This window comes from Acidovorax sp. GW821-FHT10E03, assembly GCF_059415205.1.
The window spans coordinates 57,672-171,780 of record NZ_JBWKMU010000011.1 but is presented as its reverse complement, the minus strand read 5'-3'; the positions used below and the strand labels follow the sequence as shown (position 1 = coordinate 171,780).

At 65.7% G+C, this 114,109-nt stretch carries 97 protein-coding genes and 1 pseudogene (2 of these 98 only partly in view); 45 read left to right on the top strand and 53 right to left on the bottom strand.

What is annotated here, in order from left to right; all coding sequences use genetic code 11:
- The 3 genes from AC07OD_RS20070 to AC07OD_RS20060 all read right to left on the bottom strand — a co-directional run.
- Positions 1-1,074 carry the 5' portion of an MFS transporter gene (locus AC07OD_RS20070; RefSeq protein WP_218297312.1) on the bottom strand. 219 nt of this gene lie to the left of the window's left edge, so the window shows 1,074 of its 1,293 coding nt (coding positions 1-1,074); the start codon lies at positions 1,072-1,074; the stop codon falls past the left edge of the window.
- 341 nt (positions 1,075-1,415) lie between these two features.
- Positions 1,416-2,117, bottom strand: coding sequence for a response regulator (locus AC07OD_RS20065; RefSeq protein WP_218297400.1), 702 nt, complete (start codon positions 2,115-2,117; stop codon positions 1,416-1,418).
- A gap of 59 nt (positions 2,118-2,176) precedes the next feature.
- A complete protein-coding gene (locus AC07OD_RS20060; RefSeq protein WP_494597865.1) occupies positions 2,177-4,177 on the bottom strand; it encodes a type IV pili methyl-accepting chemotaxis transducer N-terminal domain-containing protein in 2,001 nt (666 codons plus the stop codon).
- A 72-nt stretch (positions 4,178-4,249) separates the two neighbouring features.
- Between AC07OD_RS20060 and AC07OD_RS20055 the strand changes: the two genes are divergently transcribed.
- Positions 4,250-5,146, top strand: coding sequence for a ChaN family lipoprotein (locus AC07OD_RS20055; RefSeq protein WP_494597864.1), 897 nt, complete (start codon positions 4,250-4,252; stop codon positions 5,144-5,146).
- Positions 5,147-5,164: 18 nt separating this feature from the next.
- On the opposite strand, the gene AC07OD_RS20050 is transcribed toward AC07OD_RS20055, so the two are convergent.
- Positions 5,165-7,471 carry a putative bifunctional diguanylate cyclase/phosphodiesterase gene (locus tag AC07OD_RS20050; protein WP_218341371.1) on the bottom strand — a complete coding sequence of 769 codons (2,307 nt, stop codon included), beginning with the start codon at positions 7,469-7,471 and terminating at the stop codon, positions 5,165-5,167.
- A gap of 53 nt (positions 7,472-7,524) precedes the next feature.
- On the opposite strand from AC07OD_RS20050, the gene purU reads away from it, so the two are divergent.
- The 6 genes from purU to AC07OD_RS20020 all read left to right on the top strand — a co-directional run bounded on the left by purU (position 7,525) and on the right by AC07OD_RS20020 (position 14,074).
- Positions 7,525-8,376, top strand: a complete 852-nt coding sequence (gene purU, locus AC07OD_RS20045; protein ID WP_218297315.1) for a formyltetrahydrofolate deformylase — start codon at positions 7,525-7,527, stop codon at positions 8,374-8,376.
- 13 nt (positions 8,377-8,389) lie between these two features.
- On the top strand, positions 8,390-9,295 hold the full coding sequence (locus AC07OD_RS20040; protein WP_218297316.1) for a LysR substrate-binding domain-containing protein: 906 nt from the start codon (positions 8,390-8,392) through the stop codon (positions 9,293-9,295).
- Between the two features lie 206 nt (positions 9,296-9,501).
- Positions 9,502-11,496: a UvrD-helicase domain-containing protein gene (locus AC07OD_RS20035; protein ID WP_494597863.1), complete on the top strand. Its 1,995-nt coding sequence runs from the start codon at positions 9,502-9,504 to the stop codon at positions 11,494-11,496.
- Positions 11,497-11,688: 192 nt separating this feature from the next.
- Complete coding sequence (locus AC07OD_RS20030; protein WP_494597862.1) at positions 11,689-13,188, top strand: FAD-linked oxidase C-terminal domain-containing protein; 1,500 nt, start codon at positions 11,689-11,691, stop codon at positions 13,186-13,188.
- A gap of 94 nt (positions 13,189-13,282) precedes the next feature.
- On the top strand, positions 13,283-13,525 hold the full coding sequence (locus AC07OD_RS20025) for a hypothetical protein (RefSeq protein ID WP_492254466.1): 243 nt from the start codon (positions 13,283-13,285) through the stop codon (positions 13,523-13,525).
- A gap of 114 nt (positions 13,526-13,639) precedes the next feature.
- Complete coding sequence (locus tag AC07OD_RS20020) at positions 13,640-14,074, top strand: hypothetical protein (RefSeq protein ID WP_494597861.1); 435 nt, start codon at positions 13,640-13,642, stop codon at positions 14,072-14,074.
- Positions 14,075-14,531: 457 nt separating this feature from the next.
- Here AC07OD_RS20020 and AC07OD_RS20015 read toward each other — a convergent pair whose 3' ends face one another.
- Positions 14,532-15,833, bottom strand: a complete 1,302-nt coding sequence (locus AC07OD_RS20015; protein WP_494597860.1) for a DUF445 domain-containing protein — start codon at positions 15,831-15,833, stop codon at positions 14,532-14,534.
- A 136-nt stretch (positions 15,834-15,969) separates the two neighbouring features.
- Complete coding sequence (locus tag AC07OD_RS20010) at positions 15,970-16,185, bottom strand: hypothetical protein (protein WP_494597859.1); 216 nt, start codon at positions 16,183-16,185, stop codon at positions 15,970-15,972.
- Between the two features lie 436 nt (positions 16,186-16,621).
- On the opposite strand from AC07OD_RS20010, the gene AC07OD_RS20005 reads away from it, so the two are divergent.
- A complete protein-coding gene (locus AC07OD_RS20005; protein WP_218297323.1) occupies positions 16,622-17,047 on the top strand; it encodes an XRE family transcriptional regulator in 426 nt (141 codons plus the stop codon).
- Between the two features lie 187 nt (positions 17,048-17,234).
- Here AC07OD_RS20005 and AC07OD_RS20000 read toward each other — a convergent pair whose 3' ends face one another.
- The 3 genes from AC07OD_RS20000 to AC07OD_RS19990 form a co-directional block, all read right to left on the bottom strand.
- Positions 17,235-18,374: an aminotransferase class V-fold PLP-dependent enzyme gene (locus AC07OD_RS20000; RefSeq protein WP_369641209.1), complete on the bottom strand. Its 1,140-nt coding sequence runs from the start codon at positions 18,372-18,374 to the stop codon at positions 17,235-17,237.
- A 93-nt stretch (positions 18,375-18,467) separates the two neighbouring features.
- Positions 18,468-21,740: an acetyl-CoA carboxylase family protein gene (locus AC07OD_RS19995; protein WP_494597907.1), complete on the bottom strand. Its 3,273-nt coding sequence runs from the start codon at positions 21,738-21,740 to the stop codon at positions 18,468-18,470.
- Positions 21,741-21,820: 80 nt separating this feature from the next.
- Positions 21,821-23,428: an AMP-binding protein gene (locus AC07OD_RS19990; RefSeq protein ID WP_494597858.1), complete on the bottom strand. Its 1,608-nt coding sequence runs from the start codon at positions 23,426-23,428 to the stop codon at positions 21,821-21,823.
- Positions 23,429-23,587: 159 nt separating this feature from the next.
- Here AC07OD_RS19990 and AC07OD_RS19985 point away from each other — a divergent pair, with 159 nt between their 5' ends.
- The 4 genes from AC07OD_RS19985 (at position 23,588) to ltaE (ending at position 27,878) form a co-directional block, all read left to right on the top strand.
- Positions 23,588-24,235 carry a TetR/AcrR family transcriptional regulator gene (locus AC07OD_RS19985; protein WP_218297326.1) on the top strand — a complete coding sequence of 216 codons (648 nt, stop codon included), beginning with the start codon at positions 23,588-23,590 and terminating at the stop codon, positions 24,233-24,235.
- Between the two features lie 52 nt (positions 24,236-24,287).
- Positions 24,288-25,268: a Bug family tripartite tricarboxylate transporter substrate binding protein gene (locus AC07OD_RS19980; protein WP_218297327.1), complete on the top strand. Its 981-nt coding sequence runs from the start codon at positions 24,288-24,290 to the stop codon at positions 25,266-25,268.
- 78 nt (positions 25,269-25,346) lie between these two features.
- On the top strand, positions 25,347-26,615 hold the full coding sequence (locus tag AC07OD_RS19975; RefSeq protein ID WP_218297328.1) for a branched-chain amino acid ABC transporter substrate-binding protein: 1,269 nt from the start codon (positions 25,347-25,349) through the stop codon (positions 26,613-26,615).
- 192 nt (positions 26,616-26,807) lie between these two features.
- Positions 26,808-27,878 (top strand): low-specificity L-threonine aldolase, encoded by a 1,071-nt coding sequence (gene ltaE, locus AC07OD_RS19970; RefSeq protein ID WP_494597857.1) that lies wholly within the window; start codon positions 26,808-26,810, stop codon positions 27,876-27,878.
- Between the two features lie 16 nt (positions 27,879-27,894).
- Here the strand turns inward: ltaE and AC07OD_RS19965 are convergent, their stop codons facing one another.
- Complete coding sequence (locus AC07OD_RS19965) at positions 27,895-28,611, bottom strand: YggS family pyridoxal phosphate-dependent enzyme (RefSeq protein WP_494597856.1); 717 nt, start codon at positions 28,609-28,611, stop codon at positions 27,895-27,897.
- Positions 28,612-28,647: 36 nt separating this feature from the next.
- Between AC07OD_RS19965 and AC07OD_RS19960 the strand changes: the two genes are divergently transcribed.
- The 4 genes from AC07OD_RS19960 (at position 28,648) to AC07OD_RS19945 (ending at position 32,671) form a co-directional block, all read left to right on the top strand.
- Positions 28,648-29,691 (top strand): type IV pilus twitching motility protein PilT, encoded by a 1,044-nt coding sequence (locus tag AC07OD_RS19960; RefSeq protein ID WP_010463046.1) that lies wholly within the window; start codon positions 28,648-28,650, stop codon positions 29,689-29,691.
- 60 nt (positions 29,692-29,751) lie between these two features.
- Positions 29,752-30,387, top strand: coding sequence for a Crp/Fnr family transcriptional regulator (locus tag AC07OD_RS19955; protein ID WP_218297331.1), 636 nt, complete (start codon positions 29,752-29,754; stop codon positions 30,385-30,387).
- A gap of 64 nt (positions 30,388-30,451) precedes the next feature.
- Positions 30,452-31,588: a PilT/PilU family type 4a pilus ATPase gene (locus AC07OD_RS19950; RefSeq protein WP_218297332.1), complete on the top strand. Its 1,137-nt coding sequence runs from the start codon at positions 30,452-30,454 to the stop codon at positions 31,586-31,588.
- Positions 31,589-31,756: 168 nt separating this feature from the next.
- Entirely contained in the window at positions 31,757-32,671 is a 915-nt protein-coding gene (locus AC07OD_RS19945) for an NAD(P)-dependent oxidoreductase (protein WP_369641207.1), read from the top strand.
- Between the two features lie 223 nt (positions 32,672-32,894).
- On the opposite strand, the gene AC07OD_RS19940 is transcribed toward AC07OD_RS19945, so the two are convergent.
- The 3 genes from AC07OD_RS19940 to AC07OD_RS19930 all read right to left on the bottom strand — a co-directional run bounded on the left by AC07OD_RS19940 (position 32,895) and on the right by AC07OD_RS19930 (position 34,672).
- On the bottom strand, positions 32,895-33,563 hold the full coding sequence (locus AC07OD_RS19940) for a BON domain-containing protein (RefSeq protein WP_218341359.1): 669 nt from the start codon (positions 33,561-33,563) through the stop codon (positions 32,895-32,897).
- Positions 33,560-34,162, bottom strand: coding sequence for an SIS domain-containing protein (locus tag AC07OD_RS19935; RefSeq protein WP_218297335.1), 603 nt, complete (start codon positions 34,160-34,162; stop codon positions 33,560-33,562). Before AC07OD_RS19935 ends, AC07OD_RS19940 begins: the two co-directional genes overlap by 4 nt.
- Positions 34,163-34,261: 99 nt before the next feature.
- Positions 34,262-34,672: a YraN family protein gene (locus AC07OD_RS19930; protein ID WP_369641205.1), complete on the bottom strand. Its 411-nt coding sequence runs from the start codon at positions 34,670-34,672 to the stop codon at positions 34,262-34,264.
- On the opposite strand from AC07OD_RS19930, the gene rsmI reads away from it, so the two are divergent.
- The gene (gene rsmI / locus AC07OD_RS19925) at positions 34,672-35,625 is read left to right on the top strand and encodes a 16S rRNA (cytidine(1402)-2'-O)-methyltransferase (protein ID WP_218297337.1); all 954 of its coding nucleotides are present in this window, start codon (positions 34,672-34,674) and stop codon (positions 35,623-35,625) included. The genes AC07OD_RS19930 and rsmI overlap by 1 nt on opposite strands.
- Positions 35,626-35,763: 138 nt before the next feature.
- Here rsmI and AC07OD_RS19920 read toward each other — a convergent pair whose 3' ends face one another.
- Positions 35,764-37,020 (bottom strand): Hsp70 family protein, encoded by a 1,257-nt coding sequence (locus AC07OD_RS19920; protein WP_218341357.1) that lies wholly within the window; start codon positions 37,018-37,020, stop codon positions 35,764-35,766.
- A gap of 457 nt (positions 37,021-37,477) precedes the next feature.
- Positions 37,478-37,903 carry a Fur family transcriptional regulator gene (locus AC07OD_RS19915; RefSeq protein ID WP_218297339.1) on the bottom strand — a complete coding sequence of 142 codons (426 nt, stop codon included), beginning with the start codon at positions 37,901-37,903 and terminating at the stop codon, positions 37,478-37,480.
- Positions 37,904-38,195: 292 nt separating this feature from the next.
- Between AC07OD_RS19915 and AC07OD_RS19910 the strand changes: the two genes are divergently transcribed.
- Positions 38,196-41,561, top strand: coding sequence for an EAL domain-containing protein (locus AC07OD_RS19910; RefSeq protein ID WP_492805900.1), 3,366 nt, complete (start codon positions 38,196-38,198; stop codon positions 41,559-41,561).
- A 54-nt stretch (positions 41,562-41,615) separates the two neighbouring features.
- On the opposite strand, the gene AC07OD_RS19905 is transcribed toward AC07OD_RS19910, so the two are convergent.
- Complete coding sequence (locus AC07OD_RS19905; protein WP_494597855.1) at positions 41,616-44,501, bottom strand: IPTL-CTERM sorting domain-containing protein; 2,886 nt, start codon at positions 44,499-44,501, stop codon at positions 41,616-41,618.
- 387 nt (positions 44,502-44,888) lie between these two features.
- Between AC07OD_RS19905 and AC07OD_RS19900 the strand changes: the two genes are divergently transcribed.
- A complete protein-coding gene (locus tag AC07OD_RS19900; protein ID WP_218297342.1) occupies positions 44,889-45,635 on the top strand; it encodes a helix-turn-helix transcriptional regulator in 747 nt (248 codons plus the stop codon).
- Complete coding sequence (locus AC07OD_RS19895; protein ID WP_492805903.1) at positions 45,625-47,592, top strand: sensor histidine kinase; 1,968 nt, start codon at positions 45,625-45,627, stop codon at positions 47,590-47,592. Before AC07OD_RS19900 ends, AC07OD_RS19895 begins: the two co-directional genes overlap by 11 nt.
- A gap of 174 nt (positions 47,593-47,766) precedes the next feature.
- Here the strand turns inward: AC07OD_RS19895 and AC07OD_RS19890 are convergent, their stop codons facing one another.
- The 6 genes from AC07OD_RS19890 to pgaA are packed head-to-tail and all read right to left on the bottom strand — an operon-like array spanning position 47,767 to position 57,459.
- Positions 47,767-49,122 (bottom strand): sigma-54-dependent transcriptional regulator, encoded by a 1,356-nt coding sequence (locus AC07OD_RS19890; RefSeq protein WP_369641200.1) that lies wholly within the window; start codon positions 49,120-49,122, stop codon positions 47,767-47,769.
- Positions 49,122-51,026 (bottom strand): sensor histidine kinase, encoded by a 1,905-nt coding sequence (locus tag AC07OD_RS19885; protein WP_218297345.1) that lies wholly within the window; start codon positions 51,024-51,026, stop codon positions 49,122-49,124. Before AC07OD_RS19885 ends, AC07OD_RS19890 begins: the two co-directional genes overlap by 1 nt.
- 50 nt (positions 51,027-51,076) lie before the next feature.
- Entirely contained in the window at positions 51,077-51,658 is a 582-nt protein-coding gene (gene pgaD / locus AC07OD_RS19880) for a poly-beta-1,6-N-acetyl-D-glucosamine biosynthesis protein PgaD (protein WP_494597854.1), read from the bottom strand.
- Positions 51,648-52,925 (bottom strand): poly-beta-1,6-N-acetyl-D-glucosamine synthase, encoded by a 1,278-nt coding sequence (pgaC, locus tag AC07OD_RS19875; RefSeq protein ID WP_218341350.1) that lies wholly within the window; start codon positions 52,923-52,925, stop codon positions 51,648-51,650. Before pgaC ends, pgaD begins: the two co-directional genes overlap by 11 nt.
- Positions 52,922-55,018, bottom strand: coding sequence for a poly-beta-1,6-N-acetyl-D-glucosamine N-deacetylase PgaB (gene pgaB, locus AC07OD_RS19870; protein WP_218341349.1), 2,097 nt, complete (start codon positions 55,016-55,018; stop codon positions 52,922-52,924). Before pgaB ends, pgaC begins: the two co-directional genes overlap by 4 nt.
- Positions 55,018-57,459, bottom strand: a complete 2,442-nt coding sequence (gene pgaA, locus AC07OD_RS19865) for a poly-beta-1,6 N-acetyl-D-glucosamine export porin PgaA (RefSeq protein ID WP_218341348.1) — start codon at positions 57,457-57,459, stop codon at positions 55,018-55,020. Before pgaA ends, pgaB begins: the two co-directional genes overlap by 1 nt.
- A 494-nt stretch (positions 57,460-57,953) precedes the next feature.
- Here pgaA and AC07OD_RS19860 point away from each other — a divergent pair, with 494 nt between their 5' ends.
- A complete protein-coding gene (locus tag AC07OD_RS19860) occupies positions 57,954-58,163 on the top strand; it encodes a hypothetical protein (protein WP_369641194.1) in 210 nt (69 codons plus the stop codon).
- A 155-nt stretch (positions 58,164-58,318) separates the two neighbouring features.
- Here AC07OD_RS19860 and pdxR read toward each other — a convergent pair whose 3' ends face one another.
- A complete protein-coding gene (pdxR, locus tag AC07OD_RS19855; protein ID WP_494597853.1) occupies positions 58,319-59,803 on the bottom strand; it encodes a MocR-like pyridoxine biosynthesis transcription factor PdxR in 1,485 nt (494 codons plus the stop codon).
- A 110-nt stretch (positions 59,804-59,913) separates the two neighbouring features.
- On the opposite strand from pdxR, the gene AC07OD_RS19850 reads away from it, so the two are divergent.
- From AC07OD_RS19850 to AC07OD_RS19840, 3 genes are read left to right on the top strand one after another with little or no spacing between them, the layout of a single operon-like run.
- Positions 59,914-61,179 carry a benzoate/H(+) symporter BenE family transporter gene (locus tag AC07OD_RS19850; protein ID WP_494597852.1) on the top strand — a complete coding sequence of 422 codons (1,266 nt, stop codon included), beginning with the start codon at positions 59,914-59,916 and terminating at the stop codon, positions 61,177-61,179.
- Complete coding sequence (locus tag AC07OD_RS19845) at positions 61,172-61,987, top strand: YggS family pyridoxal phosphate-dependent enzyme (RefSeq protein WP_218341345.1); 816 nt, start codon at positions 61,172-61,174, stop codon at positions 61,985-61,987. Before AC07OD_RS19850 ends, AC07OD_RS19845 begins: the two co-directional genes overlap by 8 nt.
- The gene (locus AC07OD_RS19840) at positions 61,984-62,703 is read left to right on the top strand and encodes a glutamine amidotransferase (protein ID WP_494597851.1); all 720 of its coding nucleotides are present in this window, start codon (positions 61,984-61,986) and stop codon (positions 62,701-62,703) included. Before AC07OD_RS19845 ends, AC07OD_RS19840 begins: the two co-directional genes overlap by 4 nt.
- Positions 62,704-62,839: 136 nt before the next feature.
- Here AC07OD_RS19840 and AC07OD_RS19835 read toward each other — a convergent pair whose 3' ends face one another.
- Both AC07OD_RS19835 and AC07OD_RS19830 read right to left on the bottom strand, forming a co-directional pair.
- Positions 62,840-63,898 (bottom strand): DMT family transporter, encoded by a 1,059-nt coding sequence (locus AC07OD_RS19835; protein ID WP_494597850.1) that lies wholly within the window; start codon positions 63,896-63,898, stop codon positions 62,840-62,842.
- Between the two features lie 138 nt (positions 63,899-64,036).
- Positions 64,037-64,831 (bottom strand): SDR family NAD(P)-dependent oxidoreductase, encoded by a 795-nt coding sequence (locus AC07OD_RS19830; RefSeq protein ID WP_494597849.1) that lies wholly within the window; start codon positions 64,829-64,831, stop codon positions 64,037-64,039.
- A gap of 234 nt (positions 64,832-65,065) precedes the next feature.
- Here AC07OD_RS19830 and AC07OD_RS19825 point away from each other — a divergent pair, with 234 nt between their 5' ends.
- The gene (locus tag AC07OD_RS19825; RefSeq protein WP_218297356.1) at positions 65,066-65,509 is read left to right on the top strand and encodes an ester cyclase; all 444 of its coding nucleotides are present in this window, start codon (positions 65,066-65,068) and stop codon (positions 65,507-65,509) included.
- 30 nt (positions 65,510-65,539) lie between these two features.
- On the opposite strand, the gene AC07OD_RS19820 is transcribed toward AC07OD_RS19825, so the two are convergent.
- Positions 65,540-66,544, bottom strand: coding sequence for a LacI family DNA-binding transcriptional regulator (locus AC07OD_RS19820; protein WP_218297357.1), 1,005 nt, complete (start codon positions 66,542-66,544; stop codon positions 65,540-65,542).
- Between the two features lie 101 nt (positions 66,545-66,645).
- Between AC07OD_RS19820 and AC07OD_RS19815 the strand changes: the two genes are divergently transcribed.
- The 4 genes from AC07OD_RS19815 to AC07OD_RS19800 are packed head-to-tail and all read left to right on the top strand — an operon-like array spanning position 66,646 to position 70,112.
- Positions 66,646-67,149 (top strand): 2,4'-dihydroxyacetophenone dioxygenase family protein, encoded by a 504-nt coding sequence (locus tag AC07OD_RS19815; protein ID WP_218297358.1) that lies wholly within the window; start codon positions 66,646-66,648, stop codon positions 67,147-67,149.
- A gap of 37 nt (positions 67,150-67,186) precedes the next feature.
- A complete protein-coding gene (locus AC07OD_RS19810; RefSeq protein WP_494597848.1) occupies positions 67,187-68,173 on the top strand; it encodes a Bug family tripartite tricarboxylate transporter substrate binding protein in 987 nt (328 codons plus the stop codon).
- A 34-nt stretch (positions 68,174-68,207) separates the two neighbouring features.
- Positions 68,208-69,104 carry an MBL fold metallo-hydrolase gene (locus AC07OD_RS19805; protein WP_218297360.1) on the top strand — a complete coding sequence of 299 codons (897 nt, stop codon included), beginning with the start codon at positions 68,208-68,210 and terminating at the stop codon, positions 69,102-69,104.
- Between the two features lie 33 nt (positions 69,105-69,137).
- Positions 69,138-70,112: a Bug family tripartite tricarboxylate transporter substrate binding protein gene (locus AC07OD_RS19800; protein WP_494597847.1), complete on the top strand. Its 975-nt coding sequence runs from the start codon at positions 69,138-69,140 to the stop codon at positions 70,110-70,112.
- A 270-nt stretch (positions 70,113-70,382) separates the two neighbouring features.
- On the opposite strand, the gene AC07OD_RS19795 is transcribed toward AC07OD_RS19800, so the two are convergent.
- From AC07OD_RS19795 to AC07OD_RS19780, 4 genes are all read right to left on the bottom strand, one after another.
- Positions 70,383-70,676 (bottom strand): DUF4148 domain-containing protein, encoded by a 294-nt coding sequence (locus tag AC07OD_RS19795; protein WP_369641186.1) that lies wholly within the window; start codon positions 70,674-70,676, stop codon positions 70,383-70,385.
- Positions 70,677-70,936: 260 nt separating this feature from the next.
- Positions 70,937-71,809: a Bug family tripartite tricarboxylate transporter substrate binding protein gene (locus tag AC07OD_RS19790; protein ID WP_494597846.1), complete on the bottom strand. Its 873-nt coding sequence runs from the start codon at positions 71,807-71,809 to the stop codon at positions 70,937-70,939.
- Between the two features lie 216 nt (positions 71,810-72,025).
- Positions 72,026-72,892 (bottom strand): HTD2 family dehydratase, encoded by an 867-nt coding sequence (locus AC07OD_RS19785; protein WP_494597845.1) that lies wholly within the window; start codon positions 72,890-72,892, stop codon positions 72,026-72,028.
- 14 nt (positions 72,893-72,906) lie between these two features.
- Positions 72,907-74,079, bottom strand: coding sequence for a CaiB/BaiF CoA transferase family protein (locus AC07OD_RS19780; RefSeq protein ID WP_494597844.1), 1,173 nt, complete (start codon positions 74,077-74,079; stop codon positions 72,907-72,909).
- 124 nt (positions 74,080-74,203) lie between these two features.
- Here AC07OD_RS19780 and AC07OD_RS19775 point away from each other — a divergent pair, with 124 nt between their 5' ends.
- Positions 74,204-75,097, top strand: a complete 894-nt coding sequence (locus tag AC07OD_RS19775) for a LysR family transcriptional regulator (RefSeq protein ID WP_494597843.1) — start codon at positions 74,204-74,206, stop codon at positions 75,095-75,097.
- A 25-nt stretch (positions 75,098-75,122) separates the two neighbouring features.
- Here AC07OD_RS19775 and AC07OD_RS19770 read toward each other — a convergent pair whose 3' ends face one another.
- From AC07OD_RS19770 to AC07OD_RS19745, 6 genes are all read right to left on the bottom strand, one after another.
- Complete coding sequence (locus AC07OD_RS19770; RefSeq protein ID WP_494597842.1) at positions 75,123-75,542, bottom strand: LysR family transcriptional regulator; 420 nt, start codon at positions 75,540-75,542, stop codon at positions 75,123-75,125.
- Between the two features lie 126 nt (positions 75,543-75,668).
- Positions 75,669-76,976, bottom strand: coding sequence for a glycerate kinase type-2 family protein (locus AC07OD_RS19765; RefSeq protein WP_494597841.1), 1,308 nt, complete (start codon positions 76,974-76,976; stop codon positions 75,669-75,671).
- Positions 76,973-77,935, bottom strand: a complete 963-nt coding sequence (locus AC07OD_RS19760) for a D-2-hydroxyacid dehydrogenase (protein ID WP_218297368.1) — start codon at positions 77,933-77,935, stop codon at positions 76,973-76,975. Before AC07OD_RS19760 ends, AC07OD_RS19765 begins: the two co-directional genes overlap by 4 nt.
- A gap of 122 nt (positions 77,936-78,057) precedes the next feature.
- Entirely contained in the window at positions 78,058-79,026 is a 969-nt protein-coding gene (locus tag AC07OD_RS19755) for a Bug family tripartite tricarboxylate transporter substrate binding protein (RefSeq protein ID WP_494597840.1), read from the bottom strand.
- Positions 79,027-79,064: 38 nt separating this feature from the next.
- On the bottom strand, positions 79,065-79,916 hold the full coding sequence (locus AC07OD_RS19750) for an HpcH/HpaI aldolase/citrate lyase family protein (protein WP_494597839.1): 852 nt from the start codon (positions 79,914-79,916) through the stop codon (positions 79,065-79,067).
- Positions 79,917-79,920: 4 nt separating this feature from the next.
- On the bottom strand, positions 79,921-81,138 hold the full coding sequence (locus AC07OD_RS19745) for a CaiB/BaiF CoA transferase family protein (RefSeq protein WP_494597838.1): 1,218 nt from the start codon (positions 81,136-81,138) through the stop codon (positions 79,921-79,923).
- Positions 81,139-81,225: 87 nt separating this feature from the next.
- Here AC07OD_RS19745 and AC07OD_RS19740 point away from each other — a divergent pair, with 87 nt between their 5' ends.
- Positions 81,226-82,161 carry a LysR family transcriptional regulator gene (locus tag AC07OD_RS19740; RefSeq protein ID WP_218297372.1) on the top strand — a complete coding sequence of 312 codons (936 nt, stop codon included), beginning with the start codon at positions 81,226-81,228 and terminating at the stop codon, positions 82,159-82,161.
- A 40-nt stretch (positions 82,162-82,201) separates the two neighbouring features.
- Here AC07OD_RS19740 and AC07OD_RS19735 read toward each other — a convergent pair whose 3' ends face one another.
- From AC07OD_RS19735 to AC07OD_RS19715, 5 genes are all read right to left on the bottom strand, one after another.
- Entirely contained in the window at positions 82,202-83,716 is a 1,515-nt protein-coding gene (locus tag AC07OD_RS19735; RefSeq protein WP_494597837.1) for a carboxylesterase/lipase family protein, read from the bottom strand.
- Positions 83,717-83,767: 51 nt separating this feature from the next.
- Positions 83,768-84,730 carry a Bug family tripartite tricarboxylate transporter substrate binding protein gene (locus tag AC07OD_RS19730; protein ID WP_218297374.1) on the bottom strand — a complete coding sequence of 321 codons (963 nt, stop codon included), beginning with the start codon at positions 84,728-84,730 and terminating at the stop codon, positions 83,768-83,770.
- Between the two features lie 90 nt (positions 84,731-84,820).
- On the bottom strand, positions 84,821-85,222 hold the full coding sequence (locus tag AC07OD_RS19725; protein WP_494597836.1) for a VOC family protein: 402 nt from the start codon (positions 85,220-85,222) through the stop codon (positions 84,821-84,823).
- Positions 85,223-85,230: 8 nt separating this feature from the next.
- The gene (locus AC07OD_RS19720) at positions 85,231-86,211 is read right to left on the bottom strand and encodes a hydroxymethylglutaryl-CoA lyase (RefSeq protein WP_494597835.1); all 981 of its coding nucleotides are present in this window, start codon (positions 86,209-86,211) and stop codon (positions 85,231-85,233) included.
- Entirely contained in the window at positions 86,204-87,382 is a 1,179-nt protein-coding gene (locus AC07OD_RS19715; RefSeq protein ID WP_494597834.1) for a CaiB/BaiF CoA transferase family protein, read from the bottom strand. Before AC07OD_RS19715 ends, AC07OD_RS19720 begins: the two co-directional genes overlap by 8 nt.
- Before the next feature lie 112 nt (positions 87,383-87,494).
- Here AC07OD_RS19715 and AC07OD_RS19710 point away from each other — a divergent pair, with 112 nt between their 5' ends.
- Positions 87,495-88,406: a LysR family transcriptional regulator gene (locus AC07OD_RS19710; RefSeq protein WP_369641171.1), complete on the top strand. Its 912-nt coding sequence runs from the start codon at positions 87,495-87,497 to the stop codon at positions 88,404-88,406.
- A 159-nt stretch (positions 88,407-88,565) separates the two neighbouring features.
- Here AC07OD_RS19710 and AC07OD_RS19705 read toward each other — a convergent pair whose 3' ends face one another.
- Complete coding sequence (locus tag AC07OD_RS19705; RefSeq protein WP_492805939.1) at positions 88,566-89,498, bottom strand: LysR substrate-binding domain-containing protein; 933 nt, start codon at positions 89,496-89,498, stop codon at positions 88,566-88,568.
- Positions 89,499-89,602: 104 nt separating this feature from the next.
- Between AC07OD_RS19705 and AC07OD_RS19700 the strand changes: the two genes are divergently transcribed.
- Positions 89,603-90,583, top strand: a complete 981-nt coding sequence (locus AC07OD_RS19700; protein ID WP_218297380.1) for a Bug family tripartite tricarboxylate transporter substrate binding protein — start codon at positions 89,603-89,605, stop codon at positions 90,581-90,583.
- Positions 90,584-90,597: 14 nt separating this feature from the next.
- Positions 90,598-91,017, top strand: a complete 420-nt coding sequence (locus AC07OD_RS19695; protein ID WP_218297381.1) for a 5-carboxymethyl-2-hydroxymuconate Delta-isomerase — start codon at positions 90,598-90,600, stop codon at positions 91,015-91,017.
- 688 nt (positions 91,018-91,705) lie between these two features.
- Here AC07OD_RS19695 and AC07OD_RS19690 read toward each other — a convergent pair.
- A complete protein-coding gene (locus AC07OD_RS19690; RefSeq protein ID WP_494597833.1) occupies positions 91,706-92,671 on the bottom strand; it encodes a hypothetical protein in 966 nt (321 codons plus the stop codon).
- Positions 92,672-93,088: 417 nt separating this feature from the next.
- On the opposite strand from AC07OD_RS19690, the gene AC07OD_RS19685 reads away from it, so the two are divergent.
- From AC07OD_RS19685 to AC07OD_RS19645, 9 genes and pseudogenes are all read left to right on the top strand, one after another.
- Positions 93,089-93,622, top strand: coding sequence for a hypothetical protein (locus AC07OD_RS19685; protein ID WP_494597832.1), 534 nt, complete (start codon positions 93,089-93,091; stop codon positions 93,620-93,622).
- Positions 93,615-94,865 (top strand): DGQHR domain-containing protein, encoded by a 1,251-nt coding sequence (locus AC07OD_RS19680; protein ID WP_494597831.1) that lies wholly within the window; start codon positions 93,615-93,617, stop codon positions 94,863-94,865. The genes AC07OD_RS19685 and AC07OD_RS19680 overlap by 8 nt, the downstream gene beginning before the upstream one ends.
- A 254-nt stretch (positions 94,866-95,119) precedes the next feature.
- The gene (locus tag AC07OD_RS19675; RefSeq protein ID WP_494597830.1) at positions 95,120-95,977 is read left to right on the top strand and encodes an HNH endonuclease domain-containing protein; all 858 of its coding nucleotides are present in this window, start codon (positions 95,120-95,122) and stop codon (positions 95,975-95,977) included.
- Between the two features lie 375 nt (positions 95,978-96,352).
- Positions 96,353-96,793, top strand: a pseudogene (locus AC07OD_RS19670) (DNA-directed RNA polymerase subunit alpha C-terminal domain-containing protein); the annotation flags it as partial.
- 57 nt (positions 96,794-96,850) lie between these two features.
- Complete coding sequence (locus AC07OD_RS19665) at positions 96,851-97,576, top strand: sigma factor-like helix-turn-helix DNA-binding protein (RefSeq protein ID WP_494597906.1); 726 nt, start codon at positions 96,851-96,853, stop codon at positions 97,574-97,576.
- On the top strand, positions 97,576-99,525 hold the full coding sequence (locus AC07OD_RS19660; RefSeq protein WP_494597829.1) for a DEAD/DEAH box helicase family protein: 1,950 nt from the start codon (positions 97,576-97,578) through the stop codon (positions 99,523-99,525). The genes AC07OD_RS19665 and AC07OD_RS19660 overlap by 1 nt, the downstream gene beginning before the upstream one ends.
- A complete protein-coding gene (locus tag AC07OD_RS19655; protein WP_494597828.1) occupies positions 99,515-99,709 on the top strand; it encodes a hypothetical protein in 195 nt (64 codons plus the stop codon). Before AC07OD_RS19660 ends, AC07OD_RS19655 begins: the two co-directional genes overlap by 11 nt.
- Before the next feature lie 52 nt (positions 99,710-99,761).
- The gene (locus tag AC07OD_RS19650; protein ID WP_494597827.1) at positions 99,762-101,714 is read left to right on the top strand and encodes a hypothetical protein; all 1,953 of its coding nucleotides are present in this window, start codon (positions 99,762-99,764) and stop codon (positions 101,712-101,714) included.
- Positions 101,714-102,169 (top strand): hypothetical protein, encoded by a 456-nt coding sequence (locus AC07OD_RS19645; protein ID WP_494597826.1) that lies wholly within the window; start codon positions 101,714-101,716, stop codon positions 102,167-102,169. Before AC07OD_RS19650 ends, AC07OD_RS19645 begins: the two co-directional genes overlap by 1 nt.
- Positions 102,170-102,312: 143 nt before the next feature.
- Here the strand turns inward: AC07OD_RS19645 and AC07OD_RS19640 are convergent, their stop codons facing one another.
- From AC07OD_RS19640 to dndB, 4 genes are read right to left on the bottom strand one after another with little or no spacing between them, the layout of a single operon-like run.
- Positions 102,313-102,660 (bottom strand): DndE family protein, encoded by a 348-nt coding sequence (locus AC07OD_RS19640; RefSeq protein ID WP_494597825.1) that lies wholly within the window; start codon positions 102,658-102,660, stop codon positions 102,313-102,315.
- Positions 102,650-104,668, bottom strand: a complete 2,019-nt coding sequence (gene dndD, locus AC07OD_RS19635; protein ID WP_494597824.1) for a DNA sulfur modification protein DndD — start codon at positions 104,666-104,668, stop codon at positions 102,650-102,652. The genes AC07OD_RS19640 and dndD overlap by 11 nt, the downstream gene beginning before the upstream one ends.
- Positions 104,658-106,148 carry a DNA phosphorothioation system sulfurtransferase DndC gene (gene dndC, locus AC07OD_RS19630; RefSeq protein ID WP_494597823.1) on the bottom strand — a complete coding sequence of 497 codons (1,491 nt, stop codon included), beginning with the start codon at positions 106,146-106,148 and terminating at the stop codon, positions 104,658-104,660. Before dndC ends, dndD begins: the two co-directional genes overlap by 11 nt.
- Positions 106,149-106,151: 3 nt before the next feature.
- The gene (dndB, locus tag AC07OD_RS19625) at positions 106,152-107,261 is read right to left on the bottom strand and encodes a DNA sulfur modification protein DndB (protein ID WP_494597822.1); all 1,110 of its coding nucleotides are present in this window, start codon (positions 107,259-107,261) and stop codon (positions 106,152-106,154) included.
- A 206-nt stretch (positions 107,262-107,467) separates the two neighbouring features.
- On the opposite strand from dndB, the gene AC07OD_RS19620 reads away from it, so the two are divergent.
- The gene (locus AC07OD_RS19620) at positions 107,468-107,710 is read left to right on the top strand and encodes a hypothetical protein (protein WP_494597821.1); all 243 of its coding nucleotides are present in this window, start codon (positions 107,468-107,470) and stop codon (positions 107,708-107,710) included.
- 44 nt (positions 107,711-107,754) lie between these two features.
- Here the strand turns inward: AC07OD_RS19620 and AC07OD_RS19615 are convergent, their stop codons facing one another.
- Positions 107,755-109,050 carry a hypothetical protein gene (locus AC07OD_RS19615; RefSeq protein ID WP_494597820.1) on the bottom strand — a complete coding sequence of 432 codons (1,296 nt, stop codon included), beginning with the start codon at positions 109,048-109,050 and terminating at the stop codon, positions 107,755-107,757.
- Positions 109,051-109,119: 69 nt separating this feature from the next.
- On the opposite strand from AC07OD_RS19615, the gene AC07OD_RS19610 reads away from it, so the two are divergent.
- A complete protein-coding gene (locus tag AC07OD_RS19610; RefSeq protein ID WP_494597819.1) occupies positions 109,120-110,694 on the top strand; it encodes a hypothetical protein in 1,575 nt (524 codons plus the stop codon).
- Between the two features lie 30 nt (positions 110,695-110,724).
- On the opposite strand, the gene AC07OD_RS19605 is transcribed toward AC07OD_RS19610, so the two are convergent.
- The 5 genes in view from AC07OD_RS19605 to trbL are tightly spaced (at most 26 nt apart) and all read right to left on the bottom strand, a layout consistent with a single transcriptional unit that may run on beyond the window.
- Positions 110,725-110,985, bottom strand: a complete 261-nt coding sequence (locus tag AC07OD_RS19605; RefSeq protein ID WP_494597818.1) for a DUF2274 domain-containing protein — start codon at positions 110,983-110,985, stop codon at positions 110,725-110,727.
- Entirely contained in the window at positions 110,982-112,271 is a 1,290-nt protein-coding gene (locus AC07OD_RS19600; RefSeq protein WP_494597817.1) for a TraB/TrbI/VirB10 family type IV secretion system protein, read from the bottom strand. The genes AC07OD_RS19605 and AC07OD_RS19600 overlap by 4 nt, the downstream gene beginning before the upstream one ends.
- A 2-nt stretch (positions 112,272-112,273) precedes the next feature.
- Positions 112,274-113,287 (bottom strand): P-type conjugative transfer protein TrbG, encoded by a 1,014-nt coding sequence (trbG, locus tag AC07OD_RS19595; protein ID WP_494597816.1) that lies wholly within the window; start codon positions 113,285-113,287, stop codon positions 112,274-112,276.
- On the bottom strand, positions 113,284-113,991 hold the full coding sequence (gene trbF, locus AC07OD_RS19590; protein WP_494597815.1) for a conjugal transfer protein TrbF: 708 nt from the start codon (positions 113,989-113,991) through the stop codon (positions 113,284-113,286). Before trbF ends, trbG begins: the two co-directional genes overlap by 4 nt.
- 26 nt (positions 113,992-114,017) lie before the next feature.
- Positions 114,018-114,109, bottom strand: the 3' portion of a protein-coding gene (gene trbL / locus AC07OD_RS19585; protein ID WP_494597814.1) for a P-type conjugative transfer protein TrbL. The gene runs 1,276 nt beyond the window's last position; only the last 92 of its 1,368 coding nucleotides appear in the window; its start codon lies off the right edge, out of view — the gene reads right to left on this strand; the stop codon is at positions 114,018-114,020.

The following is a 114,109-nucleotide window of genomic DNA, read 5'->3' as shown; positions in this document are numbered from 1 at the left end:
GCCGATGTTGTGGGGGTAGTCGTCGCTGATGTACTTGAAGACACTGGCCTTGCCGAAGGCCCAGGCAATGCCCAGCAGGAACATCAGGCCGGTGAACAGGTAGACGTTCAGGCCGATGTGGAAGGTCTTCGGGCCGTTGACGGTGGCGATGGTGAAGTCGGTCTGCGGGTAGCTCAGCAGGAACAGGCAGATCCAGCTCACCCACATCACCCACCAGGTCACGCTGTGGGCGCCGTACTTGTCGGACAGCATGCCGCCGATGGCGCGCAGCACGCCGCCGGGCAGCGAGAAGCAGGCGGCCAGCAACGCCGCCACGCGGATGTCCAGGCCGAACTCGCCCACGTAGTACTGCACCATCCACAGCGACAGCGCCACGTAGCCGCCGAACACGATGCTGTAGTACTGGCAGTACTTGAGCACCTTGGGGTCCTTGAGCGCCTTGAGCTGGTCGGTGAACTTGACGTTGCTTCCCACCAGGTGGGCCGGGTCGCTGTAGCTGAACAGCCAGAACAGCACCAGCGTGCCCAGCATGATGGCCGCGTACACCTGCGGCACCATGGTCCAGCCGAAGGCCACCAGCAGCACCGGGGCCACGAACTTGTTCACGGCTGCGCCCGAGTTGCCCGCGCCATACACGCCCATGGCCGTGCCCTGGCGGTGCTTGGGGAACCAGCGCGCCACGTAGGGCGTGCCCACCGAGAACGAGCCCCCCGCCAGCCCCACGAACAGGCCGATCGTCAGGAAGTGCCAGTACTCCGTGGCGTAGCCCATCATCCAGATGGCGGGCACGGTGGTCGCCATCACGGCGGCCATCACGATGCGGCCGCCGAAGCGGTCGGTCCAGATGCCCAGCGGCACGCGCACCAGCGAGCCCGTGAGCACGGGCATGGACATGAGCAGCCCGAACTGCGTGGAGTTCAGGTTGAGCATCTTCTTGATGGGGATGCCGATGACGCCGAACATCATCCAGACCATGAAGCAGACGGTGAATGCGAAGGTGCTGACGATCAGCACCGACCAAGCCTGGCGGGTGCGCTGTGGGCTTTCGCCCGGGGGCAAGGTGGTGTGTGCCATTGCGCGGTTCCTCTTCCTTCTTCTCTTTGGGGTATGGCTGTATGGTCCGTTTTCAGGGCCGCCCTGAACATCCTTCGCAAGCACACCCGCGCCACGGCAGAAGGACTAGGCCGGAGGGCGCCGCGAGGCCCGCGCATCGTCCGAAGGAACTATGGACACCGGGGCCGTCTGGGTGCAGCAAAGTCCCCGGCGCGCGCGCACGGGCCGCCAATGCCGGGTCCACCGGGGTTGGATATCGAAAGAAAACAGGCTTTCGCGCTGGATGGACAAACGCCAGAAGCTACCAATTCAGTAGCAAATCACCACATGCGGCCACCGGGGATGGCGGCCGTGGGCACCCTCTACTCCGTGCGCTGGCGGTCCGAGGCGTAGACCGCCGCCTGCACGCGCGAGGTGAGGCCCAACTTGCGCAGGATGTGCTGCACGTGGATCTTCACCGTGGTCTCGGCGATGTCCAGGGTGCGCGCGATTTCCTTGTTGCTCGCGCCGCGCGCGATCTCGCGCAGCACGTCCTCCTCGCGCGGCGAGAGCGGCGCCACACCGCCCGCGGGATCGGCCTGCAGCGGCGCGGGCGCGGACGCCAGGGCGTGGGCTGGCGGCGCCTCGGGCGCGCCTTGCGACTGGAACGCCGCCACCAGCTTGCCCATGAGCTCGGGGCTGACCACCGGCTCGCCGCGTGCCGCGCGGCGGATGGCCTGGGCGAGCAGGTCGCCGTCGATGGTCTTGAGCAGGTAGCCCTGCGCGCCATTGCGCAGCGCGGCGGCCAGGTCCTGCGAATCCTCGCTCACGGTGAGCATGAGCACGCGCGATGCGGGCGCCACTTCGCGCAGCCCCCGGATGGCGTCCACGCCCATCACGCCGGGCAGGTGGTTGTCCAGCAGGATCACCTGGGGCCGCAGCTGCGGCGCCAGGCGCAGCGCCTCGGCGGCGTCGCCCGCCTCGCCCAGCACCAGGAGGCCCGCGTCCTGCCCCAGCAGGGCGATCAGCCCCCGGCGGAACAGCGTGTGGTCGTCCACCACGAGCAGGGTCACCGGCGGCTGCATCGGGGCGTCCGGGTGCGCAGGGACAGCTGCCGGAAAAGGGGCGGTGGTGGTGGTGTTGTTCATGGTGCGTGCGCCGCCACCGGGCTGGTGGCGGCGGCAGAGGGGGTGTCCGCGCCGGGCGGCGTGCCGCGCGAGGCGCGGGCCACGGATGGCGGGGTGGCGGGCGGGTGCGCCGGCGGCGCAGGCATGGGGGCGGCGGCCGTCACCGTGGGCAGCTCGATGCACACGCGCGTGCCCTGGCCCGGCGCGGATTCGACCTGCAGGGCCGCCCCCACGCGCTGGGCCCGCTCGCGCATGATGCCCAGGCCCACGTGCAGCGAGTCGGGCGGCACGCTGGCCACGTCGAAGCCCTTGCCGTTGTCCTGCACCTCGAAGCGCCAGCGCGGGTGCCGGTGCACCAGCAGTTCCACGCGCGTGGCGCCCGAATGCTTGCGCACGTTCGACAGCGCTTCCTGCACCATGTGCAGCACCTGGATCTGCAGGTCCGGCGGCAGCGGCAGCCCATGGCCCACCATGCTGAGCACGGTGGCCATGCCGGTCTGGTGCTCGAACTTGGACAGCGTGGCGCGCAGGGCGGACTCGATGTCCTCCTCGCTGGTGCGCGTGCGAAAGTGCACCAGCAGCTCGCGCACGTCGGCATAACACTCGCGCACGCCCACGTCCAGCTCGCCGATGCTGCGGTCGCGCTTGGCCTCGTCGCCGCGCGCCACCGCGTCGCGCAGCAGCTGGGTCTGGATCTTGAGGAAGGCCAGCGACTGCGCGATGGAGTCGTGCAGTTCGCGCGCCAGCAGGCTGCGCTCCTCGGCCACCGCCGCCTCGCGCTCGAGCGCCGTCGCGCGCAGGCCCTCCATGGCGCTGGCCAGGTGGCGCGTCATGGCTTCGAGCAGGTCGCGCAGCTCGTCGGTCAGCTCGACCTGGGAGCGGAAGAACAGGTCCACCTCGCCCAGCAGGCGCTGCTGCATCTGCACGGGGATGGTCACCATGGTTTCAAAGCCCGCTTCGCGGCAGTGGGGCAGCGCGACGTGGGTGGACGGCGTGATGGGAATGACCCGCGTGCGCGCCTGGGCCTGGGGCTGGCCGCACAGGCAGCTGCCCGTGTGCAGGCAGTGCTCACCGTCGGCCATGGAGCGCGGCAGGCCGTCACCGGCCAGCAGCACATAGCGTTCGTTGGCCTCGTTGGACCAGCGCACGGCCGCCGCGTCGGCCCCGGCCACGCGGCGGATCTGCTGCACGAAGCCCTGGGCCAGCAGCTCCAGGCTGCCCGCGGTGGACGCCAGCGCGCTCACCTCGTACAGCGCGGCCAGGCGCTGGTTCTTCACGGCGATGCTGGCGGTCTTGTCGCGCACCTTGTGCTCCAGCTCGTCGTGCGAGGCCTGCAGCGCGTGCGCCATGAGGTTGAAGCCCGCCGAGAGCTGGCCGAACTCGTCATCGGTATCGACCGGCAGGCGCGTGCCCAGCTCGCCCTGGCGCAGCCGGGCCTGGGCCTGCTGCAGGCGCGCCACGGGGTTGATGACGAGCAGGTAGCTCACGGCCATGAAGGTCACGGCCGCCACGATGGCCAGCGCCATCATGAACAGCTGGAACAGGTGCAGCGCGGCCGTCCAGCCCGCGATCTGCAGCTCGATCGCGTCGACGAAGCCGTCCACCTGCTGCACGAACGCGTCGGCCTGCGCCAGCGTGCGCGCGCGGTCGGGTGGCTGCGTGGCCACCCAGCCGCTGCGCGCCTGCGCCCACTGCGCGCGGATCGCGTCGAAGCGCGTGAGCGTCTCGGCGCTCCAGGGCACGAACAGCGGCCGCGAAGGATCGCCCGTGCGCAGCAGCTCCAGGCTCGCATCGAACAGGCGGGCGCGCTCCTGCACCGCCTCGGGCGGTTCGGTCTGCAGCACCAGCACCATGCGCAGCATGTTCATGCGCAGCCGGCCCGCCTCATTGACGGCGGCCGCGCCGCCCTCCAGCTTCCAGGTCACCCACAGCGTGAGGCTGATGGAGGCCAGGGCCACGAGCAGAAAGCCTCCACCCATCGCCAGGAGCTTGGTGGTCAGGGTGGGCTTGGAGCGCATCGGCCCAGTGTAGGCAGGGGGTTCGCCCGAAGTCTTGACCTGCGTCAAGTCGCGGCCGCGTAGCATCGCCCCATGCACACACAGCACCCGACCACCTTTGCACCGTCTTCGGCCCCGGCCCGTGGCCGCTGGCGGGTTTGTACGCTGGCCTGGGCCGCCGCCACGGCGGCGGCGCTGAGCGCCTGCGCCAGCCCTGAATCCAGCGCCCCGGTGTCGCCCGCCGCCTGGCCCGCTCGCCTTGAGGCCCTGCTGCCCGCCGACGTGCTGCTGCTGGGCGAAAAACACGATGCCCCCGAGCACCAGCGCCTGCAGCGCGAGGCCGTGCAGTGGCTGGCGGCGCGCGGACAGCTGGCGGCCCTGGTGCTGGAGATGGCCGAGCGCGGGAACGGCACCACCGGCCTGCCCCGTGACGCCACCTCGGACCAGGTGCAGGCCGCCCTGCAATGGAAGGACGCCGCCTGGCCCTGGCAGGCCTATGGCCCCGTGGTGATGGCCGCCGTGGCCGCCGGCGTGCCGGTGCTGGGCGGCAACCTGCCGCGCGCGGATATGCGCGCGGCGATGGGCGAATCCGCGTGGGACCGGCACTTGCCCGCCGCCGCGCTGCAGCGCCAGCACGAGGCGCTGCGCGAGGGCCACTGCGGCCTGCTGCCCGAGGCGCAGATCGCCCCCATGGCCCGCATCCAGATCGCGCGCGACGCCAGCATGGCCCGCACCGCGCGGGAGGCCCTGCGCCCCGGCCAGACCGTGCTGCTGGTGGCCGGCGGCGGCCATGTGCTGCGCAGCCTGGGCGTGCCCACGCACTGGCCCTCGGATCTCAGGTCAAAGGTGGCCCTGGCCCAAGCAGGAAAAGCGCAGGAAGCTATCAAAAACGAAGCAGATGCGGTGATCGAGACCCCCGCCCCGCCGCCCCGAGACCATTGCGCGGAACTGCGCCAGCAGTGGGGCCAGGGCGCGCGCACGGGCGGCTGACGGCGGCGGGGCGAGCGTTCAGCGCGGCTCGCCACGCTCCCGCAGCAGCGCGGCGAACCCGTCGGCGGGCAGCGGGCGGCTGCACAGGTAGCCCTGGTAGGCGTCGCATCCGCGCGCCTTCAGGAAGGCCAGCTGGCCCTCGTCCTCCACCCCCTCGGCCAGCACCGACAGCCCCATGCTGTGCCCCATGGCGATGATGGCCGCGCTGATGGCCATGTCGTCCGCGCTTTGGGGGATGTCGCGGATGAAGCCCTGGTCGATCTTGAGCACGTCGATGGGAAAGCGCTTGAGCTGCGCGAGCGATGAGTACCCCGTGCCGAAGTCGTCCACCGCGATCCGCACGCCCACGCTGCGCAGCCGCATCAGCACCTGGCGCGCCTCCTCGGTGCGCTCGGCCAGCGCGGACTCGGTGATCTCCAGCTCCAGCAATTCGCTGGGAAAGCCCGAGTCGGCCAGCGCCGCCGAGGTGCACCCCGCCAGGTCGGTCAGGTGGAACTGGCGGGGCGATACGTTGACGGCCAGCGTCAGGTCGGGCAGGCCCTCGGCGCGCCACTGCTGGCCCTGGCGGCAGACCTCGCGCAGCACCCATTCGCCCAGCGGGCCAATCACGCCCGAGGTCTCGGCCACGGGGATGAAGCGCGCGGGCGAGATCAGCCCCTCCTCGGGGTCGTTCCAGCGCACCAGCGCCTCGGCCCCCAGGATGCGCCCGCTGGCGATGTCCACCTGCGGCTGGTAGTGCATCTGCAGATGGCCCTGGGCCAGCGCCAGGCGCAGGCGCGATTCGAGCGCGAGCCGCTCGCGCGCGGCCTGGGTCATGGCTTCGTGGAAGAAGCACCACGCGCCACGGCCCCGGGCCTTGGCGCCGTACACCGCAGCGTGCGCGCCCTGCAGCAGCAGTTCGGTGGTGGCGGCGTGTTCGGGGAACATGCAGATGCCCACGCTCACGCCGGCCACCACCTCGAAGCCGTCGGGCGAGCGCCAGGGCTCGGCCACGGCGGCGATGAGGTGGCGCGCCACGGCCGCAGCGCCGTCCGCATGGCGCAGGTGGCGCGCCACCACGGCCAGCTCGTCGCCGGCCAGCCGCCCCAGCACGTCGCCGGGCCGCAGGGCCGACTGCACCTGCCGCGCGATGTGCTTGAGCACCTCGTCGCCCGTGGTGTGGCCGTAGCTGTCGTTCACGTCCTTGAAACGGTCCAGGTTGAGCAGCAGCACGGCGATGTGCTCGCCGCTGGCGCGCGCCTCCTGCACCACCTGCTCCAGCTGGTGGCCGAACCAGGCGCGGTTGGACAGCCCCGTGAGCGCGTCGTTGTGCGCCAGGAATTCCAGCTGCCGCTGGTGCGCCTTCTCCTCGGAGATGTCGGTGAACATGCACACGTAGTGCGTGACCTCGCCCGCCGGGTCGCGCACGGCCGACAGCGACATGTGCTCGGGGAAGACCTCGCCGCTCTTGCGCCGGTTCCAGATCTCGCCCTGCCAGTGGCCCGTGCGCCGCAGCGTGCTCCACAGGGCCTCGTAGAACGCCTTGTCGTGCCGGCCGGACTTGAACACGCGCGGCGTCTTGCCCAGCAGTTCCTCCTCGGTATAGCCCAGGAGCCGCGTCACGGCCGCGTTGGCGGACAGGATGCGGCTGTGCGCATCGGTGACCACCACGCCCTCGATGGTGTTGTCCACCACCGTGGCGGCCAGCCGCTGGCGGGCCTCGCTGGTCTGCAGCGCGGCCCGCGCGGCCTTGATCTCGTCCAGGTCCTGCACCACGCAGACCAGGTGGGCGGGCTCGTCGCCCGCTTCGGGGATCTGCGTCACGGTGCACAGCACCGGCACCCCGCGCGTCCCGCCGGGCCGCCGGCACTCGCGCTCGTCCACGCAGTGGTCGATCTCTCCCGCCAGCAGGCGCACCAGCTGGGCGGTGGCCCCCTCGGGGTCGGGGGACTGCATCACATCGTGGAAATTGAGGTGGCGCACCTGCGCCAGGGACACGCCCAGCAGCTCGCACAGCCGCTCATTGGCCCAGAGGAAGCGGCCGTCCGGCGCCACGCGCGCGAAGCCCGCGGGTGCATGGCGCACCACCTGGGCCAGCTCCCGGGCCATGGCCCAGCGCACCTTCTCGGCGTAGCGCATGCGCCGCAGCATGCACCAGGCGAGCACGCTGGTGGCCAGCACATAGCCCCAGCCTTTCCAGGTCTGCCAGTGCGTGAGCTGGGCCGGGTCGGTCACCCAGCGGGCCAGCAGCGCGTCGCCCGCGAACACCCAGGCCACCCCGAGCACCAGGTACAGCAGCATCCCCCGCCAGGGGGCAAGACGCGGGGCATCGCCCGGATTGACCATCGATTCCCTCGTTCCTTGGGCGCCTGTAGCCATGCTGCGACAATTGGGCAGCTATGACGACCAACGCCTACATCCTTACTCTGTCCTGCCCCGACCGCCTCGGGCTGGTGCACGCAGTCTCCGGCTTCCTGCTGGAGCACGGCGGCAACATCGAAGAAGCCGCCCAGTACAACGACCACGCCACCGGCCTGTTCTTCATGCGGGTGCAGTTCGCCTGCGACCAGCATGACCACGCCACGCTCAAGACCCGCCTGGCCAGCTTCGCGGAGCCCCACACCATGCGCTGGAGCCTGCACGCCACGGCCGCCCCCATGAAGACGGTGCTCATGGTCAGCAAGGAAGGCCATTGCCTCAATGACCTGCTGTTCCGCTGGAAAAGCGGCCTGCTGCCCATCGACATCCGCGCCATTGTCAGCAACCACCGCGACTTCTACCAGCTCGCGGCCAGCTACAACGTGCCGTTCCACCACATCCCGGTGACTGCCGCCAGCAAGCCGCAGGCCGAAGCGAAACAGTTGGAGATTATCGAGGCCGAAGGGGCCGAGCTGGTGGTGCTGGCGCGCTACATGCAGGTTCTTTCTCTTGATCTGTGTCAAGCTTTGGCCGGACGGGCGATCAACATCCACCACAGCTTCCTGCCCAGCTTCAAGGGCGCCAAGCCCTATTACCAGGCGCACGACCGGGGCGTGAAGCTCATCGGCGCCACGGCGCACTACGTGACGGCCGACCTGGACGAAGGCCCGATCATCGAGCAGGACGTGGCCCGCGCCGACCACACCGACACGGTGGAAGACCTCACGGCCCGGGGCCGCGACACCGAAAGCCAGGTGCTGGCCCGCGCCGTGAAGTGGCACAGCGAGCACCGCGTGCTGCTCAACGGCCACAAGACCGTGGTTTTCCGCTAGCCCGTTCTGCCCCATGGCCACGGCAGCTCCGTCCTCCTTCCTCAGCAGCGCGGCACGGCGCATCCCGCCGATACAGTGCCTGCTGACGTTTGAAGCCCTGGCCCGCCTGCGCAGCGTGACGCAGACCGCGGACGAGCTGTGCGTGACGCCCAGCGCGGTGAGCCACCGGGTCAAGCAGCTCGAACAGATCCTGGGCGTGCGGCTGTTCGGGCGGGCCGATTTTTCGCTGACCACCGAGGGCAGCGCCTACCTGGCCCACGTGCGCGAGGGCCTGGGCGCGCTGCAGCGGTTTCCGGGGGCCGCTGCGGCGCCCGGGCGCCGGCGGCTCAAGCTGGCCGTGACACCCACGTTCGCGCGCACCATCCTCATTCCGCGCCTGCGCCAGTTCACCGAGGCCTACCCCGAGATCGACCTGGCGCTGCAGGTGTCCATCCCGCTGCTGGACGTGGTGGCCGAGGACGCCGACCTGATGGTGCGCTTTGGCCCCGGCCACTACGCCGACGTGGAGCATGTAGAGCTGGCCCGCGACGTGGTCACGCCCCTGGCCTCGCCCGCGTTCGTGCGCGAACACGGCCCGTTCGACCGGCCGGAGGACCTGGAGGGCGTGCCCCTGCTGCGCAGCCCGCTGGAGCCCTGGCGCACCTGGTTTGCCGCCACGGGCCTGGACTGGGCCGAGCCCAGCGAGGGCTCGCAGTTCAACGACATCGGCCTGATGTGCGACGGCGCCGCCGCCGGCATGGGCGTGGCGCTGGTGCGCCTGAAGCTCGGGGCGCCGTGGCTGGAGAACGGCACGCTGGTGCGCCTGTTCGACACCGATACGACCAGCCCCCACGCACACTACCTGTGCTGGCGCACGGGCACCATGGACCGCTGGGAGTGCGCGGCGTTCGCCGAGTGGCTGCGCAAGACCATGGCCTGAGCCCTCGCCGCATTCAAGGCCATTTTGGCCCCCAGCGCTTGCCCACAAAGCGCCAATAGCTATATATTTTATAGCACCCCAAATCCATCCTACCCTCCCTCTGTGGCGCGCAGGGTCCCAGATTCACGCAGCCCGCCTGACGCCGTCACCCGGCACGCGCCTCTCGCCTGTCCTGTCTCTTGACCTCTCCACCACCTCACCACGCCGTGCCACAAGACGCCCACTTCAAGAAGAGATACCCCACGCTGGAGCAGAACGCGGTGCTCAACGCCACGGCGAGCGCGGTGCTGGTCAACGCGCTCGCGGGCACGGGCAAGACCACCACCCTGGCCATCAAGGCCGCCGACCTCCTGCGCACCCAGGGCGCAAGCCGCATCCTGATGCTCGCGTATTCGGAGGCCGGGCTGGCCGCCATTGCGCAGCGCCTGGAAAAGCTCGTTCCGGCCATTCCGCGCCAGGTGCAGATCATGACCGTGGAGCAGCTGTGCGCCACCGTGCTCAAGGAACAGGGCGACGAGCTGGTGCGTGTCACCGAGCCCCTGCAAAAGAACCTGCTGGTCCGCCAGGCCCACACCGCGCTGCTCCAGGACCCGGCGCTGGACAGGGCGCCCGAGGCCGGCGACTTCCTGTCGCGTGAACTGGACGTGCAGGCCTTCGCCGACTTCGAGGCCCGGGCCAAGCAGCAACTGCTGCTGCGCGACATGGACCGCTCGGACCTCGGCGCCCTGCCCTACTGCCGCGAGCACCAGCTCGACTACGGGCTCTACCAGCTGCTGGTGAAGTACGAACGCCTGCGCCGGGGGCTGAACCACGAGCCGCATTTCTACGCACCGGGCGACTGCACGTATGAAGTGGCCACGCAGCTCGGGGAGCTGGATTTCGGCGATGCCTTCGCGCCGCTGCAGGGGCGCTTCGATGCGGTGCTGTTCGATGAGCTGCAGGACCTGGACGAAGCCGCCATGCTGGTGCTGCGGCATCTGGTGCAGGGCGGCAACGGTCTGTTCGTCGGCGCGGGAGACTTCAACCAGCACATCCTGCCCGGCGCGTTCTCCGTCTTCGGCGACAGCCTGGCCCGCATCCGGCAGGAGCTGCCCGCGGACACCCAGGTGGTCGCCCTCAACACCACCTACCGCTTCGGCAACGCCATCTGCCAGGGGCTGAACCCCCTGTTCGGCGTGGAATTTGCCGCGCACTACCCCACCAAGCCCTCCGCGTTCGAGCGGCGCAGCTACACCGACGACGAGGATTGCGCCCGGCAACTGCTGGCGATCCACGACGCCGTGCTGCACCAGCAGCCCCCCGCGCCCGGCGGCACCACGCCCCCTCCTTGCCTGAACGTGGTGCTGCGGTCGCCGGAAGACTCCATCCTGCTGGAATGGATGTTCGCCCACGAAGGCGTGCACTACGCCTGCTTGGGGCTGAAGCGCTTCTACCAGCGCCGCGAGATCGCCCTGGTGCTGGCCATCATGGGGGCCATGCAGGGCTGCGGCACTGGCGTGCGGCTCACGCAGGGCATTCTGAGCAGCGCCATGGAAGGCCTGCTGCGCTACGTGCGGCGCGGCAGCCAGCCGGACCAGGACGTGCTGGCCAACGGCGCGTTCGACATGCAGGCGCTGGTGGAGGACTCCCCCGTCGAAATGGACACCCGCGCCGTGGCGGCGGAACTCATCGGCAGGCAGGACCTGGTGCGCCGATTCCTGGTGCGCGCCAGCTTCAACCCCCAGGCCCCGGTGGCCTCCCCCGTGTGCGAACAGTTGCTGGCCTTGCCCCCCGAGGCCTGCGCCGACGCCGGGCAGCTGTGCGCGCACCCGCTGGTGCACCGCTTCTTCGCGCAGGCGCCCATCAGCCCGCAGGAGCTGCGCTACTGCAGGGACAGCCTGGCGGCGCTGGCCCGCATCTGCGCCGGCTTGTCCGTGGACGAATTCCTGGGCCGGCTCACGCTCATGGTGCAGGCCAGCATCCACCAGCACACCCAGCAGGAAGCCTCCAGCCTGCAGCTGCTGACGGTGGAGCGCTGCAAGGGGCATGAATACGACTATGTGGCGGTGCCCTTGGTAGAGCGCGGACGCTTTCCGCGCAGCGCCGCCCTGCAAGACGCTTACCGTGAACGCAACATGCTCTATGTCGCCATGACGCGGGCCAGCAAACGCCTGTGGCTTCTGGAAGGCAGCCAACGACCGGTCAGCCCCGGGCCGGTGTGAGGAGGATGAGGGTGAGGAGGGGGGCTGCGGGCCGCCCACCGGCCCAATTCAAGACAAAGGATCCTCCAGCGCTTTGCCCACATGCGTCAGCCGCTCATTGATTGATAGCAAACGGCCACACCCAGGCCATTTCACAGACCGCTGCAAGAAAACTCACACTCCCGCGCGCGGGCTTCCTCTACAGTGGCGGCCATGAACACTGCCGCCGAACCCACCACAGCCCTGTCCGAACGCGCCGCACGCCAGGCCGAGGTTGTCCAGGCCCTGAGCCGCGTGATGCCCGCGCACGCGCTGCTGTGGCACGCCGAAGACACCACCCCCTACGAATGCGACGGCCTCACCGCCTACCGCCAGCGCCCGCTGGTGGTGTGCCTGCCCGAAACATACGAGCAGGTGCAGGCCGTGCTCAAGGCCTGCTACCACCTGCAGGTGCCCGTGGTGGCGCGCGGCGCGGGCACGGGCCTGTCGGGCGGCGCCATGCCGCATGCCCTGGGCGTCACGCTCTCGCTCGCCAAGTTCAACCGCATCCTCGACCTGAACCCCGAAAGCCGCACGGCCGTGGTGCAGTGTGGCGTGCGCAACCTGGCGATCAGCGAGGCGGCGGCACCCTACAACCTCTACTACGCCCCCGACCCCAGCAGCCAGATCGCCTGCACCATCGGCGGCAACGTGGCCGAGAACTCGGGCGGCGTGCATTGCCTGAAGTACGGCCTGACGGTGCACAACGTGCTCAAGGTGAAGGGTTTCACGGTGGAAGGCGAGCCCGTCGAATTCGGCAGCGAGGCACTCGACGCCCCCGGCTACGACCTGCTGGCCGCCGTGATCGGCAGCGAAGGCATGCTGGCCGTGACCACCGAAGTGACGGTCAAGCTCATCCCCAAGCCCCAGCTGGCGCGCTGCATCATGGCCAGCTTCGACGACGTGCGCAAAGCGGGCGACGCCGTGGCGGCCGTGATCGCCGCCGGCATCATCCCCGCCGGCCTGGAGATGATGGACAAGCCCATGACCGCCGCCGTGGAAGATTTTGTGCACGCAGGCTACGACCTCACGGCCGAAGCCATCCTGCTGTGCGAAAGCGACGGCACGCCGGAAGAGGTGGAAGAAGAAATCGGCCGCATGAGCGACGTGCTGCGCGCGGCGGGTGCCACCGCCATCTCGGTCAGCCAGGACGAGGCCGAACGCCTGCGCTTCTGGAGCGGCCGCAAGAACGCCTTCCCCGCCAGCGGCCGCATCAGCCCCGACTACATGTGCATGGACTCGACCATCCCGAGGAAGCGCCTGGCGGACATCCTGCTCGCCATCCAGGAGATGGAAAAGAAATACCAGCTGCGCTGCGCCAACGTGTTCCACGCGGGCGACGGCAACCTGCACCCGCTGATCCTGTTCGATGCGAACGATGCCGACCAGCTGCACCGCTGCGAACTGTTTGGCGCGGACATCCTGGAGACCAGCGTGGCCATGGGCGGCACGGTGACGGGTGAGCATGGTGTGGGCGTGGAGAAGCTCAACAGCATGTGCGTGCAGTTCACGGCCGAGGAGAACGCGCAGATGTTCGGGCTCAAGCACGCGTTTGACCCGGCGGGGCTGTTGAATCCGGGGAAAGTGATTCCCACGCTGAACCGGTGTGCGGAGTACGGGAAGATGCTGGTGCGCGGGGGGGCGATCAAGCATCCGGATTTGCCGAGGTTTTGAGGACAGCGGCCCCACCTGCCCTGTTTGTTGACTAAGTCGAAGTTAGCATTCCGGTCAGTAAGATCGCTTGAATCGCTTTCAGACCAGGAAAATCTTGAGCTTTGACACACTGTTGCTTATCTGCTTTGCCCTCGCGTTGGTTCAGTGGATCGTCATCGTCGTAAAAACGAAGAAGCATCGCAAGTTTCTTGATCAATTCAAGGCAAGCTCACACGCTTATGCGATGGCGCAACTAGCGCAGACCCATCCGCAGGACGCATTTTTGATCCGCGCGTGCTATGCGCTTTTTGGTGTTGAAGTAGCTGTGGCAACGCTCTTGAAGACGTTGTTTTATTAAGCCCCCAAAGGCGTTGAAGTTCGTTTCTGACTGAACACGAACGGTCGGTACGGAGCGATAGCAGCCGGCGAACCGCCGACAATCCGAACACCTATCCTCTGCCATTTTGACCAGATGCTCAGCGACTCCCCCTCCACCCTCCTCCAGTCCGGCAACGCCCTCGTCGCCCAGGCGCAAGCCGTAGCCACGCAAGACTTCGCCGCAGCGCGGGCGCTGTGGCGGCAGGCGGGAGTGTTGTTTCAACGGGCGCATGACGCCGACCCCGGGCAGCACGCTGCGGCATTCCGACTGGGGCAGGCGTGGGTGGCCGAGGCCCATGCGCTGCAGAAAGAAGGATCAGAAGATGCGACCGCGATGTGGCGGCAGGCGGCGCTGCAGTGCGAGGTGGCCTTTGCGCTCGACCCGCACCATGCGGTGACGGCCATGCACATCGCCAGTTGCTACGCCTGGGCGCAGGACGCCGAGGCCAAGCAGGCCTGGGCGCAGATTGCGCAGCATCTGCAGGAAGAACACGCAGCCAACATGGCGGCGGATCAGGCGGCCCGCTAGCAGCGCAGCGCTGGCGCGGCCGAGCAACGCGATGGCCCGTGTGGCTGCTCGGCTGTTGGCTGTTCGGCTCCCACCCCCTGCTGGCTGCGCCTGCGGCGGGGCGGTTGCGGGGTGAGCATGGGCGTCGCAGCGCCCATGCCTCGTGCTCTGACTCGCCGTGGTTGTCCGAGCGGCGCGCCGCAGGCGCAAAGCGAGTTCCACGGCGCACCCCGCAACCGCACCGACGCAGGTTGCCCCGTAGCGAAGCGCAGGGGTCGCAGACTGGGGGTCGCCTTTCTTTTGGGTACTTTTCTTTGGCGAAGCAAAGAACAAGTACCTCGCCCGCCGGGGCGAGTCCCGGCCTCCGCCCTCAACACCAGCATGCTTTTCGAACCAGCACGCCCTGGCTGCGACAAGCTCAGCCCGAACGGTTGGGGTGGAACGCACCGGCTTCGACAGGCTCAGCCCGAACGAGTGGTCAGCTGCCCACCACCGCCCGCCAAATCTCCCCAGCGTGCGACACCACAAACAGCATCAGCCCGATCAGCCCGCCCACCACGGTGCCGTTGATGCGGATGTACTGCAGGTCCTTGCCAATGTTCAGCTCAATCAGCTGCGTCATCTCCTCGGTATCCCATCGCCGCACGGTGTCCTCAATGTGCTGCGCAATGAACGCCGACACATCCGGCGCCAGGCCCTCCACCCACCGCTCCAGCCGGTCATTGAGCGACTGCCGCAGCGCCGCATCCCCCGCCAGCGACTGGCCCAGCCACTGCCCCAGGTTGCGCACCTGCCGCGCCAGCACCGAATCCGCGTCGGCCAGATCGCGCTGCAGCGCCCCGCGCAGGTCCTGCCACAGCGCCTGCACATAGCCCCCCACCGTGGCATCGGTCTGCAGCCAAGCGCGGATCTCTTCGCCCTTGCGCGCCCAGTCGGGGTCGCCGCGCAGGCGCTCGATGAAGCGCTGCACCGCCGCATCGAACTGCGCGCGCAAGGCGTGCTGCGGGTTGGCGGCCACATCGGCCATCACGCTCTCCAGCGCGCGCGCCAGCAGGGCCGAGCCCTTGTCGCCCAGCCAGTCGCTGGGCAATAGCCTCTCGGTGCGCGGGTGGTCCTTCTTGAGCCAGGCCACGATGGTCTGCGCCACCCAGGCGCGGGTCTGCTCTTTCTGCAGCAGCTCGATGAGCTTGCCCAGCACGTCGTCCAGCAGCGCCTGGTGGCGGCCGTTGTGCGTGAGGGTGCCGAGCACCGCCGCCAGGGCCCGCGACATGTCCACCTGCCCGATCAATGCGCGCGCCGCCTTCTGGATGAAGCGCTCCACCTGCGCGTCCTGCACCGTCTCGAGCGCGGCCGACGCCAGGCGGGTGGCCTGGTGGCCCAGGAGCGCGGCGTTGCCGGGTGCCGTGAGCCACTGCGCCAGCCGCTCGGCGGGGTCGTGCCGGCGGATCAGTGCCACCAGCGAGGGCACGTCCAGGAACTTGTCGCGCACGAAGACCGCCAGGTTGCTGCCGATGCGCGCCTGGTTGCGCGCGATGACCGCCGTGTGCGGGATCGGCAGGCCCAGCGGGCGGCGAAACAGCGCCACCACCGCGAACCAGTCGGCCAGCGCGCCCACCATCGCGGCCTCGGCCACGGCCTTCAGGCAGTTCAGCCACAGGCCCCGCTCCACCACGCTGGTGGCCACGAACACGGCCGACACCAGCACCAGCAGCCCGAGGGCGTGGCGCCTCGCACGTTGCAGGGCAAGGGCTTGTGGCAGCGGTTCGGATTCCGGGGTCATGGCATCGGACATGCAGCATGCGGGCGGGCGGGGCGGCCGGCCGGCGGGGGATTCAAGATGCATTCACCCTACCATGCCCGGCCCCGGCGCATGCCCCGTCTCCACTCGCGCCCCGGCCGTCCAGGCGCACCCACTGTCATTCGCGGGGCGCGGGCTCCCTGGCCAGGATGCCGCGCGCGGCGCGCTCCTCCTCCCGCAGCTCCCGCAACCGCCGCACGTTCGCCAGGATCATCTGCCGCTGGGCGGGCGTCAGGATGAGCCGCTGGCGTTCACGGTCGTCCACGGGCGGGGCGGGCACCACTGCCGCCACCGCCGCCACCGGCCGGGCGCCGTCCTGCGAACAGCCCCCCACGGGGTGGTCCCGCCCTGCGCAGGGCGGCAGCGATCCTTCGCGGGGGTGGCGGGGGCCGCTGCTGCACACGTCCCGGCCCCCTGTCAGTGCGGCAGCCCGCGCACCGCGGGCGTGACCGCCGCGCAAGTACATGGGTGACTGTGGCGCAATGCAGAACCCCGCACAATGGGCCGGCGGCCGGGCCACCCCCGCGGCCGCCGCCCGCCCGGCAGGGCTGCCGCGCGCATGCAGGCACCGGGAAACCAGCCCACCCGCTCCCGCCGGGCTTCCCAGGTTTCCATCCTTCGGTGTTCGACAGCCACGCCACCCTCCTTGCAAGGCCGCTCGTTGCCCCTGAATTTGCGGGCAGACCCGTTACGTAACCAACGAGCAAATTGATTGCGTGACTATATACAAGAATCACCGCGGCTCCTGCGCGCCTTTTTAGTGTGACTGCATGCAGGATGCAAAAAGACAGTTTGCGGACCGGTTACGCAAGGCGATGATGGACGCAGGCTATGAACCCAGGCCGGCGGTGCTGGAGCGCGAGTTCAACACCCGCCACTGGGGCAAGCCCATGACGCTGCACGGCGTGCGCCGCTGGCTGCTGGGCGAGACCATGCCCGACCACAAGAAGCTCACCACCCTGGCCGAATGGCTGCAGGTGCCGGTGCAGCAGTTGGGCTACGGCGATGCAGAGCCCCTGCGCGTGCGGGAGCGGCAGGCGCAGTGGCATGCGGGCCTGGGCTACCAGGACCGCGAACTGTTCGACATCTACCTGCGCCTGCCCGTGCCCAAGCGGCGCCTCGCGCGCGACGTGATCCTGGCGATCGCGCGCGCCCACGCGGCCGAAGAGGCCGAGCGCGAAACCCAGGCCCCCTAGGGATTCTCTGCACAAGCGAATCACCGCGCCGTGTGCATCCGCGGTCTCGGGCGGTCCGCGGCGCGCACTTGCCGCCCGGTGCGTGCCGAGCCCCCAGGCACCGCCACCGCGCCCGGCCACCACGAAAAAAAGCCACCCGCGGGTGGCTTTTTTCAAGAGGCCCGCGAAACACGGGCGGCGGCCCGGTTCAGCCGCGCGGGGCCACCTGGTCGAGCGCGGTGCTCAGGTGGCCCACCGTGCGGTCCACGTTGTGCCACTTCTCCAGGCCGAACAGGCCGATGCGGAAGGTCTTGAAATCCGGCCCCTCGTCGCACTGCAGCGGCACGCCGGCGGCGGTCTGCAGGCCCACCTCCATGAACTTCTTGCCGTTCTGGATGCCGGGGTCGGTGGTGTAGCTCACCACCACGCCGGGGGCCTTGAAGCCCTCGGCCGCCACGCTCGGGAAGCCGCGCGACTCGAGCAGCGCGCGCACCTTGGCGCCCAGCTCGATCTGCTCGTCGCGCACCTTGGCAAAACCGTATTCACGCGTCTCGGCCATCACTTCGGAGAGGCGCACCAGCGCGTCGGTGGGCATGGTGGTGTGGTACGCGTGCTGGCCCTTTTCGTAGCCCTCGGCGATCTGCATCCACTTCTTGAGGTCGCACGAGAAGCTGCTGCTCGTGGTGCCGTCGATGGCCTGGCGCGCGCGCTCGCTGAGCATCACCATGGCGCAGCAGGGCGAGCCGCTCCAGCCCTTTTGCGGGGCCGAGATCAGCACGTCCACGCCGGTGGCCTGCATGTCCACCCACATCGCGCCCGAGGCCACGCAGTCGAGCACGAACAGCGCGCCCACCTCGTGGGCCGCGGCCGTCAGGGTGCGCAGGTAGTCGTCGCTCAAGATGATGCCGCTGGCCGTTTCCACATGGGGCGCGAACACGACCTTGGGCTTTTCGGCGCGGATGGTGGCCGCCACTTCCTCGGCCGGGCACGGCGCCCAGGGCGCCTGCGGGCCGCTGCCCTGCGGGCGCGCCTTGCACACCACGGAGCCGCCGCCCAGGCCCTTGTCGGCGTCGAAGATCTGCGTCCAGCGGTAGCTGAACCAGCCGTTGCGCACGATGAGCACCTTCTCGCGATTGGCGAACTGGCGCGCCACGGCCTCCATGCCGAAGGTGCCGCTGCCGGGCACCAGCACGGCGGTGTGGGCGTGGTAGACCTCCTTGAGCGTGGCCAGGATGTCCTGCATCACGCCGGTGAAGCGCTTGGACATGTGGTTGAGCGCGCGGTCGGTGTAGACCACCGAAAACTCGAGCAAACCATCGGGATCGATATCGGGCAGCAGTCCGGGCATGGTGAAAAGTCTCCGTCAAACAGGGGCGCCGCCCCGGCGTGGGGCGGGCAAGGCGGGCCAGCTTAGCATGCAGCGCGCGGCCCGCGCGCTGCCCTACCAGGTGTCCACGAACCGGTGCCCGGGCGGCGCCACCCGCGCCGATGCCAGGCCCCGTGCCAGCCATGCGCGCGTGTCGGCCGGGTCGATCACCGCGTCGATCTCCAGCGTGGTCGCCATGTGCAGCGCCTCGCCGTTGGCGTACGACCTGGCCAGCAGCTTGGCGAACAGCGCGTCGCGCTCGGCGCCCTCGGGCAAGGCCTCCAGCTCCTTGCGGAAGCCCAGGCGCACCGCGCCTTCGAGCCCCATGGCGCCGAACTCGCCCGTGGGCCAGGCCACGGTGAACACCGGCGCGTGAAAGCCCCCGGCCGTCATGCCCATGGCACCCAGGCCGTAGCCCTTGCGCAGCACCACGCTGAAATACGGCACGCGCAGGCTGGCGGCGGTGACGAACAGGCGGCTCACGTGGCGCACCTGGGCCGTGGCCTCCACCTCGGGGCCGACCATGAAGCCGGGCGTGTCCACCAGGCTCACGATGGGCAGGCCGTGCGCGTTGCACAGCTGCATGAAGCGCGCGCCCTTGTCGGCCGCGTCGGCGTCGATGGCGCCGCCCAGGTGTTGCGGGTTGTTGGCCAGGATGCCCACGGGGCGGCCCTCGATGCGCGCCAGCGCCGTGTGGATGCCCGCGCCGAAGCCGGTGCGCAGCAGCAGCAGGCTGCCGTCGTCCACCAGGCCGGCCATCGCCGCGCGGGTGTCGTACACGCGCAGGCGGTTCTCGGGCACCACGGAGCGCAGGGCCCGTGCGTCCGGCGCCGTCCAGGCACCGGTGCGCCCCTGGAAGAACGACAGGTAGTGCCGCGCGGCCGCCACGGCCCCGGCTTCGTCATCGACCAGCACGTCGATCACGCCATTGGCATGCTGCACGCGGCTGGGGCCGATGTGCTCGGGCTTGAACACGCCCAGGCCGCCGCCCTCGATCATGGCCGGGCCGCCCATGCCGATGTTGCTGCCGCGCGTGGCGATGATCACGTCGCTGCAGCCCAGCAGGGCCGCGTTGCCCGCAAAGCAGCGCCCCGCCGCGATGCCGATCACCGGCACCTGGCCCGAGAGCGCGGCGTAGCTGGCGAAGGTGTGCACGTGCAGGCCGGCCACCACGGGCATGTCGGTGTCGCCCGGGCGGCCGCCGCCGCCTTCGGCGAACAGCACCACGGGCAGTTTCTGCGCCAGCGCCACGCCCAGCATGCGGTCGGTCTTGGCGTGGTTGCGCGCGCCCTGGGTGCCCGCGAGCACGGTCGCGTCGTAGGACATGACCACGGCGCGGGACTTCTCGGGCCCGAACAGCGCACCGTTGATGCCGCCGATGCCCGTGACCATGCCGTCGGCGGGCGTGTTGGCGATGAGGTCATCCAGGCTGCGGCGGCGCGTCTGCGCGGCGATGGCCAGCGTGCCGTATTCGATGAAGCTGTCCGCGTCGCACAGGTCGGCGATGTTCTCGCGCGCGGTGCGCCCGCCCTGGGCGTGGCGCCTGGCGATGGCCTCGGGCCGCGCGGCGTCGAGCGTGAAGGCGTGGCGGTCCCGCACGCGCTGCAGGTCGGGGCGAATGGCATCCAGGTCCTGCTGCGCGCCCTGTGCGTCCTGGGCGGCGTCCGCCCCCTCCACGGCATCGAGCACCAGCAGCGGCTGGCCCTGCACGAGGTAGCCGCCCGGCACCGCGAGCAGCGCGCGCACGCGGCCCGCATGCGGCGCCAGCAGCATGTGCTCCATCTTCATGGACTCGAGCACGGCCAGCTCGGCACCCGCGGCCACCACGTCGCCCTCGGACACGCTCAGTTGCACGAGGCGCGCGGGCATGGGAGCGAGCACGGAGCCTTCGGGTGCGGGCGCTGACGGATTTTTGGGGTTTTGAGCGCTAGCGCCCGAATCATATGCGCCATTAGCTATATTTTTAGTAGCAACCAGCAGTTCTGGCAGCACCGACTCCAGCCAGCGCGTGTGCACCTGCTGGCTTTCCATCTCGGGCCGCGCGGCCAGGGCCTGCAGCAGCGCGAGGTTGGTGGCCACGCCACCGATGCGGCACTCGTCCAGCGCGCGCCGCGAGCGGCGCAGCGCATCGGCAAAGCGCGGGCCGCCCGTGTGCACGATGAGCTTGGCCAGCAGCGTGTCGTAGTGCGGCGAGGGCGTGGCGCCCGCTGCGCCGTGCGTGTCCACGCGCACGCCGGGGCCGGTGGGAAGGTCGAAGCGGGTGAGCGTGCCGCTGCCGGGGGTGGCACCGCCCTGCGCGTCCAGCGTCTCGGCGTTGATGCGCCACTGCACCGCAAAGCCGCGCACGGCGGGCGGCGCGGCGGGGTCGAGCCCGATGTCTTGCAGCCTGCGGCCGGCCGCCAGCGCGATCTGCGCCTGCACCAGGTCCACGCCGGTCACCTCTTCGGTGATGGTGTGCTCCACCTGCAGGCGCGGGTTGCATTCGATGAACACGAAGGGCACGTCGCTGGAGGCCAGGTCCACCAGGAACTCGAAGGTGCCCAGGCCCTCGTAGGCCACCGCGCGCGCCATGGCCAGCGCGGCGGCGATGATGCGTTCACGCAGCGGCGCGGGCAGCGAAGGGCTGGGCGCGATCTCCACCACCTTCTGAAAGCGCCGCTGCAGCGTGCACTCGCGCTCGCCCAGCGCGACCACGTCCTGGCCGTCGCCCAGCACCTGCACCTCGATGTGGCGCGCGTTGGACATGAGCCGCTCCACATACACGCCGTCCACGCCAAACGCGGCCTGCGCCTCGCTGCGGCAGCGCGCGTAGGCGGCGGGCAGGTCGTCCTGCGCCTGCACGGCGCGCATGCCGCGCCCGCCGCCGCCGCCAATCGCCTTGATCACGATGCCGGCGCCGCCCTGCTGCGCGAAGAAGGCCTGGGCCTCCTCCAGCGACACCGCCGCCTGGGTGCCCGGCATGAGCGGCACGCCCTGCTGCAGCGCCAGCGCGCGGGCCTGCGCCTTGTCGCCGAACAGCGCGAGCTGCGCGGGCGTGGGGCCGATGAAACGCAGGCCGGCCCCGGCGCAGGCGCGCGCGAAGTCGGCGCGTTCGCTCAGGAAGCCGTAGCCGGGGTGCACGGCGTCGCAGCCCTGCGCCTGCGCGATGGCGATGATGCGCGCGCCGTCCAGGTACGCGGCGGGCCCGGTGGCGCCCAGGGCGACGGCGCTGCCCGCGGCCTGCACGTGCGGGCTGGCCGCATCGTCATCGGCAAACACGGCCACGCTGGCGATGCCCAGGTCATGAAGGCCGCGCACGGTGCGCAGCGCAATCTCCCCCCGGTTGGCGACAAGAACTTTGGTGAACAGAGCGGGCGATGGCATGGGGTGTTGCTATGGTTGGTGGAGCTGCCAGCGCAGGATGGGCAAGCGCTGGAATCGTTTCTGGTTCAAAGGTCGCGCAGCAGGCGGCGCAGCACCTTGCCGGCGCCCGTGGCCGGCAGCGCGTCGATGAAGCGCACCTCGCGCGGGGCCTTGTAGGGCGCCATGTTCTCGCGGCACCAGGCCACCAGGGCAGCGGCGTCCACGTCCTGGCCGGGTTTCTTCACGATGAAGGCACGCACCACCTCGCCCTTTTCCGCGTCGGGCACGCCGATGACGGCGGCCTGGGCCACGGCGGGATGCTTGATGAGCAGGGTCTCCACCTCTTCCGGGAACACGCTGTAGCCGGAGACCTTGATCATCTCCTTGAAGCGGCCGATGAAGGTGACGTAGCCGTCGGCATCGATCTTGCCCATGTCGCCGGTGTAGACCCAGCCGTCCCGCAGGGTCTTGGCCGTGGCCTCGGGCTTGTTCCAGTAGCCCTTGAAGTTGCCGGGGCCGTGAATGGTGATCTCGCCCACCTCGCCCGTGGCCAGCGGCGCGCCGGTGTCGGGGTCGACGATGCGCAAGGTGTTGCCCGGCACGGGCTTGCCCTGGGTGCCCCAGCGGATCGCGTCCACCGGCATGGCGGTGTCCACCGTGTGGGTTTCGCTCAAGCCGTAGGCGGCCTCGTGCGCGATGCAATGGGGCGCGAACTGCCGCCACTGCTGGGCGAGCGCCTCGGTGAAGGTGATGCCAAAGCTCGTGACCGGGTTGCGGCGCAGCGCGCTCCAGTCCATGGCGCGCGCGCCCGGCACCTGCATGAGCGCGCCGTTCATGGGCGCGATGCTGTACCACCAGGTGATGCGGTGGCGCTCCAGCGCCTGGGCCACGCCCAGCGGATCGAAGCGGTACAGCAGCACGGCCGTGGCGCCGGTGTAGACGGGCAGGTTCACGCCCATCACCATGCCGGCGATGTGGTACAGCGGCGCCACCGCGAGCAGCGTCTCCTGCTGCGTCATGCCATTGCAGTCGGCCGACGCGGCGGTCTTGAAGGTGGCGTTGCCGTAGCTCAGCATCGCGCCCTTGGGCAACCCCGTGGTGCCCGAGGTGTAGGTCATGAGCGAGACATCGTCCATGGACAGCGCCACGGGCGCGGGCCGCTGCCCGGTGCGCGTGGCGGCCAGGAAGTCCTCGCAACCCGCGGGGGCTGGCGCCATGGCGGCACGCATGGCCAGCAGCTCGGCGGGCGCGTCGATGCTGAGCGCGCCGTCGGGCAGCAGCTCGGCATAGCGCACCACGAACACGTGCCGCAGCGCCGTGCTGGCGCGCACCTTGTCCACCACGGGCAGCAGCACGTCGGCCGCGACGATCACGCGCGCCTGCAGGTCGGTGAGCTGGTATTCCAGCTCGTGCTCCTTGTTCAGCGGCCCGCAGGGGCAGACGATGGCGCCGATCTTCTGGATGCCGTAGTGCGCCATCACGTACTGCGGGCAGTTGTTCATGAACAGCGCCACGGGCTCGCCCTTGCCCACGCCCAGCGCCTGCAGGCGCGCGGCGAAGGCGTCGCTGGCCGCGTCGAGCTCTGCCCAGGTGACGGGCTGGCCGTACCAGAGGTACGCGGTGCGGTCGGGCGTTTCGCGCGCGTGGCAGCGCAGGTGTTCGTGCAGCGGCAGCTGCGGTGCGGTCTGTGGCATGGCGTTGTCTCCGAGGTGTCTGGAATCGCTGGTTCTAAGGGCTTGCTAAGGGTTTGCGATAGGCACCCCTGCCCGCCAGCGTCTTGCCAATATATACCGACTGGTAGAACAATGCTACCCATGGGTATAAATCAACCGTCACACAAAGGACAGCCTGCCATGGGCCAGCAGCTCCCCATGCAGGCCAGCGGCCGGCAGAAAGCCGCCACGGCCGGGTCGGACGAGAAGCGCGAGCGCATCCTGCGCGCAGCAGAGGCGCTGTTCGATGCGCAGGGCTACGCCAACACCACCATCGAGCAGATCGTGCAGAAGCTGGGGGTGACCAAGCCCTTCGTCTACTACTACTTCCGCAACAAGCAGGAGATCTTCGAGACCCTGTCGTGGGCACCCGCCGTGGCGTGCTTCACGGCCATGGACTTCGCCGAGGACGACCCGCGCCCCGCGCACGTGAAGGTGGCCGAGGGCATCGACCGCCTGATCCGCGCCACGCTCGCGCACCACCCGTCGGCGTTCTTTCCGTACCGCGAACCCCAGGTGTACCGCCCCGAATACCTGGCCACCCAGAAGCAGCTGGCCAACCATTTCTACGACAAGCTCTGCGCCCTGCTCGAGGAAGGCCGCGAGGACGGCATGTTCGAGTTCCACGACACCAAGATCACCGCCCTGGCGGCCTGCAGCCTGCCGGGCTTTCTCTACAACTGGTACCGGCCGGACGGCCGCCTGTCGGCCGACGAAGTGGCGCAGGAGCTGTCCACCCTGGCCTACCGGGTGCTGGGCCTGCGCGCCCGGCGCCGGCCCGCGCGCTGAGCGCGGCGAGAGTCTTTAGCCCCCACACACCCTTCAAGGAAACCTAGCCACCATGCTGCTGTCACGACGATCCACACTGGCGCTGCTCGGCGCCACATCGCTCGGCCTGAGCCGCGCGCTACACGCCTCCGCCCCGTTCCCGGCCAAGCCGCTGCGCTGGATCGTGCCCTACCCCGCGGGCGGCGGCTCCGATTTCATGGCGCGCACGGTGGGCCAGCCCATGTCGGCCGCCGTGGGCCAGAGCGTGGTGGTGGACAACAAGCCCGGCGGCAATGGCGCCATCGCCGTGGCCGATGTGCTGCGCGGCCCGGCCGACGGGCACACGCTCATCAACGTGGACAACGGCACGCTGGTCTTCAACCCGGTGCTGTACCGCAAGCTCGGCTACGCGCCCGACAAGGACCTCAAGCTCGTGACGCTGCTGGCGCGCGCCCCGATGATCCTGGTCGTGGGCCCCGCCTGCGACGCCAAGGACGCAAAGGAGTTCATCGAGCAGGCGCGGCGCCAGCCCGGCACGCTCAACTTTGGCTCGGCGGGCGCGGGCACGCCGCAGCACATGGCGATGGAGATGCTCATGCACCACGCCCGACTGAAGATGACGCACATCCCCTACAAGGGATCGTCGCCCGCGCTCGCCGACCTGGCGGGCGGGCAGATCCCGGCGGTGATGAGCGACTACGCGGCCGCGGGCGGCTTCCTGCAGGCGGGCAAGCTGCGCGCGCTGGCGGTGGCCGACAGCCGGCGCCACCCGCGCCTGCCCGATGTCCCCACGTTCGAGGAACTGGGACTCAAGGGCGTGGAGGCCACGGCGCTGGTGGGCGTGGCGGTGCATGCGTCCACGCCGGATGCCACCGTGCAGGCGCTGCAGAAAGCCATCGCCCAGGCCCTGCTGTCGCCGCAGACCAGCGCCCGGTACCGCGAGGTGGGGATCGAGCCCGTGGGCAACACGCCGCAGGAGTTCACGCAGATGATCACGGCCGAGGTGTCGCGCTGGCACCCGCTGATACGCAGCCTGGGCATCGCGCTCGACTGACGGGCCCAGCCTTCTCCCTCCCGCCGGGGTGGCAAGCCCGCCCCGGTCTCACCACGACAAGAAAGCGAGACAAGCACCATGCTGCGCCACCCCCTGACGCGTTCCCTCACGCCCCTGGCCGCCTGTGCGGCCCTGCTGTGCACCGCCGCCGCCTCCACGGCCTGGTCGCAGGAGACCTTCAAGGTCGCCTACATCGACCCGCTCTCGGGCCCCTTCGCCAACGTGGGCGAGCTCATGCTCACGCACACGCAGTACGCCATCGAGGACATCAACGCCAAGGGCGGCGTGCTCAAGGGCACGAAGCTGCAGTTGCTGCAGTTCGACAGCAAGCTCTCGGCCCAGGAGAGCCAGAGCGCGCTGCAGGCGGCCATCGACCAGGGGGCCAAGGCCATCGTGACGGGCGGCTCGGGCTCGTCGGTGGTCACGGCGCTGGTGCAGGCGGCGGCGCGCCACAACCAGCGCAACCCGGGCAAGGAGATCCTGGTGCTCAACCACTCCTCCATCGACCCCGAGCTCACCGGCAAGGCCTGCAACTTCTGGCACTTCCAGTTCGAGGCCAACACGGCCATGAAGATGAAGGCCATCGCCAACTACATCAAGAAGCAGCCGGACATCAAGAAGGTGTACCTGCTCAACCAGGACTACGCGCATGGCAAGCAGTGGGCGCACTACGGCCGCGAGATGGTGGGCCTGGCTCGGCCCGACATCCAGTTCGTAGGCGAGGCTCTGCACCCCATCGGCCGCGTGAAGGACTTCGCGCCCTACCTCGCCAAGGTCAAGAGCACCGAGGCCGACTCGGTCATCACCGGCAACTGGGGGCAGGACATGACGCTGCTGCTCAAGGCGGCGGGTGACGCGGGCTACAACCTGCGCTACTTCAACCACAGCGCGGGCTCCATTCCCGGCACGGTACTGGCGGTGTCGCAGGCCAAGCAGGGCCAGCTGACCTGGGTGGCCGAATGGCACCCGGGCCAGGCCGACACCCCCAAGGTGGACGCGCTCGCCAAGGCCTACCAGGCCAAGACGGGCAAGGACTTCCTCGCGCCGCGCATCGAGATGACGCCGCGCTTTCTGGCCGCGGCCATCAACAAGGCACAGTCCACCGACCCGGTGAAGGTGGCCCGCGCGCTGGAAGACCTGACCATCGACTCGGTGGTGGGCCCCGTGCGCATGCGCGGCGAGGACCACCAGCTGCTGCTGCCGCAGGTGGTCAACACCATCGCGCCGGTGGACGGCAAGACCGTCAAGGTCGGCTGGGAAGGCACGAACTATGGCTTCCGCACCGATGCCGCCTACACCGGCAATGAGCTGGCGCAAGGCACGGACTGCAAGATGACCAGACCGTAGCCCCCCTGAGTCGCCTTCGGCGCCTTCCTCCAGGGGGACGACGCCCTCGCTGCGGGGAGGCCCTGGCTCGGCGTCCCTGGCCTCGGCAGCGCCCATGTCGCCGGCCGAGCGCCTTGCGGCCGCAGGGGAGGCCAACGCGACTAACATGGCCGGTCTTTGCATTCATTGACCCGACCCACGAGGACCGCGCCCATGCCCGACTTTCGCAGCGACACCGTCACCCAGCCCACGCCCGCCATGCGCGAGGCCATGTTCAAGGCCCCGCTGGGCGACGATGTGTTTGCCGACGACCCTTCCGTGAACGCACTGCAGGAGCATGCGGCGCAGTTGCTGGGCTTCGAGGCCGCGCTGTTCGCACCCTCGGGCACGCAGACCAACCTGATCGCGCTGTGGGGCCACTGCCAGCGCGGCGACGAGGCCATCGTGGGCCAGAGCTGGCACACCTACCGCTGGGAGGCCGGTGGCATGGCGGTGCTGGGCTCCATCCAGCCGCAGCCGGTGGAGACGCAGCCCGACGGCACCTTGCGCATTGCCGACATCACCGCCGCCATCAAGCCCGACGACCCGCACTTCGCGCGCACCCGCCTGGTGGTGCTGGAGAACACGACCGGCGGCCAGGTGCTGCCGCCCGCCTACATCGCCGAGGTAGCCCAGCTGGCGCGCAGCCGGGGGCTGGCGATGCACCTGGACGGCGCGCGCCTGTTCAACGCCGCCACGGCCAACGCGGCGCGCCACGGCACCGATGTGTACGACGAGGCGCGTTCGCTGTGCAGCCATTTCGATTCGGTGTCGCTGTGCCTGAGCAAGGGCCTGGGCGCCCCCGTGGGCTCGCTGGTGCTGGGCTCGCGCGACTTCATCCGCCAGGCGCGCCGCACCCGCAAGATCCTGGGCGGCGGCATGCGCCAGGCCGGCGTGCTGGCCGCCGCGGGCCACTACGCGCTGGAGCACCACGTGCGCCGCCTGGCCGACGATCACGCGAACCTGGCACGGCTGGCCCAGGGGCTGAGCGATATCAACCAGCGCCATCCGGTGCTGCAGGGCAAGATCACGGTCCACCCCTGGCAGACCAACATCCTGTTCACCGACCTTCATGCGGACGTAGCCCCCGCCTTCACGGCCTGGCTGGCAGAGCATGGCGTGCGGGTGACGAGCAGCCTGTACGGCGTCGCCACGCGCCTGCGCTGGGTGGCGCATCTGGACGTGAGCGAGGCCGATGTGACAGCGGCGCTGGACTGCGTGGGGCGGTTCCAGCTGCCGGGCTGATCGACCGGCTCATGCTTCAGGCGGGGTAAGTCCGACCTCCAAAAATGCCGGTGCCCACGCGCACCATCGTGCTGCCGGCGTGGATGGCGGCCTCCAGGTCGGCCGTCATGCCCATCGAGAGCGTGTCAAAACGAGCCAAGCCTGGCTCGTTCAGGGCGCATATCTCGTCAAAAAGCGCTCGGGCGCGGGTGTGGATGGCCAACTGTGCTTCGAATTCAGGAGCATGGTCCGGGATGCTCATGATCCCGCGCACCACCAGCCGTGGCAGTTTCGCGACAGCACGCACCAGTTCCAGCGCGTCGGCCGGCGCCACGCCCGACTTGGTGGCCCCGCTATCGATGTTGACCTGAACGCATATTTGTAACGGCACCAGGTGCTCCGGCCGCTGGGCCGACAGGCGCTCGGCGATCTTCAGGCGGTCCACCGTGTGCACCCAGTCGAAGTGTTCGGCCACCAGGCGCGTCTTGTTGCTCTGGATGGGCCCGATGCAGTGCCACTGCAGCGCCACGCCGGGCGCGGCGGCGCGCAGGGCGATGATCTTGTCCACCCCTTCCTGGATGTAGTTCTCGCCGAAGTCGCGCTGCCCGGCGGCCACGGCCTCGGCCACGGCGTCGGCGCCAAAGGTCTTGGAAACCGCCAGCAAGGACACGCTGGCCGGGTCGCGCGAGGCGGCTGTGCACGCCCGCGCCATCCTGCCCAGAACCTGTTGGAGGTTGTTAGCAATCGTGGTCATAATGTTTGACAGCGTATCAAACGATAGAGGGATTCCGTGGACATTACCCAACTGCTCGCTTTCAGCGTCAAGAACAAGGCCTCCGACCTGCACCTTTCCGCAGGCCTGCCGCCCATGATCCGGGTCCACGGGGATGTCCGCCGCATCAATGTCGATGCGCTCGACCACAAGACGGTGCATGCCATGGTGTACGACATCATGAGCGACTCGCAGCGCAAGACATATGAAGAGTTCCTGGAGGTCGACTTCTCGTTCGAGATCGAAGGCCTGGCCCGCTTTCGCGTCAACGCCTTCAACCAGAACCGCGGCGCGGCCGCCGTGTTCCGGACCATTCCTTCCAAGATCTTGACCCTCGAGCAGCTCAACGCGCCCAAGATCTTCGGCGACCTGGCCCTGAAGCCTCGCGGTCTGGTGCTGGTGACCGGCCCCACGGGCTCGGGCAAGTCCACCACGCTGGCCGCCATGGTCAACTACCTGAACGAAACCGAGTACGGCCACATCCTCACGGTGGAGGACCCGATCGAGTTCGTGCACGAATCCAAGAAGTGCCTGATCAACCAGCGTGAAGTCGGCCCGATGACGCTGTCGTTCGCCGCCGCGCTGAAGTCCGCGCTGCGCGAAGACCCGGACGCCATCCTGGTGGGCGAAATGCGCGACCTGGAAACCATCCGCCTGGCCATGACGGCGGCGGAAACGGGCCATTTGGTGTTCGGCACGCTGCACACCTCCAGCGCCGCCAAGACCATCGACCGGATCATCGACGTGTTCCCCGCCGAAGAAAAGGAAATGGTCCGCGCGATGTTGTCCGAGTCGCTGCAGGCCGTGATCTCGCAGACGCTGTGCAAGACCAAGGACGGCTCGGGCCGCGTGGCGGCGCACGAGATCATGCTGGGCACCAGCGCCATCCGCAACCTGATCCGCGAGGCCAAGGTGGCGCAGATGTACTCCACCATCCAGACCAGCAACAGCGTGGGCATGCAGACGCTGGACCAGAATCTCACCGACCTCGTTCGCCGCAACATCATCAGCCCGGCCGAGGCGCGCGCCAAGGCCAAGATCCCCGAAAACTTCCCGGGCTGATCCGCGCGCGGCACCCATGTACCCTGCGGCCCGACGAGCTGCCGCACACCGGAGCACTGTATGAAAGGCATTCTGAGCCTTCTGAAAATGAAAACCCGCGGCGGCAAGCCCATGGAGGACAACACGGATTCGGTGCTGTTTTCCACGGCCTTCGCCGGCCAGGGCGTGGACGATTCGATGCTCGTGCCCTGGGAGGCGCGTGCGGTGGAAGTGGGCGCCAAGCGCTTGCCCACCAGCCGTGGCGGCAAGCTGCTGCAGGGCCTGTGGGCCAAGGACAAGTACATGGCGCACCTGGACAAGGACGCCGTGGAGCGCATGGAGCGTTTCTTCGAATTCGCGGCCATCCCGTCCAACCGCGACGTGATCCGCCAGGACGAATACGGCAACTTCATGGTGGTGCTGCTCACCGGCACCATCGCGGTGGACCGCGTGCAGCCCTGGGGCGAACAGCTGCGCCTGGCCGAGACCCGGCCCGGCGACATCCTGGGCGAGATGTCGCTGCTCGACAGCGGCATCCGCTTTTCGGCCTGCACCACGCTCACCGACTGCGAGATCGCCGTGCTGAGCGCCGAGGCCATGGACGACATGATGACCAAGGACCCGCAGCTCGCCGCCAGCCTGATCGCGCTGCTGGCCCGCAAGCTGTCGCTGCGCCTGCGCGTGGTGAGCGCCCGCCTGAGCGACAACCAGAAATGATGATGCGCGGATACCACCTGCACAACGACCACCCGACAGACGAACACCCCCGGGAGAAATTCTGATGGAACGCGATCAGGCCAGTAAATTCATCAATGACCTGCTCAAGTTGATGGTGAGCCGCAATGGCAGCGACTTGTTCATCACGGCGGAATTCCCCCCCGCGATCAAGGTCGATGGCAAGGTGACCAAGGTGTCGCCCCAGCCGCTCACGCCCAACCACACGCTCACGCTGGCGCGCGCCATCATGAGCGACAAGCAGGTGGCCGATTTCGAACGCACCAAGGAGTGCAACTTCGCGATCTCGCCCGCCGGCATCGGGCGGTTTCGCGTCAACGCGTTCATCCAGCAGGGCAAGGTCGGCATGGTGCTGCGCACGATTCCACTCACGCTGCCCACCATCGACGGTCTGGGCGTGCCGCAGGTGCTGAAAGAAGTGACCATGACCAAGCGCGGCCTGTGCATCCTGGTGGGTGCCACGGGCTCGGGCAAGTCGACCACGCTGGCCGCCATGGTGGACTGGCGCAACGAGAACTCGTTCGGCCACATCATCACGGTGGAAGACCCCATCGAATTCGTGCACCCGCACAAGAACTGCGTGGTGACGCAGCGCGAGGTGGGCCTGGACACCGACAGCTGGGAAGCAGCCCTGAAGAACACGCTGCGCCAGGCGCCCGACGTGATCCTGATGGGCGAAATCCGCGACCGCGAGACCATGGAGCATGCCGTGGCCTTTGCGGAAACAGGCCACCTGTGCCTGGCCACGCTGCACGCCAACAGCGCCAACCAGGCGCTGGACCGGATCATCAACTTCTTCCCCGAAGAGCGCCGCGCGCAGCTGCTGATGGACCTGTCGCTCAACCTGCGCGGCATGGTGTCCCAGCGCCTGATCCCCAAGCAGGACGGCAAGGGCCGTGCTGCGGCCGTGGAAATCATGCTGAACACCCCGCTGATCTCCGACCTGATCTTCAAGGGCGATGTCTCCGAGATCAAGGAGATCATGAAGAAGAGCCGCAACCTGGGCATGCAGACCTTCGACCAGGCACTGTTCGACCTGTACGAGGCCAACGTGATCAGCTATGAAGACGCGCTGCGCAACGCCGATTCGCTCAACGACCTGCGCCTGCAGATCAAGCTCAACAGCCAGCGCGCCAAATCGCCGGACCTTGCCTCGGGCACCGAGCACTTCGCGATTGTGTGACAACCCCCTGAGCGGCTGCGCCGCTTCCCCCTTCTCTCGCGCTGCGCGCGGGAAAGGGGGACGACGCTGGTGGCCTGGCAAAGCCAGTTCCACGGCGTCCGCTGGCCTGGGCCGCGCCAGTTTCAAACGCTGCCCCCGTGGCGGCCTTTTTTTGCAAGAACCACTCCCATGCCAAGCACCAATCCCCGCAACTACGACGCAACCCCATCCCGCAAGGTCGCCTTCCTGGGCCTGGGCGTGATGGGCTATCCGATGGCCGGCCACCTCGCGCTGGCCGGGCATGAGGTCACGGTCTACAACCGAACCGCTACAAAATCCATAGCTTGGTGCGCGGAGTACGCCGGCGCCAAGGCGCCAAGGCATGCCGCAACGCCGCGCGAGGCCGCGGCCGGTGCCGACATCGTGTTCTGCTGCGTGGGCAACGACGATGACCTGCGCTCCGTCACCCTGGGAGCCGACGGCGCCTTTGCCGGGATGAAGCCGGGCGCGATCTTCGTGGACCACACCACCGCGTCGGCCGAGGTGGCGCGCGAGCTGTACGCAGCCGCCCGTGCCCTGGGCCTGCACTTCGTGGATGCCCCCGTCTCCGGCGGCCAGGCCGGCGCGCAAAACGGCCTGCTCACCGTGATGTGCGGCGGCGACGCGGCGGCCTTCGAGGCGGCCCAGCCCGTGGCCATGGCGTTCTCGCGCGCCTTCACGCTGCTGGGTGACAGCGGCGCGGGCCAGCTGGCCAAGATGGTCAACCAGATCTGCATCGCCGGGCTGGTGCAGGGGCTGTCCGAGGCGGTGGCGTTTGGCCAGAACGCGGGCCTGGACATGAAACAGGTGCTGGAGGTGATCGGCAAGGGCGCGGCCCAGAGCTGGCAGATGGACAACCGTGGCAAGACCATGGTGGACGGCAAGTTCGACTTCGGCTTTGCGGTGGACTGGATGCGCAAGGACCTGGGCCTGGTGCTCGACGAAGCCAAGCGCAACGGCTCGCGCGTGCCCGTGACGGCGCTGGTGGACCAGTTCTACGCCGATGTGCAGAAGATGGGCGGCAACCGCTGGGACACGTCGAGCCTGATCAAAAGGCTGACATAGCCCCCTGGGTCGCCTGCGGCGCCCCGGTGGCACGCGCCAGAAGCGCGCGCGGCCTCTTCGGCCTGGCGAAGCCGGCTCTGCGGGTGCGCTCGCTTGTGCCGTGCCAGCTTCATGCCGCAACGCGCGATACAGGGTCTCCAAGAAAAAATCCCGGTCCGCGTCATGCGAACCGGGATGTTTCGACCCAGGGGCTGTGCAGGCTATCGAGCCTGACCGCCCGCTTTCAACCGCCGGGCGATGCGCTGTTGTCGGTGGTCACTGGCGCGGGCTGCGGCGCGATGCGGCGCAGCTCTTCTTCCGAGACGATCTCGAACACGCGCACGACCTTGCTCACGCCGCTCACGCCCCGGGCGATCTCGGTGGCGCGGTTGGCCTCGCGCTGCGACACGCGGCCCATCAGATAGACGATGTTGCGCTCGGTCACCACCTTGAAGGAGTTTGCCGAGATGTCCTGGGCGTCCACCAGGCTGGCGCGCACCTTGCCGGTGATGAAGGTGTCGTTGGAGCGCTGGCTCAGGCTGCTGGCGGGCATCACGGCCAGGTCATTGACGACCGAGCGCGTGTTCTCCACCTGCGACACGATCTGCTCGACGGTCTGGCGGTCCTGGGCGCTCGGTACCTCGCCGGTCAGCAGGGCCTGGCGGTTGTAGCTGGTCACGTTGACATGGGCGCGGTCGCCCAGGGTTTCGCGGATGCGGTTGGCGGCGCGCAGCTCGATGCCTTCGTCCTCGATCTGCGTGCCGGTCGTGCGGCGGTCCACGGCCATCACGCCGCCCACGACGGCGCCGCCCACGATCAACGGCGCGCAGGCCGACAGGCCCGCGGCCAGCGCGGCGGCGGCCAGCACCGTGCACACGGTGCGCCGGGTACGTTTCAGGGTGGTTTGCTTCATAGGGGAATCTCCTGTTCGCCAAGTAACTGGGCGTCCACGCCATCGCTCAGGCAATGCAGCACCAGGGCATGGACTTCGCGCACGCGCGCGGCGCGGTCGTGCGGAACGCTGATCAACACATCGGTCTCGCGCAGCAGGGCGGCCAGCTTGCCGCCCGTGCGGCCGGTCAGCACCACCACGGTCATGTCACGCTCGTGGGCGGCCTCGGCGGCGGCCAGCAGGTTGGCGTCATTGCCGGTGACCGACAGCGCCAGCAGCACGTCGCCCGCCTGGCCCAGCGCACGCACCTGGCGCGCAAACTGCTGCGCCGCATCGTGGCTGCCACCCGTGGCGGCCGTGAGCAGCGTGCTGTCGGAGGTGAGGGCCAGCGCGGCCAGCTCGGGCCGGTCGCGCTCGAAACCGGCCACGCAGAACGCGGCGAACTGCTGCGCCTCGGCGGCCGAGGGGCCGTTGCCGCAGGCCAGCACCTTGCCGCCGCTGGTCACGCAGGCCAGCACGGCCTGCACGGCGGCGGCGATGGGGTGGCTCAGAACCTGCGCGGCCTGGTACTTCAGGTCGGCGCTGTCGATGAAATGCTGTTGGATGCGTTGCTCAAGCATGAGGGCCCGATGATACCCGCCGCGTGTTACAGCTTTTGTAGCAAACCGTAGTTCCCTGCATGGCGCCGGCGCCAGGGATGGCGGCCACCGGGCGCGCGCCTACTGCGCATCGAAGGCGGCCTGCAGCCACTGCACGGACTCCTCGACCAGCACCACATCGAAGCGGCACGGCGGCGGGGAAGGCAGGCGCAGCAGGTAGTGCCGGGCCGCGAAAATGATGCGCCGCTGCTTGGTGGCGCCAATGCTGGCCCCTGCGCCGCCAAACGCGCGGCCCGCGCGGCTGCGCACCTCGACGAACACGAGCGTGCCGTCCCGTGCACGCATCACCAGGTCGATCTCGCCGCCGCCGCGCCCGGGCGTCCGATAATTGCGCTGCACCAGTTGCAGGCCCGCCGCCTGCAGGTGGGCCAGGGCCTGGTCTTCCGCCGCATTGCCGCGCTCGCGCGTGGTGGCGGGTTTGGCGGCCGGGCCAGGGGCTTCCGCCGGTTTTCTCTTTCCAAGGAATTTCATTGAGCGCATCTTTCGCTTCAGCCCAGGGCGCCGCGCGTGAAGCGGCGGCTGCGCAGCATTATCCCGAGGGCGCCCTGTACGTGGTGGCCACGCCCATCGGCAACCTGGCCGATATCACCCTGCGCGCGCTGCATGTGCTGCAGATGGCCGACACCGTGGCCTGCGAGGACACGCGCCATACGCAATCCCTGCTGCGCGCCTATGGCATCGACAAGGGGGCCTCGCAGCTGCTGGCCGTGCACCAGCACAACGAGGCCGAAGCCGCTCAGAACGTCGTGCAGCGGCTGCAGCAAGGCCAGCGCGTGGCGTACGTGAGCGACGCGGGCACGCCCGGCGTGAGCGACCCCGGCGCCCGGCTGGTGGCCGCCGTGCAGGCGGCCGGCCTGCGCGCCGTGCCCCTGCCCGGCGCCAGCAGCATCACCACCGCGCTGAGCGTGGCTGGCGCCGTGGCCCACAGCACCGAACACGGCGGCTTCGTGTTTGCGGGCTTCCTGCCCGTCAAGAACGCCGAACGCGCCACGGTGATTGCACAGCAGCTGGCCCATGAGCCCCGCTGCGTGGTGCTGCTCGAAGCCCCGCACCGCATCGGCGAACTGGCCCAGGCCCTGGCGGTGCTGGGCGATCGCCCGGTGACGCTGGCGCGGGAATTGACCAAGCAGTTCGAGGAAGTGACCACGCGGCCCGCCCATGAGCTGGCGGCGTGGCTGGACGGCGCCCCCCAGCGTTCGCGCGGCGAGTTCGTGGTGCTGCTGCACCCGGTGGCGGTGGCCAGCGACGATGGCTCCAGCCTGCGGGTGCTGCGCCTGCTGGTGCAGGAGCTGCCGCTGAAAACCGCCGTGCGCCTGGCCGCCGAGATCACCGGCGCATCGCGCAATGTGCTGTACGACACGGCCCTGGCATGGAAGCGCAGCGGTGCGGACGACGGTGGTGCAGACAGCGGCACCGCGGACTGATTCCGGCCCGGATTTCATGCCAAATTGGCCTTAGACCCTTGGCAGGAAAGCGCCAAAAGCTACATTTTCAATAGCAAACCGACCCGCCACGGCGAGTACCGGCACCGGCCAGGGTGCGCGGCACCTCCCGCCGGACTCTCACCCCGACACCGCCAGCCCGGCCGCCACGCCGCCGAACAGGTCGCCTTCCACCTGGGGGGTGCCGGGAAATGCCGCCTTGAGGGCCTGGCGCAGCGGCCGCAGGGCCGACGAGCCGCCCGTGAGATAGATCGCATCGACCCCCTGCTGCCCCAGGCCCGCCAGCTGCACACATTCCTGCGCGCAGGCCACCACCTGTTCGAGGGGCTGCGACAGGAACCGCGCCAGCCCCTCGGGGGTGACGGATTCAGCCAGCCCGGCCTCGATCCAGTCCAGCGGCATGGGCGCATCGGCATCGCCCAGGGACGCGGCGATCTTGGCCTGCTCCACGGTGTTGGCCATGCGGTGCCCCAGGCGCTCGTGCAGCACCCGCATGAGCCGCGCGTGCAGCCGGGCATCTGAATAGTCGGTGCGCAGGTTCTGCGCGTCGCGCAGCGCGCGCGGCGAGTACAGCCACTGGATCAGGTGCCAGGTGGACAGGTCGAAGAACACCCGGCTGGGCACCTCTCGCCCCGCGGGGCCGGTGTGCCGAAATCCGAGCAGGGGCATCAGCAGGTCCAGGCTCAGCCGCCGGTCGAAGTCGGTGCCGCCCACGTGCACGCCGGTGGTGGCCAGCACATCGCTGCCGCGCTCGGCGCGCGCCATGCGCTGCGGCCCCAGCCGCACCACCGTGAAGTCCGACGTGCCCCCGCCGATGTCCACCACCAGCACCAGCGACTCGTGCGTGATGCGCTGCTCGTGGTCCAGCGCGGCGGCGATGGGCTCCAGCTGGAACGACACCTCGGCGAACCCCGCGTCCACCGCGGCCTGGCGCAGCGCATCTTCCGCCTGCTGGTCGCGGCCGGCGTCCCCGTCCACGAAATGCACCGGGCGCCCCATCACCACCCGGGCCGGCATGCCGCCCAGGTCATCGCGCGCCTTTTGCACCAGCATGCGCAAGAAGAGGCTGATGATGTCCTGGTAGCTCACCAGCTTGTTGTGCACCGCCGTCTTGTCCTGCAGCAGCGCGCTGCCCAGCAGGCTCTTGAGCGAGCGCATCAGGCGCCCCTCCGTGCCCGCCAGGTACTGCCCCACGGCATCCCGGCCAAAGTGGGTGCGGTGGTCTTCCGCATTGAAGAACAGCGCGGTGGGCAGTGTGGGGGCGCCTCCTTCGAGCGCGATCATCCGCGCGGGCCCGGTGCCCTGGCGCACGGCCATCGCGGAGTTGGAAGTGCCAAAGTCGATGCCGAGGGTGGTGTCCTTCAGGAAGGGTGTCATGGGAGGTCAGAGAATCGGTGGCGAAGTCACTCTGCACGGCCGAACTGTCGTGCCCGGGCCGGCGAGTGGCGGCGGTGGCCGCGTGGAACAGGGTGAATGGCATGCCGCGAGGCATGCCGGGGGAAACCGTCCGGCGCCCAGGGCGCCCATTGAAAAGAAAAGGCCCTTGATTCCTTCATCAAATCAAGGGCCTTCGGCTGTGCAGGCGGGTACCGGCACATCGGCCGCGCATTCACACGCCGTTGCCTGGCGTTGCCGCCGGGCCTGGTGCCTGCCACGGCATGGCGCCCTCGGATCGGCAGCGGCAGTGGGGCTCCCGTGGAGCCGCTGCGCAGGGCGGCATTGTCTCACGCTCCGCGCGCCCTTGGCCCGAAGCGGCATGCCGCCCCCGGCAGGTGCGCATGGAAACCGGCGACCGCCCGCCGCGGCCACCGGCGGGCACGGGAAAGGCAGGCCGTCAGCCCCGGGTGAGGCCCCGGCGCGCCGGGGCCGGCGCCTTCTTCGCCGGCGGCGGGGGCTGGCAATCGCTGCACTGGCCGTACAAGGTGATGTCGTGGCCGTCCACGGTGAAGCCCGGCGGGGCCAGGTGCGCGAAGCCGCCGGGGCATGCATGGATATCGAACACGCGGTGGCAGACCCGGCACAGGAAATGGTGATGGTGGTCCTGCCCCGCCATCTCGTAGCGGGCGCTGCTGCCGGGCAGGGTCACCGGCTCGATCGTGCCGTCCTCCATCAGCGCGCGAAGATTCCGGTAGACGGTTGCCACCCCCAGCGAGGGGATGTCGGCGCGTGCTGCCTCCAGGACCTCCTGCGGCGACAAGGGACGCCCTGCGGTGGCTATCGCGGCGTGGATTGCCGCACGCTGGCGGGTTGCTCGTTCCATGGTCGTGTTTCTTGGGGGGTCGGTGGGCTCCCGCGATTCTAGGGACTCGCCGTGCCCCACGGGACCGGCGGGCGGCGCGCCCTGAGGGGGCCCACAGAGCTCCACCATGCCATCTATTGGTTCCCCGCAAGGCCTCCAGTCGGTATATTCGACCTGGCCGATAGCAGCCAGCCAACGGATTCCTGATGTGCTGCACGATGCAGCAGGCATGGCGAACCCCGTCCTTCCGGTGCCGGCGTACTGTTCGATCCGGGTCCATCCGGCCGGGTCTCCTCACGGAAAGGTCAATACGGTGGCACGCTGGTCCAGTTTCGAAAGCAAGGTCGCCATTGCATTCGGCGCCGCCGTGCTGGTGGTGGCGGCGCTGGTGGCGGCCACCTGGCGGGTGGCGAACGATGCGTCCCAGACCGCGCTGATGCTCGCGCATACCCATGAGGTGCTCAACAACCTGGCCCGCACCCGTGGCTATACCCTGCAGATCGAGCTGGCCACGCAGAACTTCCGGCTCAGCGGAGACCCCGCCCACATCGCCGAACGCGACGACACCATCGCGCAGAGAGAGCGCACGCTGGAGAGGATCCAGTTGCTGACCGCCAGCAACCCCGACCAGCACCAGCGCTGGGGCCAGCTGCGGGAAATCGTGAACCAGCGGATGGTGATCTCCCGGCAGGTCGAGATGCTGCGCAAGACCCAGGGCCAGGAGGCCGCCAATGCCTTCGTGGCCACGGCGCCGCTGCGGGCCACGCGCGCACGCACCTACGAGCTGCTCGGCGACATGGACACGGCGGAGCGCCACCTGCTCACGCTGCGTGCCAACGCGCATGCCCAGGCACGGCAGAAACTGGTGGTGGCGGGCTCCATCGCCGCCGCGATGCTGGTGGCCCTGCTGGGCGCGACCTACCTGCTGATCCGCCGGCAGCTGCGCGAAACCGAAACCAGCCAGCGCGCGCTGGCGGACAGCGAAGAAAGCCTGTCGACCACGCTGCACTCCATCGGAGATGCCGTGCTGGCCACCGACACCGAGGGCCGCATCCTGCGCATGAACCCCGTGGCCGAGCAGTTGACGGGCTGGCCCATCGCGCTGGCCCGGGGGCTGCCGGTGGAAGTGGTGTTTCGCATCGTCAACGAACAGACCCGCGAGCCCGCCCTGGTGCCCGTGGCCGCCGCGCTTGCCACCGGCGAGATTCAAGCCCTCGCCAACCACACGTCGCTGCTCGCGCGCGACGGCACGGAATGCCCCATCGCGGACAGCGCGGCCCCCATCCGGGATGCCAACGGCCAACTGCATGGCGTGGTCCTCGTCTTCCGTGACGTCACGGCAGAGCGCCAGGCCGAGCAGACCATTCGCGCGCAGAACATCCTGCTGGAGTCGCACGTCCGGGAGCGGACGACGCAGCTCAAAGAAAGCGAAGACCACCTGCGCAGCGTCATTGGCGCGGTTCCCGCGCTGATCGCGTTCGTGAGCGCCGAGCGGCGCTATGTGTACGTGAACGACCAGTACCGCCAGAGCTTCGCCCCGGAACGCGCGGACATCACGGGGTGCACGGTGCAGGAAATACTCGGCGACGAACGCTACGGCCAGGCCGCCCCGATGATCGACGGCGTGCTGGCGGGCACTCCGCAGGCCTATGACTGGCAGCCCTTCCCCGGGGTCTGGCAGGCCATCCGCTACCTGCCCAGGTTCGAGGCGCACGACAAGGTGGGCGGCTACTACGTGCTGGGCACCGACATCACGGACCGCAAGCACTTCGAGAACCGCATACAGACGCTCAACACCGAACTGGAGCAGCGCATACGGCAGCTGGAGCACGCGACCCGCGCCCTGCGCACCCTGAGCGCCGGCAACCGCACCATGCTGCGGGCCAGCGAGGAACAGGATCTGCTGGACAGCATGTGCCAGGCCATCGTCACGGCCGGCGGCTATGGCATGGCCGTGGTCTGGTACTGCGGCAGCCGCCCGGAGCTGCCCCTTGAACCCATGGCCGAATGCGGCTACCCCGGCGGCATGGACGCGCTGCGGCAGCTGGGGCTGGACCTGAGCGGCACGGCCCTGGGCCAGGGGGTCACCTCCAGCGCCATCCGGACCGAGGAGGTCTGCCTGGTGCGCAACATGAACACCGACCCCGGCCATGCGCCCTGGCACGGCAGGCCCCACGGGCCGAGATCCGGCATCTCGTGCCCGCTGCGGGTGGCAGGCCGGGTCATTGGCGCCTTGTCCATCTACGACCCAGAACCCGACACCTTTGGCGAGGACGAAATCGCGCTGCTCACGGAGTCCAGCGATGACCTTGCCTATGGCATCGCGACCTTGCGCTCGCGCGTCGAACAGGAGCGCGTGCAGGCCGCCATGCACCACTTCACCCGGCATGACCCGTTGACGGGCCTGCCCAATGCCCTCCAGTTCGAAGAGGCGCTGGCCGCCGCCATCCACGAAGGCGGTGAACAGCCGCGCTCGCTGGCGGTGCTGCAATTCAATATCGAGCGCCTGAGCGAAATCAACGAAGCGCTGGGCTTTGCGCACGGCGACGACATCCTGCGCGAGTTCGCACGGCGGCTGCAGCGCAGCGCCCCGCCATCGGCCCTGGTGGCCCGCCTGCGCGGCGATGAGTTCGCGGCCCTCTTGCCGGACAGCGACCTGCACGCCGCCCGCCACACGGTGAACATGCTGGAGCAGAACTTGTCACAGCCGATTTCGGTGGCCGGCATCGCGCTGGATGTGGTGGCCAAGGCCGGCATCGCGCTGTTCCCGGAGCACGGGCGAACCGTGCACGACCTGCTGCGCCGCATGGACAAGGCGGTTCACCAGGCCAAGAGAATGGGCGTGGACCACGTCGTTTTCATTCCTCAGCAGGAACAGGACCAGGCCGAGCGCCTGAACATGGCGGGCGAGCTGCGCCACGCGATCGACGCCGGCCAGCTGCGGGTCTACCTGCAGCCCAAGGTCGATTTCGCCAGCGGCCGCGTCTGCGGCGCCGAGGCACTGGTGCGCTGGCTCCACCCCCAGCGCGGCCTGCTGGCGCCCGGGGTCTTCATCGAACTGGCGGAGCACACGGGGCTCATCAAGCCGCTGACGGAATGGATGCTGGTGTCCGTGCTCGACATACTCCAGGCCTGGCAGCGCCAGGACTGCGCCCTGCCCATCGCCGTCAACCTCTCGGCGCGCAACCTGCGCGATGAGCAGCTGTTCGCCAAGTTCCGCCACTGGCAGCGCGAGCGCGGCGTGGCACGCGGGCTGCTGGAGGTGGAGATCACCGAGAGCACCGTCATGGAGGATGCGCAATACGCCATGGGCGTGCTCCACGCCCTGCGGGAGGAAGGCATTCCGCTGTACATCGACGACTTTGGCACCGGCTACTCGTCCCTGGCATACCTGCAGAAGCTCCCCGTGGACTGCATCAAGATCGACCAGTCTTTCGTCGCCGCCATGACACACGACAAGAGCTCCGCCAAGATCGTGCGCTCCACCATCGACCTGGTCCATGACCTGGACCGCAAGACAGTGGCCGAGGGCATAGAGACCCGCGAGCACTGGGAGCAGCTCTTGCATCTGGGGTGCGACATAGCGCAGGGCTACTTCATTGCCAGGCCCATGCCGGCGGACGAGTTCCCGGCGTGGGCCGCCAGCTTCAGGGCACCGGCTCCCCCGCCCGGGGGATGACCGCGTTCACGCGCCGGGCAGAGGCCGTGCGCCGTGAGGGCCCCTGCACGCCCATCAGCCCCGGCGGCGGCGCAACCCCAGCAAGGCCATGGCGGCCAGCGTGGCCCCCGTCAGCACCACGCCCCATTCGCTCAGCGTGGGAATGGCGGTGGCCAGGCCCGCGGCGGCCAGTGGCATCACCGGGTCCACGATCACGCCGTTCTGGGCCCAATCGTCGTCTCCCAGCTGGCCGTCGGTCAGGTCGAAACTCACGGCGTTGCCGTCGATGGTGAGATTCCTCGGCGCAAAGAAGCTGGCGCTGGCGGCGCCGCTGCTGGCCCTGCCGTACTTGGTGAAGCCGGCGACCGGCTGCGGCCACAGGGTGGTCACACGCACCGTGGCGCCCGGGGTGCAGTCCACCAGCCGGACGCGGAACGCGCCCTGCGGCGCGCCCTGCCCCGGCGGGGCGGCGCTGGCGGCCATGAAGCCGGTGGCGGCGGGGTCGAACCGGCAGCCGGCGCCTCCACCCGTGAAGCTGGCGCTGGCCGGGCCGCCCGCACCCGTGGTGGGCACGGTGGTGCCGCTGTAGGTGACAGGGATGGCGATGGTCTGCTGCACCTGGGCGGCAGCGGCGTAGTTCGCGTCGCCTGCCTGGTTGGCATTGACGGTGCAGGTGCCCGCGCCGGCAAATGTCACCACGCTGCCCGCGACCGAGCAGGCACCGGCCGTCGAGGCGGCATCGATGGTGAACACGACCGGGTTGCCCGAGCCGCCGCCGAGGGCTGACACCGCATAGGCCCCGCCCACGACGGGGTACGCCGGTGGCGTGGAGGTGAACGTGATCGCCTGGCCGGGCAGGACCACCTGGTTGACGAGGACGTTCATCGTCGTCTTGATCGTGCCGTCGCCCTTGCTCGTCGCCGTGAGCGTGCGCGAGCCGGGCCCGGCAAACGTCGCCGCGAACGCCGCGCTGCCTTCGCTTTGCTGGATCTCGCCCGGCATCGTGTCGCCCGGGTTGCTGCTCGTGATCGCCCAGCGTGTCGTATCGTCGATGTTCGCATTGACCGGGTCGGCCACGGTCAGCCGGAACGGGATCGGCGCATTGGCCGCGACCGTCACCGACGCGGCGCCGGGCACCATGTCGATGGTGCCCGGGCCACCGAGCGACGGCGCGGGCAGCGGCAGGTTCTCGAAGTGGATGACGGCGCGCAGGTTGTGCCCCGGCATGCTGATGATTCCCTGGTACTGGCCCGCGACGCGGTTGGCCCGGGCGTCGTAGATGTAGTAGCCGGTGCCGCCATCGCCCATGAAGCCCTGCTCCGCCGGATCGGGATCACTCTGAATGATCGCGCTGGCGCCGCTGGACGGCACCGCGACGTTGATCGGGGTCGCATAGGGCAGGTAGGAACCTTCGGGGGTCGATGCCCTTGGGTCGATGACGATGGGGTTTCTCGTGAAGAGCTGCCCCAGGCGCGCGCGCAGCGACAGCGACGGGTTGCACATCCCATCGCCCAGCGCAAGGCAGTAGTTGCGCGTGTGTTCGCTGTCGTCCCTGTCGAACTTCATGAAATTGCGCATCCTGTCCGACACGGGCGTGATCGCGGCAACGAAACGCGGCATGTGCCCGGTCCGGGTGTTGTTGTCGCTGTCCAGCGTCAGCGGAGCCTGCAGGTTCGTCGAGCCGGCGATGGCGAAGTTCTCGCGGCGATCCGCGTTGTAGGCACCCGCGAGCGCGGAGACATAGCCCTCGCTGGCATCGACGAACAGGGACTGGTTCTGCGCATCCCGGTCGAGCGGTGCGGTGGCGAACAAGGCTGCTGCGGATGGTTCGGCCCAGCCCCCGTTCCAGGAGGTGACCTGCTGGTTCTGCGAGGTGAATCCCGGCCTGGTGTAGAAATTCGCTTGCGGCTGTGCCGTGGCCTGTTCCGGCACCGGCGCATTCACGAACGCCACCATGGTTTGCTTGACCCCCACGGAACCCATCTCGTTCAGGGCGGTGCGCAAGGTGAAGGCGCCCGTGGGCAATGATTGCGGCTGTATCAGCGCATATGCCCGGTTGCCCGGGACGCCGCTCAGCCACAGATTTTCGTCCTGGGCAAAATTCCGTGAAGCCACGGAGGGGTCGATGGACGACTGGCGCACGCTGGTCGCGGCATAGGCGTTCCTGGTGGCGCCCACCGCATCGCTGAGCGTGATCAGCAGCTGGGGCTGGTGCAGTACATGGGCCTGCCCCGCTGGCAGCTCCTTGCTCGCGAACTCGAAACTGCCAAAGGTGTTGTCGTTGGGATCGGGGGCCGCGCCCACACGCATCATCGACTCGACGTTGTTGGCCAACCGGTATTTGACCAGCTTGGTGACATCGAAGCTGTAGAAACCCGGCGTGGTGATGCGCAGGGGCTGCGCGGGACTGTCCGCATCGGTGGCGGCCGCATCGGCGCTGGCCACGGACTGGCCGCAGTGGGGCGCCGTGTCCTCGCGCTCGAAGCAATCGGCACCGTCCTGATGGGCGCTGAATATCGCGATATAGCCAGGCGCGGCCACTTTCTCCACATAGAGCACCAGGCGCGCGCGCGCGACCTTGTCGGCATTCAGCGTGTAGGCTTCCTGCCCCACGGAGGCCGTCGTGCTCGCCTTGTCCACGACCAGCTTGGTCAACGTTCCGCTCGGCAACGTGGCGTACGAGAACTTCAGCTGCGCATTCGCGTCGGGGTTCACGAGCAGCGTGGGCTCGAAGGGGAAATAGTCCGCGTTGCGGGTGTAGCCGTCGGCGACAAGCGGCGCCTCGATCCACGACGACAAGGTCGCTCCGCCGCAGGCCTGCAGCAAGACCACCGCCGCCGCAAGCGCGAGCCCCCGGACCGCCCGGGACCTTTCCAGGGATGCGCCCGCGCTGCGCCCTGGCCGGGAGCTGTGGCGCGCCGTTGCGCCCGGCCGCATCGCGGCCTCTACCATCCGAATCATGTATTCCTCACTCCGTGGTGCGTTCGAGAAAAGCCGCTCGGGCTTGCCCTGAATGGAACGGTGTCGGCCACCGTGTTCTTGTGGATTCAGGTGCAGGCCCCTGCTTGCGGGACCGGAAGTTACCGGATGGGCACGGTTTTGTATGTCCCCCGTTTGGGCGACATGACAAGGGCCCCGGGGGATGGCAGCATGGACAGAGCACCCGCCGAATGGGCGCGCATTGACGACCTGGAACCCATGCAGAAACCCACCGACCCCGCATGCAGCCCGAAGAACCGACCATGATCCGCCGCTTGCCACCGTACCGGCTGGCGCAGCCGGCCTGCCGGGCACAGCAGCCCCGCCAGGCCCGGCGCTTTTGACCTGGGCCTGTGGCAGCATCGGCGCATGGTTTCCCTTCCTCGCACAACTCCCTGGGCGCCGGATGCGGCGCCTGCGCCCCCTGCCATCCGCGTGGCGGTGGTGGAGGACGACTTCGTCTGCCGCAACGCGCTGGCGCATGCCTTGCAAGGCGCGGCCGACATGCATCTGCAGTGGGTGGCGGCCAGCCGCGCCGAAGCGCTGGCGGCGCTGCAGGCGGACGATGCGCCGCTGGACGTGCTGCTGCTGGACCTGGGGCTGCCCGATGGCAGCGGGCTCGACGTGCTGGCCGTGCTGCGCGCGCGCTGGCCCGGGGCGGCGGCCATGGTGAGCACGATCTTTGGCGATGAGGCGCATGTTCTGGGCGCCATCGAGGCCGGTGCGATGGGCTACCTGCTCAAGGACCTGCCCCCCAGCGCCGTCGTGGACGAAGTGCGCAGCCTGCATGCGGGGGGCAGCCCCATCAATCCGATGGTGGCGCGCAAGCTGCTGCTGCGCCGCGCGCAGTCTCCCGTGACAGCCAAGCCGTCAGCGGGCCTGGAGCCGGGGTTGGCGGCGGCGGAGATCACGGAGGTGGCACCTTCGGCGCGCGAGGCCGAGTTGCTGCGCATGGTGGCACGCGGCTACACACTGGACGAGGTGGCGCGGGCGATGGGCGTGTCGCGCCACACGGTGCGTACCTTCGTGCGGCGCGTGTACGCCAAGCTGCAGGTGACGACCCAGGCCGAAGCGGTGAGCGCCGCGGCGCGCAAAGGGTGGATCGATGTGGCTTGATCTCGCGCGCCTGGCGCTGCGGCTCTTGCTGGCCGGTGCCGCCGCCGGGGGCGCGGCGCTGGCAGGCATGCTGCCCGCGCACCTGGTGCAGGCGCAGGCGTGGAATCCCGCCAGCGGGGGCTGGGCGCCGCCGCCCTCGCTGCACGAATCACCCGATGCAGTGCTTTCGAGCACCATACCGTGGAGCACGGTGGACCTGCCACATGCCCGCGCACGCAGCACGGTCTCGACAGCCGCGCAGGCCGATGCGCCACCCGAGGTGTGGTGGTACCGCCTGCGGGTGCCGGGCGAGGCGCTCGCCGCCACGCCCCAGGGCACGCGCCTGTACATCCCGCGCTGGCAGACAGTGGGCACGGTGGCGGTGTATGCCGATGGGCACCTCGTCTGGCAGTCGCACGGCAGCCGGGTCTGGAACAGCTTCAACCGCCCGGTGTGGGTGGACCTGGCGGGCCATGCTGCGCCCGGCATTCCCCTGGAGGTGCATGTGCGCATGGCCAACCTGCCCGGCGTGGGCGGCGCGCTGTCCAGCGTGTGGGCCGGGCCGGCCGAGGCGCTCTGGCCGGGGTGGCGGCTGCGCAGCCTGCTGCAGACCGACCTGGTGGCCTACCTGCGCGGTGCCTACCTCGTGCTGGGCGTGTTCGCGCTGGCGGTGTGGCTGGTGCGGCGCGGCCGGGGCGAGGCGGGCTACCTGCTGTTCTTCCTGCTGTCGGTGGGGCACTTGCTGGCCACGCTGTTCTACCTGGTCGATGCCGAGGGCTTCGGCGTGCCCGACGAATGGTTCTCCTGGCTCACGCTCGTGGGCTCGCTGGGGTCGTCGGCCTGCTCCTTCTTCCTGTTGTGCCGGATGCAGGGCCGGGGCTATCCGCGGCTGGCGCGCGCCGTGGTCGCCTATTGCGGCTTGGTGGCGCTGGCGGCCCTGCCACTGTGGGACCTGCGGCACGAGGCGATGCTGCCGCTGTTGCGCCTGGCGCTGTTTCCTCCGGCCCTGGTGGTGCTGTGCGTGGCGGCGCTGGGCGCGTGGCGCGAACGCTCCTGGTCCAGCGTGCTGCTGGCCGGGGCCGTGGCGCTCTCGTTTCCCCTGGCCATCCACGACCTGGCGATGCAGCGCTACCGCATCAGCATCGAGCACATCTACCTCACGCCCTACGTGTACATGGGCGTGTTCACCATGTTCCTGCTGGTCGGGTTCACGCGCTACCACCGCGCGCTGGAAGTCGCCGAGCAAGCCAATGCCGTGCAGGCCGAGCGCCTGGCCGCGCAGGAATTGCAGCTGCGCGAAACACACGAGCTGCTGCGCGCCGCCGAGCGCGAGCAGACGCTGCTGCACGAGCGCCAGCGCCTGATGCGGGAGATGCACGACGGCGTGGGTTCCTCGCTGATGAGCGCGCTGCGGCTGGTAGAGACTGCGCCGGCGGCACCCGTGGACGTGGCGCAGGTGCTGCGGGAGTGCATCGACGACCTGAAGATCTCCATCGACTCGCTGGAGCCCGTGAATGCGGATCTGCTGGCACTGCTGGCCGGCCTGCGCTATCGGCTCGGGTTGCGGCTGGAGGGCGCGGGACTGGTCATGCACTGGCAGGTGGACGACCTGCCGCCGCTGCCCTGGCTGGACGCGCAAAACGCGCTGCACGTGCTGCGCATCCTGCAGGAGATCCTCACCAACATCCTCAAGCACAGTGGCGCGACGGAGATCGTGCTGAGCACGGCCGAGGCCGTCTGGCCCCCGCCAGAGGGCGGCGGCGATGGCACGCGCGGCGTGCAGGTGTGCATACGGGACAACGGCCGTCCATTCACCCCCCCGGCGTCCGAGGCGCTGGCGCCCGCCCGCCGGGGCCTGCCCAACGTGCACAGCCGCGCGCTGGTGCTGGGCGCGCATTGCACCTGGAGCACCAGTGACGGCGCCCAGGCGCAAGGTTCCACCTTCACGCTGTGGCTGCCGCTGCACAAGCAGGGCTGACACCCCGCCCTCCGCGCGAGCCAGCCGCCACGGGATCGTTGGCACCGGTTCAGGGCCGATGGCGCCAGCACAAGGCATCCACCGCAGCGACAGCGGTGGCGATCCAGAGGGCATGAAGTGCCGCCATCGAGCGAAGAAGACTGTGCGATGGGGACTTCCGTGCGCAGCGGGACCCTAGCCGCGCAGGAAGTCTCTTGCCACCAGGCCATGCCGGCGCAACTTGTCGTACAGCGTCTTTCGGGGGAGATGGAGCTGCTCGGCGGCCTGGGCCACGCGGCCCCGTGCCTGGCGAAGCGCTTCACGTATCAGCGCGGCCTCTGTTTCGTCCACGCGCGCGGTGAGCGACGTAGAAACCGGCGGCGGATCGGCTTGCGAAAGCCCGTCGGGCAGGCCCAGGCAAAGCCTCTCGGCAACGTTGCGCAGCTCGCGGATATTGCCGGGCCACCGGTGGGCCTTCCAGCGGCGCAGGTCGTCATCGCTCCATTCCGGTTGCGCCATGCCGTGGTGTTGGGCGAACTCGCGCAGGAAGTGGGCCATGAGCAGCGGGATGTCCGGCATGCGATCGCGCAATGGCGGGACGTCGATCGTCACCACATTGAGCCGGTAGAACAAATCCTCGCGGAATCGGCCTGCCGCCGTCATGGCCTTGAGGTCCCCCTTGACGGCGGCGAGCACGCGGCAATCGACGGGTATGGAGACATTGCTGCCCAGCCGTTCGATCTCGCGCTCCTGCAGCACCCGCAGCAGCTTCAGTTGAACGGAGAGCGGCATCGACTCGATTTCATCGAGGAACAGCGTGCCTTTGTTGGCGAACTCGATGCGCCCCACGCGCCGCTTGGCCGCGCCGGTGAAGGCACCCACCTCGTGGCCGAAGATTTCACTCTCGATGACGCTCTCTGGCAGGGCGCTGCAGTTGAGCGCAACAAAGGGACCGCTGCGGCCGCTGGCGGCATGAATCGCCCGTGCCACGACCTCCTTGCCCGCGCCCGTCTCTCCGGCGATCAGGACATCCACGTTGGTCGCCGCCAGTGCGCGAACCAGTTGGCGGACACGCTGCATGGCGGGTGTCTGGCCAATGAGCGGACGCCCCTCTTCGCAGGGCAAGCGCTCGCGCAGGCGCCGGTTCTCTTCCAGCAGCACGCGCCGCTCGACGGCCCGGCGCACGACGCCGACCAGCGTTTCCGAGGAAAACGGCTTCTCTATGAAATCGTAGGCGCCTTCGCGCATTGCCTGCACCGCCATGGCGACGTGCCCGTGCCCGGTGATGAGAACCATCGCGACTTCACGATCATGCTGGCGCAATCTGTTGAGCAGCTCCAGGCCATCCATGCCGGGCAACTTGACGTCGCTCACGACGGCCCACGGCTGCACGTCCTCGAAAACATCCAGCGCGGCCTCCGCGCTGCCGACCGCCTTCACAGTGATGCCGGCAAGCACCATGGCTTGCTCGAGGCCGCGCCGCACGGCGGGCTCGTCATCCACGAGGAGAACTCGCGGCCTTTCGTCGGCAGGGATGGGTGGCACGGGCATCAATAGACCTCCAGCGTGATGGTGAAGAGCGCGCCCTGCCGGTCCAGGTTGCGCGCTTCGATGCGCCCGCCGAAGCTCTCGACGATGCTTTGCGAAAGGGCGAGCCCAAGACCCAGCCCCGCGCCCGCGGGCTTGGTGGTGTAGAACGGTTCGAACAGCCGTTGCATGGCCTCTGGCGCGATGCCGCCGCCCGTGTCGCTGACGGAGATGACGGCATGGCGCCCTTTTTGCCGGACCGCCACCCTCACCAGGCGCTCCGCCCGGAACTCGACCGCGTCGAGCGCATTGCGCATCAAGTTCACGAGCACCTGTTCGAGCCGGATGGCGTCGGCCCGCACCGGGCGGGTCGCCAGCGTTGAGCTGACCAGGATATCCGCCCGCACCTCGCACCGCCGAGACTCTACGAGCATGAGCGCATGATGGATCGCCATGTCCATGGCCACGGGTTCGAGGCTGGTGCTGTCGGCGCGGGCAAAGGCCTTGAGCAGCGCCATGATGCGCCCCATGCGGGCGGTGAGTTCGCTGATGAGGTGAAGGTTCTCGCGCACCTCTTCCAGGCGCGCGCCGTCAAGCAGCGTGATCGCGTTGTCCGACAGGGTCCGCAGCGCGGTGAGCGGCTGGCTGAGCTCGTGGCCCATGCCCGCAGACATCTGCCCGAGCACGGCGAGCTTGCCCGCGTGCACCGCACCGTCCCGCGTCTCATGAAGAATCGCCTCGGTACGGCGCAGTTCTTCGATCTTGCGTTCCAGCGAGGCATTGGCTTGGCTGATATCCGCCGTGCGCTCGATGATGCGCTGCTCGAGCCGGGCACTCGCTTCCACCAGCGCGCGCTTGGCTTTGCGCATCTCCTCACGGCGATACCGGCCTTCCTGAAAGCCGACGGTGAGCGCCCCCAGGAAGGCGGCGACGGAGGTGGCGGCCAGTGCGGCCAGGACGGCGGCGCGGCGCGAGGGTGCCTGGTCCACCAGAAGTGCGGCACGCCAACCCAGATCTTCGCTCGCATGGGTCGCCATGGTGTAGTGCGTGATGCCCCCTTCAAGCGCGAGCGTTGCGTGGGACCGGGTGAAATCCAGCCCCGGCCCGGGCAGCGCGAGCAGCGGCAGGTCCCCATACTGCCGCGATTGCCGGATGCGCTCGCGCGCGGCCGGTGCGAGCGCGGCGACGGTGCGGTACCGCCACTCGGGAACGGAGCTGAGAATGACCACGCCCTCGCGGTCCGTGAGGATCACCACGTCGGTGCTCTGCCGCATGGCTTCCTCGAACTTTTCGAGCGAGAGCTTGACCGCGATCACACCGCGGGCGCCGCCCGGCGCCACCACGCCGGCCGCCAGGAAGTAGCCGGCTTCGCCGGTGGTGGATCCGATGCCGTAGAAGCGCCCGGTGCGGCCCGCCATCGCATCCTTGAAGTAAGGCCGATAGGCGTAGTTCTCGCCAACGAAGGTCAGCACCTGGTTCCAGTTGCTCGAAGCCAGCGTCGTCCCGCCGGCATCCAGCAGGTAGACGGCAGAAATGCCGGAGGCCTTCGCCACTGTTTCAAGATACGCGTTGGCGGCGGCCTGGGCCGCCAGCGTGTTCGTGTCCAGCAGCGAGCCAAGCGTTGACTTGAGTCCGATGATGCCTGGCAGGGCTTCGTTGCGATGGACGAGCGCCTGCAGGCTGAGCACGACAAACTCGAGGCGTTTCGCGGCGCTCCGGGCCTGCTCTTCCCGATAGAAAGTGAAGGTGGCCACATAGGCGACCGCGCCGCACAGCGCGCATGCCGCCAGCACGACAACGTGGCGCCACCGCCAGCGGAGCGTCGTGCCCGCCCGGGCGGGTATCGAGAGATCGCCCGAGGATGCATCGCGCGCCGGATCCGCCGCAGGCAAGACCCGCAGCGAAGAGGCATTGCGGGATGTCGTCATGGGCGATCCGTGGGGTCAACCTGCCTGCACGGCGCAGGCCCATTCTTCCATCAGCGCCGTCCCCGGCGCGATGCAGGGGGCTCGGGCTCCAGCTCCCCGGGGGTGGTGTCGGTGGCATCCCTGAGCTGCCCTTCATGGTCGTGGTGAACCAGCAGCTGCCGCGTGCGCTGCCAGGACGACAGGCGGGCGGGCGGCACGTCAATGTAGGAGGCCAATGCGGACAGCGACGATGGCTCATGGGTGGATGGCGCCTCGCGTTCATGCTGGCGGCGGCGCCACGGTGCCACCACCAGCATCGATACAAGGATCGCGGCGATCACTGCCGCGTACAGGCCAAGCAGATGTAGCACTTCGGGCTGCGAGCGGGCATTGAGCACATAGGGCCAAGCGTACCAGACCGCACAGAACCAGATCGCGAGGGTGAGCGCAGGGCGCAGCACGCGCAGCCAGAGGTACATGGCGAGCGTGCGCCGCGGCGACCGCCCCGCGCCGAACGCCTGCAGCGAGACCCGGGCGGCATCGATGATCGGCTCCTCGCCCACTGGCTGCCCCCAGGAATGCCGCCGGCTCGGTGGGCGCACGTCGGCGTGCGGCGCGGGCGGCAGGGCGTGGTCGTCGGGCTCATGAGACATCGGAGACTCCTCGGTCGGGGCTCGTCCACACCGCGCGCTTGCCGCGGCGGCGCATCAGAGCGTTGGGAAGCGCGACCACGGTGGTGGTCATCGTGATGGTCCAGAATGCGATCGGATACCAAATCGTTCCAGCGAAATAGCGCATGAGATCGCGGTCGTAGCGCCGGTCGATCCACAGGCTCAGCAGCATCTGCAGGATGCAGGTCATGGCCAGCAGCGTGCCTTGCCAGTGCGGAAGAAGCGTGGAGTGCCACACCGATTCCTGCGGCAGCAGCGGACGCATCGCGCTGATCAGCAGCACGATCGCCATCGCGTAGGCCCACACCACGCTCGCCATGTATTCGCCATAGATGAGCCACAGGCGCCAGCTGCGCAGACGCAGGATGGAGGGCGTGATGCGCAGCATGGTCTGGATACCGCCCACCGCCCAGCGCAGGCGTTGTTTCCAGAGGCCGCGCAGCGTTTCCGGCATCAGAATCCAGCACAGCGCGCGCGGCTCGAACCGCAGCCGCCAGCCAAGGAGCTGCAACTTCCAGCTGATGTCGATGTCTTCGGTGAGCACATCCGGGCTCCAGAAGCCCACCTCGAGTACCGCGCGGCGGCGGAACATGGCGAGCACGCCGGACACCGTGAACAGCGTGCCGACAAGCTGCTGCGAGCGCTTGATGAGACCGATGATCGAGGAGAACTCACCCACCTGCATGCGCCCGAGCAGCGTGGTGCGCGTACGGATGCGCGGGTTGCCCGTGACGGCGCCAATGCGGTCCGAGACCAGCATGCGCCGCAGCATCCAGGCGATGGCGTTGGGGTCCACCAGCGCGTCCCCGTCGATGCCGAGAATGTACTCGCCGCGCGCGAGCTGGCTCGCGGTGTTGAGGCCGACGGCCTTGCCCTGGTTGCTGGCGTTGTGGATCACGCGCAGGCGGCTGAACTCCAGCGTCATCGCGTCGAGCAGATCGCCAGTTCCATCGGTGCTGCCATCATTGACGGCGATCACTTCATAGTTCGGGTAGCGCGTGCGCATCAGCTGCTCGATCACTTCTCGCAGGTGAGGCGCCTCATTGAAACAAGGGACCACCACCGTGACGAACGGCCGCGAGGGCAATGCCAGCAAAGGGTCGGTCTCTACGTCGTCCTTGCGTTCGAACGCCCACGCGTGCGAAAGGCCGCCGGCCATCCACACCCATGCCATGAAGAACGGGTAGTAGAAAACGAAACCGAAGAGCAGCGAGGGCAGCGCCTGGACAAGCCACGGGCCGGAGGTCATCGGGATTCCCCGGCCTGCGCAGGCACCGCAGGCGCCGTCTGTGGAGGGACCGTCGCCGCGGCACCCGCCGGCGAGCGCAGCGCGCGCGGCAGCAGCTTGCGCACCGAGATCGCGCGGCGCACCGTGTCGAGCGAGGGATGGTTGCCAAGAAAGTCATCCGGGTAGTAGCCCAGGTGCCGCACGCCTGCGCGCTGCAGCTGCGCCCACTGGCGCGTGAGCTCGTCGTTGGGCACGGGCTTTCCGGTATGCCAGTCGCGGGCCTGCAATTCGAACACGGTGCCGTCCAGACCACGGGGGGTGTCGGCTGCGCGGCGCGCCAGCCGGGCAAGCCAGCCCTGGGCATCGCTCTCGCGCTCCATGCGCGGCATGGCCATCAGCGCAACATAGTCGTAGGCCGCGAGCGATGCTTCGTAATTTTGCGCGAACCATTGCTCCGCCTCGGGTTCGAGCACGGGCCGGGCGTACAGGTTGCGCGCGGTTTCGAGCGTTGGCCGCCAGGCGCCCACCCGGCCCAGGAGCTCCTGGGTGAACTCGATGAGGTGGCGGGTCTTGGCGGTGGTCCAGCGGGACCGCAGCGCCGGATCGGCCTGGATGGCGCCCACGTCGGGCGGCAGGCCCCAGCGGGCGTAGGCGGACAGCGCGTCGGGAGAGGCGTCCTCGTCGTCGGCCAGCATTGCGTCGTCGTGGAACAGCAGGCCATCGAAGAAGGTGTAGCGGCCCAGGTCTTCATAGATGTCGCCGATCAGCGTGCGCACCGCCGGATGGAAGGGCGTGAGCCGGTGATAGCGGTCGGCCGGCGCCTTGCCGCCCTGCGCCATCACCGTATGGGCAGACAGTGGATGCGAAGCCGGCAGACGGTAGGCCATCACCGGCATCCAGGCATAGACCTTCACGCCGGCGCGGCTGCGCAGCTGCCAGGCAGCGCGGCCGAACAGGTCGGCGCGCACGGGCAGATGGCGGTTCGGGAAGTACATGGCATCGGCCACGCCGTCGCCATCGGGGTCGGCGTAGGCCTGCAGGAACACCGAGCGCGGCCGCACGGCGGCCACACGCTCGATCAGTGCCGAAAGGTTGCGCTCCTGCTGTCCCGGATCGGGGTCGTACACATAGTCAAGGTCCACGTGCATCACGCGGTTGACAGGCCGCGTCTCGCCGCCCGCAGGGCTGCGCAGGAGCTGGGCGTATTCGGGCGCCGCATTGTCGTAGACGGCCAGCGCGCGGCGGATGCGTGCGAGCGGCACGGCGGCCGTATTGGGGCCATCGTCCAGCGTGAAGGTGATTGGCATGCCCGCGCGCTCGGAGGCCCGCAGCGCCATCGCGTTGTAGGCGCCATAAGGCCAGACGGTGGCGCGGACCCTGGCGCCGGTGCGCGCCTCGATGATCTCCCGGCTGCGGCGCAGGTCGGTCTCGATGCGGTGCAGGTAGGCGGCATCTTCTTCGTAGCGGCCGGTCCCGGGATCGTAGCGATGCGTGGCGGCGGCCGCCAGCATGTTCCCCTGCGGGTTGGCCTGGATGCCCATGTGCATGGCATCGCTGTGGCTGGCGAACTCGGCCAGGCCCGAGCGCGCCATTTCGGCGGCCTCGCGCCAAAGCAGGAAGTTCTCGCGTGGCGCCGGCTTGTCGCCCCAGTGCACCGGCTGGCCTTCGGGCACCTCGAGCCAGCTCGTCACCAGCGCGAAAAGCGCCGGGTACCCGTAGCGCTTGAGCAGCGGAAACACCTTGGTGTAGGCGCTGCGGTAGCCGTCGTCGAAGGTCAACAGCACGGGCCGGACGGGCAGGGGCCGGCCGCCCGCACGCGCGTCGATGATCTGCTGCAGGCTCACCGGGTGGTAGCCGCTGTACTGCAGCCAGGCGAACACCTCCACGAGCGTGCGGTCGTCAATGGCGGTGGCATCGGGCGAGCTCTCGAAACTGGCGCGCACGCCGGTGCGCACGTCATGGAACGAGATCACGCGAAAGCTCACGCCATCGTCGGGGTCGGCCGGCGGCAGCGGTTGGGCGGGCGCAAGCCGGGACAGCGCGCACAGCGCAAGCCCGATCAGCAGCCATGCCATGGCGGCCCGCAGGAAGGGGAAGGTGTTCTTTGCGGACATCACTGCAGGGGCATCGAGAAGTTCAGAAAGACGCTGCGCTGTCGTTCACGCACGCCGTCGTAGGGATGGCTGGCGATGCCCAGGCCGTAGCGCAGCGTGAGCCGCTGGCCCAGGCTCCAGCTGTGTTCATAGCGCAGGCTCCACAGCGGTCCGCTGCCGAAGCCGCGCTGGTGATAGTTGCCTCCACCGACCTCGATGGCCTGGAAGAACTGCCGGTCGTCGCTCTTCCACGTGAGCCATTGGGCCCGCGCCGCAAGCCGCACGCTGGCATCGCGCGGCGGGTTGAAGTACGGCGTGTCCAGCACGCGGCCACGGCCCGTGCCGGCCTCGAGCCGGGTCTCGGCCTGGACGCGCGGCGTGCTGACCCAGCGCTCGGTCCAGCCCAGGCCCAGGCCGCTGCGCACATTGCCGTCGCTGAAATCCAGGCGCTGCCACTGCAGGTTGAAGCGGCGCGCCTCGTTCACCACATGGCCCACGCCGCCCGCCATCTCGCGCGCGCCTGTGCCAGCTACCCGCGCCTTCCAGGGCAGTTCCTTGCTGTCGCCATCGTAGGCAGCCCACAGCCGCCAGGCATCGCTGGCGCGGTAGTCGACGCGACCGGCCATCCTGTTGCGGTAAGGGCCGGCAGCGGCATGCTGCAGAGCACCTTCGGCCACCCAGGGACCGCGCTGCCAGCGCAGGCCGAGGCCACCACGGACCCTTTTGGCGTTGCCGGCCTCGGTGCTGCCCTGGGCGAGCGACTGGTCGTAGAACACGCGCCACTGGTCTGCGATGAGTCCCGAACTCAGCCGGCTGTCGATGCGCCACTCGCCGCTGGCGATCACGGCGCCACCACGCGACGCCGCGGCGTCGACCTCAAGCCGCGCACCGGTGAGGGTATCGCGCTTGCGTTCCATGTCGCGCACCTGCAGGCTGTCGGGAACATCGGCCACCAGCGATGCGGCGCGCTGGCGGGCTTCGCCGAACCAGCCCGCACCGAGCAGCGCCTCGACATGGCCGACGCGCATGCCGATGTCGTCGGGATGGTCCGCCATCTGCGCCTCAAGGCGCGCGAGCCCGGCCTCGGGGCGTTCGCGCAAGCGCTCGGTGAGGCTGGCGCCAAGGGCATAGCCCGCGTTGAGCGGCGCGTCCAGCGTCAGCGCCGTGAAGCTCTGCTGAGCAAGCGCGAGCCGGTCGGTGTAGAGCTGCATCAGCGCACGCATGCCAATCACCTCGGTGTATTGGCTGTTGGGCCGGCCAGGTTCGGGTGCCAGGCGCGTGAGCGCCGGCGTGCTCTCCTCGAGCCGCTTGAGCAGCGCTTCAGCCTGTTCGAAGCGGCCGGTGTCCAGGTAGGCATAGACCAGGCCGAAGTGGATTTCGCCCGGCATCGGCACGTCCGCCCCACCCTTCGCGATGGCGGCTTCATACAGGGGCACGGCCTCGGCCGAACGACGCTCCTGCGCGAAAGCGCGGGCCGCCGCGGCAAGTCCGTGGAACGGCAGGTCGATGCCCGCCAAGCTCAGGGTTTCGTAGAGCGCGACGGCGTCCCCGGGACGGCCACGCTCCACCAGCGCGAGCAGCCGATCGGACTCAAGATTCCTGCGCAGCACGCGCCAGGCCTCGGCGTCCGCGCCGTGGGCCTGCTGCGCCGCGGCTTCTAGCCGGACCAGGGCGGCCTCCTGGCCGGCCAGCACCTTGTCGAGTGCGACCACGCGCGCCACGCCCCGGCGTTGGTCGCGCTCCTGGAGGGCCCAGCGCAGCCGCTGGGCCAGTGCCTTCTGCTGCAGCATGGACAGCGCCAGCGCGGAAAAGGCGCCGGGGTTTTTCCCTGCGGCTGCTTCGGCTTCGGCGTCGTCGAAGGCGGTAGGCGCCGCGCCGTTGTCGGCGAGCAGAAAGTCGGCCTCGCGGCGAATGTCCAGGCGCTCGGGGCGCAGCGCACCGGCCTCGGCGTAGGCGGCCATCGCGATCAGCGGCTGGTCTTCGGCGCGGGCCACGGCAGCGCGCAACTCCAGCAGCGCGACACGGACTTCGATGTGCTCTGCCGCTTTCCGCATGAGCGCCTCGCTGATTGTTTTCGCGCCCACGACATCTCCGCTGTCGAGGCGCCAGAAAGCTTCGTGGATGCGGGGTCCGAGCGCCTGCGGCTGCCGCGCGCGCCAGATGCTGATGGTGTCGCCTTGCAACGCGGTGTCCTGCACGCGCCGCGCGGCCACGGCGAGCGCCTCCAGCGCGTAGTCGCTCAACCCCGCCGGGGTTTGCTGGCGTCCCAATGTCACGGCTTCGGCGAACTGGCCGCCGGCGGTCGCCATCACGACGGCGTCGGAGACCAGACGCTGGCGCACGCTGTCGCTCAATGGCACGTCGAGCCAGTCCTTCAACTGCTGCAGCGCTTGGGCCGGGGGGACATGCCCCCCGCGGTGCGCCAGGATCAAGGCATCATGCCGCTGCGGGTCATAGGCCATGGAACTGCGGCCCGTGGCAGCTGGGGCGGAGTCCGCCGGGTTCGCGAATGCCACCGAGGCACCCAGCATCAATGCGCAGGCGATGGGAGGGAAAGCCGTTGACCACCCTCGATGCCGCAGCGGAACTGCGCCGACAGCCCCGGATGGCCGTTCCGCGGCAAACGATCCGCCGTCTTGTTGGAGGACTGGCACTCGGCAATCCGGCTATCGATGGAATTTGGCAGCAGTGCGCGGCGCCCATGCACACCCCAGGCGCTCGCCGTCATCGCCGATGACTGCCTGGCAAGACGGGTGGAGGCAGGGTGGAGGGGCGTGCGGCTTGGGGTGTGACAGCATGGAGATGGGGGTTCCTGAACCTGTGTTGGACGAAGCCGCCTTGTTCATGGTGGCTTGAAATCACGCAAGAAGATGGTTCACACGGCATCCATTTCTGCAATCGATGAACCGATCAACGAATGTCCATCTAGCAACGCATGTGCCACACGGCGCCGTCCTTGGAAGTCATTGATTTCAAAGAGATTTCCATTTCCATGGCGGCACCTTTCCCGCATTCCTGGATGAAAATCCATCCCAAAAAACCGGAGAGGCTGGAAATCCGCACATGCCGCGCGGTGATGCCCTGCGCCCGCGTTCACCCCGGACGCGGCATGTGCCTGAAGGAAAGACAACCCCGGGCTTGTCCGGCCCGTGCCGGCGGCCAATGAGCCGACAGATCGCCCCCATACGCTGGGCGCCTTGCGGCTGGGGGGTGTCGCTGCGGGTGGATGGCCGCGCTGCGCATCCACAGAATGGCCATGGGGCTTCGGCAGCAACCTCGACGGATCCGAAACCTTCCCAGCCACGGACTGGGCGGCCGCCTTCAACGATCCAGCGTGCGCAACACCTGCGCGAGCTTCTTCACAGCGGTCTCCAGTTCCTTCGGCGCATACGCGGCAAATCCCATGAGGAATCCGGCCCGGCTCGTGCCCGCTGCATGCAATGGCGTAAGTCCCAGCAGATCGATACCGGCACGCTGCGCTGCGCCCATGGCTTCCAGCTCGGGAATGTCGCGAATGAACCGGCAGGGCATTTGCATGCCGCCGTCCGGCACTTCAGGCTCGACGAAGTCCGCCAGGTGCCTGCGCACGAGCAGTTCCAGGGCATCGCGCCGCTCACAATAGACGGCACGCATGGTCCGCACGTGCGCCCCGAAATGGCCACCCTCCATGAAGCGCGCCAGGGTCAGTTGCGGAATCGGCGCGCTGTGCCCATCCAGCAGGGTGCGTGCGGCGGTCATCGGAGCCACGAGTTCGGGCGGCAGCACCATGAAGGCAATGCGCAAGCCCGGAAACATCGACTTGGTGAATGTGCCGATGTAGATCGTTCGCTGGTTCGGGTCCAGGCCCTGCACGCAGGCCGTGGGCTTGCCCGCGTAATGGAACTCGCTGTCGTAGTCATCCTCGATGATCCAGGCCTGGTGCTGCCGGGCCCATTCGATGATGTCCAGCCGCCGGTCCAGCGCCAGGGTGGCTCCGGTCGGAAATTGATGCGAAGGCGTGAGAAACACCGCCTTGCCCGGTTGCCGCGCCTTGCGCAGAGGCTCCACCCGCATTCCCTCCCCATCCAGCGGCACGGGCACACATTCCAGCCCCGCGGCGTCGAACGCCTTGCGCGCGCCGTGGTACACGGGGTCTTCAACGAAGATGCGGTCGCCAGCGTCCAGCAGCACGGTAGCGCACAGGGTCAGGGCCTGCTGGGAGCTGGTGAGCACCAGCACACGCTCGGCCGTGGCATGCGCGCCGCGTTCGAGATTGACGTAGTTCGCAATCGCACGCCGTAGCGGCTCCATCCCTTGCGGTGGGCTGTGCAGCAGTGCCGTGGTGCCCCAGTCCTTCAGCACCTGCCGCTCCAGCCGCTCCCAGGTGGCCAGCGGGAAGCCGCGCGTTTCCGGCACGCCGGGAGCGAACGGGCGGGGAGCCAGAAAGTCCCGCACCCCACCGCCGCGGAACATGGCCGATCCGCGCTGGCTCAGCCGCAGAGGTTCCCGCAGTGCTGCAGGGCGCCGCCCCGTGCCCCGCCTCCGCAAACGCTGAGCCCTCTCCGAAACGAAGCTGCCGCTGCCCACGCGCCGTTCGATAAACCCCTCGGCATGCAGCTGGCTGTATGCCGCCTCCACCGTGTCGCGGGACAGGCCCAGCGACTTTGCCAGTGCGCGCGACGCAGGCAGTGGCGCCCCCACCTCCAGCGCACCGTCGAGGATGAGTTGCCGGATGGCGCGCTGAATGCGCGCGTGCAGGGGCAAAGCGCCATGCGCTGGATCGAGCACCCAGGCTTTCACGGATTCAAGTTGCGCATGCTTGAACAATTGGCCGGTATCTCATCGAAAAATTGGCTGGGCGCAGTATGCCATTTCAAGCCTATAAATCAGCACCATGGCCCGCTCCATGGGGCCACTTTCAGGAGCCCCGATCCCACATGCCGTCCCCACCGCCCGCCTCCTCTTCCCGCTGGTCCGATCTCGCCCATCCCATTGTCGCGGGCCTCATTTCCGTCATCGTCAACTACGGCGGTACCTTCATTCTCGTGTTCCAGGCGGCCAGGGTGGCAGGCCTGAGCCCGGAGCTGACGGCATCGTGGGTGTGGTCGATTTCGATTGGCGTGGGCGTCACGGGGCTCATGCTCAGCTGGCGGACGCGCGAGCCGATCATTACCGCCTGGTCCACGCCGGCAGCGGCGTTCCTGGTGACGGCACTGGCCACCACGCCCTATGCCGAAGCGGTGGGCGCGTACCTGATCTCCGCCGCGGCCTTTGTGGCGCTGGGGCTGTCAGGCTGGTTCGAGCGCTTGATCCGGCTGATTCCTTCGGGCGTGGCCGCAGGCTTGCTCGCGGGCATCCTGCTGCAATTCGGCATCCAGGCTTTCGGCGGCATGGGCATCGATCCGGTGCTGGCTGGCTTGCTGATCGTGACGTATGTGGTGCTCAAGCGCTTCAGCGCACGCTATGCCGTCGTGGGCATCCTGGTGCTGGGCCTGCTCTTTCTGCTCATGCAGGACCGGGTGGACCTGTCGGGACTGAGCTTGAAGCTCGCCGCCCCGGTCTTCACCATGCCGGCGTTCTCGCTCAATGCCTTGCTGAGCGTCGCCTTGCCCCTGTTCCTCATCACGCTGACCGGCCAGTACATGCCCGGCATGCTGGTGCTGCGCAATGACGGGTTCAGGACCAGCGCCAATCCCATCGTGGCGCTGACCGGGCTCGGCTCGCTGCTGATGGCGCCGTTCGGTTCGCATGCCTTCAACATCGCCGCCATCACCGCAGCCATCGCCACGGGCCGCGAGGCGCACGAAGATCCCTCCAAGCGCTGGATCGCGGGCATCGCCGCAGGCGTGTGCTACATCCTCGTGGGCGTGTTCGGCGTGACGCTGGCGGCTGTCTTCATGGTTTTCCCGGCAACCTTCATCACCACGCTGGCGGGCCTGGCGCTGCTGGGCACCATCGGCGGCAGTTTGGCCACCGCACTGGCCGATGCCAAGACCCGTGAAGCGTCGCTGATCACCTTCCTGGCCGCGGCGGCCAATATCACGCTGCTGGGCATCGGTGGTGCGTTCTGGGGCCTGGTGGTGGGCCTGGCGGCGCACGCCGTGCTCAATGGCACACTGCCGCGCCGCGGGCGCCCCGCCACCGCGGCAGCGGCCGCAGAGCCCGCGATCATCAAGAGGGAAGGGAACCAGGCCAATGCTTGAGCCACCGGACACCCAGACCCGCCACGGCCAGCATGGCCGCTATCCGCAGGCAGCTTCCGTCGACGACTTCCGGCACAACCTGGCGGCGGTGCGCGCCCGCATGGATGCCGCCTGCCGCCGCGCGGGGCGCGACCCGGCCGGGGTGCGCCTGCTGCCGGTGAGCAAGACCAAGCCCGAGTCCAGCCTGCGCCTGGCCTACGCGGCGGGTTGCCGCCTGCTGGGTGAAAACAAGGTGCAGGAAGCCTTCGGCAAATGGGAAGCCATGCAGGACCTGGCCGATCTGCGCTGGTCGGTCATCGGCCATCTGCAGACGAACAAGACCAGGCTGGTGGCACGCTTCGCCAGCGAGTTCCAGGCACTGGACAGTCTGCGCGTGGCCGAGGCGCTGGAGCGCCGCCTGCAGGCCGAGGGCCGCGCGCTGGATGTGCTCGTGCAGGTCAACACCTCGGGCGAGGCCAGTAAGTACGGCCTGTCGCCCGAGGACGTTCCGGCGTTCCTGCGCGCGCTGCCCGCTTTCCCCGCGCTGCGCGTGCGCGGGCTGATGACGCTCGCGCTGTTTTCGCCAGAGGCGGAGCGGGTGCGGCAGTGCTTCATTCTGCTGCGCACTTTGCGCGACCGCTTGCGCCAGAGTGCGCCCGCCCACATCGCCCTGGAGGAACTGTCCATGGGCATGTCCGGCGATTTCGAGATCGCCATCGAGGAAGGCGCCACGGTGGTGCGTGTCGGCCAGGCCATCTTTGGCGCCCGCCCCCTGCCCGACAGCCACTACTGGCCCGGCGAGCCCAGCACCCAGGAGCCACGTCCATGAAAACCGCCATCGCCCTGCGCCATCTGCATTTTGAAGACCTGGGCACGCTCGAGCCGCTGCTGGCGGCGCGTGGCTATGCCGTGCGCTATCTGGACGCCACCACGGATGATCTGCACGCCGTGGACACGACCGCGGCGGATCTGCTGGTGGTGCTGGGCGGCCCCATCGGCGCTTTCGATGACCACATCTACCCCTTCATCCACGACGAGCTGGCGGTGATACGTCAGAGGCTGCAAAGCCGGCGACCGCTGCTGGGCATCTGCCTGGGCGCGCAGCTGATTGCCCGCGCGCTGGGTGCGGGTGTTGCCAGCATGGGCATCAAGGAAATCGGCTTTGCGCCCCTGGTGCTGACCCCGGAAGGCGAGGCATCGCCGCTGGCGGCGCTGGCCCACATGCCCGTGCTGCACTGGCATGGCGACCGCTTCGACATTCCCGAGGGGGCAACGCGACTGGCAGGTACACCCACCTGCGCCAACCAGGCCTTCCGCATGGGACGCCACGTGCTGGCGCTGCAATGCCATCTGGAAGCCGACCCCCGCCAGATCGAGCGATGGCTGGTCGGCCATGCCTGCGAACTCGCGCAGGCGGGCATCGATCCGCGCGCATTGCGCGCCGAAGCGCAAGCCTTGCAACCCGGTTTGCCGCTGGCGGCACGGGCGGCTTTCACCGCCTGGCTGGACGGGATCGAGGCAGGCCTTCAGGAGGAGACTCCGTGAGAAAAACCCGGCATTCCACGGCATCTCGACCGCCATGAACCGGCCCGGCCTGGACCGACCCCGGGCCAGAAATGGATAGCCCCATTTCTGGCCCGGGACGCACGCCGCCGTCGCATGCGCTGAGGGCTGCGGCCCCTCAGTGCCTGTGCGAATGATGGGCATCCGGCACGTGGGCGTGGCGGTGCCGCACCGGACCGTGGACGTGCACATGGCTGTGCGGCCCCGCGGGCATGGGCTCATGGGCGTGCCCATGGTGACCGTCGTCATGGGTGTGGGCGTGCTCATGTTCCAGGAACTCGTGCGCATGCTCGTGGTGATGCGACTCCATCAAATGAACGGCCACCCCCAGCAGCATCAGCACGCCCCCCGGCAGCATGCCCCACCCCCCGGGGCGATCCCCCAGCATGAGCGCCAGCGCCGCGCCCATGAACGGGGCAAAGGCAAATACCGATCCCGTGCGTGCCGCCCCGAACGCGCGCTGTGCAAGCAGGTAGAAACGCAGGCTCAGGCCATAGCCGCTCGCACCCACGGCCAGAAGCCCCAGGGCGGGCCCCGCCGCGGGAGCGGGCTCGTCCGTCAGCCAGGCCAGCGCCAGCGTGGCGGTGACGCCCAGCACGGCCTTCGCCACCACGACCTGCCCCGGGTCACGCTCCGCCAGCGCACGTGACAGCGTGTTGTCCAGGCCCCAGGCTGCCGTGGCGCCCACAACGGCCATCAGTCCCCAGAACTGGCTGCTGTTTCCGCTCTGCCCCTGGTCCAGCACGAGGGCGATCCCGCCGGCCAGCAGCAGTGCCACGGCCAGTCCCACTCTGCGGTCCATGGTTTCGCCGTAGAGGCGCCAGGCCAGCAAGGCCGTGAACAGCGCCTCCAGGGTCAGCATCAGCGACGCGCCGGTGCCGCTCGTGCGCTGCAGACCCCAGGCCAGGGCCACGGGGCCGATGCTGGCGCCCAGCAAGGCCATCGCCAGCAGGCGCGGAAAGTCTGAACGCCGCAGGCGCGCCTCCCGCTCGGCGGGCTGGCGCAGCAGTGCGCCGATGAAGGCAGCGCCTGCATAGAGCAGCGCCGCCGTGGTGAACGGGCCAACGCCCAGGCCGAGTTTCTGCACCAGCGGCGTGCTGATGCCAAACAGGACGGCCGCCAGCAACGCAAGCAGGCCGCCCCGCAGGGCGGGAAGGGTGTGGGTCGGATCTTTCATCAGCGCTCCATTCTTGCCCATCGGCCCGATCGGCGCCCCCGCCCTGCTGGCATTCTTCTTTCTTTCCCGCCTCCAAAAAAGGCTCCGGCCAGGGCGCTGTTCGCACCCGCAGCGCTGGCCCTTGCCTGCCATGTGTGGCTACAAGCTCGAGCCCCCATCGACGACCAACTGGACCCCGGTGATGTAGGACGAATCGTCCGAGGCAAGAAACAGCGCGGCCTTGGCGATGTCCCAGGGCGAACCCTGGCGCCCCATCGGGCATCGCGCATCACGGGCCCGGTGGCCGGCTGCAGCCTCTTCCGCGCCGCCGTACAGAGCGTCGGCATGGGGGGTGCGGATCATGCCGGGGATGATGCAGTTGCAACGCACCTGGTCCGCGGCATATTGCCGGGCAATGACACGGGTCATGTGGTTCAGGCCGGCTTTGGACGTGCTGTACGACAGAAACTGCATGGGGCTCCACTTCAGGCTTGCCGTGGACGAGACATTGATGATGGAGCCCGACTTGCGGGCGCGCATCCCGGGCACCACAGCACGTGACGTGGCCATCGCTCCGCGAAGGTTGATCTCCATGACCCGGTCCCAGTCCTCATCCTTCACATCCAGGAGGTCGCCCTGCATTTCAATGCCCACGTTGTTGTGCAACACGTCGATGCGCCCGTGCTGCGACAGAAGCTGGCGCACGACATCGTTCACTTGCGCCGTGTCGGTGACATCCATCTGCACGGCCTGGGCGCGGCCGGATTCCCCGTGAATCATCTTTGCAGCGAGCCCGGCGGCGTCCAGCGAGCGGTCTGCACAAACCACGATCGCGCCTTCCCGCGCGAAGGTGAGCGCACACGCGGTCCCATTGCCCACCTGCCCTGCGTCCGTGAAGTCCTTGCGCAGGGTACCGGCACCCGTGACGAGCACCACCTTGTCTTTCAGTTTCATAGCCCATCCTTTGAGGAAACGTTTCCTCTCATGCTATGCCAACCTCGTCATGGAGCGGATGGGGATAACCCCACGGTCTCGCGGCTCGCTGGGTGAATTTGTGCAACGGGCCTATTGCCTTAGGGGAATTTCAGAAATCAACACCTGTCGACATGGCAGGGTAAACCCCGGTCAACCCTTTGGCAGAATCTGCGCAAAATAGCGCAAACGTTTCCACAACAAGGAAAAGGACCCATGACCAACGAAGAGTTGCGCCAGGCGCGCATCCAGACCGTGCGAGACCACATGGCGCTGGAGTGCACCCAGGACTGGGACGGTGTCATCGACACCTTCGAGCACCCGCGGTATGAGATGTATGGCAATGGCGCTGTCTACGACGGCGAAGAGCAGGTTCGCGCCTACTTCCACGCTTCGCGCCAGGCCTTCCCGGACCAAGCCAACGAAGTCATCGCCATCGCCGCCGACGATGCACAGAACACCGTGCTGGTGGAGTTCTTCCTTTTCGGAACTCACCTGGGCGAGTTCCGCGTGCGCGACAGGACGTTTGCGCCGACCGGCAAGAGCTTCAAGGTGCGCATGGCGGCCACGTTCCTGTTCAAGCCGGGCTCGGCGAAAATCATCTGCGAGCGCCCCTACACCTCGCCGGACCTCAAGCTTCAGCAACTCGGGCTCCTGTAGGTGCAACACCCACCCCTTCAGGCCGGCGCGCTAGATGGTCGCGCACGACTCCCGCTCGATGAGCCGCATCTCCACAACGGCCGAACGGGGGCCTGTGGATTCGTCTCGCATCTGGGAGAGCAGCAGCGAGGAGATGTCGCCCGACAACGCCTTGATGTCCCAGGCCAGCGAGGTGATGGACGGGCTGTGCAGTTCCGAGAAGTCCGAGTCGCCGATGGATATCACGCTCACGTCTTTCGGGATGGCCCGCCGAGCGCTGCGTATCGCGGCCAGGACGCCCGCCAGAATCTTCGTGCCCAGGCACAGGAAGGCCGTGGGCCGCTCTCCCGGCATGTTCAGGAGCATCTGGGCCCGCTCGGGAGGAAAGTTCATCGACGAATCCGCCAGGCAAATCAAGCTGGGGTCGAAGCCTATGGACGCTTCCACGAGGCAGTCCTGATAGGCCCGGATCCGGTCCTTGATGGGCTGGATCTGGCTGCCCGGTGTCAGAAGGGCGATGCGCCGGTGGCCCCTGGCAATCAGATAGCGCATCGCGGAGCACGTGCCCTGGTAGTGGTCGACCTTCACCGAACTCAGTGCGTTTCCTCCATCGCGGTCGAACAGAATTGTTGGCGTGCCTTTGATTTCAGACACCAGGTGCGCGATGGAGTCGGTTTGGCACGGGCCAAGAATGATGCCGTCGACCTCTCGGCTCTTGAACAGGCGCACGAGGTTGACTTCGGTCGAGATGTCGTTGTTGGAACTGGCGACAAAGCAGGCGTAGCCACTTTCGGACAGGCTGCGCTCGAGTGTCTTGACCAGGCGGCCGTAGAACGGATTGGAGATGTCGCTCACGATAACGCCCACCGCATGGCTCTGCTTGGAACGCATGGCCCGCGCAATCGCATTGGGCTGGTAACCCAGGCGCGCCGCAACCTCCTGAACCTTTTTCACCGTGTCTTCACTGACACGGCCCGCCCGGTTCATGGCCCGAGATGCGGTGCTGATCGAAACGCCCGCCACGCGAGCCACATCGTGAATGCTAACTGCTGCCATCGAATCCGCCGTCCGTTCAAATCATTCAATCGCCGCAATTTTACGCCTATTTTTAGTTTTTGCGGAAACGTTTCTTCATATTAACGCGGACAGGATACCCCATGGCAACCCCCACCTCGCTGACCCCACAAGATGAGCTGCTCACGGTCAATATCAGGAACATGGACTATTTCCCGGGCGGAGCACCGGGCTCGGAAATCATTCCGCTCTTTCTCGACCGGGAAAATGGAATATGGGTGCTTTATGGGAAATTCGCCCCTGGCACCAGGCTTCCAAAGCACTTCCACACGGGTACGGTGCACTTTTTCACCACCAAGGGGCAATGGAACTACGTCGAGTACCCCCAAAACCCGCAGACCGCCGGGAGCTACCTCTATGAGCCGGCGGGCTCCATCCACACTTTTTGCGTGCCTGACGACGCACCGGAGCCGGCGGAAGGATTCATGGTCGTTCACGGAGCCAATGTGAATTTCGATGGCGAGGCCTTCATGAATGTCCGCGATGCAGGGGCCATCGAAGACGGGATATTGAATTATGCAAGGACACAAGGGCATTCCATACCCGCATATATCTCACCCAGGGCTGCCGGATACAAAAACAGATAATCCCGGCCTGATTTTCAACCGCAAAAGGAGACATGATATGAAGTCGCGCAGAAACGTTCTGAAAACCACTGCGGCGGTCGCCGCCTCGGTGTTTGCTCCTGCCCTGTCATGGGCGCAAGCCAAATGGACGGCGAAAAAGCCGATTCAATTGATTGTTCCTGGCCAGGCGGGGGGCAACTCCGACATCTTTGCCCGACTGATCTCCAACGCCATCGGCAATGCCCTGGGCCAACCCATCGTGGTGGACAACAAGCCTGGCGCCTCAGGAACCTTGGCATCGGGCATTCTGAGCAAGTCACCAGGAGACGGCCACTACCTGCTGGCCGCCAGCAGCGACACCCATACCATCTACCCGCACTTCTTCAACAATCCGAACTTCCGCCCCGAAGGCCACGTCCCCGTGGCCGTGCTGTGCTTCGTGCCGTTCGCGCTGGCCGTGCGCAAGGACCTGGACGTGAAGGACGTTGGCGAATTCATCGCGCTCGCCAAGCGCCAGCAGGTGAGCTTCTCGACCTGGGGCGTGGGCACCACCGGCCAGGCCGCCATGATGCTCTTCGGCCGCGCCGCCGGCACCAGGGAGATGCTGCACGTGCCGTTTACCGGCAGCGCTCCGGCTATTCAGGCGCTGATGGCTGGCCAGGTGGATGCCATGATGGGCGCCATTCCGCTGATTTCATCGGCACGCGCACACCTGAAGCCGCTGGCGGTCATGTCCACGAACCGATCGCCGGCGATGCGCGATGTCCCCACGATGGACGAGGCAGGACTGGTCATCAACGAGACCAAGGAGTTCTGGGTGGGCATCATGGCGCCGCCCGGAACCCCCGCCGATGCCGTGCACACCATCGCCGACGAGGTGCGCAAGGCGATGGCCCTTGCGGCCGTGAAGAGCCGCATCGAAGAGCTCGGTGCCATCGCCGAATTCGTCGGGCCAGAGGACTTCAAGAAGGTCATCTCCCACGAGTTCGCCCAGTGGGCCCGGATTGCCCGTGAAGCGGGTGTGACGCGCCAGAACATTGGCTAGGTGCCCGCATGTCGTCATCCGTGCTTTTCCTGCGATGAAACAGCTCCACCTGGGCAACACCACGGTCGACAAGGTCGTGGAAATCGACAATTTCTGGGTAGACCCCACTTGGCTCTATCCCAACATTGAACCGTCAGCGGTCTTGAAACACCAGGAGGCCTTGGGCCCGACGTTGATTCACCCAGAGACGAAGAAACTCAACCTGAGCTTTCACAGCTATCTGGTGCGCACGGGGACGGCCAATATCCTGGTGGACACCTGCAACGGAAATCACAAGGACCGGCCCCGCGCGAAGTGGCAGCACATGTTCAAGTCGCAGGAGTACTTGCGCAATCTGGCACGCCTGGGCCTGGGCCCCGAGGACATCGACATGGTTCTGTGCACCCACCTCCACACCGACCATGTGGGGTGGAACACCGTGCTCAGTGATGGCCGATGGATGCCGACTTTTCCCCGCGCAAAGTACATCTTTGCACGGGAAGAGTTCGAACATTTCCTTCGGCAGCACCAAAGCGGGCCGGAATTTCCGGTGGGCCAGGGCTCCTTCCTGGACAGCGTGCTGCCGGTCGTGGAGGCCGGGCAGGCCCTCTTGGTCGACTCCAACCACAGGGTGGATGGAGACCTGGCCAAAGGCGTCTGGCTCGAGGATGCCAAAGGGCATACGCCAGGCCACGTCACGGTCCATGTGAAGGACAACGGACAGCACGGGGTCATGACGGGCGACATCTTCCATCACCCCATCATCTTCCTGGAGCCCGGGCTCATCAACACCGGCGACTGGAACCCCACGCTGGCGCGGGAGACGCGGCAACGGCTTTGTGAGCGATTTGCCGACACATCGTCCGTCCTGCTGACGATGCACTTCCCCGCGCCGACCGCCGGCCGCATCCATTCATGCAGTCACGGCTTCAAGTTCAAGTACCTCAGCTGACGGGCCAGTGCAACCCCAAAAAGGAGACAACCGATGACGAAGACATTCAAGCTATCTCGCGTTCTTGCCGGCCTCGTGATGCTGGCGAGCGTGGCGGCCCTTGCGCAAGGCAAGGACTATCCCCACCGTCCCATCAAGCTCTTGCTTCCCTTGTCCGCGGGCAGCGGCGGCGACGCCCTGGGCCGCCTGGTCGCCGAAGCGATGGGCAAGCGCTTGAACGGATCGTTCTTCGTTGAAAACAGGGTGGGGGCCGGCGGCACCATCGGGGCCGCCCAGGCGGCCAAGTCGCCGAACGACGGATACACCATCACGATGGGAGGCATGACGTCCCACATCATTGCGCCGGCCGTCTATGCGAAGCTGCCCTACGACCCCGTGAAGGACTTCACTCAAATTGGCCGCATCGGTACCGCAGGGGTCGTGGTGGTTTCCACGATGGCATTTCCCGCCAAGGACCTCAAGGGGCTGGTCGCGCACTCCAAGACCCTCGACAAACCGCTTCAGTACGCGACCTGGGGCCATGGTTCCACCGGTCACCTGTGTGGCGAAGTCATGGTTCAGAAAGCGGGAGCGAAATTCGACCACATCCCCTTCAAGTCTTCGTCCGACCTGGTCACAGGCCTTCTGGGCAACCACATCAACGTGGCGGTGCTCGACATGGGCACCGCGTCGCCCCTCGTGAAAGCAGGCAAGATCCGGGCGCTGGGCATCTGCGGAACACGCTCGCCCAGCATGCCGGACGTGGGGACCTACCCGGACCAAGGCATTGATTTCAAGAGCGAGCTCAGCTGGGTGCTGTTGGCCCCCGGAGGGTTGTCGGCGGAGTTGACGCTCAAGCTCACGGAGGCGCTGAAAGAATCGCTGGCGGACAAAGGCGTTGCGGACCGGATGCTGGAACTCGGAATACAGCCCGCCTACCTGCCGCCAGCGCAACTGCGCCAGCTGATGGCCGAAGACGTGGCGACCTGGAAGCAGGTGGCGGAAGCCGCGAACGTGCTGCCAAACTGAGCGCCACGCCCACATTCCTGCCAAGGCGGCGGATGCGGGCTGATTCTGCGAGTTGGCTCACTCGCTGAAAGCTGGGGATCACGGCGCAGGAGGGTCACCGCACCCGCGGCCTATCGCCGCTGGCAAGGATGCGCTGCACCAACAAAAAGGGCTCCCAAAGGGAACCCAGTTTGCTTGTCATCAGTGCGGGCCTGTTCAAAACACTCCCCATGGCAGCGGCACCCGCGAAGTGCCGCCACCATGGGAAGGCCCGCAACTGCGTCAATTCAATTACATGGCGCTGAATTCGCCCGAAGGGATCTGGCCGGTGCGCACGGCTTCGGCAGCCTGGGCACGCACTGCGGCGCGGTCGGCGGTGGACTTGTAGGTCACCACACGCGAACCGGCGGGTTCGATGGAGCGGGTCTGTGCCACGGTGGCGGCTTCGGCTTGCACTTCGGCGCGCGTGCGGTTCGTCTCGAACTTGGTGGCGAACTGCGAAGCATCGGCTTCATCGGCCTGGGCACCGAAAGAAGCGAAAGCAGCCACAGCGGCGATGGAGAGGAAACGTGCGGTCGTGTTCATGATGAAAATCCTTGAAGTTAAAAAAGCGTCTCAAAAAAGCCGGGACAAAAACCATTTCTGAACCGGGTTCGGTGAGTCGCCTTGCGGGTTCGGCTCATCGATGGGTTGAACTGTACGCCTGGGGTATCCAAAGAAAAACCACCTGGTCGCGAACTAACTGTTCCAGTATTGAGAACAATCGAAAAGGAGCGCAGCTCCCCAGACCATTCTCAACAGCAAGCCGAACATCAACCCCTCGCCCTCCCATGTCCAGGCCCGCCTCAGTCGAGGGACACACTGGCGCTCTTGACGATGGCCTGCCAGCTTTTCAGGTCGTTGGCCAACAAGGTGGCCAGTTCTGCCGGCGTGGAGGCGACGGGCTCCGCACCTTGTTCTTTCAAACTCCGCACGACGGCGGGGTCTGCCAGCACTTCGTGAAGCGCCTGGTTCAGGCGGCCAAGGATCGGTGCAGGCAGCCCCTTGGGCGCAAAGACGCCGAACCAGGAGTCCACGACCATGTCTTTCAGGCCGCCCTCCCTGGCGGTGGGCAACTGAGAAAAGACAGGGGATCGCTGAGCGCCGGTGACGGCGATCGCTCGCAACTGGCCCGATTTGATGAAAGGCAGCGCGGTGGGTATGGTCGAAAACATGACCTGTGTCTGGCCCGCCATCAAATCCGTCAGCGCGGGAGCGGCGCCTTTGTAAGGCACATGGGTCATGGAAATGCCGGCCTGCTGCGACAGCATTTCCCCCGCGAGGTGAAAGATGCTGCCGGGCCCGGCCGAACCATAGTTCACCTTGCCCGGATGGGCCTTCGCATAGGCCACCAGTTCAGGCAAGGTCTTGATCGGAAGTGTCGGGTTGACGACCACCACGTTGTTGACACGCGCCACGAGCGACACCGGATCGAAGCTGTTCACGGGATTCCAGGACAGCTTTTTATACAGCGATGGATTGATCGCATTCGTTCCGTTGTAGCCCATCAGCAAGGTGTAGCCATCGGCCTTGGCGTTGGCGACTGCCGCCGCGCCGATGTTGCCGCCAGCACCGCCACGGTTGTCGACGATCACGGGTTGGCCCAGCTTCTTGCCCAAACCATCCGCCACGATGCGGCCGAGGATGTCGGTGGTCCCACCCGCCACGAAGGGCACCACGAGGGTGATGGGCTTGGTGGGGTAGTCCTGCGCACAGGCAAGTTGCGTGGCGAGCGGCAGTGCAACTGCCAGAGCGGCCTTGGCAGCCGCGGCGAGAACGAATCGGCGAGATGTAGCGGGCATGGTTGTCTCCTATGGATGTGTATGGATGTGGCGAGTCCTCGGGCCGCCAGGGGCGGCCCGTGCTCGGGTTTTCGCGAAAGTGGGAAAGGTCGCCTAGAACGACGCCTCGGCCTGCATGGACACCGCGCCGTCCGGCTGCGCAGTCCACAGCGTCAGGCCGTCGCCGCTGGGCGCCGCATTGACGGTCAGCGGGGTGCCAAGCAGGTTGGGCTGCACGCCGCGGTAGCGGAATTGCCGGAGCGGCCGTGTCCCCAGTCGTGCCGCCAGCTCCGCCAGGAGGGTGGCCTGCAGCGGTCCGTGCACGACCAGGTTGGCGTAGCCCTCGACGTTGCGGCAGTAGTCCAGGTCGTAGTGGATGCGATGGCCGTTGAAGGTGAGCGCCGAGTAGCGGAACAGCACCGTGGAGGTCGCCTCGAAAGGTTCGCTGTGGCTCGGTGCCGGCATGGCCACCGCGGCGGCGCGCGTCGTGCCAGGCGGCGTGGGTTGCTTGTAGACGATGTCGTGGTCTTCGGTGATCGCCACCGTTTGGCCATCGAGAATCTCGTGCCGCACCGTGACGAAAACCAGGTCGCCGCTGCGGCCGCGCTTGTGCTCGACCGAGGTGACGGCGGAGCGCTTGCGCACCGTGGTGCCCAGCGCCACCGGTGCGTGGAACGCGAGGCGACCGCCTGCCCACATCCGGTTCGCCAGGGGCACCGGAGGCAAGAACCCGCCCCGGGCCGGATGGCCATCGCGGCCGAGTTCGCTGGCGAGAAGCCCTTCCAGGAAATACAGCCAATGCCACAACGGCGGCAGCGGCGTGCCTTCGGCGAATTGCGCTTGCGGCAGCCCCAGCGTGGCGGCCATGAGGCGGGCATGGCGTACCGACAGCGTGTCTTCTGCGACAGACTCCCGGCCCATCCAGGTTCGAAGGAAATCCAGATCGATGGCGCTGCCATCCGAGGTGTTCAGTGTGCTCATGGAGTGATCTCGTGTCATGCGGGAAGGAATTCGGCGCGCACGGCGGCGCCGTGCTGGTCCAGACCTGGCGCGGCCGTGAAGCGCCCGCTGTCCCAGGGGGCGCGGACGGGCGGTGCGACCAGGTCGAGTTCCTTGTCGCCGACAGCCATGGGCCAAGTGCGCAGCGCGGGGTGCCGGGCCATATCGGCAACGGATCGCACCTGGCCGTAGGCGGTGTTGGCGACCTGCAACTGCTGCAAGGCCTGCGCAAGATCCAGTTCAGCGAACCTCCGGGCGATGAGTGCGTTGAGTTCCAGGCGGTTCTGCACACGCAGGTAGTTGCTGCTGAAACGTTCGTCCTGCGCCAGCGCGCCCTGCCCCAGGAAGGATTCGCAGAAGTTGCGCCATTCGCGCTCGTTCTGGATGCTGATGACCACGCTGCCACCATCGCGCGTGGCGTAGGCCCCGTAGGGGGCGATGGAGGGATGCTGCAAACCCTGGCGCGTGGGAGCGCCGGCACCGTAGATCGCGTGCACGTAAGGCACCGTCATCCAGTCGGCGGCGCCATCGAAGAGCGAGACGGAGATGCCGCAACCCTTGCCGGTGCGTGCGCGCGAGGCCAGGGCGGAGAGGATGCCGATCGTCGCATTGAGGCCGGCACCGATGTCGCAGATCGACACGCCAATGCGGCCGCACGCCTCGGGGGAGCCAGTGATGCCAGCCAGGCCGCTCTCGCATTGCACCAGCAGGTCATAGGCCTTGAGCGTGCTGGCGGGCCCCTCGGCGCCATAGCCGCTGATGTCGCAGGTGATGAGCCGGGGGTGGCGCACGCGCAGCGCGTCGCTGTCGAGCCCGGCGCGGGCCAGCGCCCCCGGAGCGAGGTTCTGCACGAAGACATCGGCCTTCGCCAGCAAGGCGTCGAGCACCGCGCGGTCATGCGGCTGCTTGAAGTCCAGCGCCACGGATTCCTTCCCGCGGTTGGTCCAGACGAAGTACGAGGCCTCGCCGTTGGCCGCACGGTCGTAGCCACGCGCGAAGTCGCCTTCGGGGCGTTCGATCTTGATGACCCGTGCGCCCATCTCGGCCAGCCTGCACGTTGCGAGCGGTGCCGCCAGGGCTTGCTCCATGGCCACGACAAGAAGACCTTCGAACGGTTTTTTTGAAGGGGCGGTCGACGCCAAGGAGGTTGAAAGCAGTTCGGTGTTCATAGGCCGAAGTTTCAAACTCTGCGTCTCTGCCAACAAGCGAGTTTTTCCAAACCCAGCCTTCGTCTTGCGCGAACGCTCTTTGTACATACTAGGCGCTACTGAAGCTCCTGTGCGGGATCAATTCATGCGCTACGACTTGATGGATCTGAGAGTGTTTCTGGCGGTGGCCGATGCACAGAATCTCTCCCGCGGCGCCGCCCGCTGTTTTCTGGCACCGTCTTCAGCCAGCCTGCGCCTCAGGGAGCTTGAGGAAGCCGTTGGGACACCACTCTTCAAACGCCATGCCCGCGGAATGGAACTCACGCCGGCTGGAGCCGTCATGCTGGAACACGCCCGCCGGTGTATTGCTCAGCTCGAACAGATGCATGCCGACCTGGCGCCATTCGCTGATGGAATTCGAGGCCACATCACCCTGTTCGCCAACAACAATGCCATCAGCAGTCACCTGCCTGGCGATCTGGCGCGATTCTTCGCGCGCCATCCATCGGTGCGCATCACCCTGGAGGAGCGGCCGAGCCTGGACATCGTGACAGCCGTCATGGCAGGGCGCGCCGATCTCGGGGTCGTGGCCGTCGAACAACCGCACTCGGAACTGCGCTACCTGCCTTACCGAGAAGACGAACTGATTTTGCTCGTGCCACGTTCCAGCCCGCTGGCGGGACGCGGCAGCATCAATTTCGGCGCGTGCCTGAGTGAGCCTTTCGTCAGCCTTCAGTCCGGCATGGCCCTGCACACATTTCTGGCCAATCACGCGGTGGCGCTGGGCGGCAAATTGGATATCCGGGTGCAGGTATCGGGCTACCGCGCCATCGCGCAGCTCGTGGCCTCCGGGGCTGGCATCGGCGTCGTGCCACGCTCGGCGCTCCAGGATGCTGACCTGCAGCACCTGGCAGTGCTTGAGATCAAGGAAACCTGGGCCATGCGCCATCTGCAGATATGCCTTCGGGAGCAGACCCTGCGCAGCCCTTTCGTTGCGCAGTTCATCGACACACTGTGCGAAGGAAACGCAAGCTCCTGATCACGGGCACCCGGCAGCCACGGGTTCATGCATGCTGGACACTGTCCAAGCGACTGCTCAATGTGCCCTGGCGGTGGCCAGCCCGGCCGCAGTTCTCATGGATGTTGCCGGAAGGCCTTGGCGCAGACACGGCGTCAGCGACCATCTGGTCCAGTTTCACGAGCAGCTCTTGCGAAGTGGTTGCGACGATGTGCCCGGCATCGGTCGGTACCAGCCCCCCCTTGCGGCGATAGAAGAGCACAACGCCCAGGCGCTCCTCAAGAATCCTCAAGCGACGGTTGGCACACATGACCGACATGTGGCACAGCGGAGACGCATGCGTCAACGAACCTGTTTGCGCGCAGGCGACCACCAGCCGCAGGGACAACAGGTCCAGCCGAGCCATGTTGGTGGAGGGCGCCGACACCTTCTTCACCGATGCGACTTCATTCGCATTGCGCGACATTCACGCCGCATCCAGGGCTGTTTCGCGGGCAGTGCGCATGCATGGCGCCTGGCGCGCGCCCCACGCCGAAAATGCGGATGGCATATCTCATGGCTCCGTTCAACGGGAAAGGGCACTCCAGGACCTCTACAGAATCAACAACGCTCGGAAGTCATTGACATTGGTATGGGTGGGCCCGGTGACGAAAAGATCCCCGAGCGCCGAGAAGTAGCCGTACGCGTCATTTCTCTCCAGGTGATCGGCCAGCGTGAGGCCAGCCCCGCGGCCACGGGCGATCGTGTCGGGCATCACGAAGGCCCCCGCGTTGTCTTCAACACCATCGATTCCATCGGTGTCGGCTGCCAGCGCCCAAACGCCTGGCTCCCCCTGAAGAGCGTGGGCTAGCCCCATGCAGAACTCTCCCGCTCTCCCACCTCGGCCACGCAGGCTGCCAGCAGGTTGGGACCTGACCGTGACCGTGGTCTCTCCGCCAGAGAGCAGCAGCAACGGGCTCGTTCTGGAGTTGCCATCGCGCAGGGCATATCTTGCCAACGCAGCATGCACTTTGCCTACCTCCCGCGACTCGCCCTCGATGTCGTCGGAGAGGATGCGCGTCTCCATGCCCAGGCGGCGCGCTTCCTCGGCGGCTGCCAGCAATGATTCGTGGGGCGTGGCAATGAGGTGCACGCTGTTCCGCGCAAAACGCTTGTCTCCCGGCTTTGGGGTTTCCAGCTTTCCCTCGGCCAGGGCTGCGTGGACCGCCTCAGGCACCGCGATGGAGTAGAGGGCCAGGATGTCGAGTGCGTCACGACAGGAGGTGGCGTCCTCCACCGTGGGGCCGCTGGCGATGACCGAAACGTCGTCGCCGGGCACGTCGCTGATCGCGAGGGTGACGACCTGCGCGGGCCAGCATGCCGCAGCCAGCTGCCCGCCCTTGAGGCGCGACAGGTGTTTGCGGACACAGTTCATCTCCCGGATGTCGGCGCCACTTTCCAGCAGCTCCTTGTTGATGCGTTGCTTGTCGGCCAGATCGAGTCCGGCGACCGGGAGGGTGAGCAGCGCCGAGCCACCACCCGATATCAGGCAGACCACGAGGTCGTCCTCGCAGAGGCCCCGGGTCATTGCATGGGTGCGCACGGCGGCGATTCGGCTTGCTTCGTCAGGTACGGGATGAGAGGCTTCCATGATCTCTATGCGTTCCGGCAATCCCTTCGGGCGCGGCGGGGTGTGGCCATATCGCGTGACCACCAGCCCGCTCATTGGCGCACCCTCGGGCCACGCCGCCTCCAACGCGTGCGCCATCGCCCCTGCTGCCTTTCCGGCTCCCAACACCAGCGTGCGGCCTTTCGGGGCAGGAGGTAGATGGGCCGCCAAGGTCTCCGACGGCTGTGCGCGCCGCACCGCCACCCTGAAGAGGCGCTCAAGAAGCGCTCGGGGGTCGGCAATCGGGTTCACGCTGCGGTCCCCACCACGTTGACGGGCTCACCACGGACAAATGCCTCCAGGTTGTCGACGAGCTGGTCTGCAAGGCCCTGGATGGCTTCCTGGGAAGCCCAGGCGACGTGCGGGGTCAGGATGAAGTTCGGCAGATCCAGGAGCGCCATGAAGGGGTGGTCGGCTGGCGGCGGCTCGGCGGAAACGACGTCGAACGCCGCTCCGGAAATCTGCCCGCCGCGCAGGGCGGCGGCCAACGCGGCCTCGTCCACCAGGCCGCCCCGTGCCGTGTTGACGATGAGCGGCTTGCGCGCCATCTTGGCGAACTCTTCGGCGCCCAGCATGTTGTGGCTCTGGGCGTTCAGCGGGCAATGGAGCGTGATGATGTCGGAACGCGCAAGGACGTCGTCGAATGGGGTGTAGAGGCTGCCCTGGCCAGAACGGCCCTTGAAGGCCGAGAAGAGCACCTTCATGCCGAGCGCGCGCCCGATGGCCGCCACCGCATTGCCAAGCACGCCGTCGCCCACGATGCCCAACGTGGAGCCGGCGAGGTCGCGCACGGGGTAGTCGAAGTAGCAGAACTGGCCTGACTGCTGCCACCGGCCAGCCTTCACCGATTCCCGGTAGGCACAGATGCTCCGCCGGAGCGCGAACATCAGCGCAAAGGTGTGCTCGGGAACTGTGTTTCCAGCGTAGTTGCGGATGTTGGTGACCGTGATGCCATGCTGGGCGCATGCCTTCAAGTCGATGTTGTCGGTTCCGGTGGCCGCCACGGCCACCAGCTTCAGCCTGGATGCCTGCTGCAGGGCCTGGGCGCCGAGCTTCACCTTGTTGGTGATGACGATGTCGGCGTCCGCGATGCGCTGCGCCACCTCGCCAGGCTGCGTGTTTTCGTAGCTCACGAGCTCATGCTCGAACAAAGGTGCGCGCAGAGTGGTGTCAGGGGACAGCGTGGAACGGTCAAGGAATGCAATCTTCATGGCGGTCCTGGCAGCGGCCAGCTTAGTAGTGGAGGCGAATAGGAATGTGGAAACGCAAAAATCAGCTGTCCCCCATTGCAGGGACAGCTGACGAGAGGGTCTACGTCGAGAGAGGCAAAGGTCTAGTCAACAACCGCCCCCGACGCCTTGACGATGGGTGCCCATCGGGCAATGTCTTCCTGAAGCAGCTGCGCAAGCCGTGTCGCCCCCCCGCTCAGCGGCTCGACGCCTGCAACCTTGAATCGCTCCAGCACATCGGGGGCGGCGACCGCGGCGGTGACCCATTGGGTCAGCTTGGATACCACGGGTGCTGGCGTGCCACGTGCCGCGAACAGGCCTACCCAGAGGTCTCCGACGTAGCCAGGAACCACTTCGCTGATGGAGGGCACGTCGGGAAGCGCGGGAGACCGCTTGGCGGAACTCACGCCCAGGGCGCGCAGCTTGCCGCTCTTGATGAACTCGATGCACGAGGGCAGGCTGGCGAAGGCCACGGGGACCTGTCCACCCATGACGTCGGTCAGCGCAGGTGCCACACCGCGGTACGGAACATGCTGCAGCGGCACGCCCGTGCTCGTGGAAAGCATGGCCCCCAGGAGGTGATTCAGCGAGCCGTTGCCCGCGGAGGCGTACTGAATCTCTTCCTTGCTGGCGCGAGCCACCTTGATGAAATCGGCCAGGTTCCTGGCGGGAAAGGATGCATTCACCACCAACACGTTGGGCACGACGCCCACGGGGGCGATGGGCTCGAAGTCCTTGACCGGGTCGAATGGCACCTTTTTATACAAGGCAGGGTTGATGGCCTGTGTGCTGCTGATGGTCAACAGCAAGGTGTAGCCATCCTTGGGCGCGCGCGCAGCGAAATCGGTGCCGATGTTCCCGCCGGCGCCGGGACGGTTGTCCACGATGATCCGCTGGTTGCTCAGCTCGCTCAGCTTCTGGGCCAGGATGCGGCCGACCGTGTCGTTGGTGCCACCGGGCGCCTGCGGCACGACGATGGTCACCGGCTTGGACGGGTATGTATCGGCAAAGGCATTCAAGCCCAGCAGGCCCATTGCGGCCAGGACGCTGAACTCGCGGCGTGTTGGATTCATGGTTGTCTCCTGTATTTCTGGTGTGGGGAACGGGGTTCCTAGAGCTGCGCGAGCAGCTCCTGGGCACGGAGGTACACGGGCTTGTCGACCATGGCTCCATCGAGCTTGATGGCTCCTTCTCCGCGGGCGAACGCCTCGTCAAAGGCATCCACCACTCGCTGGGCCCGCTGGATTTCGTCGGCGGTCGGCGTGTAGCACTCGTTGACCACATCGACGAACTTGGGGTGCACGACGACGGCCCCCCGAAACCCCAGCCCGCGGGCACGCAGCACCACGGCACTGAAGTCCTCGGGAGTACCAAGCTCGGCAATCGATGCAATGAAACCGATGGGTTGGATCCGGGCCGCACGTGCCGCGGTCAGGACGGCCATGCTGGGATAGAGCAATGCGTCGGCGGTCGGGAGTCCTCCGCAATCGAGCGAGTAGTCCTCACTGCCGAGCATCATTCCCATCACGCGGGGCGAAGACGCCGCGATGTCGTGGAGATGCCGCAAGGCCGCCGCGCTTTCAATCTGCAGGAGAAGACGCACATGCCCCGGTGGCACCGACGCCGCTGCTTCCAGGTCCGTGACCATCTGCGCGATGATCTGAACGTCGCGTGCATGCTCCACCTTCGGGAGCACGATGATGTCCAGGCCGGGCAACACCGCGGATTTCAGGTCCACGACCGCGGTGAGCCAGTCGCCGTTGATGCGCACGGCGGCCAGCTTGTTCACCGCCTTCAGACGGCCCATCGAATCCGCGAGCCGCTCACGGGCAACCGGTCGCTGGGAAGGGTGGGTTCCATCCTCGAGGTCCAGGATGACAGCGTCGCTGGACTTGGTGACGGCGCTCCGCAGCAGCTTCTCATTGGCTGCCGGAACGAAGAGGAAAGAGCGGACAGTTTTCATGGCATCAAGTCGGTTGTACGGCTGCAGCGGGACCTGCTTCGGCAGACGGCTTGGCGGCGCCAAACCAGGCGGTGTTGTCTTGGCCGAGCGCAGGCGCGCCGCGGCGAATAGGGGGGCGCTGCCCATTGATGCGGTAAGGCGCCGCATGGACGGAGACCGTCCGGCCATCTGGAGCGACCTGGTCGACCAGAAGCTGGCTTTCGGCGATATAGGGATGCTCCAGCAGGTCCGCGATGTCACAGACCGGGCCGGCAGTGATGTCCCGCACCGCGAAGAACTCCAGCGCCTCCGGCAGCGTGAGTTGGGTGATATGCCCCTGGATGAGCGCATCCAGGGCGTCTATGTTCTTCAGCCGCGCCTCATGGGAGGAAAACCGCGGGTCCTGAAGACCTTGCGGGTAGCCGATGCCTTCGAACAAGCGGGCCAGCGTGCCCTCCATGCCGGCCGACAAGGCCACCCACTTCTCGTCGCGGGTCTTGTAGACGTTGCGCGGTGCATGGGTGGGCGAACGGCTGCCCGACCGCGGCGTCGACTTGCCCGTCAGCTGGAACTCCGCTGCCTGGGGCCCGAGGATGGAGAACAGCGGTTCGAACAACGACAGGTCAACCTCCTGGACCGATGCGTTCGCATTGCCACGCTGGCCATGGAGCGCGGCGAGCGCCAGCGCGGCGCCGTAGATGCCGGCCACGGAATCGGCCATGGCGAAGGGTGGAAGCACCGGCGGCAGGTCGGCGAAGCCATTCATGGCCGCGAAGCCGCTCATGGCTTCAATCAGCGAGCCGAAACCACCCTTGCTCGCAAACTGGCCCGTCTGGCCCCAGCCGGAGATGCGAACCACCACCAGCTTCGGGTTCAAGGCATTGAGCCGGTCCTTGCCGAGTCCCATGCGCTCCAGCGTGCCAGGGCGGAAGTTCTCGACCAGGATGTCGGCATCGGCCAGGAGACCCCTCAGCCTGGCCATGTCGTCCTCGGTGCGCAGGTTGAGCTCGACGCTGTCCTTGTTGCGGCTGTACGCGAGCCAGTAGGTGCTCATGCCTTCGCGCTGCCAGGCGCGCAGCTCGTCGCCCTTGCGCGGCGGCTCCACCTTGATGACCGTGGCGCCCAGGTCTGCGAGCACGTGGGTCAGCATGTTTCCAGACACCAGGCGCGAGAGGTCGACGACTTTCACCCCCGACAGGGGTTGCGTGCCGCCACGGGCCGAAGAGTGGTTTTGTGGGTTCATCAGTAGCTCCTGGGGCAAGTCTCTGTTTTCATCTGATATCTGTAAAATACATTCGACATCTACTGGATATCGTGAAAATCAATATCAATGGAACTGCGCCAACTTCGATACCTGATTGGGGTCTGTGAGGCGGGGGGCGTGCTGGCTGCGTCCAAGACCTTGCACGTGGCGCAGCCAGCGCTGAGCCAGAGCATTTCCTCGCTGGAGGGCGAGCTGGGGGTGCAGCTGTTCGTGCGGACGAACCGGGGAATGACCCTCACGGATGCGGGCCGCACCATGCTTGAACACGCGCGGGTTGTGCTTGCCGACATCGAGCGGGCCCGCAGTGCCGTTCAGCATTCGGCACTGGACATCCAGGGTGAGATGGCCGTGGGGTTGCCGACGACCGTGGCGCTGGTGGCAACGCTGCCCATCCTGCGCGCCACCAGGACGCGGTACCCGAAGCTGAAGCTCAAGATCATCGAGAGCCACAGCGGCTTTCTGGGCGAGTGGCTGCGCGCCGGACGGCTGGACCTGTCGGTTCTGTTCGTATCCGGCAACGAGCCGGCTTTCGAGTACCGCCTGCTTCTTGAAGAACGGCTCGCGCTGGTGACCACGCCCCAGGACACACCTGCCACCAGGGAGATTTCCTTGAAGTCTCTGGCCTCCCGCCCGCTCGTGCTTCCCGCCCAGGAACACGGGTTGCGCAGGATCATCGACAGGGTGTGCGCGGAGCATGGAGTGGAGCTGGAAGTGATTGCGGAGATTGACTCGCTGCCGAACATCAAGAAGGCGGTGCAGGAAGGCATGGCCAGCACCATCCTGTCGCCGGGCGCGGTTGCCGACGAGGTGCAGGCGGGCCACCTGGCGGTCACCACCATCACCCGGCCGCACATCCCGCGCCAGGTGGCATGTGCGACCTCGATGACGCGCCCCGTGACGCCGGCGACCGCGGCCATGATTTCGCTGGTAACCGAGGAAATGCGCTCGCTGGTTGAGCAAGGGCTCTGGCCAGCGGAGTGGATTGGCGACGCGCCTGCCTAGGTGGCCAGACAGCGGCGGGGATGCCCCTTGCGCAGGTGCATCAGCGCCCCGCTGAGCTGAAGTGGTCGCGCACGAAGTCGATGCCCTTGCCGTTGTAACCTGCGCGCAGGGCCGGTCTGGCTCCAAACTCCATGTACGACTGCTCTTGGGCGCTGTACGGCTTCCAGGCACTCAAGCCCTGGCCGTTGGGGTCGCCGGTCTTTGCGAACTGCACCCAGGCATCCGCCATCGTTCTTGCGACGGTTGCATCGACGGCATTGAAGGGGCGGTTCTTCCCGCGGTGCGGTGACTGCAGGTTGTCGAAGACGAACTGCAGCTCATCCCCGTGGATGGGCATTGCCGCCGCCTCATTGCGATGGCGGGTGAACACGTAGCGGTAGCTTTTCAGGCCATGGTCCTGGTAACGCGCCAGCAGTTCCCGCGTGCCAAAGAGGTACTCCGTATCAGCGTAGAGGTCGGCCAGCGCCTGAGGAACCTTGTCGTCGCTGGCCACGGCGTACGCGGCCCAGGCTGCCTGCTCCCTGCCCTTGAAGGACTGCTGGACGAAGCCCTGGAAATCCGCCACGGTCTTGATGGACCAGTTGCGGGTGGCCCCGCCCCCTTCGTTCTCGTTGTTTCCAACAAGGATGGGGACCTTGGCGAACTTGCCGGTGGCGTACGCCTGGTAGTCGGGCGTCTTCACGGCGTAGCCATCGTTGATGATGCTCACCGGCCGTCCGGTGGCGAGAGACCGGCCAGAGGGCTGCTTCTTGAGCAATTCCACGAAGTCGGTAGCAGGGAGCTTGCGCAGCGCGCCCAGGTCGCTGCCGAAACGCAGCCCGTACAGCTCCGCATCCTTCAGCGCCATCGTCGGGCGCATCACACCCACGCTCTGCATGATCGCCTTCTGGAACGTGCCCTGGGCCATGTCCGTGGTCATGAGCGTGCTGATGGCATGGGCGCCGGCGGATTGGCCCATCACGGTCACCCTGGCCGGGTCGCCACCAAAGGCCGCGATGTTCCGCTGCACCCACTTGAGCGCGGCCGCCTGGTCCATCAGGCCGTAGTTGCCCGAGGCCCGCTGGGGCGACTCCGCAGTGAGTTGGGGGTGGGCCATGAAGCCCAGCAGGCCGAGGCGATAGTTCATTGTGACGACGACCACGCCGCGGCGGGCAAGGGCTTCGCCATCGTAGGAGGGATGGGAGCCTGCGCCGTACGCGAACCCGCCACCATGGATCCAGACGATGACCGCCAGGCGTTCATCTTTGCGCCGGGCCGGTGTCCAGACATTCAGGTTCAGGCAGTCCTCGCTCATGCCACCGCGCTGCTCAGGGTACTCCTGCGGCTGGACGCAGTAGTCGCCGAACGCGGTGCTGTCGCGCACACCGGTCCATGGGGCGGCTGGCTGCGGCGGCTTCCAGCGCAGGTCGCCGGCGGGCGCGGCGGCGTAGGGGATGCCGTAGAACTTCTTCACGTCCGTGCCGTGGCCATGGACAACGCCCGACTCGGTCCGTGCCGTGGCGAGGCCGGTGTCAGCGCCACCACCGGGGGATGCGCAGGAAATCAGGAGGCCCATGGACAGACCCGTCGTCAGTAGACGTAGTGCGAATTTCATGCCCTTGCCCCCTCACTCGGCTTTGATGTTGCCTTCGCGAACCACCTTGGCCCACGCGGCTGTTTCCTGGTCCACGAACTTGCCCAGTTCTGCGGGGCCCATGTAGGCGGCGAAGGCGCCCTGGTCTTCGATCTTTTTCTTGTAGTTGTCGCTCTCGACGATGGTCTTGATGGCTGCGGCGAGGCGGGCCGTGATGGCGGAAGGTGTCTTGGCGGGGGCGAAGACGGCGAACCAGCTTTCAACTTCGTAGCCGGGCAGCCCCGCCTCGGCAGCGGTCGGCACATTCGCAAGAGATGGATGGCGCTTGGGCCCCGCATACGCCAGGGCCTTCAACTTGCCCGCTTGCACCTGGCCAATGACGGATGGCGGCGTCGTGATGAACATGTCGACCTGGCCGCTGATGAGGTCGGTGATGACCGGACCAGCGCCCTTGTAGGGCACATGGGTCACAGGGACCTTGGACTGCTTGCCGAACATCTCGCCGGCAATGTGCTGAATCGAGCCATTGCCAGAAGATGCGTAGAACAGGCCCTTGGGATTCTTCTGGCCGTAGGCGATGAACTCCTTCAGGCTGTTGACCGGAAGGGTGGCACTGACCGCCACGACGTGCGGTGCGCGCATCACCAGCGCGATGGGCACAAAGTCAGAGGTCTTCCAGCGAATCTGCGAGAACAGCGCGGGGTTGCCCACGTGATAGCCCGAGTACTGGACCAGCAGCGTATGGCCATCGGCCGGTGCGCGGGCCGCAAACTCGGTGCCGATGTTCCCACTGCCGCCGGGCCTGTTGTCAACCACGACGGCCTGGCCAAGCGCCGTCTGCAGCTGCTCGCCAATCAGGCGGGCCACGATGTCGGTGGAACCCGCCGGGGCACTGGGCACCACGAGCGTGATGGGTTTGGAGGGGTAGGTTTCCGCGTGCGCAGCCCCGAACGCCGCGCACACCGCGATGCCCAGCAATGCATTTCTACGAATCATGTCTGTCTCCTTTTTTTGTGGAAAAAGCATCCCCATCCCGGGTGCCGTGAGGCCATCCGGGCTGAGAGAATCGGGGAAAGTGTTCGGCGGCTAGCCCGCAGGCGCCAGCTCAGAAATCTCGATGAGGTTCAAGTCGGGGTCGCGCAGGTAAATCGAGCGAATCCTGGAAGTGGCGCCCGTGCGCAGGACCGGGCCCTCGGCGATGGGAATCGAATGCTGCCGCAGGTGCTCGATGACCTGGTCGAGCGGAACCGATGCCAGGAAGCACAGGTCCAGCGCGCCGGGTACAGGCGTGTGGGCCTTGGGCTCGAATTCCCGCCCCTTCACATGCAGGTTGATTTTCTGGCTGCCGAACTTGAAGGCCCGGCGCTCCACCGGGGGCGTGCCACCGATGAAGGACTCCAGCTTCATCCCCAGTACTTCGGTGTAGAAGCGAACGCACTCTGCCTCGTTGGCAGTGGTAAGGACCAGGTGGTCAAGGTGGCTGATCATGGTGTGGACTACTTTGCAGATGCCGTGTTGCGAGCGATGGCGCGTTCCCGGATTTCATCGAATCCCGCCGGTGGCGCATGGCGCTTGAGGCGTTCACCGGCGCGGCTCACCTGGGCGGGGAGCTCGTGGCCAATCAGCCGCTCCAGCTCGTGGGCCGCCTGGATGAGACCAGGAACATCGACACCCGTGTCGTAGCCCATCCACTGCAGCATGTGGACCACGTCCTCCGTGGCCACATTGCCGGACGCACCAGGGGCATAGGGGCAGCCACCGATGCCGCCCAGCGACATGTCGAACTGGCGGATGCCAGCCTCGACCGCAGCAAGTGTGTTGCCCAGGCCCATCCCCCGCGTGTTGTGGAAGTGGCCGGTGATGTTCAGTTGGGGATAGGCCTTGGCGACTGATTCGCAGATGCCATGGACCTGGGTGGGGTATGCCATCCCCGTCGTGTCGCAAAGCGTGACGCCCGTTGCACCCAGGCCAACGAACTGACCCACCAGGTCCAGCACGGTGGCCTGCGGCACCTCTCCCTCCATGGGGCAACCGAACACGCAGGACAGCGAAATGTTCACAGGTACCTTGGCCGACACGGCAAGGGCAGCCACATCACCCAGCTGGCGCAGCGACTGTGGACGGGTCATCCTCAGGTTGGCCAGGTTGTGGGTTTCGCTGGCCGACATCACCAGGTTGAATTCGTCGACCCGGCACTCCAGGGCGCGCTCGCCGCCACGGACATTGGGAATCAACGCGGTGTACACGACACCGGGCTCGCGCCGAATGCGGTGCATGACGGCCTCGGCATCCCTGAGCGCAGGGATTGCGGTCGGCGAAGTGAACGACGTCACTTCGATCTTGGAGTACCCCAGTCCGCTCAGATGGTCCACCAACCGCACCTTGTCGTCGGTCTCTACGAACGCGGCCTCGTTCTGAAGGCCGTCGCGGGGGCCGACCTCATTGATCTTGAGCTTGATCGCCCTGCCCTCAAACATGGTGGGCCTCCTTCTCGCTGCGTGCTGGCCATCCTGCAGTTTCCGACAGGACGTGGGTGTGTTCTCCCAGCAGAGGCGCTGGATATGAAACACGTCCGGGTGTGGCGCTGAGCTTGGGAACGATGCCGGGTACCTTCACTCGCGTTCCGTCGGCGGTTTCCTGCTCGACAATCATTTCCCGGGCGATGTACTGGGGGTCGTGCACGATGTCCTCCACCGTGTAGACCTTGCCTGCAGGCACCTTGGCCTCGTCGAGCACGTTGAGCACTTCGGCCAGCGACTTGGTGAGTGTCCATGCCTCGATGGCGGCGTCGATTTCCTGAACCCGTGCGACACGGCCGTCGTTCTGGGCAAGTGCCGGTTCATGCTCCAGGTCATGCCGGCCTATGGCAGCCATGAGCCGTTTGAAGATGCTGTCGCCATTGCCCGCAATCAGCGCATAGCCACCATCAGAGCACCGATAGGCATTGGTCGGCGCGATTCCTGGCAGCGCGCTGCCCGAGCGCTCACGCACAGCGCCGAAGGCGTCGTATTCGGGCACCAGGCTCTCCATCATGTTGAAGACACTCTCATAGAGGGCGACGTCAATCACCTGGCCTTCGCCGCCCCGGGCATCACGGTGGTAGAGAGCCAGCATGACGCCGAGGGCTCCGTGCATGGCGGACAGACTGTCCCCAATGGAGATGCCGCAGCGCACCGGCACCCGCCCAGGCTCGCCCGTCAGATGGCGCAGGCCGCCCATGGCCTCGCCGAGAACGCCGAAGCCGGGCTTCTGCCTGTAGGGCCCCGTCTGCCCATACCCAGAGATGCGCAGCATGATGAGCCTGGGATTGAGCGCATGCAGCGTCTCCCAACCCAGACCCCAGGCCTCCATGGTTCCGGGCTTGAAGTTCTCGATGACCACGTCTGCCTCGGTGAGCAGCGCACGGGTTGCGTCCTGGCCTTCGGGCGTGCGAAGGTCCAGTGCGACCGACCTCTTGTTGCGGGATTGGACCTCCCACCAGACCGAGGTGCCCTCCCGGAGCAGGCGCCATTTTCGCAGCGGGTCGCCAACCCCTGGCGGCTCTACCTTGATGACATCCGCGCCGAAGTCGGCCAGAGTCTTGCCAGCAAACGGGCCCGCAATCAGCTGCCCGAGTTCCAGTACCTTGATTCCGTGGAGTGCTTGCACGTTCGCCTTATCCGTTGTCTGTGGGGCAACTGTAGGAGGATCATTGCTGTCGTGGAATTGCTCATTTATGGCACGGTATTCGCGTTTTGCGAAACCTTCCTAGAATTGACCCATGCCCACGCTCATCAACCCCGCACGCGTTGACTTCGTCACTCTCAGGCTTTTTTGCGCAGTCGCGCAGGCGGGCAGCGTTACACGGGGGGCTGAAGCCTGCAGTCTCGCGGTCTCGGCCGCGAGCCGGCGGCTATCGGACTTTGAAAACGCTTCGGGAACAAGGCTCTTCGATAGAACATCCCGTGGAGTCCAACTGACACCTGCTGGCCACTTGGCAATGCAGCATGCACTTCGGCTTTTCCAGGGGTTCGAACAGTTCAGCAGCGAGATCCGGGACTACACCAAAGGGATACGCGGCCATGTCCGCCTGTGGGCCAACATGTCCGCACTGACGGAGTTCCTGCCTGGCTGCCTCTCCACGTTCATGGCCGAGTACCCCGACATCCATGTGGAGCTCGAAGAGCAACTGAGCGGTGACATCGTCCGCGCGGTGGTCGAAGGCGTTGCGGACATTGGCATATTCGCCGAGAACACGGCGGTCGGCGACTTGAACGTGGAGCGATTCCAGCAAGACCTTCTTGTGGCCGTTTGTGCGCACAACCATCCATTGGGAAAGCGGAAGCGGGTCAGCTTCAGGGAATGCCTGAAGTACGACTTTGTGGGCCTGAATCGTGGGAGCTCTTTGCTTGAATTGACCTCGCGAGCCGCAGAGCAATACGGCGAAGTGATGCGCGTTCGCGTGCAGGTCCGCAGTTTCGACGCGATGTGCCAGATGATCAACGCGAACCTCGGGATTGGAGTCTTGCCAGTTGCTGTCTTGAGAAATACGCAACCTCATCCACTCAAGACGGTCCATTTGAGTGAGCCGTGGGCCAGGCGCAACCTTCTCCTCGGAGTGTCGCCGTCCTGTTCAGCCGCGGCGGGACTTCTGCGAGACCACCTGAGGCTGTCCGCCGCGAGTTCCTGTTGAGAACCGGCAGTGTGCGCAAACCGCGGGACGGCTCAGTGCCAGTCCACTGGCTCTTGGGAACGTCGATGCAAGGGTAGCTAGCCTAGGCGACATGGAAGTCGAGACGCCTGGCGAAGTGTTCCCGTTCAAGGCCATGGCAGCTACCGGGCCTTGTCTTCTTCAGTTTTTTGATCGTCGGACCCACGATACCGGCTGCCTGGGGCTTGCGGCCGACAGCGCATCCCAAAGGTGCCGGGCAGCCAGGCTGTGATGCCGGCTGCGTGAGCGCACCAGGCAGGCTTGCCTGCGTAGTTTCTTGTCAGCCAAAGGGGTGGCGTCGTTCACATCCAGGCTCAGCGCGGCAGCGCCGTTGAGCAGTGCAACCATGCTGTTTTCACGCGCCGCATGCACAAGATCTTCAAGCGCATCGGACTCAAGTTGGACGTTTGGCTTCAGCCCCAGCGCGGCAAAGGCGTTGTCGAGCTGGCGGCGCATTGAATACTCGGCGGGAAGCAATGCCAGAGGGTGCTTCGCGACGTCGGCGAGGCTCAGCGAGCGCCTTCTGGCCCCCAACCCGACAGCAACAGCAGACTCCTCGAAACATGCCAGGACTTCAAGATCCGCATGTGGTTCCGGGTCGAAACTGACAGCAAGATCAAGATCACCGCGCAAAACGCCTTCGATCAAGGCTTGTGCAGTCCGTCTGCGCAGCGCAATCGAAAGCTCCGGCCACTGAGCTTGCGCGGTGCGCACCACGGGGAGCACCCAGCATCCAGCGTAAGACTGCACCAGCCCGACGCGGACCAGCCCTGCCACGGTGTTCGCACGTTGGCGCGCATCGCGCAGGGCCGACTGCAGTTCCATCAGACAGGCCGAAACCCGGCGGTCAAGCTCCTGCCCAGAGACCGTCGCAATGGCGCGCCCGCTCGTACGGTCGAACAGATGCACATCGAGAGTCGATTCCAACAAGGCGATTTGCTCCGACAGGGCCGCCTGAGAGATCGAGGCATCGCGCGAAGCTGCATTGAAGCTGCGCGCACGCATCGCTGCCGCGAAGTAGCGCAACTGGCGCAAGGAGACAAGATCAAGTGGATCGCGGTCGCGTGTGCCCATCGTTATCGGATTATCCGATAGATACGACCAGAAAATGCAAATTGCGCAGACCCGCTGCACTGTCGACACTACAACACGAGATAACTCCAACCAACTGTGCACCGATGAAAAGACGCAACTTCCTTCAGTACGCTGGCGCGGCCACGGCACTTCCCGCTCTCGGCGTGACGCCCTGCGCTCACGCGCAGGCTTTTCCCTCAAAGCCGATCCGGATCGTGTGTCCCTATCCAGCAGGCGCTACTACGGATGCGGTTTCGCGCCTGATGGCGAATGCCTTGCAAACGCACAGCGGTGCCACGGTGATGGTCGACAACCGCAGTGGTGCGGGCGGGAACATCGGCACCGAGGCGGTCGCACGCGGTGAGGCCGACGGATATACGCTGCTGCTGGGTGCGCTCGGCCCGTTGGCCGCCAACCCAGCGCTGTATCCCAAGCTCAACTTCGATGCAGCAAAGGACTTCACACCGCTGGCATGGGCCGCTTCGGTGCCGTTGCTCTGGGCCGTGCACCCCACCTTTGCAGCGACGACGGTCAACGAAGCCCTCAAACTGCTGCGCAAGAGCCCCGGCAAGTACTTCTACGCGTCTGCTGGCAATGGCACACCTCAACACTTGGCGGGCGAACTGTTCAAGCAGCAGACCCGTACGTCCATCCTCCACATTCCGTACCGCGGCTCCGCCCCTGCACTCAACGATGTACTGGGAGGGACAGCTCACATGGTGTTCGAGGCCATGCCGGCCATCTTGCAGCATGTGCACAGCGGGCGCCTGAAGGCGCTTGCGGTGACGGCAGCCCAGCGCATTCCCTCCTTGCCCAATGTGCCAACGCTCAAGGAATCGGGTGTGGATGCCGAAATTGGCGGCTGGTACGGTTTCCTGGCCCCCGCTGCCACGCCGGCCGACCGCACGGACTGGTTGGTCAAACACATGGGCGCAGTGCTCGCAACCAAGACCACTCAAGACAAGCTGGCCGCACTCGGCTCGGTACCTGTCGATAGCTCCCCCCAGGCTTTCGCGCGGCTGATGGCGAGCGAGCGAACACGCTGGCAGAAGCTGATCCGCGATGTCGGCATCAAGATCGACTGAACACGGAGCCCCCCATGCCGCATATTGCCATCCAGGTTTCACCGCCGCTGCTTGCAGCGATTGAATGGGAGCCTGTATTGCGGGCTCTGCACCATGCGCTGGCGGAGCGCGGATGGGCAGTGCTCGCAGACCTGAAGTCGCGCGTGACTCCCATCGCCGCCGAGTTGTGCGGAGTAGATCCGCAAGCGCAGCAACTGATCGCGACCCTCATGCTGACCAACCCGCGCCCGCCGGATACCTGCGCCGCGATGGCCGCGATGGTGTTGGATCATCTTTCTCACGCAATCGACGCCCACCCGGCGACCATGGACTGGGTGCAATGCTGCGTGTTTCTGCGTGAGCATCCGAAGACACACTACCTCAAGCGGGAGTGGAATGGACCACTTCCAACCGCAAGACAACGACCTGATCTTGCCGAACGGCAACCAGCTTAGGAGCAGCGTCCTGCCCAACGTCCCAGACTATGTCTCCCCCGGAAAGGGATACAGGCATCGTTGCAATGCCCGCAGAGTTCCACCGGTCGCCTTTAGGCGCCGCTATCGAAGACCGCAAGCCGCACGCAGCGCGAAGGGCTACCGTGAGCGAGATCGAACGCCATGCTCGCTCCGTCCAATGCTGATCTGAGCTGAGCGGCAGTCCGTCTGCGGGATTCGAATGCCCTGGTCCAGCTTGAAGCACGCCAATCGGACCAAAGGGCTGATCCGCAGCGGCATTGGCGGATCGTCTCGATCCATCACTGCGCTCAATGGTGAATGAAAGCGCGTCGCCCGGACATATTGCTCCCGAGCCCAGCAGTTGCCCCCAAAGTTGCCCCCACTTTGTGCTGGCTTGGGGCGGATAACTATGGACGGGCCTGGAATGAAAAAAGCCCTAAGTCGTTGATTTACTTAGGGCTTTTTAACTTCTGCGGACGTCTATGGACGACTACAAAATGAATAGTGGTGGCTGGGGCGGAATCGAAAAAATCCCGGAAGGTCCCATCCATGCGCCTTCCGCGAAGTTACAAATTTTTCGGGGTACGGCCCAGGGTACGGTGCTGGAAAACAACGGAAATGATCCGTGGTTCAGTTCCAAAACTGGGGTACTCGACCTTTTCACGAGCATGAGCGAGGCGAACCTGCTCTATGCTGCCCCCATCTCTGAGTACTCCGACCACCGAAAGTACGAGCTCTCGTTGAGCCCGAATGACTGTGCACGGTGAAGCGACAGCAAATAGTCGACGGTGCAATGCGCGGAGAAGTAGTCGCCCGTTTCGGGATCGTCACTCAGTTCATCGTACAGCGGCGATTGAAAGCCGTCACTGTCAACGGCTAGGAGCAGTTGAATGTACAGTGCACCGACACGGACCGCTTGATTGAGGAAGTTCAGAACCGCGCGCCGCATTTGCTCGGTCATGTTCCACGAGTACTCTGGATTGTCCAAAATTGGGAACGTCCCATGCGCGACGTGATTGCGAAGACAGCGGATGATGTCGAGCCCGTGTGCGACATCGGCGTCATCATCCACGACTCTCTCAAGCTTCACAGACAGGCCCTGCTCGTAAATCCCCGCCAAATGGGCAAAGTTCTTCACCAGATGCGAGAAGTCAGCAGGCAGGGCAAGCCGGCTAGCATGCTCGCGTAGTACCGCACCCGCCTTCATCGACGCAGTTTTTAGCTTCTTGCCCTTGCTCGCAAGAGATGTCTCGTCAACATAAAGAGCATCGTAGGTCACTTCACAGAAACGATAAGCCTCCTCAAGCGCATTGCAGAAGAAGACAAATCTGGTCAATCGGGTTGCCAGCCCACCCCGATGTTCGGCGTCTGACTTCTGCAGGTCAAGGACTGGCTCGCAGTAAAACTGCGCTTCCTCGAACTGAGAGGTGTCCATCACTACCTCTTCGACTTGGCTCGCGGCAAGCAACCACTTTGCTATGCCAACGGTGTTTGGCTTCGCACCGGAGGTCTTGGTCTGCTTCGAACTCGGGGGAGTTCGCACGTTGTCTAGCATGTCGCAGACCCTCGACAACTCATACAAATGCAGTTCGATAGAGCGCAAACCAGCGCAGCTCGCGCACCTGAGAGGTACCTTTTGGTTATCGATTGTCATGGCAGCCCCTCCTGGGAGCTTGTCTTCTTACGTTGCTTCTGCACGCCATTGTGGAGCGGTGTCGACTGAAGCAACAAGGTCTGGTGTTTCTCGTCGGCGGTCGCCTAGCTGATGGCGCCGAAGCGGTTGGCGCAGGGCGGCGCTGCTCAACTCTTCGCAGGCGAAGATCTCGATACCAAGGCGAGCGAACCGACCAACCGCTACGCGAGGGGCTCCCAGGCGCCCCGCGGTCTACATCACATCTTCTCAGGCCCAGCGGCGACGATTGCTGCCACCTGCCGCCTGCCGCGGCCTGGCGATCGTCAAGGTCATAGACCTTCAACCCCTCTATTCGCAGCCCAGAATCAATAGAAAAAAACTAGGGCCACGTGTTCACATGTGAGAAACTAGGGTGGGACATTCTGGGGGAGTGGGCGTATGGGGAAGAGGCAGCCGATCTTCACGCACGATGAAGTCGAACTTTTTGTTTTTGAACTACAGACGAAGTTTCGCGAAGGGGTTCGCTCTCCTGATGCGCTTCTTTATGTCGTCATTACTTTAGTGGGAGTGGGGTTGGCGACGTGGGCGATCCCCGCGTACAACCGGGCTCACACCAGCCCCGAGACCCTCGGCATCTATGTAATTGGATTCCTGGTGACGGTCTTCCTAGACGCTATGTTCACTTGGAAAAGGAAGGGCGCAGAAAATAAGTACGAACAGGCGATAGCAGTGCTCTGTATGTGCTTGGCGCTCCTCCTAATCGTTCTAGCCTCCTATTTTTCGGTTAAGACTACTTCTCCACAGACACCCGAGGTCGAGTTGATTTGGAGGGCATGCGCCTACCCTGTGTTGTGGCTCTGCTTTCTCGCGTCAGTTTTGATGGCACTTGTACTCTCAGGATTTGAAGCCGGAGCCCCCCCGGTGGGTCCTCTCGACCGTCCAGTGAGTGCTGTGGAGAACAGAAATGAATAACTCTAAACCGTTCTTGTCAATTCCCGCAGTTATCGTCCGCCAGCCAGTAGGGGAGTTTTACTTATGTTCGATCCCGGCGGGAGCCCTTCGCGATATTTCGTACTCCATTCCGGCAAGTATGCGACGAGAGCAAGGAATGTTCTCAAAGATGCTGGGTAATCAGCGAGCCCGCTCCATTCCTCGAGCGAAACAGATCGGGGAGTACATCGATGAAGAAGGTTCAACCTTCCCCAACACCGTTATTCTCAGCGCAAACTTTGACGAAGACGGCAACTATGTGGAAGATCCTTTAGAGCGTTGGCATGTGTCTACCGCGGCAGATGGATGTTTGCGCTTGACGATCCCAACAAATCAGCGTCTTGCCTCAATCATCGACGGTCAGCACCGTCTCGAAGGCTTCACATATGCGGCCAAGACCGACAGGCAGCAAATGGAACTGCCATGCGCCGTCTTCGTCAACTTGCCCCGCCCCTATCAGGCAAGAATTTTTGCAACGATAAACATCAATCAAAAAAAGGTCGACAAGAGCCTTGCGTACGAGTTATTTGGATACGATCTAAACGAGTCTGACGCAAACAAATGGCCACCCGACATGCTCGGCGTCTACTTCGCCCGTGTATTGGAGGGGCAATCAGACTCCCCTTTCAGAGGCCATATCAAGCTTGCACTGCTGGATGAGGACGAAGATGCAGCGCCAATTCCAGATGGTTACCCCTGGGCTGTCTCTGTTGCTTGCATTGTTGAGGGAGTGACGAAACTTATTTCTGAGAAGCCCATCGCCGACCGTAGCGCCTTGGCTAGCGGCAAGGCAAAAACCAGGAGCGAACTTCCTTCCGATAAAGCACCTCTTCGTGATCTTTATAGGAAGCAACAAGACAAGAGCCTTCTTGCTGCTATAAGCGAGTTCTTCTCTGCTGTAGACCGCCTAATCTGGGCCACACAGTCATCATCCAGCTTCATATGGCGGACTGTCGGCGTACTGGCGCTGTTTGACGTTATGCGCGAAGGGCTCGCTGAGGGGAAGCTCGATCCGATCGACATGAAGTCTTCGGCGCAGATGTTCTTACACGGTGCCGTCGGAATCAATTTTGCGGACGATTTTTTTCACGCGTCAGGTGCTGGCCGAGTTCGGATACGAAAAGTCCTCCGCGTATTAATTGGCCTGGAGCATGCACCGGATGGTGAAGTACAAGACGTAGTGAACCGGCTAAAAGCTCGAAGGCAGCAGACAACCAAGGCCTGAACAGGCTTTGTCAGCCTTTGACGTTGATCTGTCTCGCCAACTGGAATTTGCATTGTTGTTGACTTAGTTTTGCACCTGGGTGGCGAGCCGAAGTGTTCCACGGTGGCAACGATAAGATGAGAAATGGCAAACAGTTCAGTCTAATATCAACTTGGTCCGGCGTACTTCGATCAAGCAAGACAAGTACGCTCAAGTATGCAGTAGCCAGGGCGCTAGTCGACGCAGTCAAAGAATCGACTTCCAGCAACGACGTCGTGCTGACACGCGAGGGGCTCGCCACAAGACTCGTGTGCTACTACTGGTATCAGGTGCGCCAGTTCAGATTGAAGCAAGCCGCCGCAGAAATTCAGGAGCCCAATGTAACGAGACAACTGCGCGCATTGCCTGCCTCCTATGGGCTTCGATGGGATGCAAAGACTCCTGAGGTCAAAAAGATTATTGAATTCGTTGCCGAAGAAGGATTTCGCGAAGTCATCCCGCGATTTCATACCGGGCTCGATGGTCGAATCTTCGAAATGCATGGAGCGAAGGCCCTCAGAGTGACCGAGGTGCAGCGAGGCTTCATCGCAACCTTCGAATCCTTGCTAATGCGTTCCGTTCTGGGAGGCTGGTCAGCGCAAGTCGAACAATACAATCTCACCCCTCGCGTTTACGCCAAGATTTGCTTCGACGGCCGAAGGCGAACATCTGTCTCGCGGTGGGCTGGGCACTTGCGGGCGCATGACAACTCCTGCTTCTATTGCGGCAAACGGGATCCGACCCCGGCGCATGTTGATCACGTTATTCCTTGGTCATTTCTGTTCGACGATCCCGCCTGGAACCTAGTTCTTGCGTGCGATCTATGCAATAGCAGCAAGCGGGACCGGATCCCCGCGCAGCACTTTTTACAACGCCTCTGTACGCGCAATCAAGCGCTGAGCGGTGGCGACGACTTCGAAAACAGGGTCCGTTTCTCCCTGTCCCAGCTCCCTCATCGAGGATCGGACGGGCTCGCCATCTCGCTAAATGTGCTTTGCCAGCAGGCGTACCTACAGGGCTTTGGGAGAGGCTGGCATCCATCTTCCGGCAAGGCATCACCGCGGTGTACGTCTGGCCAATCCATCCTCCAGTGAGCGCAATAGATTCGCATTCGGGCGAGCGACGCGCTGTTCTCGACATGTTCCGAGGTGCACGTTAACATCTCCTCACAAACACTAGAGGGAGCTGTGCGCTGCGGATGTCGCTGTGCGTCGCCATTTATTCGAAATTTCAGAACGAGCTGCGACTGGATCGCTTCACGAACGTGAAGGACCTGTCGCAGGCGCTCGAACGCCTGTTTGCTCGACCAAGCGGGCGCTTTGCCATCGACCTGGTACTTGATCCGTTGCCTACTGATGCGGTTGGAGACTTGCTAGAGAGCGCCGAGTGCCGAGTGTGCCTGTCGGAACGGGCACTTCCTTTGCTTTTTGAAAGCATTACGCCGGACACAGCGGAGGCCGGCACAATCTGTGGCATCAAGTTCTTTGTCGGGTTCTGCGTCCAAGCTCGGAGATGCTCGCCTCACCTCCCGCAGCGAGCGCGCGACGGGGTGGTTGGTTGGCCTTTCAGGGGCGGACCGGCAGTTGACACGGCAACTCGCCGCAGCAGGCATCGTAGACGAACGATCATACCAGGCGAACGAGCATTTGCTCACACAGCACCTTCGGGTCGCAGCTGCAAGGGTTCGCTATCTTCAGCTGGCTGGCGCCCCGCCGGATCCTGCAAAGATCCTGGACAACCTGACCTCGTGTCCTCCCTGGGTGATTGGGACACGCCTGAAGGACCTAGCAATCACCACTCGCGCGACGAACGTATTGCGCGCTCATTCGCTCAGTACAGTCGGCGAGTTATCGCGCTTCGGGAATTCAGGGCTTCTCAAGCTCCCCAACCTTGGACTCAAGTCTTTGAGGAAGCTGGGTGAAACCGTGTACGAGCTTATGCTGCGTGACCCGACTGGCGGAGCTCCAATGACGTGTCCGCCTCTTGAAAGGGCGGCCGAGATCGCGCTGCCGCATTCCGATAGCTCGTTCATCGAGTTGCTTTGCGACGAGTTGAGCAGTTGCACAGGCCTCGCCAAGGCGGTTCTCCTTGAACGATGGGGTTTGCTCGGTGAGCGAAGGACACTGCAGCAGCTCGGCGAAGTGCTCGGGGTGACGCGCGAACGAGTTCGCCAGATCGAGGTCAAGGCGGCCAAGCGATTGCGCGGAGCAAGCGTTTGGACGACCTTAGCACAGCACATCGACGGCTTGCTGGATTCACGCGAAACGCCGCTCTGGCTTGATCAATTCCCCGCCGAAGATCCTTGGTTTGGCGGCAGCCCGTTGCTGTCGCATGGACTGGCCACTTGTGTTGACCTTTTCCTCGGGCCGAAATTCCACCTCCTGACGATCAAGGGAAGACTCGCTGTTTCGGCACTTTCCGCAGCCGAATGGAGCCGCATCATCGAAGACTGCCAACTCATCTTGGGCACCGAATCTCCCCCCGACAACAACCGTGTAAGCCGCCTCGCTGCGGCGGTGCTGGTCGAGAAAGGGAGCGAACTTCGAGGCGAATTGGTTCGACATCTAATAGGTTCCAGCGCTGAGGACGGCCAAGACGCAGAGGCGTGCCCACTAGACGCAGATGTCGCGCTGTCTCGCCAACTAGAGCGAGCTTTACTTGAGCGCACTCTAATACGGACCACTGGGTCGTGATGGACGAACAACTCCGCTCGCTCAGCGCCATTTACAAGACCCGAGACGGGTCGATAGGTGCTTCGTTCTTCGCACCGTGCTTGGCACTGTGCTCGCAATACAAGCGAGCAGCCGGCTTCTTTTCGTCGACGGCTTTGGTGTCGTGGGCCGACGCACTTCTGACGAACGGCACGAAGTCTGTCTCCATCAACCTGCTCATCTCACCGGCACTTTCTTCCGCAGATAAGGCAACCTTTGAACGCGCCACTGATACAGCAGCTCGCGCGGAGATCCTGACGCGGTGCGGAGACTCGTTGGTTCGTGAGCTCCTCAGTGACCCCACATGCGGAAAGACGAGAGGCAACTATCTGCTCTGGTTACTCGCAACGGGTAGGCTTGAAATCCAATTCGCACTTCCTCACCATGTGGATGAACCAGGCATGTACCACCAGAAGAGCGGTGTGTTCAATTTTCCTGACGGTTCGACAGTCGCCTTCGAAGGGTCGGCCAATGAGACTGCCTCGGGGCACATCCGCAACTACGAAAAAATCCACGTATTCAGAAGTTGGGTTCCCGAGGACACAAGTCGTCTAGCCGCTGTCGAAGCCGACTTCGATGAGCAGTGGAACAAGCAGGACCAGTACCTGACAGTCGTCCCTCTGTCTCGTGAATCTCTTCACCTCATCAAGGAACGTGCTGCGGAACTCGACTTCGACACTCCGCCATCTCCATCTGGCGGCGCGCGAACTGAAGATCCTAGGTGGCGTCATCAGCCTGAAGCCGCCAGGGCCTTTCTTGACGCCGGGAAGGGCGTCCTGGAAATGGCAACGGGCACCGGGAAGACCAAAACCGCGCTTCGCATCGCAAAGGAATTGTTCGCGCGCGGAGAGATTGATTCGATGATCGTCTGCACGGAAGGAACCGACCTCCTGCAGCAGTGGTATGAGGAAATCCTCGATTGGCGCGCGGCGCTGGAAAGACCGTTGCGGGTGTACCGCCACTTCGCCGGCGACCATCAGGGCATGACATTTGCGCTGAACTGCGCATCCTCCTCCCTCGTTGTATCGCGAGGTCAACTGGGTAAGTTTCTTCCGATCTTGAAGGAGGTGCAGGCCGCGCGCGCACTCGTGATCCATGACGAAGTTCATGGACTTGGGGCGCCGTCCAGTCGAGCGAGCCTGGGAGGGAAGCACCAACGGTACCGTTATGTTCTCGGGCTGTCCGCAACCCCTGAGCGCGAATACGATGCTGATGGGACAGCATTCATTGATTCGGAGATCGGCCCAACGGTCTTCTCGTTCGGACTCGAGGATGCGATCCAGCGCGGTATCCTGGTCGAATTCGACTATGTCCCGCTGCCCTACGAGCTAACGGTGAATGATCGGGATAGGCTGAAGGCTGTCTATGCACGTCAGGCTGCCCGCGCACATTCGGGACAGCCGATGACCAACGAGGAGCTTTGGACTGAGCTCTCGAAGGTCTACAAGACTGCCGAGCAGAAGCCTGGCATCTTTGCAGACTATCTGGCGACCCATCCAGGCTTGGTTCTCGGATGCATCTTGTTCGTGGAGGAGCGCGAGTACGGCGAGCGCATTCTTCCCATCCTTCACGCGACGGGAGTGCGATACCGCACGTACTACGCGGAGGACGACCGCGAGAATCTGGTGATGTTCGGCCGCGGGGAGATCGACTGTGTGTTGACTTGTCACAAGATCTCCCAGGGCATCGACATCAAGAGTTTGATGGCCGTGGTCCTGTTTTCGTCCGCAAGGGCGCGCCTCGAAACAATCCAACGCGTGGGACGCTGCCTGCGCAGTGACCCCTCAAATCCCGACAAGCGAGCCACTGTCGTGGATTTCGTTCTTCAAACCGAAGTCGAGGGAACGAGGCGCGGACCTTCCGCGGACGAAGAGCGCCGCGACTGGCTAACCACATTGTCACAAGTTAGGAGGGGATCGAATGCCGATTGACATCGAGCTGCGCGAAGCAGTCCACCAGGCAGTTATTCAGCACCAGCAACCGCTGGAATTGGAGCGCCAACTTCTGGCTCTCCTTGCGGAGCTCAGCGAACAGGATGTGACCGACGATCGCCGAATGCAGCGTATCAGCATTCTGCAGTCCGAGGTCAGCATGGCAAAAGCGCTAGGGCAATAGCATGGAGATCAAGCTACTTGGCTGGGCTTGCGAAGGGTTTCGATGCCCCGACATGGAAGTTGACCTTCGAAACGGAAACTCCACGCCGAAGGTTTCGTTGGTTCAGATGCCTAATGGAACCGGTAAAACCACGACGCTCTCTCTCTTGAAGGGGACGCTGACCGGTGAAGCGAGGAACTGGACGTCTAAGTACATTGCCGGCCTTCGCAGCACCGCCAAGCCAGACAGTGGCGTCTTCTCGGTTTCTCTCACCGTAGATGGGCGCCCGCTGAAGCTCGAGCTGACTTGCGACTTCGAGCTGGGGGAAGTTTCGTTCAATACGACCTCTCCTGAGGTGGGTGGCTTCAACCGTGGTTGGACACCTCCGCCGGCGGTACGAAGGTTCCTGACGCCCCGCTTCGTCGACCTGTTTGTGTTCGATGGCGAGCTGGCCAACACGCTGCTCGACCCGCATGCGACGAAGGCGGAGGAGGCCATTGAAACGCTTTGCCAGCTCGATCTGCTCGACTCCGTCGCGAATGATTGCGAGCAGTTCTGGCAGCTCAACACAGCTAAAGCTGGAGCTAGGCATGCGAGTGGGCTCACCCGCTACACGACAATCGCCACCCGACTCAGCGAGCGAGTCCAGATACTGCGTAAGCACATCGAGCAACGCGAGGAACGACTTGAGAAAGTCAACGCAGAAGTCGCGCGACTGAACGGCGAGATCCAGAAGCTTGTCGACCAGGACGGCAGGAACCGCGAGGCCTATTACCAGAAGAAGTCCGCTAAGGGCGAAAAAGAGCAGGCACTGTCCGGCGCCGTGCGAGAGCTGATGGACAAGATGAGACGTCCCGAAGCGCTGGCGCCGGCTTTTGGCACGGCCCTGAAGGACTTGAAAGCAAACCTCGATGTCGCGAAGCTGCCGGGCAGCACTTCCAGGCAGTTCTTCCAGGAGCTTGCATCGAAGCAAGACTGCATTTGCGGCAGGCCGATTGGCGAAAAAGAGCGCCTCCACATTCTGTCGAGCGCGGAAGACTTCCTAGGGGAAGACCTGGCCGGCGTGCTCAATGCCTTCAAGGAAGAGGTAGACATTATTGACTCCGATGAGCGCCTACGCGTTGTCGACGAAAAGCTTGCCGGGATCGAACAGATTCGGCTTGACATCGCCGATCTCGAAGCTGAAATGGCGGTCCTTCAGAAGTCCAGCGTCAGCGCCGCCGGGGGCGACCCGGAAGAGTTCCGCCGCAAGATCGAGCCGCTCAATGTTGAGAAGGCGAACCTGGAACGCGAGCTCGATCTGCTCGGGTCACCCCTAGAGGCAGGCGAATCCAGCGAGCTCATCACGTCACCAACGGATGCCGCAAAGATCACGAAGTTGGCGGTGGCTGAGAAGCAACTTGCTATGGCGAACACGGAGATTCAGCGAATCAACGGAACTCTAGGACTTCGGATGCGACTGGACCTGCTCAAACAGGTCTGCGCGGATGCGCGCGGGCTTGCGAAGCAGCGAATCAAGGAAGGCCTCTTGCAGAAATGCAACCAGCGCCTGCGCCGTGTGTTGAAGGGCGACCCCCTGGAAATCCAGCGCATCGATCGGTCGCTGGTCCTGAAGGACCGCGAGTCGGGAAGCGCCGGACAGAACCTGGCTGTCGGATACACCTTTCTGGCAGAGGCGCTGAGCAAGGGCAGTCACGACTTCCCCCTCGTGGTGGACAGCCCGGCGGGTCCCCTGGACCACGGCGTGCGCCGGCAAATCGCCACCATGGTCCCTGCCCTCTGCACCCAGTTCGTGGCATTCACGATCTCAACGGAGCGAGAGGCATTCCTGGAGCCTCTCGAAGCCAGCGCCGGCGGCGACGTCAAGTACATCACTGTCTTCCGGAATACACCAGGTAACTCCGCCCTCCTCAAGGATCTGCCGGCAGACCACGCGGACAACGGGCAATCACTTGTTGTTGGCGGACGTGACTACTTCGTCCGGTTCGCCCTCGAGAACGAGAACGACGAAGCAGGGAGTTCCTAATGGCCTTCAAAATGCGTCAAGAGGTTGATGAGTGGTTCTCGAAGATCCACAAGGCCAAGGACACGCCCTTGCCCACCAAGTTCGACTACTACTATCTGTGCTTGATGTTCGGCCTGGCCAAGCGGAAGCCGGCTACTCTGTCCGCGGGGGTCGAGTTCATCGACTACTTCGTTGCGGACTACAAGCCTGTCCAGAACCTGATCCTAGGGCTACTGGTGGTGGCCGAAGCAGAAGTACAAGGGATCGACTTAAACAACCGAACAGCCATCAAGAAGCTGCTGGGGCTGTATCTAAGTCCGGAGGCATCAGTAGCACTGACCGCGCAAGGCTTCGATCGGATGAATGACTACGCGAATGGCGGCTTCAATGCCATCGTCGCTTCATACCCTGAAGCACCGTGGGTGGCGGCCGACTTCTTGCAGTGGTACACGAGAGAAATCAAGGTGCTCTCTTAGGTTCAGTTCGAGCGCTCGAGCGCTCGCAGCACCGTCGCACTGCAGTGACCCCTTGCGGCTGGAACAAGGGGTTGGCCAAAACTATGTCATCGGCCGGGCAGAATTCGATCAAGTGAAAGTTCTCGTTCGCCCCTGTAGTGTGCCTACGTCGCGTAGGCCACCAGTTCTGCAACGGTTCTGGCCTTCATGAGCCCCGTCAATCCATCGTCGATGTGGCTCGCGATGACTAGGCTCATAGCTTTCGTATCCAGCGGGCCATGAACCTGGACGATTAGCGCCTCGAATACGTTCGCGTTTTCGCCGAACAGGGTTGTTCCAATGAACTCGCTACCGTTCTGATCAACCTTCCGTTTGCCTGCGCGGGGCCCTTCGCGGAGCGAGCGAACCAACGCGATCCGGCAAACGATATTGGGAGTGAGGCTGGTGCGTCCCTTTAGGATTTTCAGCTTGTCGGTCGCCGCCTGCGAGATGTGCATACGCTTAGGCAGCATTTGCGACCTCCTTTGTCTTCCAGAAGTAGCCCTCTTCCGCCGACGTGCTTCTCTCGAGCGGATCAAAGCGCAGATGAAATGCGTGCGAGACGCTCGATCTCAGTCCGTCGTAGAACCGCTGGTCGACCTCGGTGTCCGTGGAAAGCACGATGACCTGATGGCTCGCCCTCGGGAAATAGGACTCGACCAGCTTCTCGCGATGCTTGCTGTCTAGCCGCCCCAACGGCGTGTCGATGATGATCGGCAAGCTTCGACCCGAAGCCTTGCCGAGCGCCTCTAGCATCGAAATCGCAAAGATCTGCTTTTCGCCGGCCGAGAGCCGCGCTTTCGGAATTTCGTTGCCCTGTTGGTCAAGCAGCTTCACAAAGAACGTCGACTCGTCGATCACGGCGTCGACGATCATGTCGTCCTTTCGGGAAAGCCTTTGGAAGGCGTTCAGAAAGTGACGACGAAGTTCTTGGCACTTGCGGGAACCAGCGCGCCGTTTAAACTCGCCAAGGACTTCCTGGACACTTTCTGCGAGGTAGTCCGCACGGGCGGTCACCCCATCCACCTGCGAGTCCTTTTCCAGTTTCCTCTTCTTTCTCGTGATGTCGATGGCTTGCCAAAGCTTTCGGCGGATTTCCTGAAGCACCGCCTGCTTCTTGGCCTCCAGGCGATTGACTACCTCCATCGAATCCTCAAGAGTGCGGAATGCCTCCTGTATCGACTCGTCGGAGGGAGCATGCGCCAATCTGTCCTGCTCTTGTGCTTCGTGCTCCGCCAATTGCTTGAGGCTTTTTTGCAGTTCGACCAGTTGGTGCTCGACCATGGGAACGGTCGCAGTCAGCGTGTTGAGCAGTTTGTCGGCCTCGCTCCCCGTAAGCCCATGAATGATCTTGGATGGCGTCTGTGGAGGAGCACTTATCTCGCGCACCCATTCGTCGATTGAACGGTTCGCGACCGAGCGCCAAGTGCTTGACCCCTTCACCTGCGAGAGTCGCTTCTTGAGTTGCTCCACCGTCGACTTAATGGACCCAGAAACAGCCTTGGCCTCCAGCGCCTTGCGCTCCAATTGCACTGTATCGACCAACTGACGCCGCAAGTCCCCGGCAAACATGAAGACCCCGGGGCCCGACAGGAGTTCGCGGATTTGCTCTTCGCGGGCCGCCCGATCCTCTTGGATGCTCAGAAGCCTGGCCTCTACCTGGGTTCGATTGATAGCCCAAGCACCGCCTCGGTCAGATAGTTTCGAACGCATCCGTTCCTTGGCGGCGATCGCCTGGTCCAACTGGGGTTGCAGCACCTGCTGCAGCTCTGACTGTGCTCTATCGATTTCGGAGATCAGCTGGTCATACGCTTCATGGAGCGACCGCAACTTAGTACGAACATCATCCGGCGTGTTGGCTGCACGCCTCGCTCGGATGAACGAAGAGAGGTCTGTCGCCAATCGGTCCGCGATGTCGAGTCCGAGCAAGCGCCGGATGGCGTCGCTGAGCACTTCGTCCGCATCATCCCGAGCGAGATCAGCAATCTGCTCTCCATCAAAGAAGAAGAACTGGGAAATTCCGGATGGGATCAATTGCGACAAGAATCCCTGAGCTTGGTCGTCTATCAGCCAAGGCTCTTGAGCCTCATTCTTAAAAAGGCGCAGCGACTCTTGTACGGAACTGGCCCTACCACCCCAAGCGCGTTGGACGCGATAACGGACCGTCTCGCCCAGCCTCGCATAATTGAAGACGATCTCAACAGATGCGCGGTCAGCAGCGACCAACTGCGTCGGCGACGCGTGAATCAACTGCGCGAGGATCGCCGCGTACTCTTTCTCCGTCAGCGGCGTATCGAACCCCTGCCGACCATAAAGTGCGAGTCGAACAGCCTTCAGTATTGTCGTCTTGCCCGCGCCATTCAGACCACCGAAGAGAACGATGGTTCGTTTGGACCCGTACTTCGTCCGCGGAGCGAGGTCGAATGAATGAATGCCCCTGTAGGTACCGAAGTCGGTAAGAAGGAGTCGCTCAATCAGCATCGCCGATCACCTTTCCGATATCGGCGTATCGCTTCTGCAAATCTCGCTCTTGCGCATCGTAGCTGCTGACCCGATTGATCCACTCTGCCTGCGAGGCAATGGCCTGCTTGTCGTCTGCCCAGTCCCGGGATAGCAATTCCTGCAACTCCTTCTGCAAGCCAGACCTTCTTGCGTGTCCTTGGTAGGAAACCTCGAGTTCGAGCAGCTTCATCAGAAGCTCCTTAGGGAGCCGTCTTTCCGAACAGAGCTCTTCCACAACGAGCGCGTCATTCCCGTCGAACACAAAGTCGTCATCGCTCTTCCAAGCAATGTCACTGGAGAAAACCTCCCGATAGATCGCCGGCACTGAGTCCTCCCAGTCCGGCTCGTTCGGGTCGATCCGCCACTCTCTGCGTATTTGTTCAAGCTCCGCAACGGTGATGAGCTCCTGAGCGTCCTTAGGATTCGACTCCGCAATCGCCTTCTGGGTCCTTAGGAGCTCTCCCAGAAGATGCTTGCGATACTCCAGCTTATAAGGTCCAAGCACATGCTTTTCCTGCACTGTCTTGCCCTGGTCGTCCTTCTTGATTGAGATCGTGACGGAACCATCGCGGCGCCTCGCGCTTCGGAATTCATGCTTGCGAGCAGGATTGGTCGTTTCGTAGAGCTCGTTTCGAAAATCACGCAACGGAGTAAGCCAGGTATTGCCTGTCTCGATTAAGCCATCCATCGCACGGTCTTTGGTCACAACGGTGCACACCCAGCACCCAAATCTTGAATTCCCACACGATGGCGTTGTAGTGTCCAGGACGAGCGGACACTCCCCTCCGTTAGACCCCTTGTACAGGTCAAACAGGGCTTGGTGATCACCGCCCCATGGGGCCGGACCCGAGAATAGGTACTCCCATACGTCGTCCGCACTCCACTGGTCGATAGGCGTGAACACCAATGCATGAGGCAAGCTCGTGTGCTTACCAAGCCGCGAACCATCAATGCGATGCTTCCGGATCACTTGGGCGCGCGATGAGCTCTCCTGGATGCGCGAACCAAGAACCACAACGACTTCCCCGAAGGCCGTTACCTTCTCGCGGATGAATTCACTCGTTGGATCGATCTTCATCCGCTCCGTGCACCATCGGAATTGCCGGGTCGGAGCGGGATAGCCCTTGCCAATCAAGTTGACCCAGAACGTTTCATCTATCCGTGGAGTTACCGGCCTTGCAACCTCGATGGGAAGCGCCAGTTCAGCTGCGGCAAGCCGCATCTTGTCCAGCGCTTCGTGGATCAAGTTGACGACAAGAGGGGTCTCGACCAAAGTGTCCGAGGACACAATAAAGACGGGCTTGGTCCTCTCCGGAAGGGGAAGTTCGAGCAGTGCCTCGAACACCAGCCGGCAAACGGCCGTCGAGTCCTTTCCGCCGCTGAAGCCGATGACCCACGGGCGGTTGTCAGCCTTGTAAATGGTAAGGATGTCTTCCTTACTCGTTACGACGCATTCCATCACTTACCTTTTAGAAGTGAGCCGCTTCTTGGCAGGCAAGAGGGCTTCGAGCTCCAGATCAGCCGGCGAAAGCGGCAGATCCAGATGAGATTTCACGTAGTTGGCGGCCAAGTGAACATTGGTCGCAGCCTTGCTAATTCTTCCGTGCACCATGGCTCGCCCCTCCCACACTGCCACGTTAGACCGGGACCAATCGATGTTGCGCAGATGGCGAAGATCAACCTTCCACTGTTTCGAGCGTCGGGACAGTAGCTCTGCGCCGGCAAGGGCCAGTGCCTGCAGCGCGACCCCGTGCGCGTGAACGTACTCCTGCCGGAGTTCAGCCGTTGCCACGTCCTTTGTTCGCGCCCGCTGCCAATCGGGAATTTGGTCGCTGACCACATCCCAGTATTCCTTGGCAATCATCCGCTCCGTCGTGCTGAACTCATCCTTCGGATGCTTTCGCAGCAAAGCGCGGCTCGCATGCTTGATGCTGCTCAAGGTAAATAGCTTCACGGACCGATTTGAGATCGTTGATTTCTCCATCTCCGTCAAGCCCCGAAATGCTCTGCACTCAGATGCCAGGTACCGAGCAAGCTCCGAACTCGGGTCGCGATGGTCATACAGTGTTGATAACGAATAGCTCGGGCGAACCGCGTATTTGTTGAGATCCGCGAACATTTGTTGACTGCGGACCAAACCTTCATCGCCGAAAAACAGAACGGGAACGTTGTCTTGGCCGAGGGCGGGGCTTTCCTTGAGCGCCTCTTCGATGGCCGCGCGACGATGCTGCCCGTCGTTGATCAGGATCCGCGCGTCCATCGGAATCTCCAGGACTCCCACAGAGAGGTTTCGCCCTGCGTCAAGTGGAGCGAAACGTACTTGACCGTCCACTGACGCTGTCAATGCAGAAAGAATGTACGTGTCCGGATTCGCAACCAGGTACTGGGCGATCGCCGGGATGCGATTCTTGTTGAGCGACCGCTGGGCACGCAACTCTGCCGGCACCTCCTCTTCATCAAACATAAAAAGCTTCGGGATCATGCGAAGCGGACACATCGCGATGAAGAAGGGCCGCTTACCCTGAAAGCCCTGCACGGCCGGGAAGCTGTGGAAGTACCCCTGATCGTCCATGTTTCCCTCTCTGGAAGTTAAATTATAACTTCCAACGCTCGGTATTGGAAGTTACCTTGCAAGAGGGGCGTCTTCCTGCCAACCGTCCGGCCGCTGGGTCTGCCGACTGGGCGACTTGGGCAGTTGGCGCCCGCCCCGGCCAATTGGCTGGCGTTGCGCTACATTTCCGAGCAAGGGCGGCTGGACACCCTTTCCCGGAGCTCATGATGACGGTCGTGGAAGCGATACAGACGGTGATGCGCGCCAATGGCTCACCCATGACGGCGGCCGAGGCCTATGCGGCGATCACCAGTGCACGGTTGTACGAGTTTCACACCGATAACCCGGCCTCGGTCGTCCGTACGCAAATGCGCCGGCACAGTGAAGGACTTGTCTTGGAAGCATCAACGAAGGTCAAGCACTTCAGGGCTCTGGCGGACGGACAATTCGCCTTGCTCCCGGGATCCTGAGCGCCACCGGCTCGGTCGAAGGCTCAACGGCCCTCCTGCCTCAACTAAGTCGGACGATCGAACGGAGGGTGAGCATCCGGCTCCGCCGGCCACCAGTCTGGCGGCCAAGTACTCCACGACGGGACAGACAGGCAGCGCTGCAAGATCTCTTCCATCGGATTTCTTGCGACCAATTCCTTCGTGACCACCTGCACCCAAACCTTGGCTCGTTCGTCGTAAGGTGGTCGAAAACCGTCGGCCATCTGCTCGAGTTGACTCAGGAAATCCTTCAGGCGCCGAACACGCTCGTCGGCCTCCATCATCACGAACGCCTGCTTGAGCTGCTCGGCCCTAGCCTCTTTCCGTCGACGCTCCAATGCACGAATCTCTTCCTCGCGTTTGGCAACCGCGGCTGCGGCCTCGCGCTCCTTTCGCAGTTCCACCTGCAGCGGCACCAACTGGAAGGCGGTCCGCACGATCTCGTCGACCTGGCCCTGCAGCTTCTCCTGCGTGCCTTGCCAAGTCTTGCTCGCGCGGTATTCGGTCCCCGAGATACTGAAGGAGAGTTTTTCGGAGGGTCGGTTCTCATAGTCGCGCGCCCAGGATGACTCCTTCCTTTTCTTCGCGAGCTCGTCGGAGTCCAGGTACACGCGTCGATAGCCTTGCGAAAATTGAATGGTGAAGGTCTCGCCCTTGAATCGCGCCTCGATGGCCGGACCTTCCGATCGGCCGATTGGACGGCCCGTCGGTGCTTCTCGGCGGACGATCACCATGCCGCCCGCCACAAGGCCTCGGAAGACGGAGGCGTGAAACCGCAACACCCAGTCCATGGCTTCCAATGAGGCAGTAATGTCCAACAGCCCATGATGAAGGAGGCTGTATCTGCCATGGTTGTCGCTTGGCGGACGGTCTTCCGGCTTCGTCAAACTCCACGCGTTGACGCCTCGACGTTTGTACTGCTCGATCATCTTCGGGATGCGGTCGCAGTACCGCTGGGTTGCCTTGACCAGCGGGTGAGCATCCTCCAAATGCTCAGAGAACTGCGCAGCAACATTCACCGCCGCGGCTGCGGCATCCGCCTTCAGCGCCTCAGCGTGCTTGCGCTCCATGATTTTCTGCCGCTCTCGCTCCTCTGGATCGCTCGTCGCGAAATGCACGACGACATCCAGCTCAGGCGTGGGCAACGGGGTTTGCGGAGGTCTCTGGCCTGCCTTGAGCTTGGCCCAATAGCCCCGAGGTGGGGCTGGCACCGCATGACGGCGGCAGGCCTTGGCCAAGCCCACATCCGAGATCCCCAGTTCGGTCGCCAACTGAGTCATCGGCTTCGCCCAAACCTTCACATACAACTCGCTGCGCTTCATCTCCAACTCCCACGAGACACACCGGCCCATTTTGTCGCGCATCGCATTGGCGCCCAGCAAGATGTCGGCATGATGATGCCCATGCCAATAGAGAACGATCGCAGCCCCCCTCCCTCCCCCGGCGTGTTCGACCTTTCGAGTGCCGAGGGTGTCAATGAGTCCGAGCGGCTCCTAATGCGCTTGTGCCGCAAATCATTCCTCAGTCTCTGGGCGCACGCGAACCTGCATACGGCACAGGACATGCATGAAGGCAAGGGCAGTGCCAAAGAATTTGCCGACGTGCTCGTGGTTTTCGGCGATGACGTCATCATCTTTTCCGACAAGCACATCGCGTTCCAAGAAGACAAGGACCTGAAGATCGCCTGGCCGCGGTGGTTCAAGCGCGCCGTGACGGAATCAGCGAAGCAGTTGCATGGCGCCATGAGCTGGCTTAGGCGCTGCCCCGACCGCATCTTTCTGGACGCTGCTTGCAAGCGGCCGTTGCCAATTGTGCTGCCGGCTGCCGAGCGTGCGCGCTACCACTTGGTCGCGGTGACACGCGGTAGCCGGCAAGCTTGCTTGAAAGCATTCCCTGGCGGCCTTGGCACTCTTCAGATCAACAGCAGCATCGAAGGCCGCGCCCACGAGCAGGCTGCGTTCACCATCGGGGTACTGGACCGCTCCAAGCACTTCGTACACGTGCTCGACGAATTCTCTCTCGAAGTGGTGATGGATGAGGTCGACACAATCACTGACTTCGTGCAGTACCTTGTCGCACGAGAGGCCTTCCTAAGCGATGCGTCGATGACGGTGATGGCCACCGGTGAAGAGCAGTTGATGGCGGTCTATATCTCGCAGGGGGACGATAGCGAACACGACTTTCTGCCCGATGGCATCGGCGCCGAGAAACCTGACCTCGTCATGTATGACGATTCGCACTACTCGGGCCTCAGAAAGCGGCCCGAATATGTGGAAAAGAAGCTTCAGGACGAACGCAGCCGCGCATGGGACGAGATGCTCGAACGGCTCATTCAACTCGGCGACCCGAGGCTCGTTCACAAGGAGGTCAATCAGCCCAACCACGAGACCGAGCAGGGATTGCGGCTGATGGCAGCCGAACCGCGATTTCGCCGTCACCTCCTCACCGAGGCGCTGGTCGGGATGTTGGCCGCAGCCGCCAAGGAGCCCAAGAAGCGGCGAGCACGCCTGTTCACGACGCACGAGCAGCCAGACCTCGTCTACATCTTTCTCGTCACACCCAAGCTCCAGACCGAGACTGACGACGAATACAGAAGGGCCCGCGTGGCAATGCTGTATCTGTACTGTCGCAGCGCCAAGCTCAAGTTCCCGAAGGCCAACACCTTCATCGGCCTCGGCCTTGATCATCCCGCCAAAGACTATGACATGTCATCCGAAGACGTCATTGTTTTCACGTGCGACGAATACACACCTGAGCAAAGGGCAGAGGTCGAGAAGATCCGACAGGAGTTCGGAATACTCGGCAGCGGCCTGACGACCCACAACGGCTATGCGACAGAGTTTCCTTCACCGCGTCCGCTCTCGGAGCCGGGAAGGTCATCAACGAAGGCGTCGAAACGGGAAAGGAAGAAGGACAAACGGAAGGCGAAGGCATCCCAGTTGTCGAAACGCCGCAATCGCCGGTGAAGGAGGTTGGTACCCCTCAGCCTTCACGACTCACGACAGCGGCTTCGCCACAGCTAGAGAAGCAGTAGGCTTTTTGGATGAATGACTGTTGAACCCGCGATCCCTTGCCATGAACACCTCCAGCATGTGCGGAATCAGCGCCAATGCGTCGACGCTTTCACCATACGTCTGGGCATGCAGTGCTGCGTAGCGGTCGAGGTCACTCTTCAAACTGGCCGAGCACGTGAAGGTCAACTTCACGGTCTCCGTCTTCGGCAGCGGCCCAAGTCGCAACTTGCAGGTCCTGCTCATTGCAGCGCTCCCCGCTGGAAGAACAATGGCTGATACGGCCGCAGCATCAGATCCTTGTTCACCATCACCCGCATCGCAAACCCCGACCGAATCGTCAGCGTCGGCTGCACGCTCATGTTGCGTTTCGTGATCTCCTGCCCCACCTGGTTCACCGCATCCTGCGCCCCTTCCCGCGTCGCGATCACGATGCGGTTGCCGTCTGTGCGGCTCTCGGGCGCCGCCAGCTCGGCGCCCACACCCAGCAGCGTCGACAGCGCCGCACCGGCCAGGATGCGATCCCAGTGCCAATCGACGCCATCCTCCAGCCCCGCATACCCAGCCGGATCGATCCCCGGCAACCGGTCCAGCGCCACCGACGAGGTGTCCGGCAGGATCAGCCGCGTCCACACCAGCAACACGCGCCGCTGCCCAAAGGCCACCTGGCTGTCATAGCGTCCGATCAGTCGCGAGCCCTGCGGGATCAAGAGGTGCCTGCCCGTGGCCGTGTCGTAGACCGCCTCGGTGACGTTGGCGATCACCTGCCCCGGCAGATCCGAATTGATCCCGGTCGCCAATGCCGCCGGGATGATGGTCCCGGCCATGACCTGGTACGGCGAAGCCGGCAACTGCAGGCTCCCCAGATTGCGCGTCGCGCCGTCTCCCGCCTTCGCCAGAAACGCCTCCTTCGAATCCTGCCGATTCTGGACCGCGGTCGGATCGGCCGGTGCCGACTGCGGCGATGCCACGGCCATGGGATTGAAACCCTGGTTCCCCGCAGCCAACGCGGACGCCCCGGCTGGTGCCGCAGCGGCCGCAGACGGCCTGCCCCCACCGCTATTGCCGCTGCGCCTGAAGAACACCGGCGACCGCGCCGCCTCCTCGGCCGCCAGCCGCTCGGCCTGCTCCGGATCGATGCCGCCCCCCGGCGGCCGCATCTCCATCGGCTGCTGCGACTTCACGATGGCGGGCCCGAGGTCGCCGGGCAGCGGCTCGCCCAACACCGGCGGTGCGGCCTTCGGCGCCGGCGCCAGCCCGGCATAGTCCTTCGGCAGCCGCTCCAGGTCCTCGGCCCGCGCGATGCGGTCCACGTTGAACAGTTCGGTGCCGGCACTGCGGTCCCGGCGACTCGGACTCAAGGACCACAGCGTGGCCCCCAGGACGGCGCCACTGATCCCGCCCACCAGTACCGCCAGCATGCGGCGGTTGAGCCGCGTCACGGGCCGCGGCGCAGCACGCAAGGTCACGGCCTGCGGATCGGCCTTCGGCAGAGGCGGAACAGCACCCTCCGGCATGTCGGTCGTGCCCATGCTCAGTTCCTCCGCGCCGCGCTCACGCCATCCGTGCGCTCGATGCGCACCACCTGGGCCTTGTCGCCCCCCAGCCGAAGCTCGGCCGCTCCGAAGAGGCGGTCCACCACGTAGTACGGCGCGCGGAACCTGTAGTTCACGAGCTGCCCATCGCCCTGCGGCCCGATCACGAACAGCGGCGGCAGCTCGCCCTGCGCGATGCCACCCGGGAACTGGATGTAGACCTTCTCACCGTCGTCGAAGGCGCGCAGCGGCTTCCAGGGCGGGGAATCGCCACTGACCGCGTAGCGGAAGCGGATCTGCTCCAGCGCCATGCCCGTTTCCACCGGCGCGCCGACCTGTGCCTCGCGGGCCTGCTTCTGCAGCACCAGCATGCGGTCCTTCGGGTAGTCCCAGGACACCGACGCCATCCAGGCCTGCGGCGTCGAGGAGAGCTCCAGCAGATAGGTCCGGCGGTTCGTGGTGATGACGAGATTTGTCTTCAGCCCCACCCGCGTGGGCTTGACCAGGACGTTCACCCGCAGGTTCGCGCCCGACCCGCTGGCCGTGTCGCCCACGATCCAGCGCACCGTGTCCCCGGCCGAGACCGTCACCAGTTCCTCGCCGGGTTGCAGCGCGATGACCGTGACGCGGCCCGAGCTCGTATAGACCTGGTACAGCGCGCCATCGGCATAGGGCCAGACCTGGATCGCATTGACATAGCCCTCGCGCGTCGGCGCGATGCGCGCCTCCTCGTTGGCTCGGGACACGCGCAGCTTCTCGTCAGCAGGTTCGGGCACCGGCTTCGCATCGGCCTCGCGCCCCACCGGCTTCAGCTGCCCCGGCAAGGCCAGCGGCTGCGGCACGGCCACGGCCTCCACGGGCGTGGGCGCCTCCGGCAGCAGCTGCGCCGCCCTCTCCTGCTTCGGCTCGTCGAGCGAGATCACCGGCGGCGGTTTGCCTCCGGTCGCGCAGCCCGCGAGCAACGCGGCCAGCAGGATCGGCGGCAAGACGCAAATACGGCTTTGTGTTTTCATGGCTTCTTCACTCCTTCGGCGGTTTCGAGTTCACGGCTCCACGACAGCCCGTTGACGTAGATGCCCAATGGGTTCTTGCGCAAGCGCTCCTCGCTGCGCGGCGCCTGCAGCACGATCGACAGCACGGCCGTCCAGCGCTCCAGTCCGGCCGCCTCGCCGTTCACGTAGCGCCGCTCGGTCCAGCGCATCTGGAAGGACGCGTCGCTGGCACGCACCACACTGGTGACGGCCACCGTGACCGAGTGCTGCCCGATGCGCGAGAACGGATCGGCCGCGCGCGCGTAGTCGTTGAGCGTCGCCGCGCCCTTGTCCGTGGTGTAGTCGTAGGCCTCGAGCCAGTTCTGCCGTACGACGATCGGGTCGATCGAGAGCGAACGCACGTCCGTGACGAAGCGCGCCAGGTGGAAGGCGATCTGCGCATCACTCGGCTTGTACGGCGTGGCCGCCTCGCCCACGGCGCGCACCTGCCCCGCCTGATCCACCTCGACCACATAGGGCGTCACGATGGACTGCGCCGAGCGCCAGACCAGGCCGGCGGCCATGAGCAAGGCCAGGCTCAGGCAGCCAAAGGCCATGTACCGCCAATTCTTCGCCTGCACGCGGGCCGAGCCGATGCGCTGGTCCCAGGCCTGCCCTGCCGCCTGGTACGGGGTGACGGGCTCGGGCGTGTCCGAGTACCGCACCTGGGGTCGTTTGAATCGCATGGATGCCTCTCTTTCAGGAAATCGATTCAGGTGTTCGAGCTGTCATGCAGGCTCGGGCTGGCGCCGCTGCCGCCGTGGTCGCCCGAGCGCAACGCGTGGATCGCCGTCGTGGCCGCAT

Coding starts and splice junctions, on each gene's coding strand:
- AC07OD_RS20065 (WP_218297400.1), bottom strand. CDS start 2,117: ATGCAGCCGCCGGTGACCCTGCTCGTGGTGGACGACCACACGCTGTTC.
- AC07OD_RS20060 (WP_494597865.1), bottom strand. CDS start 4,177: ATGCGCTCCAAGCCCACCCTGACCACCAAGCTCCTGGCGATGGGTGGA.
- AC07OD_RS20055 (WP_494597864.1), top strand. CDS start 4,250: ATGCACACACAGCACCCGACCACCTTTGCACCGTCTTCGGCCCCGGCC.
- AC07OD_RS20050 (WP_218341371.1), bottom strand. CDS start 7,471: ATGGTCAATCCGGGCGATGCCCCGCGTCTTGCCCCCTGGCGGGGGATG.
- purU (WP_218297315.1), top strand. CDS start 7,525: ATGACGACCAACGCCTACATCCTTACTCTGTCCTGCCCCGACCGCCTC.
- AC07OD_RS20040 (WP_218297316.1), top strand. CDS start 8,390: ATGGCCACGGCAGCTCCGTCCTCCTTCCTCAGCAGCGCGGCACGGCGC.
- AC07OD_RS20030 (WP_494597862.1), top strand. CDS start 11,689: ATGAACACTGCCGCCGAACCCACCACAGCCCTGTCCGAACGCGCCGCA.
- AC07OD_RS20020 (WP_494597861.1), top strand. CDS start 13,640: ATGCTCAGCGACTCCCCCTCCACCCTCCTCCAGTCCGGCAACGCCCTC.
- AC07OD_RS20015 (WP_494597860.1), bottom strand. CDS start 15,833: ATGACCCCGGAATCCGAACCGCTGCCACAAGCCCTTGCCCTGCAACGT.
- AC07OD_RS20005 (WP_218297323.1), top strand. CDS start 16,622: ATGCAGGATGCAAAAAGACAGTTTGCGGACCGGTTACGCAAGGCGATG.
- AC07OD_RS20000 (WP_369641209.1), bottom strand. CDS start 18,374: ATGCCCGGACTGCTGCCCGATATCGATCCCGATGGTTTGCTCGAGTTT.
- AC07OD_RS19990 (WP_494597858.1), bottom strand. CDS start 23,428: ATGCCACAGACCGCACCGCAGCTGCCGCTGCACGAACACCTGCGCTGC.
- AC07OD_RS19985 (WP_218297326.1), top strand. CDS start 23,588: ATGGGCCAGCAGCTCCCCATGCAGGCCAGCGGCCGGCAGAAAGCCGCC.
- AC07OD_RS19980 (WP_218297327.1), top strand. CDS start 24,288: ATGCTGCTGTCACGACGATCCACACTGGCGCTGCTCGGCGCCACATCG.
- AC07OD_RS19975 (WP_218297328.1), top strand. CDS start 25,347: ATGCTGCGCCACCCCCTGACGCGTTCCCTCACGCCCCTGGCCGCCTGT.
- ltaE (WP_494597857.1), top strand. CDS start 26,808: ATGCCCGACTTTCGCAGCGACACCGTCACCCAGCCCACGCCCGCCATG.
- AC07OD_RS19965 (WP_494597856.1), bottom strand. CDS start 28,611: ATGACCACGATTGCTAACAACCTCCAACAGGTTCTGGGCAGGATGGCG.
- AC07OD_RS19955 (WP_218297331.1), top strand. CDS start 29,752: ATGAAAGGCATTCTGAGCCTTCTGAAAATGAAAACCCGCGGCGGCAAG.
- AC07OD_RS19950 (WP_218297332.1), top strand. CDS start 30,452: ATGGAACGCGATCAGGCCAGTAAATTCATCAATGACCTGCTCAAGTTG.
- AC07OD_RS19945 (WP_369641207.1), top strand. CDS start 31,757: ATGCCAAGCACCAATCCCCGCAACTACGACGCAACCCCATCCCGCAAG.
- AC07OD_RS19940 (WP_218341359.1), bottom strand. CDS start 33,563: ATGAAGCAAACCACCCTGAAACGTACCCGGCGCACCGTGTGCACGGTG.
- AC07OD_RS19935 (WP_218297335.1), bottom strand. CDS start 34,162: ATGCTTGAGCAACGCATCCAACAGCATTTCATCGACAGCGCCGACCTG.
- AC07OD_RS19930 (WP_369641205.1), bottom strand. CDS start 34,672: ATGAAATTCCTTGGAAAGAGAAAACCGGCGGAAGCCCCTGGCCCGGCC.
- AC07OD_RS19920 (WP_218341357.1), bottom strand. CDS start 37,020: ATGACACCCTTCCTGAAGGACACCACCCTCGGCATCGACTTTGGCACT.
- AC07OD_RS19915 (WP_218297339.1), bottom strand. CDS start 37,903: ATGGAACGAGCAACCCGCCAGCGTGCGGCAATCCACGCCGCGATAGCC.
- AC07OD_RS19905 (WP_494597855.1), bottom strand. CDS start 44,501: ATGATTCGGATGGTAGAGGCCGCGATGCGGCCGGGCGCAACGGCGCGC.
- AC07OD_RS19900 (WP_218297342.1), top strand. CDS start 44,889: ATGGTTTCCCTTCCTCGCACAACTCCCTGGGCGCCGGATGCGGCGCCT.
- AC07OD_RS19895 (WP_492805903.1), top strand. CDS start 45,625: ATGTGGCTTGATCTCGCGCGCCTGGCGCTGCGGCTCTTGCTGGCCGGT.
- AC07OD_RS19890 (WP_369641200.1), bottom strand. CDS start 49,122: ATGCCCGTGCCACCCATCCCTGCCGACGAAAGGCCGCGAGTTCTCCTC.
- AC07OD_RS19885 (WP_218297345.1), bottom strand. CDS start 51,026: ATGACGACATCCCGCAATGCCTCTTCGCTGCGGGTCTTGCCTGCGGCG.
- pgaD (WP_494597854.1), bottom strand. CDS start 51,658: ATGTCTCATGAGCCCGACGACCACGCCCTGCCGCCCGCGCCGCACGCC.
- pgaC (WP_218341350.1), bottom strand. CDS start 52,925: ATGACCTCCGGCCCGTGGCTTGTCCAGGCGCTGCCCTCGCTGCTCTTC.
- pgaB (WP_218341349.1), bottom strand. CDS start 55,018: ATGTCCGCAAAGAACACCTTCCCCTTCCTGCGGGCCGCCATGGCATGG.
- pgaA (WP_218341348.1), bottom strand. CDS start 57,459: ATGGCCTATGACCCGCAGCGGCATGATGCCTTGATCCTGGCGCACCGC.
- AC07OD_RS19850 (WP_494597852.1), top strand. CDS start 59,914: ATGCCGTCCCCACCGCCCGCCTCCTCTTCCCGCTGGTCCGATCTCGCC.
- AC07OD_RS19845 (WP_218341345.1), top strand. CDS start 61,172: ATGCTTGAGCCACCGGACACCCAGACCCGCCACGGCCAGCATGGCCGC.
- AC07OD_RS19840 (WP_494597851.1), top strand. CDS start 61,984: ATGAAAACCGCCATCGCCCTGCGCCATCTGCATTTTGAAGACCTGGGC.
- AC07OD_RS19835 (WP_494597850.1), bottom strand. CDS start 63,898: ATGAAAGATCCGACCCACACCCTTCCCGCCCTGCGGGGCGGCCTGCTT.
- AC07OD_RS19830 (WP_494597849.1), bottom strand. CDS start 64,831: ATGAAACTGAAAGACAAGGTGGTGCTCGTCACGGGTGCCGGTACCCTG.
- AC07OD_RS19825 (WP_218297356.1), top strand. CDS start 65,066: ATGACCAACGAAGAGTTGCGCCAGGCGCGCATCCAGACCGTGCGAGAC.
- AC07OD_RS19820 (WP_218297357.1), bottom strand. CDS start 66,544: ATGGCAGCAGTTAGCATTCACGATGTGGCTCGCGTGGCGGGCGTTTCG.
- AC07OD_RS19815 (WP_218297358.1), top strand. CDS start 66,646: ATGGCAACCCCCACCTCGCTGACCCCACAAGATGAGCTGCTCACGGTC.
- AC07OD_RS19810 (WP_494597848.1), top strand. CDS start 67,187: ATGAAGTCGCGCAGAAACGTTCTGAAAACCACTGCGGCGGTCGCCGCC.
- AC07OD_RS19805 (WP_218297360.1), top strand. CDS start 68,208: ATGAAACAGCTCCACCTGGGCAACACCACGGTCGACAAGGTCGTGGAA.
- AC07OD_RS19800 (WP_494597847.1), top strand. CDS start 69,138: ATGACGAAGACATTCAAGCTATCTCGCGTTCTTGCCGGCCTCGTGATG.
- AC07OD_RS19795 (WP_369641186.1), bottom strand. CDS start 70,676: ATGAACACGACCGCACGTTTCCTCTCCATCGCCGCTGTGGCTGCTTTC.
- AC07OD_RS19785 (WP_494597845.1), bottom strand. CDS start 72,892: ATGAGCACACTGAACACCTCGGATGGCAGCGCCATCGATCTGGATTTC.
- AC07OD_RS19780 (WP_494597844.1), bottom strand. CDS start 74,079: ATGAACACCGAACTGCTTTCAACCTCCTTGGCGTCGACCGCCCCTTCA.
- AC07OD_RS19775 (WP_494597843.1), top strand. CDS start 74,204: ATGCGCTACGACTTGATGGATCTGAGAGTGTTTCTGGCGGTGGCCGAT.
- AC07OD_RS19770 (WP_494597842.1), bottom strand. CDS start 75,542: ATGTCGCGCAATGCGAATGAAGTCGCATCGGTGAAGAAGGTGTCGGCG.
- AC07OD_RS19760 (WP_218297368.1), bottom strand. CDS start 77,935: ATGAAGATTGCATTCCTTGACCGTTCCACGCTGTCCCCTGACACCACT.
- AC07OD_RS19755 (WP_494597840.1), bottom strand. CDS start 79,026: ATGAATCCAACACGCCGCGAGTTCAGCGTCCTGGCCGCAATGGGCCTG.
- AC07OD_RS19750 (WP_494597839.1), bottom strand. CDS start 79,916: ATGAAAACTGTCCGCTCTTTCCTCTTCGTTCCGGCAGCCAATGAGAAG.
- AC07OD_RS19745 (WP_494597838.1), bottom strand. CDS start 81,138: ATGAACCCACAAAACCACTCTTCGGCCCGTGGCGGCACGCAACCCCTG.
- AC07OD_RS19740 (WP_218297372.1), top strand. CDS start 81,226: ATGGAACTGCGCCAACTTCGATACCTGATTGGGGTCTGTGAGGCGGGG.
- AC07OD_RS19735 (WP_494597837.1), bottom strand. CDS start 83,716: ATGGGCCTCCTGATTTCCTGCGCATCCCCCGGTGGTGGCGCTGACACC.
- AC07OD_RS19730 (WP_218297374.1), bottom strand. CDS start 84,730: ATGATTCGTAGAAATGCATTGCTGGGCATCGCGGTGTGCGCGGCGTTC.
- AC07OD_RS19725 (WP_494597836.1), bottom strand. CDS start 85,222: ATGATCAGCCACCTTGACCACCTGGTCCTTACCACTGCCAACGAGGCA.
- AC07OD_RS19720 (WP_494597835.1), bottom strand. CDS start 86,211: ATGTTTGAGGGCAGGGCGATCAAGCTCAAGATCAATGAGGTCGGCCCC.
- AC07OD_RS19710 (WP_369641171.1), top strand. CDS start 87,495: ATGCCCACGCTCATCAACCCCGCACGCGTTGACTTCGTCACTCTCAGG.
- AC07OD_RS19705 (WP_492805939.1), bottom strand. CDS start 89,498: ATGGGCACACGCGACCGCGATCCACTTGATCTTGTCTCCTTGCGCCAG.
- AC07OD_RS19700 (WP_218297380.1), top strand. CDS start 89,603: ATGAAAAGACGCAACTTCCTTCAGTACGCTGGCGCGGCCACGGCACTT.
- AC07OD_RS19695 (WP_218297381.1), top strand. CDS start 90,598: ATGCCGCATATTGCCATCCAGGTTTCACCGCCGCTGCTTGCAGCGATT.
- AC07OD_RS19690 (WP_494597833.1), bottom strand. CDS start 92,671: ATGACAATCGATAACCAAAAGGTACCTCTCAGGTGCGCGAGCTGCGCT.
- AC07OD_RS19685 (WP_494597832.1), top strand. CDS start 93,089: ATGGGGAAGAGGCAGCCGATCTTCACGCACGATGAAGTCGAACTTTTT.
- AC07OD_RS19680 (WP_494597831.1), top strand. CDS start 93,615: ATGAATAACTCTAAACCGTTCTTGTCAATTCCCGCAGTTATCGTCCGC.
- AC07OD_RS19665 (WP_494597906.1), top strand. CDS start 96,851: ATGACGTGTCCGCCTCTTGAAAGGGCGGCCGAGATCGCGCTGCCGCAT.
- AC07OD_RS19660 (WP_494597829.1), top strand. CDS start 97,576: ATGGACGAACAACTCCGCTCGCTCAGCGCCATTTACAAGACCCGAGAC.
- AC07OD_RS19655 (WP_494597828.1), top strand. CDS start 99,515: ATGCCGATTGACATCGAGCTGCGCGAAGCAGTCCACCAGGCAGTTATT.
- AC07OD_RS19650 (WP_494597827.1), top strand. CDS start 99,762: ATGGAAGTTGACCTTCGAAACGGAAACTCCACGCCGAAGGTTTCGTTG.
- AC07OD_RS19645 (WP_494597826.1), top strand. CDS start 101,714: ATGGCCTTCAAAATGCGTCAAGAGGTTGATGAGTGGTTCTCGAAGATC.
- AC07OD_RS19640 (WP_494597825.1), bottom strand. CDS start 102,660: ATGCTGCCTAAGCGTATGCACATCTCGCAGGCGGCGACCGACAAGCTG.
- dndD (WP_494597824.1), bottom strand. CDS start 104,668: ATGCTGATTGAGCGACTCCTTCTTACCGACTTCGGTACCTACAGGGGC.
- dndC (WP_494597823.1), bottom strand. CDS start 106,148: ATGGAATGCGTCGTAACGAGTAAGGAAGACATCCTTACCATTTACAAG.
- dndB (WP_494597822.1), bottom strand. CDS start 107,261: ATGGACGATCAGGGGTACTTCCACAGCTTCCCGGCCGTGCAGGGCTTT.
- AC07OD_RS19620 (WP_494597821.1), top strand. CDS start 107,468: ATGACGGTCGTGGAAGCGATACAGACGGTGATGCGCGCCAATGGCTCA.
- AC07OD_RS19615 (WP_494597820.1), bottom strand. CDS start 109,050: ATGAAGCGCAGCGAGTTGTATGTGAAGGTTTGGGCGAAGCCGATGACT.
- AC07OD_RS19610 (WP_494597819.1), top strand. CDS start 109,120: ATGATGATGCCCATGCCAATAGAGAACGATCGCAGCCCCCCTCCCTCC.
- AC07OD_RS19605 (WP_494597818.1), bottom strand. CDS start 110,985: ATGAGCAGGACCTGCAAGTTGCGACTTGGGCCGCTGCCGAAGACGGAG.
- AC07OD_RS19600 (WP_494597817.1), bottom strand. CDS start 112,271: ATGGGCACGACCGACATGCCGGAGGGTGCTGTTCCGCCTCTGCCGAAG.
- trbG (WP_494597816.1), bottom strand. CDS start 113,287: ATGAAAACACAAAGCCGTATTTGCGTCTTGCCGCCGATCCTGCTGGCC.
- trbF (WP_494597815.1), bottom strand. CDS start 113,991: ATGCGATTCAAACGACCCCAGGTGCGGTACTCGGACACGCCCGAGCCC.